Origin of the sequence: Pseudoalteromonas sp. OOF1S-7 (genome assembly GCF_022347765.1) — a bacterium.
GTDB lineage: Bacteria > Pseudomonadota > Gammaproteobacteria > Enterobacterales > Alteromonadaceae > Pseudoalteromonas.
Genome location: NZ_JAKRFZ010000019.1, coordinates 1 through 91,352, shown reverse-complemented (window position 1 = coordinate 91,352; position 91,352 = coordinate 1). Strand labels below are relative to the sequence as shown.

Annotated in this window: 78 protein-coding genes, 1 other RNA gene and 1 pseudogene; 50 read left to right on the top strand and 30 right to left on the bottom strand. The window is 47.3% G+C overall.

All coding sequences use genetic code 11. From position 1 onward, the window contains the following. Positions 1-366: 366 nt before the first annotated feature. Positions 367-2,550 carry a phosphatidylinositol-specific phospholipase C domain-containing protein gene (locus MHN33_RS20585; protein ID WP_239400918.1) on the bottom strand — a complete coding sequence of 728 codons (2,184 nt, stop codon included), beginning with the start codon at positions 2,548-2,550 and terminating at the stop codon, positions 367-369. A 478-nt stretch (positions 2,551-3,028) separates the two neighbouring features. On the opposite strand from MHN33_RS20585, the gene MHN33_RS20580 reads away from it, so the two are divergent. Then, a complete protein-coding gene (locus MHN33_RS20580; protein WP_239400916.1) occupies positions 3,029-3,898 on the top strand; it encodes a helix-turn-helix domain-containing protein in 870 nt (289 codons plus the stop codon). A 78-nt stretch (positions 3,899-3,976) separates the two neighbouring features. Then, positions 3,977-5,368 (top strand): S41 family peptidase, encoded by a 1,392-nt coding sequence (locus tag MHN33_RS20575; protein WP_239400914.1) that lies wholly within the window; start codon positions 3,977-3,979, stop codon positions 5,366-5,368. A 216-nt stretch (positions 5,369-5,584) separates the two neighbouring features. Here the strand turns inward: MHN33_RS20575 and MHN33_RS20570 are convergent, their stop codons facing one another. Beyond that, positions 5,585-6,655 carry an acyltransferase gene (locus MHN33_RS20570; RefSeq protein ID WP_239400912.1) on the bottom strand — a complete coding sequence of 357 codons (1,071 nt, stop codon included), beginning with the start codon at positions 6,653-6,655 and terminating at the stop codon, positions 5,585-5,587. A 719-nt stretch (positions 6,656-7,374) separates the two neighbouring features. On the opposite strand from MHN33_RS20570, the gene MHN33_RS20565 reads away from it, so the two are divergent. Next, a complete protein-coding gene (locus MHN33_RS20565; RefSeq protein ID WP_239400910.1) occupies positions 7,375-8,952 on the top strand; it encodes a S8 family serine peptidase in 1,578 nt (525 codons plus the stop codon). A gap of 133 nt (positions 8,953-9,085) precedes the next feature. On the opposite strand, the gene MHN33_RS20560 is transcribed toward MHN33_RS20565, so the two are convergent. Then, positions 9,086-9,580: a MarR family transcriptional regulator gene (locus MHN33_RS20560; protein WP_239400908.1), complete on the bottom strand. Its 495-nt coding sequence runs from the start codon at positions 9,578-9,580 to the stop codon at positions 9,086-9,088. A gap of 442 nt (positions 9,581-10,022) precedes the next feature. Here MHN33_RS20560 and MHN33_RS20555 point away from each other — a divergent pair, with 442 nt between their 5' ends. Together MHN33_RS20555 and MHN33_RS20550 are read left to right on the top strand one after the other, a co-directional pair. Then, on the top strand, positions 10,023-11,144 hold the full coding sequence (locus MHN33_RS20555) for an efflux RND transporter periplasmic adaptor subunit (protein ID WP_239400906.1): 1,122 nt from the start codon (positions 10,023-10,025) through the stop codon (positions 11,142-11,144). Beyond that, positions 11,141-14,230, top strand: coding sequence for an efflux RND transporter permease subunit (locus tag MHN33_RS20550; RefSeq protein WP_239400904.1), 3,090 nt, complete (start codon positions 11,141-11,143; stop codon positions 14,228-14,230). Before MHN33_RS20555 ends, MHN33_RS20550 begins: the two co-directional genes overlap by 4 nt. Before the next feature lie 838 nt (positions 14,231-15,068). Here MHN33_RS20550 and MHN33_RS20545 read toward each other — a convergent pair. Next, positions 15,069-15,413 carry a hypothetical protein gene (locus MHN33_RS20545; RefSeq protein ID WP_239400902.1) on the bottom strand — a complete coding sequence of 115 codons (345 nt, stop codon included), beginning with the start codon at positions 15,411-15,413 and terminating at the stop codon, positions 15,069-15,071. A gap of 290 nt (positions 15,414-15,703) precedes the next feature. On the opposite strand from MHN33_RS20545, the gene MHN33_RS20540 reads away from it, so the two are divergent. The 5 genes from MHN33_RS20540 to MHN33_RS20520 all read left to right on the top strand — a co-directional run bounded on the left by MHN33_RS20540 (position 15,704) and on the right by MHN33_RS20520 (position 19,887). Beyond that, positions 15,704-16,561, top strand: a complete 858-nt coding sequence (locus MHN33_RS20540; protein ID WP_239400900.1) for a DUF6236 family protein — start codon at positions 15,704-15,706, stop codon at positions 16,559-16,561. 118 nt (positions 16,562-16,679) lie between these two features. After that, the gene (locus tag MHN33_RS20535; RefSeq protein WP_239400898.1) at positions 16,680-17,198 is read left to right on the top strand and encodes a hypothetical protein; all 519 of its coding nucleotides are present in this window, start codon (positions 16,680-16,682) and stop codon (positions 17,196-17,198) included. A 306-nt stretch (positions 17,199-17,504) separates the two neighbouring features. After that, positions 17,505-18,664, top strand: a protein-coding gene (locus MHN33_RS20530; RefSeq protein ID WP_239400922.1) for an IS3 family transposase whose coding sequence is annotated in 2 segments (ribosomal slippage) — positions 17,505-17,754 and positions 17,754-18,664 — 1,161 coding nt in all. Because the reading frame shifts where the segments join, the coding sequence is not laid out codon by codon here. Between the two features lie 664 nt (positions 18,665-19,328). Continuing rightward, entirely contained in the window at positions 19,329-19,586 is a 258-nt protein-coding gene (locus tag MHN33_RS20525; RefSeq protein ID WP_239400896.1) for a type II toxin-antitoxin system RelE/ParE family toxin, read from the top strand. Beyond that, positions 19,573-19,887, top strand: a complete 315-nt coding sequence (locus MHN33_RS20520; protein WP_239400894.1) for a DNA-binding transcriptional regulator — start codon at positions 19,573-19,575, stop codon at positions 19,885-19,887. The genes MHN33_RS20525 and MHN33_RS20520 overlap by 14 nt, the downstream gene beginning before the upstream one ends. 205 nt (positions 19,888-20,092) lie before the next feature. On the opposite strand, the gene MHN33_RS20515 is transcribed toward MHN33_RS20520, so the two are convergent. The 5 genes from MHN33_RS20515 to MHN33_RS20495 form a co-directional block, all read right to left on the bottom strand. After that, entirely contained in the window at positions 20,093-21,415 is a 1,323-nt protein-coding gene (locus tag MHN33_RS20515; RefSeq protein WP_239400892.1) for an ATP-binding protein, read from the bottom strand. Between the two features lie 5 nt (positions 21,416-21,420). Then, positions 21,421-22,803: a sigma-54 dependent transcriptional regulator gene (locus MHN33_RS20510; RefSeq protein WP_239400890.1), complete on the bottom strand. Its 1,383-nt coding sequence runs from the start codon at positions 22,801-22,803 to the stop codon at positions 21,421-21,423. 87 nt (positions 22,804-22,890) lie between these two features. Continuing rightward, on the bottom strand, positions 22,891-25,326 hold the full coding sequence (locus MHN33_RS20505; protein ID WP_239400888.1) for an ADOP family duplicated permease: 2,436 nt from the start codon (positions 25,324-25,326) through the stop codon (positions 22,891-22,893). A gap of 10 nt (positions 25,327-25,336) precedes the next feature. Next, on the bottom strand, positions 25,337-26,065 hold the full coding sequence (locus MHN33_RS20500; protein WP_239400886.1) for an ABC transporter ATP-binding protein: 729 nt from the start codon (positions 26,063-26,065) through the stop codon (positions 25,337-25,339). A 9-nt stretch (positions 26,066-26,074) separates the two neighbouring features. Continuing rightward, the gene (locus tag MHN33_RS20495; protein ID WP_239400884.1) at positions 26,075-27,325 is read right to left on the bottom strand and encodes an HlyD family efflux transporter periplasmic adaptor subunit; all 1,251 of its coding nucleotides are present in this window, start codon (positions 27,323-27,325) and stop codon (positions 26,075-26,077) included. Positions 27,326-28,003: 678 nt separating this feature from the next. On the opposite strand from MHN33_RS20495, the gene MHN33_RS20490 reads away from it, so the two are divergent. The 5 genes from MHN33_RS20490 to MHN33_RS20470 all read left to right on the top strand — a co-directional run bounded on the left by MHN33_RS20490 (position 28,004) and on the right by MHN33_RS20470 (position 32,087). Beyond that, positions 28,004-28,711 (top strand): hypothetical protein, encoded by a 708-nt coding sequence (locus tag MHN33_RS20490; RefSeq protein ID WP_239400882.1) that lies wholly within the window; start codon positions 28,004-28,006, stop codon positions 28,709-28,711. 42 nt (positions 28,712-28,753) lie between these two features. After that, positions 28,754-29,704 carry a hypothetical protein gene (locus tag MHN33_RS20485; RefSeq protein WP_239400880.1) on the top strand — a complete coding sequence of 317 codons (951 nt, stop codon included), beginning with the start codon at positions 28,754-28,756 and terminating at the stop codon, positions 29,702-29,704. A 114-nt stretch (positions 29,705-29,818) separates the two neighbouring features. After that, a complete protein-coding gene (locus MHN33_RS20480; RefSeq protein ID WP_239400878.1) occupies positions 29,819-30,088 on the top strand; it encodes a barstar family protein in 270 nt (89 codons plus the stop codon). Positions 30,089-30,228: 140 nt separating this feature from the next. Then, positions 30,229-31,449: a hypothetical protein gene (locus tag MHN33_RS20475; protein ID WP_239400876.1), complete on the top strand. Its 1,221-nt coding sequence runs from the start codon at positions 30,229-30,231 to the stop codon at positions 31,447-31,449. An 80-nt stretch (positions 31,450-31,529) separates the two neighbouring features. Continuing rightward, entirely contained in the window at positions 31,530-32,087 is a 558-nt protein-coding gene (locus tag MHN33_RS20470) for a hypothetical protein (protein ID WP_239400874.1), read from the top strand. An 87-nt stretch (positions 32,088-32,174) separates the two neighbouring features. Here MHN33_RS20470 and MHN33_RS20465 read toward each other — a convergent pair whose 3' ends face one another. Both MHN33_RS20465 and MHN33_RS20460 read right to left on the bottom strand, forming a co-directional pair. After that, on the bottom strand, positions 32,175-32,837 hold the full coding sequence (locus MHN33_RS20465) for a cupin domain-containing protein (protein ID WP_239400872.1): 663 nt from the start codon (positions 32,835-32,837) through the stop codon (positions 32,175-32,177). Positions 32,838-32,862: 25 nt separating this feature from the next. Next, positions 32,863-33,636, bottom strand: a complete 774-nt coding sequence (locus MHN33_RS20460) for an SDR family oxidoreductase (protein WP_239400870.1) — start codon at positions 33,634-33,636, stop codon at positions 32,863-32,865. Positions 33,637-33,742: 106 nt separating this feature from the next. On the opposite strand from MHN33_RS20460, the gene MHN33_RS20455 reads away from it, so the two are divergent. Beyond that, positions 33,743-34,084: a winged helix-turn-helix transcriptional regulator gene (locus MHN33_RS20455; protein WP_239400868.1), complete on the top strand. Its 342-nt coding sequence runs from the start codon at positions 33,743-33,745 to the stop codon at positions 34,082-34,084. 854 nt (positions 34,085-34,938) lie between these two features. On the opposite strand, the gene MHN33_RS20450 is transcribed toward MHN33_RS20455, so the two are convergent. The 5 genes from MHN33_RS20450 to MHN33_RS20430 all read right to left on the bottom strand — a co-directional run bounded on the left by MHN33_RS20450 (position 34,939) and on the right by MHN33_RS20430 (position 39,707). Beyond that, on the bottom strand, positions 34,939-36,027 hold the full coding sequence (locus MHN33_RS20450; RefSeq protein ID WP_239400866.1) for an alkene reductase: 1,089 nt from the start codon (positions 36,025-36,027) through the stop codon (positions 34,939-34,941). A gap of 29 nt (positions 36,028-36,056) precedes the next feature. Beyond that, positions 36,057-36,965, bottom strand: a complete 909-nt coding sequence (locus MHN33_RS20445; protein WP_239400864.1) for an EamA family transporter — start codon at positions 36,963-36,965, stop codon at positions 36,057-36,059. Further along, positions 36,958-37,158, bottom strand: coding sequence for a hypothetical protein (locus tag MHN33_RS20440; RefSeq protein WP_239400862.1), 201 nt, complete (start codon positions 37,156-37,158; stop codon positions 36,958-36,960). Before MHN33_RS20440 ends, MHN33_RS20445 begins: the two co-directional genes overlap by 8 nt. A 385-nt stretch (positions 37,159-37,543) precedes the next feature. Beyond that, positions 37,544-38,293, bottom strand: a complete 750-nt coding sequence (locus tag MHN33_RS20435; protein ID WP_239400860.1) for a transporter substrate-binding domain-containing protein — start codon at positions 38,291-38,293, stop codon at positions 37,544-37,546. Between the two features lie 268 nt (positions 38,294-38,561). Next, a complete protein-coding gene (locus tag MHN33_RS20430; protein ID WP_239400858.1) occupies positions 38,562-39,707 on the bottom strand; it encodes an acyltransferase family protein in 1,146 nt (381 codons plus the stop codon). A 277-nt stretch (positions 39,708-39,984) separates the two neighbouring features. Here MHN33_RS20430 and MHN33_RS20425 point away from each other — a divergent pair, with 277 nt between their 5' ends. Then, the gene (locus MHN33_RS20425) at positions 39,985-40,287 is read left to right on the top strand and encodes a hypothetical protein (protein WP_239400856.1); all 303 of its coding nucleotides are present in this window, start codon (positions 39,985-39,987) and stop codon (positions 40,285-40,287) included. Between the two features lie 61 nt (positions 40,288-40,348). Here MHN33_RS20425 and MHN33_RS20420 read toward each other — a convergent pair whose 3' ends face one another. The 5 genes from MHN33_RS20420 to MHN33_RS20400 form a co-directional block, all read right to left on the bottom strand. Further along, positions 40,349-41,644, bottom strand: coding sequence for a HAMP domain-containing sensor histidine kinase (locus MHN33_RS20420; RefSeq protein WP_239400854.1), 1,296 nt, complete (start codon positions 41,642-41,644; stop codon positions 40,349-40,351). Then, complete coding sequence (locus MHN33_RS20415) at positions 41,644-42,324, bottom strand: response regulator transcription factor (RefSeq protein ID WP_239400852.1); 681 nt, start codon at positions 42,322-42,324, stop codon at positions 41,644-41,646. Before MHN33_RS20415 ends, MHN33_RS20420 begins: the two co-directional genes overlap by 1 nt. After that, on the bottom strand, positions 42,302-45,451 hold the full coding sequence (locus tag MHN33_RS20410) for an efflux RND transporter permease subunit (RefSeq protein WP_239400850.1): 3,150 nt from the start codon (positions 45,449-45,451) through the stop codon (positions 42,302-42,304). The genes MHN33_RS20415 and MHN33_RS20410 overlap by 23 nt, the downstream gene beginning before the upstream one ends. Further along, positions 45,444-46,643: an efflux RND transporter periplasmic adaptor subunit gene (locus MHN33_RS20405; RefSeq protein ID WP_239400848.1), complete on the bottom strand. Its 1,200-nt coding sequence runs from the start codon at positions 46,641-46,643 to the stop codon at positions 45,444-45,446. The genes MHN33_RS20410 and MHN33_RS20405 overlap by 8 nt, the downstream gene beginning before the upstream one ends. A gap of 436 nt (positions 46,644-47,079) precedes the next feature. After that, a complete protein-coding gene (locus tag MHN33_RS20400; protein WP_239400846.1) occupies positions 47,080-49,350 on the bottom strand; it encodes a cytochrome c peroxidase in 2,271 nt (756 codons plus the stop codon). 305 nt (positions 49,351-49,655) lie between these two features. Between MHN33_RS20400 and MHN33_RS20395 the strand changes: the two genes are divergently transcribed. Next, positions 49,656-49,814, top strand: a complete 159-nt coding sequence (locus tag MHN33_RS20395; protein ID WP_239400844.1) for a hypothetical protein — start codon at positions 49,656-49,658, stop codon at positions 49,812-49,814. A gap of 318 nt (positions 49,815-50,132) precedes the next feature. Beyond that, a complete protein-coding gene (locus tag MHN33_RS20390; protein ID WP_239400842.1) occupies positions 50,133-50,276 on the top strand; it encodes a hypothetical protein in 144 nt (47 codons plus the stop codon). A gap of 11 nt (positions 50,277-50,287) precedes the next feature. On the opposite strand, the gene MHN33_RS20385 is transcribed toward MHN33_RS20390, so the two are convergent. The 3 genes from MHN33_RS20385 to rapA form a co-directional block, all read right to left on the bottom strand. Further along, positions 50,288-50,524 (bottom strand): hypothetical protein, encoded by a 237-nt coding sequence (locus MHN33_RS20385; protein ID WP_239400840.1) that lies wholly within the window; start codon positions 50,522-50,524, stop codon positions 50,288-50,290. A gap of 18 nt (positions 50,525-50,542) precedes the next feature. Beyond that, positions 50,543-51,193, bottom strand: a complete 651-nt coding sequence (locus MHN33_RS20380) for a hypothetical protein (protein ID WP_239400838.1) — start codon at positions 51,191-51,193, stop codon at positions 50,543-50,545. A gap of 190 nt (positions 51,194-51,383) precedes the next feature. After that, complete coding sequence (gene rapA / locus MHN33_RS20375; protein ID WP_239400836.1) at positions 51,384-54,278, bottom strand: RNA polymerase-associated protein RapA; 2,895 nt, start codon at positions 54,276-54,278, stop codon at positions 51,384-51,386. Between the two features lie 385 nt (positions 54,279-54,663). On the opposite strand from rapA, the gene MHN33_RS20370 reads away from it, so the two are divergent. From MHN33_RS20370 to MHN33_RS20355, 4 genes are all read left to right on the top strand, one after another. After that, complete coding sequence (locus tag MHN33_RS20370) at positions 54,664-56,064, top strand: PhoH family protein (RefSeq protein ID WP_239400834.1); 1,401 nt, start codon at positions 54,664-54,666, stop codon at positions 56,062-56,064. 115 nt (positions 56,065-56,179) lie between these two features. Then, the gene (locus MHN33_RS20365) at positions 56,180-57,820 is read left to right on the top strand and encodes a GGDEF domain-containing protein (protein WP_239400832.1); all 1,641 of its coding nucleotides are present in this window, start codon (positions 56,180-56,182) and stop codon (positions 57,818-57,820) included. Between the two features lie 103 nt (positions 57,821-57,923). Continuing rightward, positions 57,924-61,640 (top strand): response regulator, encoded by a 3,717-nt coding sequence (locus MHN33_RS20360; protein ID WP_239400830.1) that lies wholly within the window; start codon positions 57,924-57,926, stop codon positions 61,638-61,640. Between the two features lie 4 nt (positions 61,641-61,644). Then, positions 61,645-62,547 (top strand): diguanylate cyclase, encoded by a 903-nt coding sequence (locus MHN33_RS20355; protein ID WP_239400829.1) that lies wholly within the window; start codon positions 61,645-61,647, stop codon positions 62,545-62,547. A gap of 43 nt (positions 62,548-62,590) precedes the next feature. Here MHN33_RS20355 and MHN33_RS20350 read toward each other — a convergent pair whose 3' ends face one another. Together MHN33_RS20350 and MHN33_RS20345 are read right to left on the bottom strand one after the other, a co-directional pair. Next, complete coding sequence (locus tag MHN33_RS20350) at positions 62,591-62,953, bottom strand: DUF3192 domain-containing protein (protein WP_239400828.1); 363 nt, start codon at positions 62,951-62,953, stop codon at positions 62,591-62,593. A 366-nt stretch (positions 62,954-63,319) separates the two neighbouring features. Next, a complete protein-coding gene (locus MHN33_RS20345; protein ID WP_239400827.1) occupies positions 63,320-64,267 on the bottom strand; it encodes a D-2-hydroxyacid dehydrogenase in 948 nt (315 codons plus the stop codon). A gap of 137 nt (positions 64,268-64,404) precedes the next feature. Between MHN33_RS20345 and zntR the strand changes: the two genes are divergently transcribed. The 3 genes from zntR (at position 64,405) to MHN33_RS20330 (ending at position 67,257) form a co-directional block, all read left to right on the top strand. After that, on the top strand, positions 64,405-64,818 hold the full coding sequence (zntR, locus tag MHN33_RS20340; RefSeq protein ID WP_239400826.1) for a Zn(2+)-responsive transcriptional regulator: 414 nt from the start codon (positions 64,405-64,407) through the stop codon (positions 64,816-64,818). Continuing rightward, on the top strand, positions 64,805-66,025 hold the full coding sequence (locus MHN33_RS20335; protein ID WP_239400824.1) for an SO_0444 family Cu/Zn efflux transporter: 1,221 nt from the start codon (positions 64,805-64,807) through the stop codon (positions 66,023-66,025). The genes zntR and MHN33_RS20335 overlap by 14 nt, the downstream gene beginning before the upstream one ends. 134 nt (positions 66,026-66,159) lie before the next feature. Further along, entirely contained in the window at positions 66,160-67,257 is a 1,098-nt protein-coding gene (locus MHN33_RS20330) for a 1-acyl-sn-glycerol-3-phosphate acyltransferase (RefSeq protein WP_239400822.1), read from the top strand. A 100-nt stretch (positions 67,258-67,357) separates the two neighbouring features. Here the strand turns inward: MHN33_RS20330 and ssrS are convergent. Continuing rightward, positions 67,358-67,540: non-coding RNA, 6S RNA (gene ssrS, locus MHN33_RS20325), on the bottom strand. Between the two features lie 220 nt (positions 67,541-67,760). Here ssrS and MHN33_RS20320 point away from each other — a divergent pair. The 4 genes from MHN33_RS20320 to MHN33_RS20305 are packed head-to-tail and all read left to right on the top strand — an operon-like array spanning position 67,761 to position 72,008. Then, complete coding sequence (locus MHN33_RS20320; RefSeq protein WP_239400820.1) at positions 67,761-68,318, top strand: UPF0149 family protein; 558 nt, start codon at positions 67,761-67,763, stop codon at positions 68,316-68,318. A gap of 5 nt (positions 68,319-68,323) precedes the next feature. Beyond that, the gene (pepP, locus tag MHN33_RS20315) at positions 68,324-69,640 is read left to right on the top strand and encodes a Xaa-Pro aminopeptidase (protein WP_239400920.1); all 1,317 of its coding nucleotides are present in this window, start codon (positions 68,324-68,326) and stop codon (positions 69,638-69,640) included. 19 nt (positions 69,641-69,659) lie between these two features. Beyond that, the gene (gene ubiH / locus MHN33_RS20310; RefSeq protein ID WP_239400818.1) at positions 69,660-70,832 is read left to right on the top strand and encodes a 2-octaprenyl-6-methoxyphenyl hydroxylase; all 1,173 of its coding nucleotides are present in this window, start codon (positions 69,660-69,662) and stop codon (positions 70,830-70,832) included. A 9-nt stretch (positions 70,833-70,841) separates the two neighbouring features. Continuing rightward, positions 70,842-72,008, top strand: a complete 1,167-nt coding sequence (locus MHN33_RS20305) for an FAD-dependent monooxygenase (protein ID WP_239400816.1) — start codon at positions 70,842-70,844, stop codon at positions 72,006-72,008. A 200-nt stretch (positions 72,009-72,208) separates the two neighbouring features. Here the strand turns inward: MHN33_RS20305 and MHN33_RS20300 are convergent, their stop codons facing one another. Next, entirely contained in the window at positions 72,209-73,054 is an 846-nt protein-coding gene (locus tag MHN33_RS20300; protein ID WP_046005551.1) for a LysR family transcriptional regulator, read from the bottom strand. 129 nt (positions 73,055-73,183) lie between these two features. On the opposite strand from MHN33_RS20300, the gene MHN33_RS20295 reads away from it, so the two are divergent. From MHN33_RS20295 to MHN33_RS23945, 7 genes are all read left to right on the top strand, one after another. Then, positions 73,184-73,774 (top strand): hypothetical protein, encoded by a 591-nt coding sequence (locus MHN33_RS20295; RefSeq protein WP_239400814.1) that lies wholly within the window; start codon positions 73,184-73,186, stop codon positions 73,772-73,774. Between the two features lie 80 nt (positions 73,775-73,854). Then, positions 73,855-74,937 carry a glycine cleavage system aminomethyltransferase GcvT gene (gene gcvT / locus MHN33_RS20290; RefSeq protein WP_239400812.1) on the top strand — a complete coding sequence of 361 codons (1,083 nt, stop codon included), beginning with the start codon at positions 73,855-73,857 and terminating at the stop codon, positions 74,935-74,937. Between the two features lie 62 nt (positions 74,938-74,999). Further along, positions 75,000-75,389: a glycine cleavage system protein GcvH gene (gene gcvH, locus MHN33_RS20285; protein WP_054016478.1), complete on the top strand. Its 390-nt coding sequence runs from the start codon at positions 75,000-75,002 to the stop codon at positions 75,387-75,389. 188 nt (positions 75,390-75,577) lie between these two features. Further along, a complete protein-coding gene (gene gcvP, locus MHN33_RS20280) occupies positions 75,578-78,475 on the top strand; it encodes an aminomethyl-transferring glycine dehydrogenase (protein ID WP_239400810.1) in 2,898 nt (965 codons plus the stop codon). A 975-nt stretch (positions 78,476-79,450) separates the two neighbouring features. Beyond that, a complete protein-coding gene (locus MHN33_RS20275) occupies positions 79,451-79,753 on the top strand; it encodes a helix-turn-helix transcriptional regulator (protein WP_058797546.1) in 303 nt (100 codons plus the stop codon). Continuing rightward, positions 79,746-80,303: a hypothetical protein gene (locus MHN33_RS20270; RefSeq protein ID WP_239400808.1), complete on the top strand. Its 558-nt coding sequence runs from the start codon at positions 79,746-79,748 to the stop codon at positions 80,301-80,303. The genes MHN33_RS20275 and MHN33_RS20270 overlap by 8 nt, the downstream gene beginning before the upstream one ends. Next, positions 80,266-80,388 (top strand): hypothetical protein, encoded by a 123-nt coding sequence (locus MHN33_RS23945; RefSeq protein WP_275442938.1) that lies wholly within the window; start codon positions 80,266-80,268, stop codon positions 80,386-80,388. Before MHN33_RS20270 ends, MHN33_RS23945 begins: the two co-directional genes overlap by 38 nt. A 304-nt stretch (positions 80,389-80,692) precedes the next feature. Here the strand turns inward: MHN33_RS23945 and MHN33_RS20265 are convergent, their stop codons facing one another. Beyond that, positions 80,693-81,670, bottom strand: a complete 978-nt coding sequence (locus MHN33_RS20265; protein ID WP_239400806.1) for an integron integrase — start codon at positions 81,668-81,670, stop codon at positions 80,693-80,695. Between the two features lie 935 nt (positions 81,671-82,605). Between MHN33_RS20265 and MHN33_RS20260 the strand changes: the two genes are divergently transcribed. The 13 genes from MHN33_RS20260 to MHN33_RS20200 all read left to right on the top strand — a co-directional run bounded on the left by MHN33_RS20260 (position 82,606) and on the right by MHN33_RS20200 (position 90,756). Further along, complete coding sequence (locus MHN33_RS20260; protein WP_239400804.1) at positions 82,606-82,827, top strand: DUF4926 domain-containing protein; 222 nt, start codon at positions 82,606-82,608, stop codon at positions 82,825-82,827. Between the two features lie 458 nt (positions 82,828-83,285). Further along, positions 83,286-84,104 carry a DUF2304 domain-containing protein gene (locus tag MHN33_RS20255; protein ID WP_239400802.1) on the top strand — a complete coding sequence of 273 codons (819 nt, stop codon included), beginning with the start codon at positions 83,286-83,288 and terminating at the stop codon, positions 84,102-84,104. Continuing rightward, positions 84,094-84,294, top strand: a complete 201-nt coding sequence (locus MHN33_RS20250; RefSeq protein ID WP_239400800.1) for a hypothetical protein — start codon at positions 84,094-84,096, stop codon at positions 84,292-84,294. The genes MHN33_RS20255 and MHN33_RS20250 overlap by 11 nt, the downstream gene beginning before the upstream one ends. Before the next feature lie 444 nt (positions 84,295-84,738). Further along, entirely contained in the window at positions 84,739-85,422 is a 684-nt protein-coding gene (locus tag MHN33_RS20245) for a hypothetical protein (protein ID WP_239400798.1), read from the top strand. Positions 85,423-85,576: 154 nt separating this feature from the next. Then, entirely contained in the window at positions 85,577-85,867 is a 291-nt protein-coding gene (locus MHN33_RS20240; RefSeq protein WP_239400796.1) for a hypothetical protein, read from the top strand. 132 nt (positions 85,868-85,999) lie between these two features. Beyond that, positions 86,000-86,794: a Cthe_2314 family HEPN domain-containing protein gene (locus tag MHN33_RS20235; protein WP_239400794.1), complete on the top strand. Its 795-nt coding sequence runs from the start codon at positions 86,000-86,002 to the stop codon at positions 86,792-86,794. A gap of 119 nt (positions 86,795-86,913) precedes the next feature. After that, positions 86,914-87,360, top strand: a complete 447-nt coding sequence (locus tag MHN33_RS20230) for a hypothetical protein (protein WP_239400792.1) — start codon at positions 86,914-86,916, stop codon at positions 87,358-87,360. A gap of 2 nt (positions 87,361-87,362) precedes the next feature. Beyond that, positions 87,363-87,734 (top strand): hypothetical protein, encoded by a 372-nt coding sequence (locus MHN33_RS20225; protein WP_239400790.1) that lies wholly within the window; start codon positions 87,363-87,365, stop codon positions 87,732-87,734. Positions 87,735-87,846: 112 nt separating this feature from the next. Next, complete coding sequence (locus MHN33_RS20220; protein ID WP_069022083.1) at positions 87,847-88,251, top strand: hypothetical protein; 405 nt, start codon at positions 87,847-87,849, stop codon at positions 88,249-88,251. 115 nt (positions 88,252-88,366) lie between these two features. After that, positions 88,367-89,260: a DUF6236 family protein gene (locus MHN33_RS20215; RefSeq protein WP_239400788.1), complete on the top strand. Its 894-nt coding sequence runs from the start codon at positions 88,367-88,369 to the stop codon at positions 89,258-89,260. 112 nt (positions 89,261-89,372) lie between these two features. Then, positions 89,373-89,759, top strand: a complete 387-nt coding sequence (locus tag MHN33_RS20210) for a hypothetical protein (protein ID WP_239400786.1) — start codon at positions 89,373-89,375, stop codon at positions 89,757-89,759. Positions 89,760-89,875: 116 nt separating this feature from the next. Beyond that, positions 89,876-90,229: a hypothetical protein gene (locus MHN33_RS20205; RefSeq protein ID WP_239400784.1), complete on the top strand. Its 354-nt coding sequence runs from the start codon at positions 89,876-89,878 to the stop codon at positions 90,227-90,229. A 278-nt stretch (positions 90,230-90,507) separates the two neighbouring features. Further along, positions 90,508-90,756: a hypothetical protein gene (locus MHN33_RS20200; protein WP_239400782.1), complete on the top strand. Its 249-nt coding sequence runs from the start codon at positions 90,508-90,510 to the stop codon at positions 90,754-90,756. Between the two features lie 226 nt (positions 90,757-90,982). On the opposite strand, the pseudogene MHN33_RS20195 reads toward MHN33_RS20200, so the two are convergent. Further along, positions 90,983-91,352, bottom strand: a pseudogene (locus tag MHN33_RS20195) (transposase); the annotation flags it as partial.

Sequence of the window (91,352 nt, the reverse complement as noted above, 5' to 3'; positions counted from 1 at the left end):
AAAGAGCGGATTGTGACGGATCATACTGAGCACGGTGGTGTGTGCCCGGGTTGTGGCACCGTGTTTGCGCGCGACACACTGGTACGTGGCACGCCCGCCTTTAAAATGATTGGTGGCAAAGTCTTTTGTAAATAAGTGCCAACACTTACTAGTGCCATTTTGCCATTACATGACAAAAAAGGTACAGAACAGGAAAAACAAATAACGCAATTTCCAGGGCAAGTACCCCAGTGTTGCCTCCTGAAATAGTACGAAAAAGCTCATACCAATTTGCTTATATTGTGGTGGATATCTTCGCAACGGTCTAGGCTACAAGGAACGAAAAAGCGCCATGTGGCGCTTTGGAAAAACATAGTGTAGTAAGCACTAAGGTACACAACTCGCTTTAGTGAAGAAGTATCTTACTTCGTAATCTTCACAGGTAACGTAGCTGCTGTTGCCGCCATTGCTGGAGTTCCAGCAGGCAAAGCCTGAATTGTTGTTGACCAGGTTTTGGCCAGTCAGGCTGGCGTCCAGCTTATTACCCACCACCCGGGCGACAACTGTGGCCACATCTGCAGTACTGCAACTGATCCCAATGTTGCCCAGAGACTGATGGGTAATGAACAGCTCGTTGTCACCACCGGACGGATCATCGTGGTCGAGCCAATCGGTCGCAAATAAGCCGCCATTGACCAGAGATGAGTCTATGTAGTAGGCACCGATTGAGTTGAGCTCCTTGTTTTGGGTGCCGTGGAAGGCAAACAGCTGTAGACCTGATTTGAAGGTCAAAGTTGCGCAGATTCCACTATTTGTACCGCCAGAAATTTTTCGGTTATCACTAGATGTCAGCTCCAGTGAGTACACGGTACTATACCCATACTTGCTGTCATCCCGACAGACCTTCATGCTTTTAAGGTAATCACCTTTGCTGACATCAAAGGTCAGCTGATTGCCCCAGCTGCCGCCATTACCGCCATAGTTCACACAAATTTCCGAGTTGCCGACACTGGCATGTGATACGCTTTGACTGGTTGTGTAACATGCCTCAAAGCCGTCAACGCGATCTTTCGAACGGATCCGTACTGAGCTAAGGTTAAAGGTGCCGCCTACCAGGGCTTTGCGCTTTAACAGATCCAGGCCGCTGAACGCGTCACCCTTATTGGTCGAGCCCAGCGCAGCACTTTTAAAAAACATCCAGTCGATATTGCTTGCAGAGTTAGACAGCCAGAAGTCCTCAAACGCACGATAATAGTTGACCCAGTGGCTCTCTGAGCTGAGGCCAATTTCATTATTCAGCTGAACCTGCTCGTAGGCGTTGAACGGCATGGCAAAGGTGTAACTGCCGCCCAGGTTCTGACAGTTTGCAAAACCCATCTCCCAGCTGCCCTTGCTGGTGGTCAGTTTCCAGTTACGGTTTTCATCCACACAGGCATGGTATTGGTAAGTCTCGCAGGTTTTATCCACGATGGAAGAATCTATTTCCAGACTGGCGCAATTGCCTGAGTTATTAGGCCGGTTAGATTTCCATGACCAGATATAGTCTTCGATTTGAACTTCGTTGGCGCCATAGCCGCTGGCCGCGCTGGTGTTATTGGCCTCAACCAGCGCCAGCTCCAAAATTTGTGCGCCTTTGTTGGCCCATTTACTGATCACATTGCTGCCGGTTTTATCTGCATCGGGGCCATCGGTATTGAGCTGTGTGGCCCCATCAATGACCACGGTCATATTGTTGGCGTTGTAGTGATCGGTCTGATCACCGTTCAGACATTTATTGCTGCCATTTTGGCAAAACGGCTGATTGCTTTTGAGGTCACCATCAGCATTAAAGGCGTCCACACCAATAAACACGGTATTCCAGAACTTAGAGTAGCTGCCGGATTTGTGATACGAGCACAAGTTGCTGTGATCTCGCGGTGTTTGCACGACGGCAACCAGTTGCTTACCCGCCGCCAGAATATCGCGCTTGCTCAGGTAAGAGACTGGCAAAGACGCACAGCTTTTATCGGCATAGCCCCAGTCGGACGGTAACAATAAGTAATCGCCGATGTCATTTTTTAACCGCTCGCCGATCTTGTTGTGCCAGTTATTGTGGTTGTTGTGCTTGTATGACTCAATTTTCAATAGAATGACTTCGTCCGGGTTGTCCTTCAGAAAGTCTTTAATGTCGTCTAATCCTTCCGATAATTTGGCGTGAAAGGCAGAACAAACGGCTTCATTTTCCCGGGAATTATGGCACAGCATTGGGGTTGAATCTGCGGTGCTTTCCGGATAGATATCAAATTCCATCACCCGTATACCGCGCTTGAGCAAGCTTTTGGGCGAGTAGTACTGGTTGACGTCTGTATAGGTGCCCTTACTCCAGGAATGCGACGCATAGGCATTGTGTGCCCCGGCCCAGAGGGTTTTAGAAAATGGTGCAAAATTGTCTATCTGACCTTGCAGATCTAACCGCGTGACTTTGTCATCGTCAGTGTCTATTGCTGCATTTGCACTCAGCGACAGGCCTGATGCCGCTAATACACAGGCCAGCAACCAAGCTGGTTTGTTCAATAAGTTACCTGGTTTCATGGTGAAATTCCTCTCCTTTTAAGTGTAAATTTGGTCCTTAATCAGGGCGCTTGTCAGCGACCTGTACGAGCAACCAGGTAAAAAGATAGTGAGGAATAGTGCAAACAATAAGGAGGGAATAATTTATATATTCATACTGTAATGTCAGCGCCCAGAAAAACGTTATTTAAAGGCGCTTTGAGTTATAATCGACCATCAGTTCTTATCAAGTGGAAACACAAAACATCGGTTTTTTGCATTGAATATCAATACTTATATCATTTTCAGCAGTTGACCGAAGGAAATGCTATAACAAGGAACTAAGGAAAGGCACTAAGAACTTCCAGCCTGAACCGGCATATGGCAGATAAAGCTATTAGTGGGGATTTTGTAATTTCAGCACTTTGGCCTTTACAGCATCTGTAAATACAGGCTGGCATATTTGTGCTTTAGTCAATTAATATAACAGGCAATAAGAACGTATTGATGCTACAAAACAATGGAACAGTTAGACTACAAAGAACTCTTGCCTCCTGACTGGTTATCTCCTTTTCTGGAGCCGTTTTGGATCCGCAGGGTGTCTGGTTCCGCCTCATTTTTTCCACAAGGTGTGTTTGAGCTCTTGTTTCATAGTATGCCATTGACATATTCGTCCGTTATTCATGAGCCAAAAGCAGTGCCTGCCGGGGTCAGTCTTGTTGGACAGCAGTTATCAGCATATAGAATTTCGAGTGCGCAGCCACAATGGGTAGTAGGGGTAAGGTTAAAACCTTTTGCATACTTTCAGCCTCAGCAGTTAGCTGCGTCAGAAGTTAAAAACACCATTGAAAGTATGCAGCATGTGTTTGGTATTAGTCGGGAGTTAGAAACATTACTCGGGTGGCTAAAGGCCTGCCCGGAGCAGTTACTTGAAGTCCAGTTTCAGCGTGTTATGGCAAAGTTAATGCCTTGGTTAAAAAGACTATTTTATAGTTCAGAATTTGCCTTTCCAGAACTATTGAGGGCGAAAACAAATACCATTCTTGATGCGCGAGGAAATATTTTGATTGCAGATATTTGCCAACAGTTTGCGACCAGTAAAGTTACTTTGCGTAATCACTTTGTATCAAAAATTGGCTTGTCACCTAAAGAGTTATGCAAGGTGTGGCGGATGAACAGCTTCTTACTAAATGCCTCACATTACCCGGGTGACCTGACTGGCGCGGCTCTGGCATCCGGATACTTTGATCAGGCACACTTAAACAGAGAATTTAAGACTGTTATTGGCCTGACACCTAAAGCTTATTTAGCAGCACAAAATGGCTATGATAAGCATCAGTCATCTCAGGTTATATACAGTCGTTTTATTGGCCACTATGACCCTTTTTAAGTCCTTTACTTTTTTACAATTCTTTTTCTACGAAACGGCTAAAAATAGGAAAAACAAACAAAACAATGAGTTTAACCTATGAATTTAAAATATCTAACAACAGCCGCAGTTGTATTATTGTTGGGGCTTGTTGCACCGTCATATGCAAACGCGATAACACAAAATGAAAAAGCAGCTGCGATTGAAAAGATAACACAGTTGATGAGTGAGCATTATGTTTTTCCTGAGGTTGCAGCACACACTAATCGAAAGCTACATAAGGCTTTTCAGGCCGGTCACTTCGCGCCTATGAAAGATCACGCATCATTCTCAAAGGCTTTGACCAAGTGGTTAAGGGCAACGGCAAAAGACGGGCATTTAAGAGTACGTGCCAACCCCGTAGGTGAACAGATCACCGGGATAGAATCTTCAATACGTGATAACTTACTCAAACCCACACGCCACAAGTTCTTAAATTATGGTGTACTCAGTGCAAGTATATTAGAGAACAATATAGGCTATATCGATTTACGCTCATTCTATCGCTTAGCCGACAGCAAACCCTATATCGATGCAGCAATGAAGCTGATGACAAAAACCGATGCTGTAATCATTGATCTGCGAAAAAACGGAGGGGGCTCGCCACGAACCGTCCAATACTTGTGTAGCTACTTTTTTGATGAAAAGCTTCTGCTGAACAGCCTTTATTTTCGCGAGGGTAATGAAACAACGGATTACTACGTGTTAGATGAAGTTGGTGGCGAGAAAATGCCTGATGTCCCTCTTTATATTTTGACCAGTAGTAAGACCTATTCCGGTGCGGAAGAATTTAGTTATAACATGTTGACCAGAAAGCGAGCGACACTTGTCGGTGAAACGACCGGCGGGGCTGCCAATCCAGGAGGTATGTTCACAATAAATGACGAGCTGCGTATGTTTATTGCGACAGGCACAGCCATCAACCCTGTTACCCAAACAAACTGGGAAACGGTTGGCGTGAAACCGAATGTGGAAATTGGTGCAGATGACGCGTTGGATAAAACCATTGAAATGGCAAGTGAAGTGGTTGAGAAAAACTGGCTGGCCGAGCAGTCCAGACGGGAAATTGAAATAGATCGGCTGCTCACTTTGTTGCAAAAGGTAAGGCTGAGCGATAAACCCATGTCAGACATTAAATCTACCTATGCGGACAAGATCTCAGAACTGGCAAAGAATTTACCAGCACCAGATCGGGTAATTGCCGAACTGGCCTATGAATATTGGGACAAAGAGTCAAAGTATGCAGTGTTTCTATTTGATGTAGCAGTGCGGCTGAATAATCAAAATATGTACTTTTTTGCCTATTGGGCCAGAGCACTTGCCAAGCTTGACAATATGCCGGAGGCAAAAAGTGTACTCAAGAAGGGATTGAAGCTGGCTGCTGATAAGGAAGACAAGGAAATGCTACAGGGCATTTTAGCAGAACTGGAAAAATCCGCAGTTAAGCTTTAGCAGTGAGGTTACATACGGCGGGGTGAGTCAGTGGGTGGAGAGGTTACATGGACAATGTTTATTGGAGCATTCATCATCAATTTCTGAGGGAAATTTATGGTGGATGCTCCTGCTAACTGCTTTATAACCATCAATTCGGTGTGTTAACACCCATGTGTAAGCCTTTACACTACTATTGAAAGATTTTAATAAGCTAAAGGCTACTCATGATAGTTTTTAAGTAGTGCACTGACTCCGGTTTTCTTTCCTGATTTCTTTTAGCTTTCTGTTTATATTTTTAATCATTGGTTTTTCTATGAACGTATGCATAATGCAACCAGAGATAGTACAGGCAATGAACGCGACAAAGATGGTGAGAGGTAAGCCAATTTTTTCATTTAAGTCAATTGCATTGCAGACTTTGATGAAAGCAGAAAGTGTCAGGACGTGAATAAGGTATATTGAGTAAGACGCATCTCCGAAGTAGATAATTGACTTTTGGAAACGGCTCTTTTTATCCATGAAATTCTCAAATAATAAAAACCCGATAACAATCATCACTGCTGGAATTGTGAATCGAGCTACACGGTTATTTACATCACTTACCTTAAAACTCTCTGAGCCTAAATATAAAATAATTGCTGATAGCAAGAACAAAGTAATTGATACAGCTAACCAACGTTTACTGTTAATTGACGAGTTTGTCTTCAAGTAGAGCTTTGCTATAAATATACCTAATATGAATTGCATAAGGAGAGGGCTAGTTATTACTTGCAAGATTGGGTCTTCAAATGGTTCCGAAACGAAGCCAATGATAATGAGTGAAGAGAAGATTGTAATTAAAAATCCAATTGTATTCTTGAAAAATAAAGAAATCGCAAATAAAACATAGAAGAAAACTTCATATTCTAACGTCCAAGCAACCATTAACAATGGGGCACTTTCATGAGGGATTAGTAAAAATGAATGAAATAAAGAGGGGGGAAGCGGTGAGGCAGAATTAACCCATTCAGGCTTCAGCAATAATACTGGGACTATCAATAAGCAAACAAACCAGAATATTGGGTATATCCTTACAAGACGCCTTTCAATGAATTGTGATGGAGTAAGTCTTTTGTTTATGAAGCTGCTATAAATTATAAATCCAGATATAATAAAGAATATATCTACACCAATCATTAACACATTAGCTAATGTTTGATAGCCATAATTGATCTCTTCCACCTTGTTGTGCATGAACTTTAAAACATGACATAATACTACAGCAAGGGCTGCAAATGCCCTTAGTAATTGAATGGAGTTTATCATCTTTGAACTCGACTATGATTTTATTAGGTTAAGCGGTATATTTTTAACTGACAGAATTTTGAGAATAAATTCAAGGTTGCAGAAAAAAAGACCGTGAATTTTACATCAGAAGGGGGGAGATTGCAATCAAGTTTAGATGTCAACTTTCATGAAAAGTCTCAAAAATAGCCTGGCTCTTTAAATTCAGGTCGGGCTTTCTTGTTACGTCCTTGTGGTCACACATGGCTTTGCTGGTACGCTCAGATACGTGTGGCGCTACCCTGGAACTAACAATTATCATTAAAAATGACTTCCGTTCGATTTGAGGGGGAGCTGTTGGGCCTCACCAATTTCTACAGAGTATTCTTCATAATTTGACCTTAGATATCTGAAGTTCACCACCTATATGCCGTTTGGGTTGCAATTATCCATCTGTTTCTGTCAAGTAGAAATACATTAAGATCACTAATTTTACATTAAATATCAATATTTATGTCATTTTTAACAGTTGACCAAAGGAAATGTTATAACAGTTTTTTTGTTTAGATGTTGCAATTAGACCGTTCCAGTTGCTAACTTTATTAACAGTTTTACAACACAGCACTGATATGTTTATCGCGGTAGAGGACCTTGTTGTTTTAGGTACAAGTAGTTAAACCACTTGTTCGCTTTGTTTCACAGAGCGAGTGTTTAAGTGCATTGTCAGTCAGAAAAAAGCGATAATACAACAAGGAGAAGACATGAGTATCAAACGTTTTAAACTATCAACCTTATCTACCATAATGCTGTCTGCGATGAGCTTACCTGCTGTAGCACAAGCGCCTGTTTTTCAAGGTCATACAGAAGAGGCGAAGTTGCAAATTAAGTCTAAGAAAAGCACCAGTAATCGCTACATTATTCGCTTTAATGAAGCGTTGTCTGGTGGCAAAAACAGCTTCAATAATTTTATAGCACTCAACTATCTGTTCACAGCGGGTGCTGAACCTCTGTTCGCGCTTAGTGGCCAGCAAGCAATGGTGGCGGAACTGGACGAGTATAGCCTGGAGACACTGCGCGGCTTTTCGTCTGTTGAGTCGATTGAAATAGACCCTAAACGTTACGTGTTGCCGCTGGCAAAGTCAGCAAATCAAATCGTGCCTTTTGCGCAGAGCACACCTTACGGCATTACTATGGTGCAAGGTCCATTACTGCCCCAATCTGATACCTCTGCAAGAAAAGTGTGTGTGATCGATACAGGGTATAACTTGGGTCACCCGGATTTGCCCTATGGCAACGCCACCGGAGTTGCAAATAACAATGCAGTTGGCCAATGGAACAACGACGGCAACGGCCATGGTACTCATGTTGCGGGTACCATTGCGGCAGAAGACAATAACCAAGGGGTGGTAGGCGTTTACCCGGGTGTTGATTTACACATAGTCAAAATTTTTGATGATAACGGACAGTGGACATATGCCTCTGACCTGGTGAATGCCATTCAGCAGTGTAAGGATGGCGGCGCTCAGGTCGTCAACATGAGCCTGGGTGGGGGCAATTACTCCAATAGCGAAAATACCGCGATGCAAAATTTTGTCGATGGTGGCATGATGCTGGTGGCTGCAGCAGGTAATGATGGCAATAGCTCCAAGTCATACCCGGCATCTTACAATTCGGTTATTTCAGTTGCATCAGTAACATCCAGCGAAAGCCGTTCTTCATTCTCTCAATATAATGATCAAGTCGAACTGGCGGGCCCGGGTTCTAGCGTAAATTCAACATATCCCACCAATACTTACCGTAGTCTGAGTGGTACATCAATGGCATCTCCCCATGTTGCTGGTGTCGCGGCATTAGTGTGGAGTCATAATACCCAGTGTAATAACCAGCAGATCCGGGCCGCACTCAACGCAACAGCCAAAGACAAAGGCTCTGCTGGTCGGGACAACTACTACGGTTATGGTATTGTTCAGGCCAAAGCTGCATCCGACTATATCGCTGCAAATGGCTGTCAGGGCGGCGGCGATCCGGGAGGTGTCACACCGGTCAATGGCTCTTTGCCTAACCTTCAAGGCAATCAAAGTGCCTGGACGCACTATACCTGGGATATCCCTCAGGGCGTAAAAGAGATGAACTTAAGCATCACAGGTGGCACTGGAGATGCAGATCTGTATGTCAGATATAATGCCCAGCCTGATGCAAACAACTACACCTGTCGTCCCTGGAAGGACGGTAATGAGGAACAGTGTTCATTTGCTAACCCAAGCGCAGGCACCTGGCATATTAGTTTATATGGATATAACAACTACAACGGTGTGACGCTAAATTACTCGTATAAGTAATCGGCAGCTTGTCGGGATAACCCAAAAATAAAGGCGCTCCGGAGCGCCTTTTTATAAGTTTAATTACTGAACCCGCCGTGTTTCCCAAAGGGGCGTCTTCATATTAGCTTTGATATGATGCGCTAAGCGTAAACTAGTGATGCAAATTAACCAGCAGTTTCTTTAGCAGGTTTGCCAGGAGCACTTTTTCATCTTCATCCAGTGGCGAGAGCAATTGATGACCTTTCGCGACGTGCTCAATGATAACTTCATCGATAAGTTTCAACCCTTTTTCTGTCAAACAGACCAGCACACCCCGGCGATCATTGGGATCCGGGCTACGTTTAACCAGGTCTTTCGCTTCAAGTTTATCGATGCGGTTGGTCATGGAGCCAGAAGTTAGCATTAATGTCTGTAATAACTGGTTTGGCGTTAATGTATATGGTTTGCCCGAACGACGCAGCGTCGCCAAAACGTCGAACTCACCGCCGTTAAGGCCGAACCGGCTGAATACACTATGCAGTTCTTTGCTGAATACCGCATTCGTTCTGACCAGGCGGCCCATTACGGCCATAGGTGAGGGATCGATGTCGGGCCTTTCTTTTTCCCATTGAGCAATTACCGTATCTACCAAATCATCTTTGTGCATAACAATGACTTCTCTGTTCTCTTTGATGGCTTAAAGATACTGCATAATAAATTTGAAGAGAAGAGTTGTAACATCAAATATCTTCAAGAGAAGTATATGATGGTTGAGATAAATTTGTCTTCGCATGGGGCTTATGCCGCACAGCGCAACAGCTGGATCTATGAAGGCTGAGAAGCAGCTGGGGCAGAGGCGTGTCGTCTTTTTTATACCGGAGGTATGCCTTGCACCGAGTTATTCTTGTCAGCAGTGTGGCGGGTATCTGGCTGTGGCATACGCAAACCAGAAACAGCGCAGCATATTACAAGGACAACAAAGGCATTGACAAAATTTTTTGAATATATATCTTTATATAAAGATTCTTTAGTTGGTGTATCTTTTTGTGAAGTTTGATTCAGGTGCAGTCTTTGGGCTGCCCCCATGGTAAAGGAATAAGGAGAAAGTCATGAATGTTAAACCCTGGGTTTCTGCAGCAAGTGTTGTTGCCATTTTGGTCGTAGGCAGTATCGCGCTTAAAGGGCGTATCACGGAAGCGCGCAATACCGAGTTTTCAGAGCAAGCCGCCACGGTTGAAGCAATGCGTGTAGAGACGGTGCAGTATCAGTCATACATAGACATCAGCGGTGTGATTAAAGCGCCACAGACCATTAACCTGGTGAATGAGGTAGCGGGTAAAATCACTCGGCTGCATTTTAAGTCGGGCGATTTAGTCAACGCCGGTGAGCCTTTAGTTGAAATGGAACACGCAGAGGAAATGGCACAGCTGGTCGCGGCCAGGGTGCGCGTCACGCAGCAGGAAAGTACGCTGGTTCGCTATCGTAGCCTGCACGAACGTAATAAGTTCAGCGATCAGCAATTGGAAGAAGCCATCACGCAACTGGCACAGTTCCGCGCGCAAGTCGATTTACTGACTGCCCGTGTCGAGAAAAAAATCGTTAAGGCACCGTTTACCGCGCGGGTGGGGATCCACGACCTTCAGGTTGGCCAATACCTGGTGCCGAATACCGTACTGACCAACATGGTTGGTCTTCAGGCACACATGTGGGTGGATTTCTCAGTACCTCAAACTTACCAGGCACTGGCAATCAACACCCCCATTCGTGTGTCTGTGGTGGGTGATAAGGCAGCCTCTCAGCTGGCATATGTTGAATCGGTAGAGCCGGGTATGAGCGCCACATCCAGACAACTAAAGTATCGGGCCCGCATTGAACGTACGGAGCAGCTGATTGCGAATCAGCTGGTGAAGATCAGCTTGCCTGTTGGCGCGGATCAGCAAGTGATTGCCGTGCCTTATCTGGCCATCGTAAAGGATCAACTTGGCGACTATGTTTACGTGCTGGAAAAAGACGAGCAGGGTACGCTCAGAGCGACGCGTCAGCAAGTTGAGCTGGGCGAGCGTTTGGGTGATAGGGTGATGATCACCGACGGCCTGGAGAAAGACCGTCTGATTGCAAGCCGCGGCGCATTTAAGTTGCGTAGTGGCCTGAAGACCTTTGTCTCTGAACCTCAGCAATCACAGCAGGCAGTGGCGATGGAAGATACTCGCAAAGAAGGCGTGTCACTATGAAAAATACAGCCCACTTTATGGATAGATTTGTCACTATGCCGGTGCTGGCCGTGGTGTTATCCGCCATGATCTGCATCGGTGGGCTGTGGTCCGTACTTAACATCACAGTCCTGCAATTTCCCAAGATTGAAAGTTCGTCTTTGGTGGTGTCGACCACTTATATCGGCGCATCGGCCGATACGGTAAAAGGGTTTGTGACCGAACCCATAGAGCGTGTCACAGCGACAGTCCCCGGTATTGATTACGTGGAATCGACCACTACAGCAGGCACCAGTACTGTGACTGCGTACCTGAACCTGAACGAAGACAGCTCCAAAGCACTGGCGGAGCTCACAGCCCGGTTGGGCCAGGTTAGCTACATGTTACCGTCGGAATCGGAAGATCCGGTTGTGACTGTACAACGCGCCGACAGACCACACGCTTTGTTCTATCTGAATATTGAAAACCAGGGGGTGTCGTTGATCCAGTTAACGGATTATCTGTCACGTCAGGTTACGCCGGTACTTAATGGCATTGAAGGGGTACAGCGTGTCGCGATTGAGGGCAGCCGGACCCCGGCGCTGCGAGTTGACCTGGACTCAGCGAAACTGGATGCGTTTGGCCTGAGCGCCGACGAAGTGTACAGTGCACTGGCTGCAAACAACACCATTGCGACTCTGGGCTTTACCGAGACCAGCAAGCAACGCATTGACCTGGTGGCCAATACCCAGCTTAAAGACTTGAACGAATTCAAGCGCCTCGTGGTCAGACAGGCAAACAACGAAACCATTTATCTGCGCGATGTTGCAACGGTCAGACTGGGCTCTGAGCAGCCAACCATCAGTGCACGTTTAAGCCAACAAGATACCGTGTATATCTCGGTCTGGCCGCTGCCTGGTGCGAACGAAATTGCCATTGGCGACGCCTTATATGCCATGACCGATGAAATCAATCAAACACTGCCGGATGGCATTCGTATCAACTATGCCTACGACGGCACCTTATATATGCGCGATGCGCTGAGCGAAATCTTCAAGACGCTGGTTGAAACTGTGGTGTTGGTGGGTGCTGTGGTTTTGTTCATGATGGGCTCATTCAGAAGTGCTGCGGTGCCGTTGGTAACGATCCCAATTTCCATTTTGGGTGCGGTTGCAGCCATGTATGTGGCCGGTTTCTCAATGAACCTGCTGACTGTACTGGCCATTGTGCTCTCAGTTGGCCTAGTGGTGGATGATGCCATCGTGGTCGTCGAAAACGTCTCGCGTTACATTCGTGAAGGTAAGCCTAAGTTACAGGCTGCACTACAAAGCGCCAGACAACTGTTTGTGCCCATTGTTTCAATGACGCTGACACTGGCGATGGTCTATCTGCCAATCGGCTTCCTGTCCGGGCTGACCGGGGTTTTATTCAAAGAGTTTGCCTTTACACTGGCGATTGCCGTGGTGATTTCCGGGTTTGTAGCCGTGACTTTGTCACCTATCATGAGTGCGTATGTAACGCCGCCAGATGGCAAAGAAACTAGGCTGACACGCAAAGTAAATAGTGGGTTCGACTGGTTACGTAAAAAGTATAAAACCGTATTGAGTGCTTCATTGAACTGGCGTAATCAAATTTTGCTGGGCGCCATGGTGTTAAGTCTGATGGTCGTGCCGTTCTTCACCGGCTCGAAAAAAGAGTTGGCCCCGGTTGAAGATCAAAGCCAGATATACGTACTAGTGCAGTCTCCGCCTGAGTCATCACTGACTTACAACGAAGACAACATGCATGGTGTGGTTGATACCTTACTGGACATGCCGGGCACGACGCAGATGTGGCAAAACATCTTCACTAACAGTGCATTTGGTGGGGTGGAGTTCATCAGCGCATCACAGCGTGACTACACCACAATGTCACTGATCCCTGAGGTTTACGGTCGTCTGGCACAGCTACCGGGTATCAACCCGCTGCCCATTCTGCCTTCGCCTTTACCCACAGCGGGCCAGTTTGATGTAGAAATGGTGGTGAAATCCTCAGCCAGTTATGAAGAAATGAAGCAGTATGCCGATCAGCTGATAGGCAAAGCGTTTGGCAGTGGCCACTTCCTCTATGCCGACACGGACCTGAAAATTGACCTGCCACAAATTGAGGTAACCCTGAAGCGTGAGCAGATCGCAGACTTAGGGATGGACCTGGCCCATGTCAGTCGCCAGCTGGGTATTTTGCTGTCTAACAACTATGTGAACCGCTTTGACGCAAGAGGTAAGGCTTATCAGGTCATCCCGGTGGTAGACAGCAAGATCAAAACGGACCCGTCGAAACTACTAAGCCTGCAAATTAAGGCGCACAACGGCACTCGGGTTCCTTTGTCTGCCATTGCTGAAATCAACTGGACCACGGTACCGCGTCAGCTGAGCAGTTTTGGTCAACAAAATGCGTTTCGTATTTTCGGTGGCGTGCTGCCAAGCTCAACCAAAGAAGCGGCGCTAACGGCGCTGGAAGAAGCAGCTAAAGAAGTCCTGCCTTCTTCTTACATGATTGATTATGCAGGTGAATCCAGGCAGATCAGACAGCAGGGCAACAGCCTGCTGGGTGTGATGGCCGTGTCTTTGGTGATTGTTTATCTGCTATTGAGCATTCAGTTTAACAGCTTCAGAGATCCGCTGGTGGTCTTACTGGGCAGCGTACCGCTGGCCATGATGGGCGCACTGACACTGTCTTACTTTGAGCTGACCACAATGAATATTTACTCGCAGATTGGCTTAATCACTTTGATAGGCCTGATCGCGAAAAATGGTATTTTGATTGTGGAATTCGCCAATCATTTACAAGAGGAAGGACGCAGCAAACTGGATGCTGTGGTTGAGTCTGCAGCCACCCGGTTACGTCCTGTCCTGATGACCTCCGCAGCAACCGTGCTGGGCCACTTTCCATTGATGCTGGTCACCGGCGCAGGTGCTGAGGCACGCAACAGTATCGGCATCATCCTGGTTGCAGGCATGATGGTTGGCACCTTATTTACCTTATTCGTATTACCGGCCTTCTACGTAAAACTTGCAACGCGCCGCGAGGTACGTAAGGCTAAAGCCCAGGAGGCAGCCAATTCGACGTCAACGCTTGCAATGAGCTAATCAGTACACCCATGAACATACCGCATAATTCGGGCTTCTAAAGCCCTAAGTCGCAGCAATGCGCCAGCATCGCCTGGCGCTTTTTTGCGTAAAAGGACAACGCAAAAACTTGCTCAGGGTGCAACTAAAGTTGACAAACCACTCCGTCATCCCGGACGCATGCGAGCCGGGATCTACTTGAACCCCCGCAGTAGTTCCTCAATGAAAACAAACATAACAAACCACTCCGTCATCCCGGACGCGTGCGAGCCGGGATCTATTTGACCACCCGCAGTAGTTGTTCAATGAAGACAAACCTGACCAACAGCTCCGTCATCCCGGGCGCGTGCGAGCCGGGATCTACTTAAGCACCATGCAGTAGTTGTTCAATGAAGACAAACCTAACAACCACTCCGTCATCCCAGACGCGTGCGAGCCGGGATCCACTTGAACCCACGCAGTAGTTCCTCAGTGAAGATAAACCTGACCAACAGCTCCGTCATCCCGGACGCGTGCGAGCCGGGATCTACTTAGATACCACGAAATAGTTCCGTAATGAAGACAAACCTAACAAACCACTCCGTCATCCCGGACGCGTGCGAGCCGGGATCTACTTAGATACCACGCAGTAGTTCCTCAATGAAAACAAACCTAACAAACCACTCAGTCATCCCGGACGTATGCGAGCCTGGATCTACTTAAACCCTCGCAGTAGTTCCTCAATGAAGACAAACCTAACAACCACTCCGTCATCCCGGACGCGTGCGAGCCGGGATCTACTTGAACCCACGCAGTAGTTCAGCAATGAAGACAAGCCTGACAAACAACTCCGTCATCCCGGACGCGTGCGAGCCGGGATCTATTTGAACCCCCGCAGTAGTTCATCAATGAAGACAAGCCTGACAAACAACTCCGTCATCCCGGACGCGTGCGAGCCGGGATCTACTTGAACACCATGCAGTAGTTGTTCAATGAAGACCAACCCGACAAACCACTCAGTCATCCCGGACGCGTGCGAGCCGGGATCTACTTGAACACCATGCAGTAGTTGTTCATTGAAGACAAACCCGACAAACAACGGCTTTATAATAAAACGATACAAAAAATAATGGCGCACAGCGCTTGATTTTACGTTGCAGCGCTCACCGCCCGGGTGCTGTTTATTTATACAGGTATAAGTGAGTGTGGCTAATGACCAAGTCAAATTTCTCGCTTTCTCCGTGCTTGAAGGTCTCGTTTAAGTGAAGCATCGATTTAAGTTAATTAGATTCAAAAGGTTAGTAGTTTTACATGACGAGACCGTAAGTCTCGCTATGAACAAGGCTCGGTTTCAACAAAGCCGTTTTGGCTTGAGCAATAAGAGCAATGGTGGTAGGTTATTGTTCTTATTATGAATAAAATAATTTGGCTGTGGATCTGTACGGTTTCAGGAACTGGATCTAACCGGTATTCACGCTAATACACTGTTATAAATTTTTCATCTAGAGAGTTATTTTGAAAAGAGGATTAATTACTGTAGCTGGTAATATTAAGTTCCAAATGCAAGGATTTGGCTTAAGTTCAAACTTAACGCCTGAGGATATCCGTTTCTATTTAATGTATTGGGATAAAATTATAATTCCAACAAATAATCTAATACATTTTGGTATTCCAGATGAAGAAGACTTAATTAGTAGTAAAGCCTTGTGGCGACCTAGAACTAATCATGTTGGTAGTTTTTCTGGTCATGAAGTCGGTGAAGCTATAATTAAGGGGCAAAGTGAGATTGCAGAGTTAATGCTTAAAGACTCAAAAACAGATTGGGTAGTGCATCAAACGGGCAATCAAATCTTCCTACCCAAAGAAACGTCAAAATATAACAACACTATTCGTGTTGACTTGTCTGGTGCATTACCTGTTCCTAATAAAGATGCAAACATCAATGAAATACTTGAGTTCAAGGAAAGGAGAAGCTCGGAGCTTGAGGCATTGCACTCAACACTTGATGATTTATATAAAGAGGTTTTAACTTCACCAGATCCATCTTTAGAAGCTAAGTCCGTTTTCTCAAGATTAAATAAAGAAATTCAAGCGCTTGAAAAGGTTTCAGGCGAAAAGTATAAGAAAACTAGTAAGTTTGATTTATCTGTTGAATTAAATCTAAATGGTAAAGACATTGCTATGGCTGGTGCATCCGGTGCCGCAATAGATTTTCTATCAAATGGTTTTACTATGCCAATAGCGACAACTCTAGCCGCTATTGGTGCTTGTGTGAAAATATCGGGGAAATCTACTAATACATTTTCAGCCGCAGATGAAAGATTAAAGTTAGGGTATATTTCTAAAGCTTCTGAAGTGGGCTTGGTGCAATAAATTTATAACAAGGCCGTAAAACCAAGGACACAAAACAGCAGGCTTGTGCTCCTTCGTCGCTAATTTTAGCCTGCTATTTTGTGCCGTTTACGGCAAGCGTTAAATTCAAGGAGGTTTCGTGTTAAAAACTATAGGTAAATACATAGGAACAGGTTTTTTATACGGCATTGGTTTTGCGGTAGCGGTGGCTGTTATAGTTTACGTTACTGAGAAAATGAAATGGGGTAAGCCTGACTATGCATACCAACAAGATGAAAATAAAACTAAATACCTAAAATCATTAATCAATTCTATTGAAAATAATGGTACTGATCAGTGTGAAGATGTTGTTGGTACTTGGGTCGGTGAATTTATAGAAGCAGATGGGGCTTATATACGTAGTTGGGAGTTGAATTACGAAGAAGATGGCCGTTTTTGGGGAACTATGGTTGAAAAATCAATCACCGAGAATACCGAGGAAAAACAGGAAGGTACATGGGAGTGCGAGCATTCTGTACTATTTACCGACGTCACTATTGGTGAAAAACATTATAAATGGAACTATTTACTGCTTCATAATTCTAATGGTGAACGAGTTTACGCACATATAGGTCGCTATTCCCTTGAAAATGTGTATCGTGCATACCGTAAAAAATGAAGAAAATCGGGGTCAGAAAATCGGGGTCAGGTCTTGCATTGTGCACAGGAACATCGGGGTCAGGAACATCGGGGTCAGGAACATCGGGGTCAGGTCTTGTATTGTGCATTTGGTCATTGAACTTACAAGTCACATGCTGTCTCTTTAATGGTTGCAGAGACAGTCAGTGAACTTCTTGAAAGTCCCCAACCATCAAAATCAAATCACAGACACCCAGCGTTGTCTTTGTTTGTTATAGGTGTAGTGGTTTAATAGATCCGGACACATTGATAAGAGACAATAACGTCAAACATCGAGGTATCCATGATAAAGCAAAAACGACAATACAAATCATACCCTAAAGAATTTAAAGAAGAGGCTGTCGCCTTAGTCAGTGAACAAGGTTATACAGTAGCTCAAGCCGCAGAAGCCGTAGGCGTTAGTACCAGTTTGCTTTACAAGTGGAAGGAACATATTGAACAAGAGCAGGCTGGACACAAATTGGTTAACTCCGAACGAGAAGAGCTTTTAGCACTTCGCAAAGAAGTAAAACACCTGAGAATGGAAAAAGATATTTTAAAAAAGGCCAGCGCCTTCTTTGCGAAAGAAATGAAGTAAAGTATCAATTCATTCAAGTTCAATCTGACGAGTACCCAACGCTTATATTTTGCCGGGTTATGGGAGTCAGCTCCAGTGCTTACTACGATTGGTGTAAGCGGCCAGGACAAGCAATAGATGCAGAGATGCTTCGCCTTTTCCGTCGTATAAAGGCGTTGTTCAAAGAGAGCAGGCAAAGCCTGGGCTCCCGTCAAATGATGAAACAGCTTCGCAAGGAAGGCTTCAAAATTGGGCGTTTTAAAGTACGCCGTTTGATGAAAAAGTTAGAGCTTGTCGTAAGGCAAAGGCAAGCTTATAAAGTGACGACTAATAGCAAACATAACAATCAAGTTGCAGATAATGTTTTGGCAAGGCAGTTTAATCCAACGGCACCGAATGTTGCGTGGGCGGGTGATATGACTTATTTGCGCACGGCTCAGGGTTGGATGTATTTGGCTATTGTTATGGATTTACATTCTCGTCGCTTTATTGGTTGGGCTTTAAGTAAGCGAATGACAGTTCAATTAGTAGAACGCGCTCTACAAATGGCAATTAATCTGAGGAACCCACCAAAAGGATTTATATTTCATAGTGATAGAGGTTCACAGTACACAAGTAAATGTTATCAGGCGTTACTAACGAAGCATGGTTTTATTGCTTCAATGAGTGGCAAAGAAGCGTGTCTAGATAATGCAGTTGTCGAGCGTTTTTTTGGGAGTTTAAAGAATGAATGGCTGCTAAATATTAGGCATTTAACACGTTATTCTATGCGCTCCGATGTAGAGAAATACATCAGATATTACAACAAGATCAGACTGTACAGCTCACTGGATGATATGAGTCCAATTGAGTATGAAAATTATAAAAAGAAAGTGTCCGGTTGGACTTGACCAGTACAAACTACTTTTAGCCGATTATTTGCGCCGTGGGGGGATCCCCTCATAATTGTGGCCTCCTGAGCTGATGAATCAAGCGCACGTATTCACGTATAGCCCAGCGTAGCTGCTTCCCCGTCATAACATAATCGCTTCGTCGCCTAACCTCTTTGCCAAGTCTGACAGTCGACAGAACAGCACGGTCTTTTATTGTATTTGCCTGGAACTTTCGTTGCCAGTTTGAGTGTTGGGCATACAGGCCGATCCACCAGAGAATAATTGTCGCCAGCAAAGCGAGTAATAGCAGAATATCGAGCCGGTTGGGGCGTCGACTTTTACTATGTTTCAGGCCTATACCGTATAGGGGGCTTTTCAGATCTCGAAAGCTTTCTTCGATTTGCATGCGTTTGGCGTAAAGTGAGGCAACACGTTTGGGTTTGAACAAGTCAGCGGGCAGGTTAGTGGTTAATAGCCTGAGCTTTTTAAGCCAGTTCGATACTTTTTTGGGCGTTATAGCTCTGGTCAGATCGACACTACCAAAGATTAACAACCACGCTAATCACGCATAGTTTGCTATCTATACGTTACTTGCGTACACTTTGCTTATGAAAAGTGTGTTTATTGAATCAACCATATTTGGAAAGTACCGAAATGAATACCTTAGTGATGAGGAGTTCCGGTGTTCCAGGCTGAACTTATGTCGAACCCAAAGCAAGGTGATGTAATTCAGGGCACGGGAGGTTTACGAAAGATTCGAGTAGCAAGTAAAGGTAAGGGAAAGCGTGGTGGTTCACGTGTTATCTACTACTTCTTCGATGAAAAGCGTCGTTTTTATTTGCTGACCATTTACGGCAAAAATGAAATGTCAGATTTAACCACAGATCAAAAGAAACACTTAAAGGCTTTTATGGAGGCGTGGCGTAATGAGCAATCGTGACCTATTTGCAGAACTAAGTTCAGCACTTGTTGAAGCTAAAGAACACTCAGAGGGTAAAGTAACTCTGAAAACCCATCAAGTTAATGACATTGGTGACTTGAATATCTCGCCTGACGAAATCGTCAGTATTCGTGAGCAGTTCAATATGTCTCGTGGTGTATTTGCTCGATTGTTACATACATCATCGCGTACATTAGAAAACTGGGAGCAGGGGCGCAGCGCACCAAATGGGCAAGCGATCACTCTGCTAAAATTGGTACAGCGTCACCCAGAAACGCTGTCACATATCGCAGAGCTATAGCAAGAGACCATGACGTCAAAAGCTAAATTCCGGTACCCGACAGTTCCAGTTTTGCTCCGTCTTGGCTGTAAGTTTTAGATGGTAACTAACGTGGTTTTTAAAAACACACAATTCATAAGAGGCGTGCAGAGGGTGACAGTGCTAAATTGCCTGTTCTCACAATTTAATTCACCCCTTCACTCTCTACCCAAACAACACCAACCCACTATGAATATTCCAGCGCCAGTACGGCGCAGCACCCGGGTTGCGTCTGGCGATTGTGCAAAGACAAACGTCCCTGATGAGCCTCAACGATCTGCTGGCACAGTACCAGGCCAATGCCTGAGCCTTGTTGTTTGGTGCTGTAAAAAGGCACGAATAAGTTGTCGGTGTTTTTTATGCCAATGCCATTGTCGCAAATGGTAATACGCACTTGCTGATTGCTAAGCTGCCAGTCAATCTCTATCTGGCAGGTTACATTGGCTAGTTCTGCGGCATCGCAGGCGTTCTTAAACAGGTTGATAAACAGCTGCTCAAATTGCACAGGGTCGACATTGAGCGACAGGTCCTGTGCATTGAGCAGGTTGAATTCACACTGAGGAAAGAGTTTCTGGCAATTAGAGATAAGCGCATGTAGTGAGCAAGTTTTGCGCTCAGGCTCTGGCAGTCTGGCCAGTTGGTTATAGCTTTCGATGAATTTACTGAGCTCGCCGGCGCGGTGCTGAATAAAGTTTAAGTTCTCGGTAAGTGGCGCCTGGATATCCGGCTCGCAGCGTTTGCTGACGATTTTCACTAAGGTTTGCGAAATAGAGGTGATCGGAGAGAGCGAGTTGTTTATCTCATGACTCATTACTCTGATCAGCCTTTGCCAGGCGTGGCGCTCTTCGCTGCGCAGTAATGAATGCACGTCGGTAATAAACAGCAGTTTGTAAGTTTTGCCCTCACTTAAATATTGCTCTGCATGCACATTGTAGCGTTTGGTTTGCAGTGCCACGGGCAGCTCAATCAACTGGCTTTGCCCGGACGCCAGTTGGCTGACTGCGGCCAGTGCCTTGGGCAGGGCAAGTTTGGTTTGGGTGTCACCCAGTGCGAACAGGGTTTGTGCGGCAGGGTTTGACAATGCAATGGTCTGCTGATCGTCTATGGCTAAAATCGCCACATCGATATGTTCAAGTACGGTTTGCACCAGTTGCTGAGATTCCGCTGATTGCCAGCGCTGTGCACTCAAACGCTCGGCAAGTCGGTTGATGGCACTAAACAGCGGCGTTAATTCATTTTCATGAGGGCCTGTGTGTGCCCTGAGTGTGTAGTCGCCCTGTGCGAGGGCCTCCACCAAATTGGTTTGGGTTCGCAGCTGGTACACCACTTTTTGTTTAATATACAAGGTGCTCCAGGTCAGCACTATCACGCCCAGCAAAGCACACAGCGCCACCAGCCATACCGATATATCAGTGAGCAGCATGGTGACAATGAGCAAAAAAAGCAAAGGCACGGCACTGGCAAGGTACAAATAGCAAAGCTGAGATTCGTAAGACGCTGACTTAGGCATAGTTATTATTTACCTGTTTTATTTAAACGCCGGTAAAAGGTACTGCGGCTCAGCCCTAATGAGTGCGCAGCGGCAACGGCGTCGCCCTGAAAGTGCGACATACGGCGTTCCAGGGCTTTTTGCTCCAGCTCGGCCAGGGTCAGCAAGGGTTCCTGCTCTGTGCATTCGCTGCTCGAGGCGATGTGGCGCGGCTGCTCCGAGGGTAAGTTGAGGTGCGTAACATCAATTTGCTCGGTGGGCGCCAAAATGTGTGCCCGCTCCATCAGGTGCGCCAGCTCTCTGACATTGCCGGGCCAATGGTATGCTTGCAGGGCACTTTGTGCTTGCGGTGTTAAAACACGCCCCTGCGCCGCGTACTTATCAATGGAGCGCCGTAAAAAGTGCTGCGCCAGCGGCAGAATATCGGCCTGGCGTTCTCGAAGTGGCGGAATATGTACCTGCACGGTATTTATGCGATATAGCAGATCTTTTCGAAAACTGCCTTGGTGCACGGCGTCATCCAGGTTGGCATTGGTGGCGGTAATTAAGCGAATATTGACTGACTGTGTTTTACTGGCACCGACTTTTTCAAACTGCCTTTCCTCAAGTACGCGCAGTAACTTGGCTTGCTGGGAGTAGGGGGTATTGGCAATTTCATCTAAAAACAGCGAGCCTTCATCAGCCAGCTCAAAGCGACCAATGCGGTGCGACTTGGCATCGGTAAAAGCGCCCTTAACATGGCCAAACATCTCGCTTTCAAATAAGTTTTCACTGACTGCGCCCATATTTACGCTGATCAGCTGCTCGTCTTTTCGGGGCGATAAATCATGTAAATACCGCGCAAACAGGCTCTTTCCTGTGCCGTTTTCTCCTGTCAGCAGCACACTCACATCGCTTTTGGCCACCTGAGATAACGTCGCCAGAACGTGTTTAATGGGCTCGGAATGGGCAATCAGCCCCGACACCACACCAAGTTCGTTTTGCAGCAGCTGGTTGTGAACGGCTAACTTTTGGGTGCGTTTATGGGCTTTTGCAAGCTGTAGCTGGGTACGAACTATCGTCAGTAACCGCTCGTTTTCCCACGGTTTTTGCACAAAGTCGTTGGCACCCAGTTGCATTGCTTTGACCGCAATTTCAATACTTCCCCAACCGGTAATGGCAATAATTGGCAACTGTTCATCGTCAGCTCTTATTTGCTCTATCAATGCCAGCCCTTCCTGGGCGGAGGTGGTGTCCTCGGTAAAGTTTAGATCCGTGATCAGTAAGCTAACGGTATGCTGTTTAAGCAGTTGCATAGCCTGGCCCGGCGAGCTGGCCTGCACACTGGCGTAACCTTCTTCCAGCAACAGCAGGCTCAGTGCACGCCTGACACCTTCATCGTCATCAATAATTAAAATTGGGTCGTTCATAAATGTGTGTTATCAACCGCTTAAGTAAATTCAGTGTACAACAAAAGCGCAGCGAATAAATAACAGGCTGCGCTTAGTTGCGATCAATTAGTTGTTATGGAGCGCGTGCGCAGGTTCATTGCTGAGTGCGCGTTGCGTAGGCAGATAGGTTGCCAGCAAGACCACCAGGCTAAGCACGCCGGTGAGCACCACCGCAGTAACGGCCACATCGGAGAACTCAACCCCAATGGGCACTGACATGGCGTATCCCAGTGTTAAGCCGATCGCCAGCCCGGGCACGGCACCGAGCAGCAATTGTTTGGTCCCTGAGAGCAAAAACTCAAGGGTAATACGACCTTCGCTGGCGCCCAGCGCGCGTTTTACGCCAATTTCCTGAGTGCGCTGCGAAATGGTGTTGGCCATTACCCCGTAAATGCCGCTGGCAGCCAATAACAGTGAAGCTAACCCGAATAGCACAAATACGCCCCCGACAAATCTCAGTGGTGCAACACGTTGCGTGAGGCGCTCATCCAAAGTGGCGATATTGAACACGGGCAGCTGCGGGTCAATCTGATTAACCACCCGGGTTAGTGCGGCTTTAGCACTCTGTGTGTCGCTTTGCAGCTGCACACTAATGTAAACCGCCGCGCGCGGTGATTGCGCAAAAGGCAGGTAGACAGACGGGGTTCTCGTTGCTTTATCTCTGTTCGGCATGGTCTGCACTATGTGCTTAACAACGCCAACAACCTTAAACCACGGCCCTTTGCTGCCATCTTCGTTAATGAACTGCACACGTTGTCCAACCGGTTGCGCTGTGTTCATGTACTGCTGTACAAAACTGTCTGTGACAATCACGGTGCGCTTATCCTCGGTGTTGTCGGAGTCATTAAAAAAGCGTCCTTCGAGTAATTTTGACTCTAAGTGTTGCAATGCGCCCGGCATAACGGCTACCTGATTGGCTCTGGGGTAACTGGCCAAACCTTGCTGACCATATTCCTGACCGGCGACGGCAACAGCGGGGCGTTTATCCCCAAAGCCCGGCAAGGCTGATGTGATCATGTTGCTGTTAAAGCCACTTTGGGCGTCTAACTGCGCTTTAAGTGTTTGTACAAACTGGCGTCTTTGCTCATCGGTTTGATATTGCTCCTCTGGCAGAGTAATTTGCCCGACCAGTTTATCGCCGGTATTTACACCGTAATCTGCATAAGTGGCCTTATAACTGCCCGAGATCATCACCGCAGCAACTATCAAAATGGTAATAGACAAAAATACCTCGCCAATTACCAGCGCTTTGTTGAGCTTACCGGCACTTTTGCCCAGCGCACCGCGTGTACCATCGCGCAGTACGGCGTTAAAGTCGCCATTAATATTGCGCCATGCAGGCAAAAAGCCGGTGACAAAAATGGTCCCCACCAGGAAGGCAAAAAACACTTTCAGGGTGTAGGCGTCTATGCCAAAGTCCCACCAAAACGGCGGTCTGTCGGTAAAAAACTGATTGGTGACGGTTTGCGTTATCTCCAGTCCCCAGCCAACGAGCAAAAGCCCAATTAGCCCTCCCAAGCCGCAGATCAACAGGCTTTCCCATAACAGTTGGCTCAGCAAACGCCCAGTCGGTGCGCCCAGTGCAACGCGAATGGCTGTTTCCTGAGAGCGCTCAACGGCGCGTGATAACAACAGATTACCCACATTGACGGACGCCAGCACTAAGATAAGGATTGCCGCAGTGTGCATCACATAAACCACCGACATACCGCCATCAGCGGTAGACTGGTGCATGGTAAGTGCATACGCGCTCAGACCCGAATTGGTTTTTGGAAAACGCTGCTCCAGGCGCTGCATGATAAGAGTTAGCTCGTTGTCGAGTTGTTCAATCGATACACCTGGTTTTCTCAGCGCTAACCCGGTTACCTGTGCGTTTTGTTCCCGCGAAACCTGCTGCGGATTGTCGCGCAGCGGTCGCCAAAGCTGAGCCCGGCGCGGGTAGTAATAACCTTCTGGCATCACGCCAATGATGCGATAGGGCTGGCCGTTAATATCCACACTGCGTGACAGGATCTCCTGATCGGCACCAAAATGGTTTTGCCAGATATCGTAACCCAGCACCACCACATTCTGCGCGCCCACTTTGTCTTCTTCGGCTGTGAATGTTCTGCCTAGGAGCGGTGCAGTGCGGGTGAGCTCAAACAAATTGGCACGCGCATCGGCGCTTTCATATCTGCGCGCGCCGTCACGCCCGGCAATATTAACCACTGCTCTACGATAGGCGCTAAACTCACTGGCCCCGCTTAACTGCGCTTCAACCTCGGCAAAATCATGAATATTAAAGTCGCCAAAATTACGCTGGCCATTGGTTGAGGTGGTGATCTCAATTAAATGCTCGCCATCTTCAAAGGGCAAAGGCTTAAATAGCATGGTGTTCATAAATGAAAACAGATAAACACTCAAGCCGAGACCTGTTGCCATCACAAACACAGTGAGTGCGCTAAAGCTGGGCTTTTTTGCCAGCAGGCGCAGGGCATACTTGATATCGCTGCGAATACTCATCGTCTTCCCCTTAACTGTGCACAACATCGGCAAGCTCAGGCTGTGCAGCATGAGTTTTATGATCGGCAATAATGCGGCCATCGAGTACTTCAATCTTGCGCTGTGCCCGCTCGGCTGAACGCGGGTCGTGCGTTACCATACAAATGGTGGCCCCCTCGTGATGAAGGGTATCAAGCAGCGCCAGCACATCATGGGCGTTTTTGGAGTCGAGGTTGCCGGTCGGTTCATCCGCCAGAATTAAACTGGGCGATCCGGCAATGGCGCGGGCGATGGCAACACGTTGCTGCTGACCACCGGATAACTGCGACGGATAATGATTGGTACGATGGCTCATATTAACCTTGGCCAAAGCGTCTGCGGCCATTTGTTTAACCTGCGACTTGCTCAAGTCTTTACGGTAGGTCAGGGGAAGCTCGACGTTTTCCATCACATCTAAGTCACTGATCAAATTAAAAGACTGAAAGATAAACCCGATTTGGTTATTGCGGATCCGGGCGCGCTCCGCTTTGCTGATATTGCTCACTTCGTGTCCGGCAAGCTGGTAACTCCCCGAGGTTGGCGTATCCAGCAGGCCTAACAGCGACAACAGGGTCGACTTACCCGAGCCCGATGGCCCGGAAATGGCAATATATTCTTGCTGGTACACTTGCAGCGACACGTCGTTCAGTGCATGGGTTTCTAAATCGTCAGAGAAAAAGACTTTACGGAGATTTTTTAATGCTAATACAGGCTGAGTCATGGCGGTTTCCTAGTTGATCCTAAATTGGTTAAAACTTTCGAAGCGGCTTGGATCAGACGTGATTATCTGATCGCCTTCTTCAAGTCCTTGAATAATTTGTACATAGTTGACGGAGCCCAGCCCGAGTTGCACGGCTGTACGCGTGGCCATTAAACCATCTGAGCTGAGTTTGTAAATACTGGATTGGGACTGACTTTGGGTAAATAAGGGGCGTGATACATACAGCGTGTTATCAAGCTCTGCGATGGTAATTTCACCATCTACGCTCAGCGCGGGCCGCGCATCATTTGGCAATGGTTCGTTAAAGGCCACATCAACCTGCACATTGCCTTGCATCACCTCAGGGTCGATCCGCGTAATATGCCCCAGTACCTGATTGTTTTGGGTATCTATGGTGACCTTCTGGCCCACTTTGATTTGCTGAATTTGTAGCTCAGGCACTTGCAGCTCAGCGATAAGCGCACCCTGATCAGCCAGTTTAGCAATGTTGCTGCCCATGCTGACATGCTGACCCACCTCCACCGGCAGCGCTAAAATAATGCTATCAATGGAGGCACGCACGCTTAGTTCATCCACTTGCGTTTGAATGCGCGACACCCGGTTTTTTAGCTGGTTGAGCCTGGCAAAGCGGGCATGTTGCTGCGCCTTTAAGCTTTTGGCCGATTCAGCCATTTGCTCTTTTCTGGACGCCAGAGTTTGGCGCGCCTGTTCAAGGGCAATTTTAGCGCGCTGAAAGTCCAGCTTTGAGACCGCACCGGTTTCAATTAACTCAAGGTGCGCCTGATATTCGTGCTCAGCACCATTAAGCGCCATTTGGGCATTGAGCATATCGGCACGCTGTTGTGCAATCGCGGCTTGCTCGGCCAAATCACTGGCCTGGTGCTCAGCCTCAAGCGCCGACAACTCCCATTTTGTTTCGGCCAGCTGTTGCTCTAAGCGTGGATTAGTCAGGCGCACAATCTCATCGCCCCGGCTTACCTCCTGCCCGGGCTTGTACAGCAACGCCTCGACTTTGGCATCGCCACTGGCCGACAGCCATTGCACATTTTCAGGAACCAGCACGCCATTACCACGCACGGTTACCGTGAAACTACCCCTTTTAACCTGATTAATGATCAACGAATTGGCTTTGAGCGTAAGCTCTGCACGTGAGTACTGCCAAAGCTGATATGCACCCAAGGCCAGCGCCACAAGCGCGATAAATACGATGACTAAAGTATGCACAGGCCAGCTCTTTTTAGTCTTTACTGCAATGTCCATTGTCACTCCTGGTCGAATAAGAACAATTTGAGAGTAACAGAGCAGGCTTTGTGCCAAATTTTAAGTGTTTGAAAATTAGTGTTTTTATTTTATTTGAGAGTTGCCAGTCCCATATTTGGGATTTAATTTGGGACTAGGCGCAAAGATGAGACTGGCGGGGAGAGGGGGATTGCAAAGCACAGGGTTAGAATTGATATGCGCACAAAGCCTGCTCCATACCACGCCGTTGTGGCTCGTTACAGGCAAAACCGACAACCACGCCGTCATCCCGGACGTATGCGAGCCGGGATCTGCCTAAACACCACATTGAAGTAAGCTTATGAGCAGATGATATAGTGATCACTGTGTCTGCCAAATAAATGAGTACAGCGGTGATGGCCACTCGGCCAATACAACAAGCAAATAGAGAAAACCAGGCAGTGCCAGCTCCTTGCCAAATAGGAAAAAAGTGGGTCTAATGTTACTCATAAATACGTTGTTCAGGCAGGGAGCGAGTCATGAAGTAACGGTTTAAACCACATATGGTTTAGAACAAAAGTCACTCATCAAAAGCAAATCCCAAAGCATCAACCACACCAGCCGGATACGGCGTGCAAGTAGCGGCCCAGTTCAACAAACGATTATGCGTACTGCGTACGCATGAATACTAAAGCGTTAGGCATCCTCAGAGAGTAACTTATGGAAATTGAAATTTTTATTAGTAAAGGTGGTGACGAAAGCACTGCGCAAAGAGCCTTTGTTGATGCCGTTATTGATGCGCTGAAAACTGCTGGAATAAAATCACGCATCATGTACGAAAACGAGTGGTCACATGAACAACCTCTAAAGGTCATTAAAAAAACCATCGGAGAATGTGATGGGCTTTTGGTGATAGCTTACACGAGGTCTGAGTTTGAGGAAGGCAAAGAACTTCGAAGTAATAAAGAAAAAGAGCTTAATAATATTAAATTACCAACTACGTGGACTCACATTGAGGGGGCTATTGCTTACACATATGAGCTACCTATTTGGATTCTTGCTGAAAGTGGCTTGAAATCTGAGGGCCTTATTGAAAAAGGCTATGACTGGAATGTCTACTGGTCAGAACTGGATGTGGAAGAGGTAAAGTCAGATAAATTTAGAGGCTATCTTCAAAGCTGGAAGCAGGCAATGGAAGAGAGGAAACTTTCAATGCCTAGTTCTGATCCCGACGTCGATCTATCTAAACTGAGCATTGGCAAACTGCTCTCAATGATTTCATTACCACAATTAGGAAAGTTAATTGGAGTTATCGTGACAGTATTAACTTTAGTCGCAAGCGGCTCATACAAATTAGGCGCTGGTAAATGGCCGTGGCAAGAGGAGCCTAACAATCAAATGCAGCAGACGCAAAAAACGCGCGGCTGATTTGGGCGTTAGGCGATCAAGATAACCTATGGACTTGGTGATATGTATAAAAAAGCATTATTAGTAATTAACCTCATCTTTTTTAGTTTAATTTTATCGGGTTGCTCTGACTCTAGGAAAATTGAAAGTTTAAAACAGCAACTACAGGACTCTAGTGAGCGAAATCAAACTTTATGGCGTCAACGAAACGAACTGAGAAGTGAAGTTACCCGCGTGCGGAGTGAACTTGAGTTCTCCAAGGTAAAAATACAAGAATTCCAAGAAGACCATAAATTAACTAAAGATATGGTCGCGTTGCTAGCAACTGGAAAATATCAGGATGCAATTGAAGTTGCTAAGTCTATCGATCAAGGATGGTTTGATGAAATAGATAGACAAGTGCTAGCTCAAAATAAATTGATATCAGAGCTTAAACGAGAGTCTGAAATTCGAAAAGTACAAGATAAAATGAATACAAAAGAAATGGAAAATGACTTTCATGAATTCATCGTAACTTCTGTGATTATGGTTCTAAAAGCGTTAATCGTAGTTGTGTTGCTTTCTAGTTTTGTATGTGTTTGTTTCCTAATATACAAAGGTGTAGATTTATCTGATAAATTGGTTCGTTCGGCAGGGGTAATTGGCTTTCTAATTTTGTATTTTATATCATCTTTTTATGGCTATTCTTTATCTTCGTTAATGTTGAATTCTGCTGTTGTTTCAGCACCTTTACTGCAAGTGTTCATCCAATGGGCCGTTCCATTTGTGGCTGGTGGTTTTTTTGCCTTCACAATAAAAAGGCAGCTTAAAAAAGAAAAATTTCATGGTGAAAGATGGCTAATTGTAGTTACTACACTTCTATTCTGCATGTTACTTGATGTTTTTTTTCGAGTGAAAACTGGTTTAGCTGAGCATGATATACCTATTGCTAACGCTACATTTGTTGTAGGTCTTTTCATCACATTGTTTTTTCATTTAAAACCTGAACTAAAACAAGAGGAAGCAATCGCCTAACAAGTGCATAAACTCGGATTCGTACTGCTGTGGCGTTTTTGCTGATCCGTTTCGCGGGAAAAACCACCCCAGCAGCAATCACCGGTTATGCGATCGTTATAGCGCAAGGGAATTATGCAGATAGATTTAAGTACAATTAAAACGGAAGAACAGCTACATGTTCTTTTGTCGTCAGCATTCTCTTTCCCTGATTTTTATGGTCATAATTGGGATGCGTTTTGGGATTCAATTACAGGTTTAATTGAATTGCCAGCAAATATAGAATTTACGGGTTCTCAAAAGTTTCGGTTAGCTCTACCAAGTTCATATCAGCAACTTCAAACGTGCTTCACCGACTTAAAAATTGAGTACCCAAGTATAAATTGCAGTGTGGTTTGGAGCTAATGCGCTATAACAAGTTGCTCAAGTTTACTCACTGCGTTCGTTGGGACAATAAATAGTTGGCTGGCGCTTCGCGCAAGTATAGCCAACCATTTATTGCCCCTTAGCTAAGCGTTAGGCTTCCGAATAAAATGGAGTTAAAAATGAAGCTAAGATCTTATCTAGTGATATGGGTATTTTTGCTATTTTCGCCATTAGTCTATTCGAACTCTTCTGTAGAAAATGACATAACACCACTTGATCTCACTAAGGTGGTAGATCAGCCTTTGGAGAACCCTGTAGGTAAATCTAAAAATTTAATAGAAGAGAGTAAGTTAAACGTATCGCCAGCCGAAGCTCCGGTAGATATTAACAGCACAGCACAAGATGAAGTAGATGATTCTATTCAACAAAATGTGCCCGAAGCTTCCAGTCCGGTTCAACAAGAAAAGTCTGAAAATGTTAATTTTTTGCCAGATCAGAATGACAAAAAACTATTATCCAATTTACCAAGCGACAATTCTATTGAAAAGGAAGTTGCCGCTACGCTGGCAGAGCTAAGGTCATTTTTGAAATCTAAGCAAGAGTCTCCACCATTGCAAGAGAAGCTACTGAAACTGCTAACAGGTATAGCTACAGTTATAGGCTCGATCCTTGCCTCCTATATTTCATATGTCGGGCTAACACAAATTCCCTTCTTTGAGAAAAACAAAGGGTTTATTGCAGGGATTTTTGGAACAATAGCATTCTTAGTCGGACTATATGTTATTTCGGGTATTATTGTTTCGGTTATATATGTATTTATCGCCGTTTTAGTACTGCTCCTTGCTATTCTGGTGTTTGGTGCTCAGCTAATTGGAGTAATTGATGAAAAATACCCAGAAATAAAAGCAAAAATACTGAATTCAATTACGGGGAGTGGAAAAGATACTCCTCTGAAGGCCCTAACTAGAAAGAATGTTGGCTCTCTTGAATCTTGGCTGTCAAATATAGTTTTTGTGCAACAGATTAGCGGGGAGCCAGAGCTTGAATTAATAGGCTCTTTTGTAGAGGGGTATACCTCCACAAGGTTTACTGTAAACCCTGATGCAAAAATATCAGCCCACTGGAAAAATGTTGACGACAGAATGCTTGTGCCAATAGCAGCTAAACTTGAAATTTATAATGCGGAAAATGGTCAAGAGGCCGAAGTTCTTAATTTTCAAACTGGTTTAGTAGTCGTGAGAGAGGGTGAAAGAACAAAATTTGAAAAGTTTAATGTGGAAGGTTACTCAATTCTTAATGCTTCTCTCGTACAGTGGAATTTAGAAAAGTATAAAAAAATAATAGAAGAACAAGAAAGGTTGAGAGCAAGTTTTAATTTAAGTGAAACTCAATCTATTTAAGCCTAACAAGTCAAAGCACTCGGACGCAGCTAGCTGCGCCGGTGTTTTAGGCGTTAGCGCTTTTGGTGGTCTAATTTATTATGAAGATTATTACTAAAGATTTCATCACGATTTTTAATGCTTTTTGGTATAGAGATTTTCCTCTCGTTAAAGAGTTAAAAGAGGTCGGCTCAAGAGCTGAGTGGACTATCCATCTCGGTATCTGTACTAGATCTACAGCTGACTTGTTAGGTTATTTCACTTACTTCGAAAGTGGTGGGCGAACTGATGCAATAATAAAAAATAATGATGAAAAAGTTATTGCTCATTTAGAATGGGAATGGAAAGAGCCTAGGTTTAAAGAAAAAGTTAATGAAGTTAGGCAACTCCATAGCGCTAGAGACAATTGTGAGTTTTCGGTTTTTGTTTCCTATTCAGATAATCGATACCATGATGAAAATTTAAAAGCTGTTATAGATCAATGGGGCTCTGTAGCCGAGCCTTTAGTCCTTATTTTAATAAGGTTTAATAGAAACGGTAGGCGTATTTTTGATCTAATGGAGACTTACCACATACAAAATGGAAAGGTTCGAAAAGTCAGAAAACAAAATGCTCTACCTTGGGAAGTTTCAGGAAAACGCTGGGAAGATCAGCGCTAACAAGTTGCTTAAACGGACAAAAAACAGTTGGCTTTTGCTCGTACCTCGCTTATTTTAGCCAACAATTTTTAGCCGCTTATTGCGGCGTTACAAATGACCCACCCTCACATAAATCAATGCGCCATCCTCTTTCGTAAAAGGCGTATGTTTGCTCATGTGAGGGCTGCGAAACCAGGTGCCTGTGGGATATTGGCCATGCTCATCGTAAAACGTGCCTTCTAAAACAAAGATTTCCTCTCCTCCCCAATGGGTATGCAGTTGAAATTGAGTGTTAGGTGACCATTTTACCAGGGCGACCTTCTCGCCTTTAAACTCATGCAACGGCATGACCGTTAGTCCATCAACAAGCCCTTGGTGCCAAGGGTGGTTCTGAGTGTCTATTACTTTTTGTTCTGTGTCGTCCTGAGCAAATTGATGTAGCTTTACCAATATAGTTGCCCCTTCTTTACCTATATTTGGTGTGTGAGACGTACCAATTGGATTGCGCACATAGCTCCCCTTTGCGTAGTTCTGATGCTCGTCCGAAAACACACCATCAAGTACTAGGAATTCTTCGCCACCACTATGAGTGTGTGGCGAAAACCTTGTGTATGGTGCATAACGAACGATAGAGGTCGCTCGTGCGACTTCATCTCCAATGCGATCAAGCATCATGCGCTCAACGCCAGGCATCGGAGAATCAACCCACTTATAGTCGGCGGGTCGAATTACAACACGTTGCTTGAAATCAGCATTGATTAAAGTAGTCATATTGACCTCCAATAAAAATGGTTGCCTAATTTCTGCCAGCCATAACACCGCCGTCAACGTCCCAAATCGCGCCTGTTATCCAGCTTGCACTCTCGTTCAATAGAAACATAATAGCGTTGGCAATGTCATCTGGTGTGCCAATACGACCGATGGGGTGGAAACTGTCAAATCCTGCAAGGGCATCGTCCACTTCTGCCGGGTTGATAAAAGTTTCGTAAATTGGGGTTTTCACTACCGCTGGTGACACTGCATTTACCCTAATATTATGGTCGGCCAGCTCCATTGCCATATGCTGCGTTAGCGCGTGTAATCCTGCTTTTGCCATGGAATAAGCAGAAGAAGGAGTTGCTTTGATCGCCTGCTTAGCCCACATTGAACCAATATGAACAATAGAACCACCGCCATTGTTACGCATATTCTGGGATACGGCTTGGCTTATAAAAAAGGTAGCCCGATTCAGTGCAGCATAAGCATCATAATCCTCAAATCCGTGCTCTAAATAAGGCTTAGGATTGAAGTAACCTGCCGAATTAACAAGGTACTGAATATGTCTTTGGTCCGAGTTTATCGTTTGAATGACTCTATCAACATCTTGTTGCTCATAGAGATTGGCTTGTAATGTCTCAATAATAGTGTCATTGCTCGCTATTGCGATTAACTGAGACTTGGCCGACTCCAGCTTGTCAACGTTGTTGCCTAAGATAATAACACTGGTTCCCTGAGCGATGAGTTGTTTTGCTGTTGCCAAACCCATTCCACTTGAACCACCGATGATTAATGCAATATTTGAAGTTGTCATGGATTTTCTCCGATATATGTTAAGGTACGGAGATAATTTATCGAACCACTGTCGCGTTAAAAAGTAAGTACAAATTGGTAAGGTAGGTACTTTTTGGTACATCTTTATGAAAGATAGAGAAAAAAAATATTTAAGAAAAACTGCACCGACTGAAAGTGCAAAGATAGTGGAGACTATTTATGGCTGTAAATGGTCTCTTACGGTTTATCAGCTCTTGGCAGATGGGATCAATCGGCCTGGTGAAATGGTCCGCAGCATTGAAGGTTTAACCACTAAAGTTCTGAACCAGTGCCTGCGTAAAAATACGGAGTTTGGGATCCTGGAGCGAATTTCTTACAATGAGGTGCCACCGAGGGTAGAGTACAAAGTCACTGACTTCGGGACTAAATTTATGAAAGTCCTTGATGAGCTTGAAAAACTACAACATGAAATTGAAAAAAAGATATAAGCAGAATATGGTCAGTTAATTATGAATTTTGAAAAACAAGGCGAAGTATTTGCGTATATTGGCTTGTAACAAAGGCCCCAGAAAACCAAAAACACTACAACTTTCGAAGACATCTACCTCAAAATTCATGTGAAGACTATACGTTGTTGACCTTAAGCCTATACTTAATGAGTTTGATGTTAGCGGACTACGGCAAGGAAGAGGAGCATAGTAATTTTAACTGGACTCCTTCGCAATTCTTACTTATCTGGCTCTAAGTAAAATTGATACTAGGGCTTGTTTTCTACAGATAGCAGCATACTTGAAGGCTAGTGCTCTGGATGGTAGGTTATTGTTCTTATTCAGAGTAAAAATTTTAGCGGTGGATCAGAAGAAACAAGCAGAGCAGGGCTTCACCGAGCTTATCAATATTATAATTTATCTATCTAAGGATAATCACCATCAGAAAGTTACTTGAGAGAGCATCAATTTCGTTTGTTGGGTTTCTACTTTTATTTATTTGGTTTTTATTATCAGATAACCCTCTTTATGCATTAGGCTTTGGTGGCGTTTTTGTATTGTTTTGTTCTGAACATATATTTAATTTCATGAACCGAAAAAAAGTGTTTGGCATTCAGAGGCTATCAGGCCCTATACTTCAAAGGACTATATCTATTTTGCTCCCAGGTTTTATTTTGCTTTGCCTGTACTCCCTATTCAGCACATAACAAAAACGCAATGGAGCAAAAGCACTGAGTTAAAATTTAATGTTTCAGGCAATTCCTTCACTCGCCACACCAGCTCTAAGAGCAAAACAAAAAGGGTGATAAATCACCCTTGCGGTCGGTAAAGGAGAGTCTGACCATAAATCAGACTCAGGCGGTCAATGCTGCCTCCTCAAGTGTCGGGTAGTCGGTATAGCCTTCGGCTCCGCCACCATAAAACTTGCTGTCATCTACTTCGTTATAGTCGGCGCCCACTCTGGCTCTTTCTACCAGATCCGGGTTGGCAACAAACAGGGCACCAATGCCCACGCCATCGCACAGCCCTTGCTGTAAAACCTGAGTGGCAATGGCTGGTGTTGTTGGGCCGTCTTCCCACGACTTATGCGGGTTAAGGATCAGAGGGCCTTGCCACAAATCACGGACCATTTTACTGGTGTCACGGCAGGCCGCTTCCATAATATGTATATACGCCAGGTTTGTGGGCAGCGCCTTGATCAGAGCCTGATATAGCGGCAGAGTATCGCCTTCGTTAATATCATTGAACTGGTTATGCGGTGAGAGTCGAAGGCCCACCTTGTCTGCGCCGATGGCGTCAGTAACCGCTGCAATCATTTCCAGGGTAAAGCGGATGCGGTTCTCTACGTTGCCGCCGTATTCGTCGTCGCGCAGGTTGGTGTTGCTGGCTAAAAATTGATGCGGTAAAAAGCCGTTACCAGCGTGGATCTCTACGCCATCAAATCCGCCGAGGATGGCAAACTTAGCGGCCTGAGCAAAATCCGCAATGGTGGCCTGGATCTCTTCATACGTCAGTGCTCTTGGCGGCGCAAAATCTTGCATGCCCTCAGGAGTAAATGTCTGGCCTTTTGCGGTGACGGCGGATGGCGCAACGGACTGGTGTGCACTTGGATACAAGCTGGGGTGGCCAATGCGGCCGCAGTGCATAAGCTGGGCAACAATTTTACCGCCTTTTTCGTGCACCTTGGTGGTGACTGGTAACCAGCTTTGCGCCTGTTCATAGGTGTGCAGGCCGGGTGAGTTCATGTAGCCCTGGCCAACCTGGTTTGGCTGTATGCCCTCAGTAATAATCAACCCGGCCGTGGCCCGCTGGCTGTAATACGTGGCCATCAAAGGGGTGGCCAGGCCAAGTTCAGTGGCGCGGTTGCGGCTCATTGGTGCCATCACAAAACGGTTGTTGGCTTTAATGCTGCCGTATTCAGTTGCGTCAAATAGAGTATTCATCGTTATCCTTAATGAGTTTGAATTCTGAGTTACGCTTTGGATAGCGCTTTATTTGTTGCCGGGCTTGCAAGTGCTCGGTTAAACAGCTGTTGTTGTGAAATGGTGATGGCTAGCACGATGACACAGGTCCCCAGTATTTGACTTAAGGTCAATACTTCCCCGAGTACCAGGTAGCCCAGCAACGTGGCCGATAATGGACTGGCAAATGAGATAAATGACACAGTGACCACAGGCAGCTTTTCAATTGCCTTAAACCACACTACATAAGCGACCAGCGCGCCAATCAGGCTCAGATAGATGTAGCCGATCAGATTGTTCACCGTTAATTCGCTGGGAAAGCCCTCCTGGATAAGCGCAATGGGCAGTAAAAACAGGCCGCCGACCACCAGCTGCCAGCCGGTGAAGGTGTACACAGACACATCCGCCGGTTTACCCCATTTTTTAGTGAGCACAATGCCGGTTGCCATAGAAATCGCCCCTGCCAGTCCAGCCTGTACGCCGGCTGTGGGGAGCGCCATATTTGGCTCTAGCACCAACAAAGACACGCCCAGCGCACCTATCAGGCAGGCGACAAACTGTCGGGCCTTTAGTTTGTTTTTTAACAGTAATGCGCCAAGTAACATCACTATAATGGGCTGGCACGACATGATCAGTGCAGCAACCCCTCCTGGCAGCAGGTACGCGGCAACAAACAGGCAGTAAAAGAAGCCACCAATATTGAGCAGGCCAAGTACAATTGAACGCATCCACCACACGCCTTGTGGCAGCTTACGGCCCAGTAGAACCAGCAAAATACCTGCAGGCAGAGCCCGTAAAACCGACGCAATAAGCGGCTTGTCGGCCGGTAACAATTCAGTGGTCACAATGTAAGTACTCCCCCAGATTATGGGAGCTATCATTGCAATCATCATCCAAAAAATCAGTTGTTTGTTATTCATACCACCCCCTGAAATTGTGTTGCTCCGGGCTTTTTTCCTGCAACAGGTGAACTATCTCCAGCTGACACTGGCTGGCTGTTGAACTGCGCACCTTGCGATACAAACTGTGCTGTTGGCTTGTGTGTCCTGGTTCAGTTACATTCGCCGTATTGTCGTCGGGCCAAAATACCGACCTTAGATTTATTGCGAGCATGGTTTCTCTCCTTAGTGATAAAAGTCAGGCGCGTTAAATTGCCACCTGACGCAGATCGGTTGAGCAAGCTTTGGTTTGTGCAAAAGCGCTTTGTACTTCAATGTTAAGCTTTCTTAAAGAATCTTGATATAAAGATATTGGCTATTTTTGATGTCGTCAAGTATCTTTGTGCAAAGATACTTGTTTTTTTAACCGTGATTTTTTCTTTTTATTTATATTCAACAGGTTGTGTATTTACAGGGATGAAAAAGATCAATCACGAATTGACGGCGATAACGAGGGCGTAGCGGTTTGAACGCTGCAAAGCCTGCCTTTAGTGCCACCAAACTAGGCGAGATGTAAGGGGAAGTGTGGCATATTGATGCAAACTAGGTGTCTGCCACTTCTATTTATACTTATCTAAAATACGTTGCTCGCCACCTTGCTGGCGAAAGTGCACTACGGCTTTGGAAAACGCTTCCAATACGCCAAGGTGCGGTGACTGATGAGAAATGCAAAGCGAAAAGGGCACGATATCGAGCGTTGTGGGTAGCTCAGTCACCACGTCTTGCAAATTGTGCTTAGCGATAAAATAGTGTGCCACAACCCGGTCGGTGACTACGACATCACCTCGTTTCTTTGCCAGCATCTGTAAAGCACTGGAGATATTTGAAAGCAGGCGGCGCTTATAAGCGCGCTGCGGCAGGTTCGCCTCTGCCCAGCCGTTGCCTATGTAGTCAAGAATATTGAAAGCGTTCAGCGCGCTGGTATCCGATACACGCAGTAGAGCCGCCATGTCTGGGTGATTGGTATAAGTGAATAAATTAATTGGCCCAACGAATACTGGTTGTTCAGAGGCACTGACGTATTTTAGTCGTGCGCTGGTAGGCACCGAAACAAACGCATCGGCCTGGCCATTGAACACCATTCTTTGTGCTCTGCCCCAGGGATACCCTTCATGCACTACTTTCAGGTCCAGCTCTTTCTCAAGTACCTCAGTGACAATATCGACCAGAATACCTGTCATCTGTCCGTCCTGGGTTTTAAACGAATAGGGCGGGAAAGCATCGTAATAGACGACTTTAAAACTGTTTTGCCCTGCCGCCAAAGGCGCACACAGCAGTAGCACAATCGTGACTAAGATACGATAAATCATGTTATTCCGGGCGCAGTACTTGGGTTACTCACCTAGTGTAGTTGGCAGGTCACCAATAGGCGAGCGGGGAGCTACTGCGCTTGTTATGTGCTGCACGCCTAAAATACGCAGTTTTTACGATGGTGAAGCGCACTTAGAACAAACCCTGGCTATTGTTCTGAGTATCAAGATAAGCGGGGCTATCAGAATAAAAGGGGTGATAGCCCAAATTATGTGTGTCATGAGTGGCATAACAATCAGTCCGGGTGTGCCTATGTGCCGGTTATAGTCATCGCTCTTCAGACACTGCGACGCTTTGCGCAGGTTTTGGTTTGGCGGTCTTTAAGCCAAACAGGTAGCGCGTCAGGTTAAATGGCCTGATAACAAAGAGACAAATAACAACGCAGATGAGCAGCGACGAGCACAACAGGCTGAGTGATTTAATCGCAATGCCGGCATCCCATTGCACAATGTAGAAGGCGAGCGCAACAATCACGGTCTGATGCACAATATAAAACGGATAAATCAGTTCATTGGTCACGTGCAGCCACTTGGGGGTTTGTTTGCACCATGCACTGGCATAACCGACTAAGGTGAGTAAGCCCGTCCAGGACACGAGTGCACTGATAAGCCACCATAGTTGCCAGAGCATATCCAGCGATACATAGTCGCTAATATCAGGTCTGTAATACCAGGCGTAAAATGCGATAGAGCTTACTATCAACCACTTAAAATTGGTGGCGCGGTTGTCTGCCAGCGCGTGCCAAATCTTAGGGTTTTTCATAAAACACATACCCGCCATAAAAAACAGTAAAAAGAACAGTGAAACAGACAGATTAAATAAGCTGGTATCTTGCGAGCGCATAACGCTTTTGAGGCACAATCGTATCCCTATGACCACCAATCCCAGCAACAGCAAGCCGTGTTTTCGCACCGCGATGCGCTCCATCGCCTGAAGTAAAGCGTGCCCTGATGACGTGCCGAGCATCACATTAACCGGCACAGCCAGCAGCATAAAGATAAATAGAAACTCCACAAACCAGAGATGGTTTGCATGAAAGGCAAACATCAGGCTGCTATATGCCTGAGCTAAATTTTGATATTCCTGAATGTTTTCAAAGTAATTCTGTGGCGGCACCACAATCATCATCGCGAAGATAAGCGGAATAAACAACCGATGCACTTTGGTGGTAAGGAATGCGCTTGCCGATACTTTGTGGAGCAGTAACACCGACCCGGCACCCGCGATGAAAAAGAGGGTGTGCAGCCTGACTTGCTCAAAATACACCATAATATCATCAAGCACCTTACTCGATTCAGAGTTCATTATGTGCCAGCCATCTCCATTAAACGGCATAAACACATGGTGCAGAAATACAGCAAAAATCAGCAAAACTCTGAGCCAGTCGAGCTCCGAATATCTGGATTTATACATTTAAATTAGTCCTTTATAATTAAGTTTCCCAACAGTCGGCTATTCATATTCATGTGCTGAGGCGGCGTCATGTTGTTGCATTGATTAGCATATTATGAAAAAGCCAGTGGAGCAAAACCGAGATTGTAACGGCCTATGTAACCATTTCAGGAGCGCGGGCACATCAAAATACACACAAATGCGGGTATTTGCGGGCTCAGCCAGCTGTGATTTTAAGATCCAAAATACAACGGCACTCGTAGTAAAAAATGAACTATTTTCTGACCCAGAGGTAGCTATGAAACAGTTCGCACTCAAAGTATATGACGTCTACACCTATATCTTTGACTCCACCAGAAACCCGCTTCGGCACATTCCAGATCCAGTGAGCCGCTTCCACATTATGACTGTTTTAGCCTGTATGTGGAGCTTTGCCTTTGCCACCTATATTGGCAGTATGATTGTGTTTGGGGTAAGCCTTGCTGCACATATCATTTTGCTTTTGATGTTCTTTTTCACCATGTCTGTGTTCTATGATGCGCAGAAGAGTAAGTCGTCGTGGCTGTTAAAGTTGCGCCGCGAAAAGCTGAAACAGGGCTAAAGCCCTTTGTCTATTGAGAGTATGGCTGCAAACAAGGTGGCGCACCTTGTTTGCAGCAGCCTCAGTAGCGCTGCGTTAAAATTAAAGTCACACAAAAACGCTGCGCATCATGGGTGATATTCAGCTGCCAGCCGAGCTCGTCGCACAGCCTGCGCGCCAGGTCCAGACCCAGGCCATAACCAGAGGCATTATTTAACTCGTCCGGTGCGCGCGTGTTTTGCGCATTATCCTCAGTGCTATGAGCATATTCACGGTTTTCAATCTCCAAAATATGCTGCGTCTGGGTCACTGAAATCGCGCCATGATGGGTGTGCTGAATGGCATTTCTTAGCAGGTTGCCAATCACAATGGTGGCGCCAGAGTGGGACAGCTCGCAGCGATAGTCGTCGGTATGCATCGCGACATCAACCTGTTTACCTTGTTTAAGGTAGGCCAGGTCCTGCATCAGTGTGTCTACTAGCTCGGCCAGTTTAACCGGTCTTAAATCCCGCAGTGGTTGCCCCTTGCGGCTTAGCCACAATAGGGTTTCGGTGAGTGCGACCATGGCCTGGCTGGCGTGGTCTATGCGCATGAGTGCTTTTTGGCCTTTGTCATTGCGGGGGTCGTCCAGGCGGTGCAACAGCTCTACGCTGCTGCGGATCACGGCAATGGGCGTGCGCAGTTCGTGGCTGGCGTAGCTGACAAACTCCTGCTCTCTGTCGAGACTATGTTTGACCTGTTGCAGGCTTTGCTGGATAAGCTCCGCGAGTGTGGTCAGCTCGCGATACCTGAATACCGGTGGTGGCTCGTCGAGCGAGTGATGATCCAGCTCGGCCGCCCATGCGTGCAGCTCTGCGACGGGCCGGGTCACGGTGCGCATCAGCATCACCAGGATCGCAGCAAACAGTGCAAGGGTGCCCAGCGCAAAGAGTATTCCCAATATTTCAGGCCCCTGAAACCAGGACTTGGGCGATGTTTTTGGGGCGGTAAAATGATGGGCCACAAAGCCGGACTGGCCATCGGGCGTTTCAAAAAACATTACAAAGCGGGCTTCGCTGGGCCTTGTCAGCATATTATCCCGGGTAACCAGCTTGTGTAATGTGTTGGTTTCTATTTCCTGGCGGGTAAACGCCGCACGGATGGGCTCGGGCAAATCCTGCCACTGACTGGCCACCACAAAGTTGTGCGCCTGAACCGGCTGACCGGGCTGGGGATGGTGGGCCTGAGCCATATTCAGCATAGTGCCTTTCATCATGTCATCGAGCCCGGTAAAAAAGCTGTTGGTCCAGAGCACAGACAACAGACTGATCACCAAAGTGGCCAGCACCAGCAGGGCGGCAAGAATATAGCGGCGCAAGCTCATATGTATGGGGGCCATTAAACTTTCTCCTCATGGCAATGCAGCTTAAAGCCCTGTCTGGGAATGGCGTCTAGGGTGATGTGGGTTGTGCATGCCGCCAGCGCTTTGCGCAGGTGGTGAATATGCACTTTAAGTGCGTTGCTGTCGGGTTGCTCATCGCCCCAGATGGCTTGTAACAGCACTTGTCTGGTAACCAGGTTAGGGTGAGCGCGCAGCAGGGTTTCCAGTATTACCATGCCGGTGGGGCTGAGCTTAAGTCGGCTGCCATGATACGTGGCGTCGCGGCCATCTATATCAAGACACAGCCCGGCCAGCTCCAGCCGTTTTATTTCGCCGCTTTTACGTTTGGCCAGGGTTTTTACCCTGACCACCAGCTCCATCATGGCAAAGGGTTTGACCAGGTAATCGTCGCAGCCGGTGGCAAAACCGGCCAGTTTGTCTTCAAGCTGATCTCGCGCGGTGAGCATGATCACTGAAGTATCGTCGCCTTCGTCGCGCAGTGCCTGACAGATCTGCAGGCCATCCATACGTGGCAGATTCAAATCCAGAATGATCACCTGATAGTGGTTGTCGCGGATCAGGTTGAGTGCGGCGACCCCGTTGGCTGCGTGGTCGCAGATGATGTTTTCCAGCTCAAAGTAATCAATGATGTTACCGGCCAGTGCCAGGTCGTCCTCAACTAAAATGACGTTGATCATGGGGGACATGCTCCGTACGAATGGGGCTGAATCGGCTTATCAGGTTGGCAATATCGTGGCTGATCAGCAGTAAAACAGGAATTAAAAACAAGGTGATGGCAGTGGCAAATAAGATGCCATAGCCCAGCGATGCCGCAGCGGGGATCAGAAACTGTGCCTGCTGAGAGGTTTCGCCCAAAATAGGGTACAGCCCGGCAAAGGTGGTCAGTGACGTTAGCAGTATTGCGCGCAGGCGACCCGTGCAGGCTTCAAGTAGCGCATTTTGCATGGTTTTCCCCTCATTGCGGTAGCGATTAAACTGGCTGACCAGCAGCAGGCTGTCGTTGATCACCACGCCACTGAGCGCCAGTATGCCATTTAAGGATAGAATACTGAGCGTTAAGCCTAAGCCCCAGTGTCCTAAAATCGCGCCCACGAAGCCAAACGGGATCACCGACATGATGATCAGCGGCTGCCAGTAGGATTTCAGAGGGATAGCCAGCAGCGCATAGATGGCCAGCAGCGCCAGCAGGTAAGCCGAGCTCATGGAGTCGGTGGCTTCTTTTTGGTGCTCGGCTTCTCCGGCAAAGTGCAGCGTCAGATCCGGGTACTGAGCACGTAGCTCTGGGACCACGCTTTGCTCCAGTTTGGCCACTAATTCAGTGGGGGTCAGCTGGGTTTTATTCACCGCAGCGGACACAGTGACTGCTCTGACGCCGTTGATACGGGTAATGGACTGCACTTCGCTGGTGTAGATCACTTTAGCAACGTTGCCCAGCGGCACGGTTCGTCCGTCCGGGGCACGCACCCGGGCTGCAAGCACATCCCCTTGTTCGCTACGTTCATCCAGCGGGTAGCGAACCCTAACTTTCACTTCATCTTTGCTGCGCATATAGCGTTGTACCACTTCTCCGCCAAAGGCTTGCAACAGCTGGCGTGCCAGTAGCTGGGTGGTAAAGCCGCGCATTTCGCCCTCTTCGGTCACTTCAAAGCGCATTGTTGCTTCGCCCGGAGCCAGCGAGCTGTCGATGCTGTGTACGCCACTGATATCGCGCAGCGCTTGCTGTAAGGTCGCTTCGGCGGCCTCTAATGTTTCGTCGCTGGTGCTTTTTAGCTCCACCTTAAAGTTAGAAACACGCGCCAATTGCGCCTGAATGTGTAAGGTTTTACTGGCCTCCGGGGTGCCAGCGATGGCGCGCCAGTGTTTCGCCAGTTCGCTCAGGGTGTAGGGCTGGGTGCCGGCCAGCTCCACATTGAGTGTACCGCTCTGATCGCCCGTGGCACTGACCGACACGCTGGCGATGTGGCTGATGTTTTGCTCGTCCAGCAACTGCTGCTCGGCCTGATATAGCTGGGCCTCCAGCTGATCCAGGTTACGGGCAGTCTGGCCAAAACTGGCGTCGTTATAAAGTGTCATGGTGGCGGTGATGGTATCCGCTGGCAGTCCGGGGAAAAAGCCCACTCTGACCATGCCCTGGGTGATCAGGCTGATGGCCAGAAAAAACAGCGCAACAAAGCCCATCAGTGCGGCGTAGCGAAAGTGCATTACGCGCTCCAGTGCCGGCTTGTACAGGCGTTGATTAAAGCCAGTCAGTAAACCGTCTGCCTTTTGTTGCACGCGATGCCACAGCACCGCGATGCGGTTTGGTTGTCGCTGGCTTTTTTGTCGGGTGCGAATGTGCGCCAGATGCGCCGGTAAGATCAGTTTAGATTCCACCACAGACAGCAATAAACATAAGGTGACCACAGTGCCAAACTGCGCATATAAAACGCCCAGCCCGCCCGAGATATTGGCCAGTGCCGCAAAGGCCGCGACGGTCGTTAATACGCCAAACAGAGTAGGGACCGCGACCAGATGGGTGCCCTTGATGGTGTTACTGAGGGTGTCGCCAAAGCGCTTTCGGGTGGTGTAAATACTTTCACCCACTACCACGGCGTCGTCCACGACTATGCCCAGCGCCATAATAAAGCCAAAGGTGGTCATTTCGTTGAGGGTCATGCCCGTGTAGGGCTCAGTCATAAAATACAGGCTGCCAAAGAATACAAAAGGCAGGCCCGCAGCAACCCAGAAAGCCACTTTCAGGTTTAAAAATAGCGCCAGTACCATAAACACCAGGGCAATACCGCTCAGCGCGTTCAGGCTCAGCAGGCTCAGGCGCTCGGTGATCAGCTTAGAATTGTCGTACCAGGTGATAAGCGAGGCGCCTTCAGGCAGCTTGCTTTGCCATTTTGCCACCACGGCTTTGGCCTGTGCCACGCTTTTGCTCATGTCGCCGTATTCGTCCATCACTATGGTAATGCCATAGGTGGGATGACCGTTAAACCGGGCCAGATGAAAGCTGTCATCGGCAAAGGTGTCTTGTAATGTGGCAACATCACTGAGTCGAATGCTTTTGCCCGCAGCTGTGGTCGTGACCACAATCGAGGCAAAGTCGCTGGCATAAAGCGCCTGCTCGGCGGCTTTGAGGCGCAATACCTTATCCGGGTTACGCAGGCTGGTGGTCAGTGCCGTACCGGAATACTGATTAATGGCCTCGGCCACGTCGCTGAAACTGAGCTGATAGGCCTGCAGGCGGGCCTCGTCGATTTCAATGGCCACCAGCGGATCGCGGTGATCGTTTTGGTTGAGTGTGGCGATATTGGGCTGAGCCAGTAAGTCGTCGGCAAGCTGGCTGCCGAGGGTTTGCAGTGTCTGAGTCGACAACTCGCCAAACAGTTGCACCCGGATCACTTCCTGCTCCCGCTGGGCCGTAGTAATTACGGGTTTTTCGGCGTCTTCCGGCAGGTTGTAAATGGCATCAACCTGGTTTTTAATGTCTCTTTGTAAGGTATCCAGGTCATGTTGCGAGGTTTTTTCTACCAGTACCTGCACACTGCTGGCGCTGGCTGTAGTGGTTACGCGTTTGATCCCTTTGACGGATTCCAGGGCATTTTCTATGGCGATTGCAATACCCTGCTCAGCCTGGGCGGCACTGCCACTGGGGTAGGCTACGCTGATCTGTACTGTGTCCGGGTCTTGTTGCGGAAAGCCTTCTTTGCGCAGACTACCGGCGCTGCTTAGCCCCAGCAGGATCACCGCCAGCATAAGCAGGTTGGCAGCGACCGGGTTTTTGGCAAACCAGGCGATAATTGAAAAACGTTCAGTCATGGGCGCGCTCCTCTGTCACTGGGGTGACCTTCATGCCATCCAGATAGGCGCTGAGCGGGCGCAGCACTATGTTGGTCTGGTGCATGCCTTTACGGGCCTTGATATAAACGGCGCCGTGCTGGCGAAACTGGATCTGCGGGGTAAAGTGCGCCAGACGATTTTCCTCATCGACATACCAGATATGATTTTGCTGCGACAAGGCTGATGCGGGAATGCGCCACAGGTCTTTTTGCTCGACACCTTTAATGTGCACCTCCACATAGCTGCCAAAGTACAGCGGCTGAGCCTGATCTAGGGGGTTGTCTACGCTGACAATGGCCAGACGTTGGCGCGACTGAGGGTCAATATGCTGACTCAGACGTGTCACTTGGCCGTGCCATTGTGTGTCTGCGGTATCGCTTGTGGCATCGTTGAGCGTAACCGTCCAGCCGTCTTCGGGCATCGCCTGAGTGGGCAGGTGCTGCCATTGCTCGGCGCTGAGTTCAACGGATACTTCGGCCTGCGCTGTGCTGTAAAGTGTGGCAATGGGGCTGCCCGGTTGGACATAACTGCCAGGCTGTACTGAGCGCGTGACTATGGTGGCATCAAAGGGCAGGGTAAACTGGCTGGCAGCCAGGTTATACCGGGCACTTTGCAGCTGCGCTTCAGCTAAGCTTAGCTGCGTGGCCACAACGTCCTGCTGTGGAGCACGTAAAGAAGACAAGATCCCTTTACTGTCGGTGCTGGCCAGCTGGCGCCACTGCGCTTTGTTTGGTGAGCTCTGTAGCTTTTCTTCTTCCGCATCCAGTTTAGCTTGTGCCAGCGATACTTCGGCACTTGCCAGCGCCTGTTGCAACTGGGTGTCGTCTATGCGTGCCAGTACGGCCCCCGCCGACAGGCGTGCCCCTTGCTTAAAGTCTGGATGTAGCTGAGTCACCCGGCCGCCCACCTCGCTACTGAGCGTCAGTGCGTGAGTGGCCTTGACTGTGCCATGCGCGGTAATGACCCGAGTGTAACTGGCTGCCTGCACCGGGGTGACCGTGACCTGAGGCAGGCTCAGGGCTGCGCTCGTTTGTTGGCGTTGCTCAGAGCCTGGCTGAGGCTGGGCATGGGCCTCGGCACTACCCAGAGAGGGGATAGCAAAAACAATGGCAGCACACAGGCCACAAAAAGCCAGCTGGGTTATGAGTAAACGGTTGTTGAGTAACGTCATGATGAATTCTCTGAATAAGCACTTAGGTTTGCCCGCCAATTTTTGATGCGGGTAAAAAGTAACCGCCAGTCTAGAGAGTGCACGGTTAAAGGCGGGTTAAAGAGATTGTCGGTCACTGCAAGTCTTTGATTAGACTGTGAAGAAGAAAAAGCCGCAGGTAGGACTACGGCTTCGGGGGTTGATATCACGGCTGATACCAATGCACTTAATTAAGTAACCAATCTTGAGGCGAGAAAATCTCGTCGATAACACCGCTCCCGCGTCCTGCTATCGCTGAGGCACCTACATCCATATAGGCGAGGCAAAAATTTTGTTGTTTAGTTGCTCTAAATGAGAAATTTTTAACACAGTTAGCGACAGATTTAATCCCTCCAGTTGGTTATGTATTAATGTGATTTGGTATTCGATATCGTGTGGGCAAAACAGAGCGAGGACGCTAGTTTGGCTTGCGGTTCTGTTTATGATCTTTTGGGTGGTCAGACCGAATGAGGTCAACCTGAATACTCACGCCCTCATTCTGGCCATCACCTGAGAGCAAAAAGTAATACCAGCCGGGGGCTGCGCCGTCGATGCGCAGAAACTCAGTGTTATCTGCTGAGCGTGAGGCAAAGGTATACATACTGGTGCCGGGCCAGAAGTTGCTAACAAACAGGTCGCTGTTGCCAGCGCCGTGTCGGGTGCGAACTTCCAGCGTGCTTCCCGGTTCAGTCACTTTGACAAAAAAGTAACTGTCACCGGGGGATGCACATTGGGCGCGACCAGGCATCAGCTCAGCATAGCCACTGGGCAGGCCCTGCTCGCAGGCATTGACGATATCGCGGGGTTGCTCACCGGGCTCACGCAGGGCGCTGTCGATACCCGCTGCAATTGTCAGCCCCTCATAGCCCTGAGGAGCCAGTGCAGAGACAAAGTGGCGGCCCCGATTGACGGTTACTTTCAGCACCTGCTCGGTGCCTGTGCCACGCGATATTGCCCGAGCATTGGCCGGATCGGGCCATTGGTCGGGGTTGTAAAACAGGCGAGGGCGTCCAGCGCCACCACGGCTGCTGAAATACAAGGTGGTGTTATCCTGGGCGACATCCACATAAAAATAATGGGCTTTGCCCGAAATACACTCACCCTGCGCCAGCAACAAGCGGCTGCCCGTTACCGCCGTATCGCCCTGACGGCAGTCCGCAGGCAGATACAAGGGTACCCCCTGATAGTTTTTGGCAAACAGTTGCAGGCCATCCGGATCGCCTTCCTGTGGTTGCGGCAGCCAGGCTTTGAGGCACTCAGCTTGCTTTACGCATGGATCGGTCAGCGCTTTCATAAAGTTGACCAGATCTGTTTTTTCCTGGGTGCTCAGCTCCAGCTTGCGCAGTACCGGGGCACCGTCGGCAATTTCATCGTCAATGATTTTAGCGGCGGCGTCGGTGTGTTGGCGGGTATCGGGGAACAAGTCGACACAATTTTCTATGTCTTTGAACTGTGGTTGTCTGCACCAGCCCTGATTATTTATGTAGTCATCTAATACCGCATGGTAATCATCGTAATGCTCAATCACTTCTTCGAGGGTATCGTAACTGCCCGCATGGCCATACGGGGCGGTGACCTCGACGTTCAGCAGGGTTGTTGAGCGAAAGCTATGGATGTCATCCAGGCTCTGGTTGCGCAGCATACGGCCGCGATCATTGCTTTCATCGCCCATTTCACCAGTGCCAGGTCCAATCTGTGGAAAAGCCAGTCGGTGGTGGTTAGTGCCTTTGGTCTGGCTAAAGCTGTCGGTGTTGTGACAGCCAATGCACTGGGTGGGCAGGAAATCGGGTTCGCTGCCACCGTCTGATGGTGGGGGAGGCATATAAAGATACAGATAGGCCCCGCGTTTTTCAGATTCACTCAGTGCGTTTTTATCGCCCTGAACGTAGCGGTTCCAGGGGTTGTCGGTAAAGTTCATCGACTGCTGGTAGGCCGCCAGTGCACGGGTGATATTATCAAAAGTAACGATTTCTTCGGCGCTTTTATCGCCATAGACCGCGGCAAAATAATCCCGCCACTGGTTGCGAAACAGCTCGCCCCGGGCGCTGCCATAGTTGCCGATTCGTGCTGCCAGATGGGCCCTGACGGCTTCATTGGACGCGCCTTTCATAAACTCAAAGCCCTGCATTTCTGAGGGGGTAACGACCGGAAAGCGCGCTTGTGCCGCTAACAAAGAGTCACCCGCATTAGGATCGGCTTCACCATGAGGCACATCCGGCGTGCTGATTCCCTGCTCGGGGTTCAGCCAGTCAAGAAACTCCACCCGGGCATCACGAAACAAACTGCGTTTATGCACCCAGGCATTGAAAATACTGGGCGAGTTGCGTGGCACATAAAATTGCCCTGTGGTGGTTTTACGGCCCGGCCCGAGTACATCCGGGTCTTGTGCCAGTGTGCCCACGGGCAGGGAGAGACCATCACCGCCACCCAGATAAGGGTGGTGACAGCTGGCGCAGGCAACTTGCTTATCGCCACTGAGTGCTTTGCTAAAAAACAGCAGCTTACCCAGTTTAACTTCGGGGTCATCGACACTGGGTAAGTCAAAGCCGTTATCGGGCTTGCCTGTCAGGCCATGCTGAGCAATGAGCTCAGTGAGCGCCTGATCTAAGTCATCAGGAATGGGCAGCGCGTGTGCGTTAAACGCGCTGCCCAGCAAAAGTGCAATGGCACCAGTTTTAACCTTTCTCATGTTGATCTTCCTTTCACTACAGTTGCTTTAGTACGGACGGGCCGGCTCAGAGGTTAAGCTAACGTGTTCTGGGTTAAATAAAGGTTAAAGCTGGTGTGGGTAGAAATGTTCCCAATTGGCTAATAATGCACTTTAGAAAATGGAGTGATCAAAGTATGAGCTATTTTTATAAATGTTTTTTAATGAATGATTATTTATTAATCTTCTCTTGATTTAAATAAATATTTCATCATTTTCGGCTTTTTGTGACTATAAAAACCTGATACTGTTACCGCGGATTACGTAACTAACCAAAGGAAATTAAGATGTTACTTAAACTAAGCAAAAAGACGGTTAAAAACCTTAACACCGCTTCTGCTAAACTTAATCCACAGCAGACTCCACATGTTGCTGGTGGTACCAATCTGGACACGCTTATGTGTCTGAGAACCATGCAGTGCCCGCAAACCTGGCAGTGCGCTTAATCGCTAATTTATGACCTGCTCAGGGTGACCTGATAGGTGATATCTTTAGTTTCTTGCTAGACAATGTTGTTGATCGTAGGTCAGTTTACTGGCCTGCTTTATGTTTCTGAGCGCAGTGTGGTGATTCAGAAATGCCCCTCCTCCATCTCATCTTGAAGCGCAAATTTGGTAAAACCAGCATCAGTCATGACCTTGGTTACATTGCTTAATCACACTGAGCATCCGCTCATGCATTAATGAGTAGCTAAGTGCGCATTAAATTGAATTACAGTAATTAATGAGGTTTCTGTTACTCATTATTTGCAGGTGTGCCATATAGTGAGTAAATTTCTGTACATTAGCCTGCCTGTGGACTTTATTACGGAAGAAGTGACTTTACAGGCGTTTGTCGCAGCGCAATGGCATGACATAGCGATTTATAACGTCCTGCATTCAAGTCTGAATTATGCATTGTGGACATAATAGCGTATTACTTAGCTACCTTTATGTTCTTTGGGTAGCTCCTTGCGAGAGTTCAGAATAACAATGGCGATATAGACCAGGGTGACATAAAAATTCACGAACGGGATCATTGAGGTGATCAGCGCCACTTTCTTACTGTAGTGGTATTTATGTGCAATGGTTAAATTCACGATAATAAACAAGATAGCCTGAGCTGCGAACACAAATGGGGCGAGCGATAACTCGCCATTTCTGAGCATGTCTAACATAGTGCGGTTTTCATTCTTTTAATGGTTATACTTAACGGGCGTTATTTCAATACGCAGATGCTGCGCCGTGTCATCCAGGTGTTTCACCCTGAAATCTGAATGATACTCAGCCGCTTTTTCCAGAAACTGTTGCTGCCTGGCGTACGAAGAAAACGTATAAATGCCCTGCAAAGTCGTGCCTGCATCAGCAATCGGGTTGCCGTCGGCGTCTGACGCACTGCCGGGCACATAACTGAATCTGAGTCTGGCACTGGCAAGCGTTGGGGCTTTCATCAAAATATGAGAGCCGTCTGCAAATTCAAACCGCAATTCCATGCCTGCCAAATCGATGAATGGATTCAATGCGCCAAACATACTATCCATGATAGACGTGATTTGAGTGCCATAATATGTAACTGTCTCATTGTCTTTTATCCAGTCGTCAAATCTTTGCCGGCTGCTGGGGTTTCGTGCCAGCTCCCACGCTGAATTAAACGGGTAATACCCGGGTCCCGCACTGGCATTACCCGGCACCTTGATTTTAGCGACCATCCGAAAGTTATTGTCTGTGTGGGCATTGGGCGTAGTTGCCGTCATAACAACCGGGGCGTCTGAGTCAGCGGTATTGTGCTCAGATGCAGCAACAGGGCCTGCAAGTGAGAGCATGACAAGCACGGGGAGTATGTTCAAAATCATCGTTGCTTTTTTTAGTATTCTTAGTGGCGTATTAACGGGTAATGTTACTGTTTTGTACCAAAAACATCAAAGACCATCGCTCGCCGTTTCGAACGGTAGCTTGTGGCGCATTTTTTGATTGAAGCAGGAGAGGGTGGGGCACGCACAAAAGCCGTGCCCCTGATGGTTTTTTAAAGGCTATGCCTTAGTGCGCTACTACAATCAGGCGAATGGCGTCCAGTTTGACCTGAGCTTTGCTGATGTGCTCGCTCAGTGCGCTACGTTGTTTGTCGAATACCTGAATTTCTTCGTCACGGATATTCGGGTTAACGGCTTTCAGTGCCTGCAGGCGGGTCTGTTCGTCACCCAGACGGGCTTCCATTTGTGCCTGTGCCGCTTGTTGCAGCTCAGCCATCTGAGCTTTGGCCTGCTCTTCGGCTTTGCTGATCAGCGGGTGAATGCCTGATTGCAGGGCATTGGCCAGCTTACTGGCGGTTTGTCTGCCAACCGCAGAAAGCTGGTTGTTAAAGGCATCAAAGGCCACGTTCTGTGCCAGGTCGTTACCGCTTTTGTCCATCAGTACTCGGATAGGCGTTGGTGGCAGGAAGCGACCAATCTGCAAAGATTTAGGTGCTGAAGTTTCTGCCACAAAGATCAGCTCAACAAAGAAAGTACCCACCGGCAGCTTGTTGTTTTTCAACAAAGCAACGGATGCACAACCAAAGTCGTCGTCACAGATCATGTCCATCACGCCTTCAACCATAGGGTGGTCCCAGCTGATAAACTGCGCATCTTCTTGTGACAGCGAGGTGCCACGGTCAAAGGTCACGGTAATGCCATCGTCTTTCAGACAGGGGAACGACGGGTTCAGCATGTGCTCTGTCGGTTTCAGGATGATGGTGTTTTCACCTTTGTCTTCCTGATTGACACCAAAGATGTCGAATACATTGATCATGTAAGTCGGCAGCACTACGTCGTCGTCCAGCGTTTCGATCTCTTCAACGATACTGTCCGCTTTGCCCATGCCGCTTGAGTGTAGTTCCAGCAGACGGTCACGGCCTTGTTCCATCCTGGCGCGTAGTACAGTGTTTTGCTTGGCAACCTGCTCAAGTAGCGGGTCGAGCGCTTCTTCGTCGCAGTTGTGCGCAGCTACCAGTTCCAGCAAGTCGTCTGAGAACTCTTTGTACAGTAACTGGCCGGTGGTGCTGGTGGTTTCGAAGGCATCCAGTGCTTCGTCGTACCAGCGCAGTAACACTTCCTGTGCGGTATTTTCGAAGTAAGGCACGTGAATGTTCACATCCTGTTGCTGACCAATGCGGTCAAGGCGACCAATACGTTGCTCCAGCAGATCCGGGTTGAGTGGCAGATCAAACAGCACCAGGTGATGGGCAAACTGGAAGTTACGACCTTCCGAGCCAATTTCTGAACATAACAGTACCTGGGCAGAGTCATACTCGTCGGCAAAGTAAGCCGCCGCACGGTCACGCTCTATGATTGACATTCCCTCGTGGAACACCGCCGACTTAATGCCTTCGCGCTCGCGCAGGGTCTGCTCCAGGCTGATGGCGGTTTGTGCTTCGGCACAGATCAGCAACACTTTTTGTTGTTTCAGCTCTTTAAGTTTGTCGATCAGCCAGGCAACGCGGGGGTCAAACTGCGTCCAGCTGGCACTTTCACCTTCAAACTCCTGGAAGATTTTTTCCGGGAACAGGGCGCGCAGGGCACTTTTTTCAGCGCTCTGAATACCACCAATGTTACCCATCACAGAAATGGCGGTTTTGTACTGCTTTGGCATTTCTACCGGGCAGGCGTGCAATTTACGGCTTGGGTAGCCGTCGATGCCACTGCGGCTATTACGGAACAAGATGCGGCCCGTACCGTGTCTGTCCAGCAGGTTGTTCAGCAGTGTCTGCTTGGCAGTCTCTTCGCCTTGTTCAACCTGACTCAGCAGGTCGCGGATGTCGGTTTCTTTTAACAGCTCACTCAGGGTTGTCTTGGCTTTGTCGTCAAGCTTGCCATCCTGGAGCAGCTTATTGGCGGCATCGGCCACTTCTTTATAGTGGCTTTCTTCTTCTACAAAGGCGTCGTAATCGTAGAATCTGTCCGGGTCAAGCAATTGCAAACGGGCAAAGTGGCTGCGGTGACCAAGCTGATCAGGTGTGGCGGTAAGCAGAATAAGGCCGGCAATGTCCTGGCTCAGCTCAGCAATACGCTGATATTCTGTGCTGGGTTTGTCTTTTTCTACCGTCAGGTGGTGGGCTTCATCCACGACTAACAGATCCCAGTCGGCCAGTGTGGCTTGTTCAAACCAGCGGCGTTTCTTGGTGATAAACTCCAGGCTGACCAGTACCAGTTGCTCGGTTTCAAACACGTTGGGTGAATCTGCGAAAGCTTCGTCGCAACGGTCTTCATCAAAAATAGAAAAGTGCAGGTTAAAGCGGCGCAGCATTTCAACCAGCCACTGGTGTTGCAGGCTCTCTGGCACCACAATCAATACGCGGCTGGCACGGCCGGTGAGGATCTGTTGATGTAAGATCATACCTGCTTCGATGGTTTTACCTAAGCCCACTTCGTCCGACAGCAATACCCGTGGCGCGAAACGTTTACCCACTTCGTCGGCAATATAAAGCTGGTGTGGGATCAGGCTGGCACGCTGACCTATTAAACCCTTTAAATGAGACTGCTGGCGGCTGAACTGGTGCTGCCAGGTTTGATAGCGCAGGGTGTAGCGGTCGAATCTGTCAACCTGGCCTGCAAATAAGCGGTCCTGTGGCTTATTAAACTTAATAAAGTGATCCAGAAAGGTTTCTTTCAACGTGACCGGCTCTTCCGTGTCCAGGCGCTCGCCGTGGTAGCACAGCAGGTCGCCTTGCTCTTCGACCTGTTCAACACGCATTTCCCATTCGTCAACACAGCGGATCACATCGCCGGGATTAAAAATCACACGGGTAACCGGGGCTTCCTGCACAGAATACACGCGGTTCTCACCGCTGGCGGGAAACAATATGGTCACCTGGCGACCTTCCAGTGCCACTATAGTGCCCAATCCTAAATCTGATTCAGTATCACTGATCCAGCGCTGACCTAAGGAAAAATTCATGCTTGTCTCGTCTCGCGGAAAAAAGGCGGCCATGGTACCGAGAAGCACCGCCTTGTTCAAGGTTGTGAGAGGACGATAAACGTGCCTATTGCGTGATTTTTTTCACTTTAGGCTATTGACCCGAGCGAATGTTTCAGCAGAGGAGATTTGTTGTCCTGTTTAGCGCTAGTCTGGCCAAGTGTGTTTATGTCTTCACAGCAAAAAGTAAGCATAGCTCAGTTGATTAAAATTGACGCACTTAAGTCAGTCCGTCATCCCTGTGCTTAACCTGCCTGTCATAAAAACGACTTTTGTGACAAATAGACTAAACTTAAGATAAGGGCATCGGCTTGCGTGGCGACCAAGTCTTTGTTCAGTAGTAGTTTTCACTAAATAGGAATGCACTATGGGAAATGATGACCTCGACCGGAAAATGTATGTGTTAGATACCAACGTACTCCTTCACGAACCCCTCGCTTTCTTTTCATTCCAGGAACACGACGTAGTAATCCCCATGACAGTTCTGGAAGAACTGGACCACATAAAAGACAGAAAACGCGATGTCAGCAGCGATGCCAGGGTGGCCATTCGCAGTCTTGACGACGTGTTGCGCAATGCATCACCAGAGCAAATGCTTGAAGGCGTTGCCTTGCCCAAAGTGCAGCGAGACACGCATAAACCCGCCAGCAGCGGTAAGCTCATTGTGATCAATGACCATTTATATCCGGATAGCATCTCCGGGCTACCTGGCAACGAAAACGACCACCGCATTATTAACTGCGCCATACAGCTACAAAAGCAATACTCAGACAAAAAAGTGGTGCTGGTCACCAAAGACATTAATATGCGCCTGAAGGCCAAAGGGGCCGGACTCAAATTTGTGGAAGATTACCGCACCGATCAGCTAATTGACGACATTAACCTGTTGACCTCAGGGTATAACAAGTTTACCGGCGATTTCTGGACCAATGTGGGCGAATGCCAGACCGAGCAGCAGGGGCGTTATACGTTGCACCAGGTGCCTGCCAAACTGATGCCCGAAGTCTTTGTCAATGAATACCTGATAGACGAAGGAGATCATTTTGCTGCACGTGTGGTTGGTTACGACGCAGAGCATGTCACGCTCAAAGACATCAGTGTAGAGCGCCTGATGCACCAGCAGGCCTGGGGCGTTTCACCTAAGAATGTGTATCAGGGCATGGCGCTCGATGCGCTGCTTGACCCCAACATTGAGCTGGTGATCCTGACCGGTCCGGCGGGTTGTGGCAAAACCCTGCTGGCACTGGCCAGTGCGCTGGAAATGATCATTGAAAAGGGTGTCTATGACAAAGTGATTGTGACACGAAACACCCCGGAAATCGCGGAAAGCATCGGCTTTTTACCGGGCACGGAAGAAGAAAAAATGGCTCCATGGCTGGCCGCTATCACAGATACTCTGGAGGTGCTGCACAAACACGACGAGAGCCCCATTTCGAGTCGTAACTACATCATGGAAAAGGCTAACATCCAGTTTAAGTCGGTTAACTTTATGCGCGGGCGCAGCATTCAGAATGCGGTGGTGATCCTGGATGAAAGCCAGAACCTCACGGCCTCGCAGCTGAAAACCATCATTACCCGCTGTGGTGAAGGCACTAAACTGATCTGTACCGGCAACCTGGCACAGATAGACAGCAACTACCTCACCCCGGTAACCTCGGGGCTGACCTATATTGTGGAGCGTTTTAAGGACTTTGAGGGCTCTGCCACCATTAACCTCAACGGCGTGGTAAGAAGTCGCCTGGCCTCATTTGCCGAGCAAAACTTATAACACCGGGGCGGGCCATTATGGCCCGCTTTTTTCGTCTCGTGTTTTATTAACAATTCACTATACTTTAGTTATTTAGATGACTAACAAGTCTTGAGATTACCCTGGTCGAGGGGATATGAAACTAAAACACCTTTTAATCGTGAGTTTTCTGGTGCTGTCTGCTGTGCCCTTGTTTTTATCCTTGCAGTATTTGAACCATTACACAGCGACTAATTATCGGGCGCAGGTTGCAGATAAGCTGGAAGCCTTATCTTTGATTGCAAAGCATCGCATTGAGGCGGTGGTCGATCGCGTAAAGGATGGTAATGCCCTGATTAAAAGCCGCACTCAGATGCGCATTAGTATGGAAAAATGGCTACAGCATCAGGATGAGACGGCTCTAACTAAGGTCAATATGATACTGCGTGATGCACATGCAAGTATGAATAAGCTGCACAGCATTAGCTTGTACGATATCAATGGTATGTTGGTGGCCTCTTCTCATCCTCATCCTCTCAATGAACGCCTGAATGTGCCCATCGTAAAAGCTTTGCCTATGGTAGAGTTACGCTATCATCAGTCACAATTATTTATGACCAGTACTGATAAGTTACAGGTTGAAAATCGTGATATTGGATTTATTCAAACACACTTCTATGGTGATTTCATCATTAACTTTGTGCGCAAACGCGTTGGCCTGGGTGAGACCGGTGAGTGGTTGTTTGCTGTGCGAAATGAGCGGGGGGATGCAGTGTTTGCTGTACCGTTAAAGTATGATGCTCAGGCGGCTTTTAATCGTATTGTGGACAAAGAGCGAACCGATGTGCCTATTACTCAAGCGTTACTAGGCAATGAAATATTAATGTCCAATGCACCAGACTATATGGGGGAGCCTGTCATGGCTTATACCCGGTATCTCGCAGATATGGACTGGGGTCTGGTGGTTAAAATAAACGAGTCTGAAGTGGGCACTATGCTGCGTGAGACCAAGTACATTATTTATATCCTGGAGGGAGTCATAATTGTACTGGCGATTATCGTTGGTGTTGGTGTCGCTGTGTATGTTTCTCAGCCAATAGAAAAGTTGATTGCACATACTGATAAGGTGGCGAGTGGCGAATTTGAGCAGTACAACAGTAGTGAAAGTTTTCAGGAGGTGAAGCAATTAACAGCGCATTTTAACTACATGATTGATTCCCTCAAAGAACTGAATCAAAATTTGAATAACAAAGTGAAAGAGCGTACGGAAGAACTGCAAACTGCCAACGATAAGCTTAAAATATTGAGCATTACAGATCCCCTTACCGGACTTTGCAATCGTCGTTACTTGCATGAGCAGCTTCAGCAGGAGTTAGCACGGGTTAGTCGTTATCAACATGATCTTACGCTGGTTTTGTTTGATATTGATCACTTTAAGTCCGTGAATGACAAATGGGGACACGATGTAGGCGATGTTGTTTTAAAAAGGCTTGCAGATTACCTTAGTAAGACGTTTCGCAGTAGCGACACGATTGCCCGGTTCGGTGGCGAAGAGTTTAGCCTTATTTTACCTATGACAAACAGTAAGGTTGCTTTGGCCACTGTGGAGCGTGCCCGCATGGAGATTGCAGAAATGCAGTTTGATGCCTCGGGCACGGTGTTTTCCGTGACCTGTAGTTTTGGTGTTGCTCAGGCAAAGATAGAAGACGATATGGACAGTTTAATTAAACGCGCAGATATGGCCTTGTACGACGCAAAGTCGGACGGTCGTAATAATACAAAAGTGGCCAACACTTAATTTTCGGCTTCCCAACCTCGGGTTTTTACTTGCTGACCAGCTTGAAAGATTGGCAACTGCTCGTTACTCTTGCTAAAACAAGGAACTAACGTCGAGTCGCTGTGTGGCGCAATTTCTCCCTCTCAAGAACTATCGTAAGGCGATTAGTGTGGCCTTGCTGGTACCTATGTTGCTGGCAGTGGTGCTGTGTTTTCACCTTTATCATATTAAGCTTGAGCGCCAGTATCAGGTTTACCAGGCCCAGTTTTTCGTGCTTGCCGGTCAAGTTGAGCAGGAAACGCTGGCCGCACAAACGGTGATCACCAGTATTCGTAATAGCCTTGCAGAGCCTATCCGCTATCAGCTGGATGCAGACTGGCAGCAAAATATTCGTCAGCAGGCGGGGTATTTTTATCGTCAGCTTCCCGATAATGGGGGAGAAGTCGTAGGCCTTGGTCGGTTTGTCCCGACCCCAGAGTTGGTCGTGCAGTGGCAGCAGATCATGGCGCTGGGTCCCAGTTTTAATACCGCACTGGCACTGATAGACGAACTCGAAGCCGTGGTGTTTGTTCAGGACAACGGCTTTGCTTTTATAAAACGCCGTGATACCAGCCAGAGCAATCTGCTGACGGCCATTGTTGAGTCGCGTTTCACCCCGCAATTCAGTCTGGGGATCACGGCCACCAGCATGCCAACCCGGGTTTTTGGTAAACGCTATTTTGCGCTGGGTCAGCGTTTGGCGAGTGGCTCATTGTCGCAAATTCTGTTGATCTATGATGTTGATAAACTGGCTGGCAAGTTGCAACAGATGACCTTTGGTGGCGGAGAGCTGGCATTAAAGGGCACACAACCGGGCGTGGTCCTGGCCACCAGCAAAGGCTACCGGGAGCCCGAAGGTGATGTGGCACGTCCTGACAAACTGCCCTGGGAAGGTGGAGTACGGTTTAGTTATCGCCCTGCGGCTCAGCCATTTACGCTGAATTTTGTCCAGGATGAGAGCCGTTTTTCTGCTCCGGCGCGATATGAAGTATTGCTGGAGTTGGGGTTTCTGATCCTGTTCATTGTATGTACGTTCGCCGCGTACGTATGGCTTAACGCGCAGGTATTTATTCGGCCATTAAAGCATTTTGTCCAATATCTGACCTATCAGGAAAATACTCCGGAAGCGACCATGAATTATCCAGTCCCTAAAGACTGGCAGCCCTGGTTTCTGGAGATTAAACGGGTTGTGACACAAAAGCGCAATGCGCTGCAACAATTGCAGGAAAACAACTCTAAGCTGGATGAGCAGGTTCAGCAGCAAAAAAAAGCTCTGTCACGTAGTTTGGAAGCCAAAGAGCGCCAGGCAGCCTTGCTTAAAACTGTTCTTAACTCAGTCCCAGATCTGGTTTACTACAAAAATATCGATGGCTCTTTTATCGGTTGTAATGAGGCTTTTGAGCGGTTTATGGGCGTATCCCAGGTTGACCTGGTGGCCCGTGAGCATCAGGAGGTGACTGAGCGACACCTGGCCCTGCTGGAACTTGAGCAAACCATGGGCCGACAGGGGCAAAGCCTCACTGACACCCTGGTGCTGGAAGGCAGTAGTTACCTCATCACGGTTTCGCCTTTGTATAACGACTTGCGTAAGCGCATTGGCACTTTAGGGGTCGCACGGGATATCAGCGAGCAACAGCAGGCGCTGACCGCATTACGGGCATCGGAGCAAAACTTTAAAGCAGCGATTGAATATGCGCCCAATGGGGTAATTTTATTATCTGTTGACCGCCTGGTGCTTGAGCTTAACCGTGCGGCGCGTAAATTGTTTACGTGCGTTGATATTGGCAGCAGCCTGTATAGCGTGTTTGAGGATGCCGATGTGGAGGCGCTCAATGATGTGCTGGATCATTGCCTGCAAGAGCGCCAGGGAGCCAGTGAGCTTAGCCTGGCTCAGCAAGACCCAAAGCGCTGGTTGCATCTGAGCGTTTCTCTGGTGTGGGATAAGCAAAAGAATCCCAAATATTTTGTTATCCACGTTCAGAATGTCACGGCGCTGATCCGTGCCCGTCTGGACGCCGAACGGGCAAACCATGCCAAAAGTCGCTTTATTGCCAATATCAGCCATGAGATCCGCACACCCATCAATGCCATTTTAGGTATGGTAAGCATCCTTAAGAGCGAGCTGGACGCCAGTAAAGAGCAGCAAAAACTCGAGCAGATTGAGCGCGCCGCTCAGCAGTTATTAGCGATGCTGAACGATATCCTTAATTTTGCACGGCTTGAAAGTGGTCAGGGTAAGCCCAACAACCAGCCATTTTGTTTGGTCGATTTGGTAACCAGTTTGAGTGGTTTTATTACGCCGCTGAGTAGTGCGAAACAGCTGGCGTTTGAGGTAGAAGTAGACCCGTTTATCTGGCCAAGATTGATAGGTGATGAGGCGCGTATCAAGCTGGTTCTGATGAACCTGTTGGGCAATGCCGTTAAGTTTACTGAGCATGGCCGGGTCGGAGTAAGCCTGTCGTTGCAACCCGATTCACAAGCGTCCGGGCAGGCCATCAGGTTTTGTGTCTGGGATACCGGTCCTGGGATCAGTGAGCGTGATCAGGCCCGCTTGTTCGATGCCTTTACACAGGGCAATGAAACTAGTTCCCGTCCCCACGAGGGGATAGGACTTGGCCTGGCAATTGTGAAGCAGGTGATCCAGTTATTGAGGGGAGAGATCACACTCTCCAGCAAACCCGAAGTCGGCAGCCGGTTTGAGTTCACTCTGCAATTAGAACGAGCGGCATTGTCTGGCGATGAGCAGCGTAAATCTCTGTTCTTAATACTGGGCGATCAGGCACCTTTGCCTTATCTGGCACACCAGGGGGTGCGCCAGGGCAGTGTGGCTGACCTTAAGGCGCTGAGTGCTCCCGCCACGGTCCACTACCTGGCGTGTGATGACCCTGTACATATTCAGACACTGTGTCAGTCTGAGCCTGAATTGGATGCACGCTGGCTGGTGCCCGACACAGCCGGCTGCCTGGATGTTTTGCCTGCCAATTCTGGCACCTTCAGTTTACCTGGGCCCGTGTTTTATCAGAGCCTGAGTACCTGTCCACTGGAAGTGCCTGAGGCGGCTTTACCAGAACCTTGCTTGTTATCTCCAATGCTCTGTATTGTTGTTGATGACAATCCGGTGAATCTGGATATCAGCACAACAGTACTCGAACAGCATGGTGCAACGGTGGTTGCACTGAGTAACGCAGAGAATATAGTCGCCATTTGTCAAAAGCTGCGCCCCGATGTCGTGCTGATGGACTTATATATGCCCAATATTGACGGGTACGAAGCCAGTCGACAATTGCGCCGCCAGTTTGACCGTGACAGCTTACCTATTATTGCGCTAACAGCCAATGCGCATGAGCAGGAAAAGCAGCAGGCCATGGCGACCGGGTTAAATGGCTTCTTAGTTAAGCCCGTTACGCCGGTGGACTTGTGCGGGGCGTTGCAGGATTATATTCCGGCCAGTGAGGTGATCTTTGACTATCCGTTTGCACTGGCCCAAATGATGGGTAAAGAAACCTTGCTCCGTACCATGGTAGAAAAGTTTGCTAAGCTTTGTGAAGAGTACGTAACATCTTTGCACAGTACGCACTGTGCCCCCGAACTGGTCAGTTTGGCACACACCATTAAAGGATCAGCTGCGGGGCTGGGACTACGCCGTCTGGCCGCTCAGGCACGCAAGTGCGAGGTTGCTGCAAAGCAAACGGATAAACAAGCTGCTGCTCAGCTATCTGACCGGTTAGCTGATGAACAGGCACAGTTGCTGGCAACTGTAGAACAAACTTTGTGTTTTATTTCGTTTTGGTTAAAAGGATAAGAAAATGCACAAATCAGCTCATATACTCGTCTTAGACCCAGATCCGCTCAATCGTGTGGTATTGCAAAACACCCTGGAAGAAACCTACCTGTTGACGCTGAGTGCATCACCTGAACATGCTCTTAAACAGCTTAAAAGTACTCGTATAGACCTGATCATCATTGATAATCAGCAGCTTGGCGACGCGGCTCAGACATTTTTGCAGGCGTTAAAAGCCAATGCTGAGACAGCCCAACTGCCTGTGATTGTGATCTCCGCTAGTGCCAGCTTTTTAGATGAAGCGCAGAGCCTTCAGCAAGGTGCTGTCGACTATATTACCAAGCCGTTTAACCCTAATATTGTGAAAGCTCGGGTAAAAATTCATCTGGCTATCAAGCAACGTAACGATCAGCTCTGCCAGCAGGCGCTGATCGATGGTATGACATCACTGCCCAATCGCCGGGCATTGGATCAAACTCTGGCAACTTTCTGGCGACAGTGCGCGTCGGGGGTTCGGCCTCTGGCAGTGTTTGTACTGGGTGTGGATCACTTTGAGCGTTACAACCAGCTGTTTGGTCATATCAGGGGCGATGAATGCCTCTATAAAATTGCGCAGGTGGTGGCTGGGATCATCAATAATATGGACGGGTTTACGGCCCGCTATGATGGTGGACGCTTTGTGGCTTTGCTGCGAGATATCAGTGAGCTTGAAGCGCAAGAGGTCGCAGAGGCTATTCACAAGGCGGTTGCGGCGTTAGCGATCCGCCATCCGCACTCGCCGATTTGTGCGCATGTAACGGTGAGTGTGGGAATTTGCTATACCAAAGCCGACTATTCTAGAGCACACCGGGATCCGCTCGATCTGGCTGCCTCAGCGCTGAATGATGCGCGTGAACGGCAACAAAAAGCCGTGTTGAGTGTGGTGTAAGTGGTTCAGAGCGTGTTTACTCTGAACCAAGAGTGCGAGCAGGTTACAGCAGGTGGGCCAATGCTGTGTCACCAAATCCTACTAACTTATTGTCTTTAAAAAGTAAAGGAGTACATTCATCTTTGGTTACTACGCCGTCTGAATGCTTACTATTAGTAGCAAAGTAAAGTACCTGATAAACGGAATCCCCCTTAGACACCATGTCCGTGTATTCAGGTGTACCGAGCTTGTTCAGCACACTCTGGTACTCTGTACCCATTTTTAGCTGGCTGATTTTTTCGCGATTTTGTTTTTGCTCTTTTTTCCAGCTATGGTGACCGTTAAATTCGCCATCTGTGACCGCGACAACACAGCCTGTCAGGGCGGTTGAACTCAAAAGCGCAGTTGCAAGTAGTAATTTTTTCATCTTTATATCCCAGGCTTAGCCGTCTTTGTTTTCTTTGAATTTTATTTTGCAAAGAGTTTGCCAGTTTTTAACCCTTTAAAAATCAAATGCTTATGTCTTTTGTTGATTCAGTGCGATTTAACCAATGCCAAATTTTTAAAGATTTTGCCAATATTTGGTCAAAAAAACCAACTCATGGGTGTTGGCGGTCTGGACAGTGAGGTGGGGCCCTGAACGTAGCGGCCAGGGAGCTATTCAGACAATACACCAGACAGTCAAGTTCACTTTGTGCACCCCGCACGGAGACGGGAGCCACTCTAAAGTGACTCGTTGCTGAGTGGGTACGCTTATGATGGATTCGAGTCGTTTCTGTTCGAAGCCACACTGCTATACCAGGCGGTTGTGCTCTCGCCCTTGTAAAAAGCGGTCAATATTCGTGGCAATGCCTTGGATCAGGCGCGCGATGGACTCCTGACTGGCCCAGGCTGTGTGAGGGGTTAGCAATAAGTTGTGACCCTGATACTGTACCAGCGGGTTAGTCGCTTCTGCTGGTTCTGTGCTGAGTACGTCAACACCGGCACCAGATAGCTGTTTAGTGGTTAGTGCATTTGCCAGCGCCTGCTCATTGACGATGCCGCCGCGTGCGGTATTCAGTAAAATGGCATGAGCCGGGAGCAGTGCCAGTGTGTTGGCATCGAATAAGTCGCGGGTGGTATCAGTCAAAGGACAGTGAATGGAGACAATATCAGCGCTGCGCAGAGCTTCGGTAAATTCAACGCGCTCAGTACGCACGGTTTCTTGTCCCGGGCGTTCAGCAATAATCACCTCGGCACCAAAAGCTGCAGCAACTTTCGCAACGGCCCGGCCCAGATTTCCATATCCAACGATTACAAAGCGTTTGCCAGACAAGTCATGGATAGGGTAGTCCAGACGGCAGAACAGCTCACTACGCTGCCAGGCACCATTGGCGCAATCCTGTGCATAGCGGTGAATATTACTCATTAAGTTGCCGAGCAAAGTAAAAGTATGCAGGACGACTGACGCGGTAGAATAACCTGCGACATTAGTCACCGCAATAGTGCGAGCCCGTGCTGCTTCAAGGTCGATATTATTAGTGCCGGTTGCGGCCACGCAGATCAATCTTAGATCAGGCAGCTGGCTCAGGGTGCTGGCATCGAGCACGACCTTGTTAGTCACAACCACACTGGCACCTTGCAAACGTGATAATAGTTGAGTGGGTGAGGTGGTATCGTACTGTGTGACTGTGCCAAACTTTCTGAGCGGGTCCAGGCTAACACCAGCCAGTGTGGCGGCATCTAAAACAACAATATTCATAACGGCAAACGTTCCTGACTAACTGATGGCGCCGAGTGTATCATTTTTATCGCTAAAATTTATCTTTGTACTTGACCTTGAACTCAACTCTAAGGTTTATACTGTGATCAGATTCATTAAGGACGGCAAGACTGATTATGTATAAGATTGGCCACATTGCGAAACAATTAAATGTGTCTACCGACACACTGCGTTATTACGAGCGCCAGGGCCTGCTGCAGGCAAGTGAACGCAGCGCTTCAGGTTATCGGTTATATAACGATAGCGCACTTGAACAGATGCGTTTCATTGTGCGTGCAAAGGCGGTGGGCTTCAGTCTCAAAGATATTCAGGAACTGCTGACCATTAAAATTGACAAACACAATCACAGTTGTGAGGAGGTTAAGTCGCTGACTGTACAGAAGCTGGCACAAACCCGGCAAAGAATTGAAGAGCTACTGAAATTTGAACGCTCTTTGAACGTGCTGGCCCAGCGCTGCTGTGGCGGCGAAGAAAGTGCTGATGATTGTTCTATTTTAACCGCGTTGGAGGATGTAGATGGTTCTGCTTGATAATTTTTGGCAACTTTTTTTGGTTTCAGCGCCCTGGCTGATGTTGGGCCTGTTACTTGCCGGATTGCTTAATGTATTCATTCCCAAAGATTTTTTAAAAAAACATTTAGGTAAGGAAGGCCTCTGGACCACTATAAAGGCCGCTCTGATCGGTGCGCCTATGCCACTGTGTTCCTGTGGGGTGATCCCGGCGGCCATCGGGCTACGTCGTGCCGGCGGGTCTAAAAGCGCCACCACCGCTTTTTTGGTATCGACACCCGAAACCGGGGTTGACTCAATCTCGGTTTCCTATGCGCTGCTTGGACCATTTATGGCTGTGATCCGACCCATTGCCGCGGTAGCCAGCGCGATCACAGCCGGAGTACTGGTTGGCAAAGATGAGGGCAACACACAGTCCACGACTCCGGGCGTCTTAGACAGCGGGTGCTGTGGCGGCTCAGCAAAAAAAGCGGGACCGGATAAAAGCAGTTGTTGTGCTACTGAGCCTAAACCAGCGCCTGTGCAAACAAGCAGCTGTTGCGATAGCCAGAGTGAGGGTCAGCCAGTACCACAAAGCAGTTGCTGCGATAGCAAGCCTGCTCAAAAGCACCCTGAGCAGGCCTCCTCCTGCTGTGCATCCGCACCATCTAATCCTGGGCTTTGGCAAGAGTTGACGTCTGCCGTGCAATTTAGCTGTAATAAATTGTTAGCCGATACTATGCAATGGCTACTGATTGGTCTATTCTTTGCCGCCTTAGTACAAACCTATGTTCCTGAAGCTTTTTTGGCTCAATGGGGTAATGGGATCCTGGCTATGTTAGTGGTCATTCTGGTTAGTATTCCGATGTACATCTGTGCCACAGCATCAACGCCCATTGCAGCCGGATTACTTTTGGCGGGGGTGTCTCCCGGCGCTGTGTTAGTCTTTATGCTGGCTGGCCCCGCGACCAATGTCGCCACCATAGGCGTGGTGGCCAAAGAGCTGGGTCGTCGCGCTGTGTTTGCTTACCTTGGGGCAGTCATCGGCGTGGCGATTATGTTCGGGTTTTTAACCGACTGGCTGGTGGCACAATTTGGCTTCACCGTGGCACCTATGATGGGACACAACCATGAAGTTTTGCCATACTGGCTAACACTGAGCAGTGGTGTTGTACTGGCTTTGTTAATGGGCCGGCTGATGCTGCAGGGCATGAAGCAGCGTTTTTTACCTGCCCAGACATCGGTATAATACGCGGGAGCCTGTATAATAGCGCGAGTTGTACAGGCTCCTCTGGTCAGACTTGATATTCTTAGCTTCCGATCCGGGCGCGCGATAGAATAAGACGTTTTGATGACAACCACCAATAATAAAAGAGTAGTTTAGTGGATAAATACGCAGATATCAGACCTTACAATGACGATGAAGTCCCCGCAGCTTTACAGCGTTTGCTGGACGATGATCAGTTTATTGATGTGATTGCGGAGCATAACCTGCCCAAGTGGCTGGCAGGGTGGGATCTGATATCCCGGCCACTGGTACGCAGTCGGCTGAAGAAAAAGTGGCAGTCAGTTACCAACGTTGAAGCGGTACAGGATGAGGTTGCCGGCTATCTGTCTATGCTGATTGAGCGCACTACCAGCAAGGTAACGTACTCAGGGCTAGATAAACTCAACAAGCAAGGCGCCTATCTGTTTATCTCTAACCACAGAGACATAGTACTGGATCCGGCACTGGTTAACTGGGGCCTGCATCAGCAGCAGATGCAAACTGTGCGTATCGCCATTGGAGATAACCTGTTGCAGGTGCCGTATATCACAGAGCTGATGCGCCTGAACAAGAGCTTTATCGTGAAGCGATCTGCCAAGGCACCGAAAGAAATGCTGCGTGCCTTGTCTCAGTTGTCTGCGTATATTTATGACTCGCTGGATGAAGGCAATTCAATCTGGATTGCACAAAAAGAAGGACGTGCTAAAGATGGCGTCGACTTTACCGATCCGGCATTGCTCAAGATGCTGCAGCTGCAAGGGCGCAAGCTAAAATTGCCGCTTGCTGAATATGTGCGCCAGCTCAAGATTGTACCGGTGTCGATTTCTTATCAGTACGAGCCCTGTGCTGTGTCAAAAGCCCGTGAGCTTTATCACAAACAGCAGTTCGGTGAATATGTTAAAGCCGAAGGCGAAGACATTAGCAGCATCATCGAAGGGTTTAGCAGCGATAAGGGCCATGTCCATGTGGCGTTTGGCACACCGATAGATGAAGAGTTTGAAACGCCGGAGCAGCTGGCCGAAATCATCGATCAGCAGATTGTCAGCAATTATTATCTGCACTCGAGCAACTATCTGGCCGCCGGCGATGAGAGCCAAAGTAGTGAGCAGGAAAAAAGCCGCTTTATGGAAGCGCTGGAGCAAGTGCCGGAAGAGTTACGTCAACTGGTGTTGTCTATCTACGCACAGCCCGCAAAACGCAAACTGTCGCAGTAATCTTCTAAAGCGCCTTTCGGGGCGTTTTTTATGCCTGGCTGGTTTTTAATATCTGAATGATGGTACAAGGAGTGGGGATGTTATTGAAACAAAAAGAAAAGGTGTCCCCGGCAGCGCGGATGCAGATGTCAGTCCTTGAACCCTAAGGTTCAAGGCGGAAAGCAACAGCCCACCGTAGGCTTCTCGGTACCTGCCGAGCCTGCGCAATAGTAAGCAAACTGCGTTCCTAAGAAAAAGTTATCGGCTCAGGGACATCATCCACTGTCCAACGTGCTAGGGAACGATTTCAGTATATAAGACCAAGCCGCATCTAGAAACCTTTATCCGCAAATATCCGTAAAAAGTTGTCTGACTGACGGTGATTTATGCACTTTTTGTATGGCATCTGAACAATACAAAAAAGTGCGCAGATTAATTGTACACATACAGACAAGTCGTTGCTGTTGCTATACTTCGGGTGGTAGCATTGACTAAGCAGACGAAAGCAAACGAGAACAATATCCATGAGTGAATTAAGAGACTATCAGCAAGCGCAGTTACTGCTGGAACAACACGATATCTACATTGCCCCGGCTGAAGTGCACGGTACCATCAGCGGATTACTGGCATGTGGCCTGAATATCGAAGAGCAGGAGTACCTTGGACTGCTGAGCGATGTCTTTAACGATGGTCAGAAGTTTGCTGCGCCACTAAAAGAATTTTTTGCTGAGCTGTATAAACTGGTCGTTGCCCATTTTAATGATCCAGAGCACCTGTTTGAGCTGTATTTGCCTATGGAAGAAAGTCTGAGCGATCAGGCCAATGCCTTGGTAGCCTGGGTGTCCGGATTTTTACTGGGCTTTGGCCTTAAGCAAAAAGACTACGGTAAGTTTTCGGCTGATGTAAAGGAAGTGATTAGTGACTTTAGCGAGATCACTAAACTAGATACCCATTTCGACGAAAGTGAAGAAGACAAACAGGCACTGCATGAGGTGATTGAATACATCCGCGTGTCGGCGCTGTTATGCTTTGCAGAATTAGGCAAAGAGACTGCTTCACCGACCTCCAAAACAGTGCATTAATTATGATGATAGCCAATCAGGAATTTGTAACGCGCCGCGCTGAGCTGTTGGCGCAAATGGACAACAACGCAGTGGCGGTGATCCCTGCCGCCATAGAGCTCACCCGCAGCCGTGATACTGAGTACCCGTTTCGCCAGGACAGCGACTTTTTCTACTTAACCGGGTTTAAAGAGCCCGATGCGGTATTGGTGCTGAGCAAAGACAGAGATGGCGTAACACATCAGACGTTGTTTTGTCGTAATAAAGACAAACTGGCCGAGATCTGGCACGGCCGACGTATGGGCCACGAACAAGCTAAAACAACCCTTGAACTGGACCAGACCTTCCCTCTGAGTGAGTTGGATGAGGAACTGCTGGGCCTGGTCAATGGCCATAAGGCGCTTTACTACGGTCAGGGTACTTACAGTGCGTTTGATGATAAAATCTGGTCCCTGCTGGGCACACTGCGTAGTGCGCCTAAAAAAGGCTACCGGGCACCTGAAATCATTAAAGATGTGCGACCATTGCTACACGAAATGCGTCTGTTTAAATCTCAAGCTGAGATTGCCGTGATGCGCAAAGCCGGTCAGATCAGCGCAGACGCCCACAAACGCGCCATGCAGTTTGCACAACCCGGCGCAACCGAGTTTCAGCTGGAAGCCGAAATTCACCATCATTACGCCATGAATGGGGCGCGTCATCCGGCCTACGGTACCATTGTTGGCTCGGGTAATAATGCCAATATTTTACACTATACCGACAACTGCGATGCATTAACCGACGGAGATTTGATCCTGATCGATTCAGGCTGTGAGCTTGAAGGGTATGCTGCCGACATCACACGCACTTTCCCGGTGAATGGAAGCTTTAGCGAACCACAAAAAGCCGTGTATGAGTTAGTGCTGGCTTCACAACAGGCGGCGTTTGAACAAGTTAAGCCGGGGGGCACGTTGGTGAAAGCCAATGAAGCCGCCATGCGAGTGATGACAGAAGGACTGATTGAACTGGGGATTTTGGCGGGCGACGTCGACGAATTACTCGATAAGCAAGCCTGTAAAGCCTTTTACATGCATGGCCTGGGCCACTGGCTGGGGCTGGATGTGCACGATGTGGGTGAATACAAGCTGGATGAGGCCGACCGGCCGTTTGAGCCTGGTATGGTGTTGACTATAGAGCCGGGCCTGTATTTTGACGAAGATGCCGAAGTACCTGAACAATATAAAGGAATTGGCGTGCGCATTGAAGATGATCTGTTGATCACTGAGGATGGCTTTGAAAATCTCACCGCAGCGGTGCCCAAAACCATTGCTGAGATTGAAGCCTTAATGCGCTCAGGCGAATAAACACAAGCAGGAGCACAACTTGCAGCACTTTGATGTGTTAATCGTGGGCGGGGGCATGGCCGGTGCCACAGCCGCCGTCACGATCAAAAAACAGCTTCCCGAAAGCCGTATCGCGGTGATTGAAGCCTTTGAGCCCAAAACGGCCAGCCACCCCAGCTTTGATGACCGCAGTTTGGCACTGGCCGAGCAATCGGTCTCTTATCTGCGCAAACTCGGGTTGTTTGACCCGCACTGGGAGTTTGCCGAGCCTATTGCTCAGGTGCACGTTTCGGATCGCGGTCACTTTGGTAAAACAACTATCGGCTGTAATGAATTTGCGGTAGAGGCGCTGGGCTATGTGGTCGAAGTGAACCCGTACGGCGCGTACTTACATCAGCAATTGAGTAAACTGGACATCACACTGTTTTGCCCGGCCAAGATTACCGGCTTGAACCAGCGTCAGGTACAGGTAGATGTGGCGCTGGACAGTGGTGAAACCCTGTCGGGCAAGTTGCTGGTCGTGGCCGACGGTGCCCAGTCGCCAACCCGTAGCAAGCTGAATATTGGCTTTGATAGTGTGCCCTATACACAAGGCGCCCTGATCGCCAACGTACAGATACACGAAAAGCATCAGGGCCAGGCGTTTGAACGCTTTACCGAACATGGTCCGATGGCACTGCTGCCAATGAGCAACAAGCGCTTTTCTTTGGTGTGGTGTATGCCGCAGCAGGAGCTCGATACGCTGCGTGAGTGTGATGAACCTGAGTTTCTGGCGCGTTTACAGGCAGCGTTTGGTTATCGGGCTGGTGTTTTTGAGCGGGTAGGCAGACGGACCAGCTATCCGCTGGTTTTGGGCCGGGTAGAGCAGCTGGTGCATCATCGCTGTGTGCTCATTGGTAATGCAGCACATGCCATTCACCCCATTGCCGGGCAGGGCTTTAATCTGGGACTGCGCGATATTCAGGCACTGGTTGCGCTACTGCAACAGACAGACCGCAAGCTGTGGGGCAGCCATGCGTTCACACAAGGCTACAAAACCGCGCGCGAGTCAGATATTAACCGTGTCATGACGCTGACCGATTCTCTGGTCAGACTGTTTTCCAATGATTCCCGTATGCTGGCTCTGGGGCGTAGTTGTGGCCTGTTGTCAATGAGCCTGTTCTCACAACTGAAAGCGCCACTGGCGCGACAACTCATGGGACGAACCCTGTAAGGAATAATCATGCAGCAAGTACAAGTGTGCATCGTCGGTGGTGGGTGTGTAGGCCAGGCGCTGGCGCTGGGTCTGGCAAAGAACAATATCTCTGTGATGGTACTGGATGCCGGCCCTGAGCCTCAGCCGCTGGGCGAGGTCTATGGTACGCGGGTTAGTGCCATCAGTTTAGCCAGTCAGAGCCTGTTTGAGTCTTTAGGCGTGTGGGATGCCATCAAAGCGCAACGGGCCACGGCCTATCGTAAGATGTCGGTGTGCGATGCAGACAGCTTTGGCCGCATCCAGTTTAACGCACAGCAGCTGGCTTTGCCTGAACTGGGTCATATTATCGAAAACGACGCTATCCGTTTTGCCCTATATCAGGCCTTACAGCAGCATAGTCAGGCGAGTTTACTGTTTGGCAGTTGCTATCAGTCTATCCACCAGACAGAAAGCGATGTGCTGATCACCCTGGAGCAGGGCACACCGGTAATGGCCAAACTGCTGGTTGCAGCAGACGGTGCAAACTCAGGGGTACGCAGTCAGTTTAATCTGCCGATCAGCTTCTGGGATTACGATCACCACGCTATTGTGGCTACCATTAACACTGAACAACCGCACGATGCCACAGCGCGTCAGGTGTTCCTGCCGGATGGTCCGCTGGCGTTGTTGCCTTTGTCTGATCCACATACTCAGTCAATCGTCTGGTCTACAGCCCCTGAACGAGCCCGAGAGCTGATGGACATGGATGAGCTGAGTTTTAACAAAGCATTGAGCGCCGCCAGTGATCTGCAATGTGGATTGTGCTCGGTTCAGGGTGAGCGAGCGGTATTTCCGCTGACCATGCGTTACGCACAACAGTGGCTGACTGGCAAAGTGGTGTTAATGGGCGACGCTGCACATACCATCCACCCGCTTGCCGGACTGGGCATGAACCTGGGCCTCAAAGATGCCGCGCATCTGATCAAAGCGCTGAGTGAGCAGGGCGATGAATTCGCGGCTCATAGCACACTACGTGAGTACGAGCGCACCCGTAAACTGGATGCACAAAAACACATTGCCATGATGCAGGGGTTAAAAGAGCTGTTCAGCGGCAGTCACCCACTTAAAAAGCTGGTGCGGGGCGTAGGGCTAAATGTGGTAGATAATCTCGGCCCGATTAAAGACTTGTTTGTGCAGCAGGCCATCGGCGAATAATAGATACTAAAGGGCTGCTTGGTGCCAAACAAGCAGCCCGCTTACACCTGTTGGGTTGAGCATCAAACACAACTTTTCAAACTCAACTCCCGTCATCCCGCACTCGATGCGGGAACTACTAACAGGCGACTCAGGAGTGACACTAATAACACCCATTCCCACATACACAGCCTGTCATCCCGCTGGTCTCAAAGCAATGATTACCCCAGACGCAGCGCAATAAACTCAGCCAGCTTATTCACTGCGTGGGCAGACTCCTGAGTGTTTTTCACCAGGCTGATCCCAATCTGACCCAGTTCGGGCAAAAACGCTGTCTGGGCCTGGTAACTGAGCGTAGCCGGCACGGTACTTTTAGCCAGCACCGTAATACCCAGCCCTTCTTTAAGCGCGGCCGTCAGCCCCGTTAAATCGGCATTACTATACACAATGCGGTATTGCAGTCCGGCCTGTTGCAGTGCCTCGATGGCACGGCGGCGATAAATGCAGCCCTCCGGCGCCGTGACCAAAGTAACAATTTGCTGTTGCGCCAGAGACAAGTCGCCCACCCATACCAGCTGGTCCTGCATAAACACCGGATAGTTAGATGAATTGAGATCTTCGTTCAGTGCCAGCACCAGATCGAATTGATCCTGCCGAGAAACCGACAGCAGGTGTTTACTGAGCCGGGATTTCACTTCCAGCGCCACGTCCGGATACAAAGATACAAAGTCGCCGATGATGGCGGGCAGGATGCGCGCGGCAAATTCACTGGGAATACCCAGGCGTACCCGGCCTGTTACGCTCTCGGAGGTAAATTGCTGAATGATCCCATCGTTGAATTGCAGCATTTGCTTGGCCTGGGGCAGCAGCAGTTCGCCATACTGATTGAGTACCTGTCGCTGACCCTGCTTTTTAAACAGTTTACAGCCCAGCTGCTCTTCAAGGCGTTTGATCTGCAAGCTCACCGCCGGCTGAGACAGGCCCAGCAGCTCACCGGCCTTGGCAAAACCACCTACTTCAACCACAGTTACCAGGGTGCGCAGGCCATCAATCGATAAGTTTTTCATATTAATAAAATCAATTTATAAAACCCAAATACATTAATATTATTTATCAAACGATAAATAAATACAATTTGTTGTTGCGATGGCGGATCCCTATACTTTTGTGCATCTTAATTTCATCAGGATAGTCGCATGATGAGCACGCCAATCATCTTCGCTAAACACCGTCAGGGCTCGGTGGCGGTGGAAAATCGCATTTTCTCGCCACAGGAACTGGTTGTACTGGATTTCAGCGGATTTGAAACCACGCCTTTTCTGAATCAGGAGCTGGGGCTGAACCTCAACAAACTGATGGCACCCGGACTGGGTGTGCAAGGTCAGCTGGCAGGCGCACAGTCATTTGCTGTTTATTACTTTAGCGAAACAGCCTACCGTTTTGTGCTGAGCGAAGACGCTGCACAAGCACTCTCAGCACTGGTAAGCAAACATGACAGCGACTACGACATTGAACTGGTACGTCGCAGCGACTTAGCCATTACGCAACTGAGTGGTCAGGCTGCGCTTGAGACGGTACTTAGCAGCTTTTCGCTGACACCGGGTCTGCAAATTTCAGACTTGCAGGCGTGCTATGGTAAACAAAGCGGCGACGTTTTCGTCACTACCTTAGTGCAACAAGGCCTGCAGCAGTACCAGCTGATTGCAAACCAAGAATCTTTGAGCCTGTGGCAGGCTCGACTGGCTGAACAGGGTTTTGCTCAGCCAGACGAACACGCCCCAAATTAACCCCATTCACCGGTGTTGCGCTGGTGAACATGCACCTGGCTTGTAACCGGGTGGGTGATGACAATAAGTGAAGGAAGAGTATGACTTCTAAAACAGTACTGCATGCCAAGCACCTAGAAGCTGGCGCGAAAATGGTCGATTTCCACGGTTGGGAAATGCCAATCAACTATGGCTCGCAAATCGAAGAGCACAACGCTGTGCGTGAAGACGCGGGTATGTTTGATGTGTCTCACATGACCATAGTCGATGTAAAAGGTGCGGATGCTCAGGCATTCCTGCGCAAGCTGGTTGCCAACGATGTGGCAAAACTAAAAGTAGCGGGTAAAGCACTTTACACCGGCATGCTGAACGAGCAGGGCGGTGTGATTGATGATTTGATCATCTACTTCTTCACAGAAACTGAGTATCGTCTGGTTGTAAACTCTGCAACGCGCGAAAAAGACTTAGCACACATGAACAAGGTGGCTGCCGACTTTGATGTGGCGATCACAGAGCGTCCTGAGTACGCGATGATTGCGGTACAGGGTCCAAATGCGAAAGCCAAAACAGCCACTATCCTGAGCGATGCACAAAACGCCGCAGTAGAAGGCATGAAGCCGTTCTTTGGCGTACAAGCCGAAGAGCTGTTCATTGCAACCACGGGCTACACAGGTGAAGACGGCTACGAAATCGTTGTACACAATGATGATGCAGCGCAGCTGTGGCAAAAATTATTAGATGCGGGCGTCCGTCCGGCTGGCCTAGGTGCACGTGATACGCTACGTTTAGAAGCGGGCATGAACCTTTACGGCTCAGATATGGACGAAAGCGTTTCTCCACTGGCTGCTAACATGGCGTGGACCATTGCGTGGGAGCCGGCAGAGCGTGACTTTATCGGTCGTAAAGTGATTGAGCAGCAACGTGCTGACAAGAGCACTGACAAGCTGGTTGGCCTGGTACTTGAGAGCAAAGGCGTACTGCGCGGAGGCTCTAAAGTTATCGTAGAAGGTGGCGAAGGTGTTATCACTTCTGGTACATTCTCGCCAACGTTAGGCTTTAGCGTAGCTTTGGCCCGTGTACCTCGCTCTACGGGTGACACAGCTCAGGTTGAAATGCGCAAAAAGCTGGTAGACGTTAAAGTGGTTAAACCTTGCTTTGTACGCAATGGTAAGTCGGTTCTGTAACGCACAGAGCACAATAGAATAACGGGCGATGGCCCACATAAATCGACCAAAGGAACAAAAAAATGAGCAACATTCCTAGCGAGTTAAAGTACGCAACGTCTCACGAGTGGGTTCGCGCTGAAGGCGACGGCACTTACACTGTCGGTATCACTGAGCATGCGCAGGAACTTTTGGGTGACATGGTATTCGTTGACCTGCCTGACGTAGGTGACGAAGTTGACGCTGGTGAAGACTGCGCGGTTGCTGAGTCTGTAAAAGCCGCTTCTGACATCTACGCGCCAATCGGCGGCGAGATCGTGGCTATCAACGAAGAGCTGGAAGACTCTCCGGAATCAGTAAACAACGACCCTTACGGTGACGGCTGGCTGTTCCGTGTTAAAGCGTCTGACGAAAGCGAACTTGAAAACCTGCTTGACGCAGAAGGCTACGAAGCCAACATCGACGAAGACTAATTCGTTGTAGATACTATAAAAGCCCCTGCGTGGGGCTTTTATAGTTGCGTCACGACGTTAAGGCGTGGCAACACCGTTAAACTCTGTGACTGTTACCAAGGTATTTTCGTCGCACTGTGCATAAAGGTACAGGTCGTCGAGCAACAGTGACACCCCCATTTTTACTTGGATCATAGGAATCTGGACACATGTCAAACGCCAAATCTCTTGAACAACTAGAGCAAAAGCAAGACTTTATTCGTCGCCATATCGGCCCGAGCCCGGCTCAGGTGAGTGACATGCTTGCTGCGCTTGGAGTATCGAGTGTTGAAGAGCTGATCGGTCAGACAGTACCTAGCTCAATCCGTTTAGAGCAAGGCCTGCAAATTGGTGAAAGCCGTACCGAAGTAGAAACGCTGAGCTACCTGAAATCAGTAGCAAGCAAAAACAAAGTCTTCAAATCTTACATCGGTCAGGGTTACCACCCGACACACGTGCCAAACGTTATCTTGCGTAACGTACTGGAAAACCCAGGCTGGTATACCGCTTATACGCCGTATCAGCCAGAGATTGCACAAGGCCGTCTTGAGTCTTTGCTTAACTTCCAGACTATGACCATGGACATCACCGGCCTTGACCTGGCCAGTGCGTCACTGCTTGACGAATCAACCGCAGCAGCCGAAGCCATGGCGCTGGCTAAGCGTGTGTCTAAAGCGAAAAAAGCGAACCTGTTCTTTATCGCTGAAGACGTACACACACAAACCATCGACGTCGTCACAACCCGTGCCGAGCAGTTTGGTTTTGAAGTGGTAGTTGGTCCTGCAAGCGAAGCGGCAAACCACGAGATCTTCGGTGCCCTGTTCCAGTACCCCACCACATCAGGTGAAGTGGTCGACATCACAGCCATCATCGCACAAGTACAAAGCAAAAAAGCGATTGCCTGTGTGGCCGCCGACATCATGAGCTTAATGCTACTGAAAGCACCAGGTAAACTGGGCGCAGACGTGGTACTGGGTTCTGCACAGCGCTTTGGTGTTCCTATGGGCTACGGTGGTCCACACGCTGCGTTCTTCGCAACACGCGATGCTTACAAGCGTTCACTGCCAGGGCGTATCATTGGTGTATCGAAAGACCGTTTAGGCAATGATGCACTGCGTATGGCAATGCAAACACGCGAGCAGCACATCCGCCGCGAAAAAGCCAACTCAAACATTTGTACAGCGCAGGTACTGCTGGCCAACATGGCTGCATTCTATGCGGTGTACCATGGTCCTCAGGGCCTGAAAACCATTGCCGAGCGCATTAATCGCTTCGCCAGCATTCTGGCAACCGGCCTGAAAGCCAAAGGCGTGGCACTGAAGCACGACACCTGGTTTGACACCATCACAGTGGTTGCGGGCGACGCTGACAAAGACGCAGTAGTCGCGCGCGCCGTTGCAAACGAAGTCAACTTTGCCATAAACCACGCTGGCGAGTACTCGATTGCGCTGAACGAAACCACTACCCGCGGTGACATTGCAGAACTGTTCGACATCATCCTGGGCGAAGGCCACGGCTTAGATGTAGCTGCACTGGATAGCGAAGTTGCAGCAAATAACATCACAGGTATTCCGGCAAGCCTGGTACGTGATGACGAAGTACTGACACACGACAACTTCAACAGCTACCACAGCGAAACTGAGATGCTGCGTTATATCAAGCGTCTTGAAAACAAAGATCTGGCACTGAACCACTCTATGATCTCTCTGGGTTCTTGTACCATGAAGCTGAACGCGACCGCTGAGATGATCCCGGTCACCTGGCCTGAGTTCGCTGAACTACACCCGTTCTGCCCGTTAGAGCAGGCACAGGGTTATCAGGTAATGATGACTGAGCTGCACGACTGGCTGGTTAACATTACAGGCTACGACGCAGTATCACTGCAACCTAACTCAGGTGCTCAGGGTGAATACGCGGGTCTTATCGCCATTCGTAAATACCACGAGTCACGCGGCGAAGGCCACCGTAACGTGTGTCTGATCCCAAGCTCAGCGCACGGTACTAACCCGGCGTCGGCGCAAATGGCCAGCATGAAAGTAGTTGTGGTTGGCTGTGATAAAGACGGTAACATCGACCTGGACGACCTGCGCGCGAAAGCCCAAGACGTATCTGAGAACCTGTCTTGTATCATGGTTACTTACCCGTCTACCCACGGTGTATACGAAGAAGCCATCCGTGAAGTGTGTGACATAGTTCACCAGCACGGCGGCCAGGTTTACATGGACGGCGCGAACATGAACGCACAGGTTGGCGTAACCAGCCCGGGCTCAATCGGTTCTGACGTATCGCACCTGAACCTGCACAAAACATTCTGTATCCCGCACGGCGGTGGCGGCCCGGGTGTGGGTCCTATCGGTGTTAAATCGCACCTTGCGCCATTTATGCCTAACCACAGCGTGATTAAAGTAGCGGGCACCAACGAAGGTAACGGCGCAGTATCTGCGGCCCCTTACGGCTCAGCAGCCATCCTGCCAATCTCATGGGCGTACATTGCCATGATGGGCAGCGAAGGACTGAAGCAGGCCACTGAAATGGCCATCGTGAACGCCAACTACCTGACAGAGCAACTGAGCAAGCACTATCCGGTACTCTACCGTGGCCGCAACGACCGCGTTGCCCACGAGTGTATTATCGACCTGCGCCCACTCAAAGAAGCCTCTGGCATCACAGAAATGGACGTAGCGAAGCGCCTGATGGACTACGGTTTCCACGCGCCGACTATGTCATTCCCGGTTGCCGGCACGCTGATGATCGAGCCAACGGAATCTGAGTCTAAGGTAGAAATCGACCGCTTCATCGAAGCCATGATCTCTATCCGCGCTGAAATCGCCAAAGTAGAAAACGGCGAATGGTCAGTTGAAAACAACCCACTGGTGTTCGCACCACACACCCAGGCAGACGTACTGGGCAACGAGTGGGATCGCGCCTACGACCGCCTCGCAGCAGCCTTCCCGGTTGCATCAGTTGCTAAAGACAAGTTCTGGCCAACGGTAACCCGTATCGACGACGTATACGGCGACCGTAACCTGATCTGTTCTTGCCCGGCTGTAGAGACTTATGCTGAGTAAGTGAGTTTTTTAGTCGGGTTAATCCCCGACTTTGACTTTTGAAAACCGCCTTGAGAGATTAAGGCGGTTTTTTTGTGGCTATTGGTCGGGCTGTAGTGCGATAAGGTTTGAAATCTGTTTTCAATTTGGCGCTTTGTCGCGTTGGCGACGGCAACCAAGGGGCGGCTGTCGCCGGCCGCCCCTTGGAAACCCACGGCGCCCCGCTATCACGCTTAATCTTCAAACCAGCAATTGATGTGAACGTAAACGCCATGAAGGCACATCCATGTCCCTGCATGGCTTGGCTCGCATCCATGCGAGCGCATTACTCATCAATTGCTTATTTTCAGGCGTGATAGAAGGGGTAGTGGAGGCGTCTTGTAGTTTTGTGTTTTGGGTTGCACAGTGCAAGACCTGACCCCAATGGATCTCAAGACCTGACCCCAATGGATCTACTTTGTAAGCCTCGCAAGCGCAGGGCTTTGCAAATGATAAAAACCGCTCGTTTTAGGACGAGCGGTTTTTTGTGTCTGTGATCAGGCGATAAGTGAGAGAGCAGGCAGAGCAGCGTGTTGTGGCTCATTCAATGCCCTTGTGGGGTAAGTGAAGTACCGTTGCAAATTCATAAATAAACAAATCTGTGCTTTGAACAGGGTAATGTGAGAACACTTACATCTATGTTCTGTGTCTGCTTCAAGTCTATTGATTGAGCTTGCCTAATATTTTCAATCAGTTAGTTTGCTCTTCAAGCTTTGTAGCTGAACCAGTTTTGACCTCTTTACATTATACGGTTGCAATGTAACTTCGCATTGTTAGTATGTTGGTTATTAATAAATTCATGAATGTGAGGTTTGTTGAAATAAAGGCTTTTATTATTAGTTAGTTAGATTTATTTGCTTGACTGGTTACGCTTGCTGATAGGTTACTTCAGTGATAATCTTTTGGTTAACATTTGTTAATTTAGCTGCGTATCGGTCAACATTTGAAAGGATAGCTATGAAAGTCAGAATACGGCGAGCGGGCCTCTTTGCTGCCTTGTTAAAAGAAGCTGCGAAGTCGATTAAATCAATGAGGATAGATGCTGGACTGAGTCAAAGCGCATTAGGGAAAAAATTAATGCCACCAGTTGACCAAGCCACGATCTCCAATTGGGAAACAGGTAAAACACATATTCCTTTTTTAGCATTTATGTATATTTGCTTTGTTTGTGGTGTTTGCCCTGAGCAAAAAACGAAGGAAATTCTGGACTCCCAGTCGGCTGAGGATAACACCAACAAGAAGGATGCATCTGATGTTTAGTTATGAAAACTTCAAGTTATTTTATGATCTCATTGAAAACATGCTATTGCCGTTATTTTTGATTGCACTGTGTATCGGATGGAAAAATATTAATGTTCGTTACCTGATGATTGTGCTTGTTGTGTTGGAAGTGCTCGACAATATGACATATGAAATTGCACTTGGATGGGGAAACACCTATTACATCTGGTCAATGCTTATGTGTGTTTTGTTTATCTTTCCTGTTGTTGGCAGACGCTTGTTGGCCGAAAGATTACAGAGTCGTTCAGCCTTTTTTAGGCAAGTAAACAAGCACTATTATGTGAGCAAGCAGGAAGGTGCATTTCTGTTCGTTCATTTTATATCTTTACTCATCAACTTGGTTACGTATATTGAAGTTACACTGTATACGCACTATGTAATTGATAGCTATCCTATAAGAAACAACTTATATAGCCCGGTGCAATCGTTCGTGCATATTGCGGAGGGTATATTAGTTCTGACAATCGCAAATCGATTTAGAAAGGAAAGATATGAAACAACTAACGGAGCAGCAGCAAAGAGCTGTTAGCGGACATGGTGGTGGCACAGGTTCTCCTATTCCTGATCGCCGTAGTTATCAAAAACCGGTAAAGCCTGAGGAAAACGGTGGTTAAGCATTAACTATCAGTCTTGTACTTGAGTGCCAGCCTGGTTTACTGGTTGGCATTAATGCATAACCGTTAAGCAAAACTGGAGAGTTTCACCCTTAGGTTTGTTCACCGGGTGTTTTTGAGTTAGCTCTATATCGCCATAGCCTGTAGCTGTCGTGTGTCGCAGATTGTTAAAGCGAATAAATGCAGCAATCCATTTTAAGCACGCTTTAATAGTGCGTTTGGCCTCATGTTGTAGGTCGTGCTAATCCCCGACTTAGATTTTTGAAAACCGCCTTAAGAGATTGAGGCGGTTTTTTATTGTCTGTTATTTGATTCGCTGTGGGAGGAGAGAAATTGGACTTACCACTCCTTGGCCTCCTTGCTGGATAATATGCGTGTAAATCTGAGTTGTCCGGACGTCACTATGGCCAAGTTGAGTTTGTATTGTTCTTATATCAGCGCCATTTTGCAGCAGATGTGTCGCAAAAGAGTGCCGTAATGTATGCGGTGTTACCTGCTTAGTGATCCCAGCTAAATACGCTGCTTTTTTTACTGCTCTTTGAACCTGTTTCTCATCAATGTGGTGCCGTCTGAGTTGTTTTGTTTCTGGGTCAACACTTAGTTTGTGAGAAGGAAATACATACTGCCACATCAACTGCTTCTCGTGGCCATTGTATTTGTGTCTTAGTCTGTGGGGTAGCCATACGCCACAGTACTGAGGGTTTTTCAGGTCAAGTTGCAGATAATTTTCTACTTGGAGGATTTGGCTTCTTAGTAAGGGAATTAACTCTTTAGCCAGCGTCACAACTCTGTTTTTACCGCCTTTACCGTCCCATATTCGAAGACAGAGATAATCAAAATCGATATCTTTAACCCGAAGCCTCATTGCCTCCATCAATCTTAGGCCACTGCCATAAAGTAGGGCGCATGACAGGTAATGACGAGCGCTACACATAGTGAGTAATGAACTAACTTCTTCTTTTGTTAACACAACCGGTAACTTGCGAGGACGTTGGCTTTTGGTAAAGTTTAGTCGCAAGGACAATGGCTTTTTAAGTATCTCTTTATACAAAAAACATAAGGCGTTTAATGCCTGCGCTTGTGTGCCTTGAGCAACATTTTGTTCATTTACCAGGTGGTTAAGAAATTGCTCAACTTCTTTATCCCCCATAGTTGTAGGGTGTCGCATATTGTTAAAGCGAATAAATGCAGCAGTCCATTTTAGGTACGCTTCAATGGTACGTTTAGCATAACGTCGTAGGTACATCTGCTCTTGCAGCATGAGTAGAAAAGGTGATTTCATGAACGTTCCATTTGGTAAGGTTGATACTGGATATATAGACAGTGCTTGGGCTGTTGTCCAATAACATTATTACATGCCGTTTTGTCCAATTTTCACACAAATGTGTTTTAGCAGGTTGCAACCGATTGTTTACTTTGAGTTTGTTCCGTGGGACTATGAGGGCATGTAATACAGCCCGTTTTGTCGGTTTATGTTCCGACATTTTGGGGTAGAATAAATTGTTATGCGTCACTTTAAATCGCTGTCTTTACAACGGTTTTTACTTATAGTCTTTTCTTCAAATCAGCTTTTAGGTACAGTGGCGTAATTAAGTTTTAAGTTGGTCTTGGCTTTTCTTTTTTCAATTTAAGCTGTGACCAGAATCATCATTCACCAGCCGAACGCTTCTTTGCAATCTTGGGTTTGGTGGGTGTTTTTTTAATTTTAAGTTTGGCTTATTAGTGCAGGCGCAAGCGCTTTTAAATTAGTGTGTTAACGCATAACAAGGTCGTCAACGCGGACAAAAAACTTGTTGGCTGTTACGCTTCGCTTCACATTTTAGCCAACAATTTTTTGCCGGTTACAACGGCGTTATGCGTCACTTTAAATCGCTGTCTTTAAAACGGTTTTTGCCTCAAGTCTTTTCTTCAAATTGGCTTTTAAGTACAGTGGCGTAATTAAGTTTTAAGTTGGTCTTAGCTTTTCGTTTTTCAATTTTAGCTGTGACCAAACTCATCATTCACCAGTTGAGCGCTTCTTTGCAATTTTTGGTTTGGTGGGTGTTTTTATAAATAAAAGTTTAGCTCGCTGGTGCAGGCGCAAGCGCATTAAAATCGGCGTGTTAACGCATAACAAGGCGCTCAACTAGGACAAAATTAAATAAGCGCGTCGCTTCGCTCGATTTTAGCTTATTTAATTTTGCCTGTTAGCTAAGCGTTATATGTACTGAGAGTTAGATGAAGCAATATTCAGTCGTAAAAATTGTATCTCTCAATAAAGCTTTTGTTCATACAGATCAAAGCTTCGGCTCTAGAACTCCTCAGGTAGGAGATATTGGCACAATAGTTGAGGTTTATGATGGAGCATACGACATTGAGTGTTGCGATGAAAATGGCATCACGCTTTGGCTTGAACTTTTTGAACCAAGTGATGGCAAATTGGAGTTACTTTACATATAACAAGCCAATCAAGTCGGACGTCTAACAGTTGGCTGCGTTCACTTCGTTCACAATTATAGCCAACTATTATCCGCCGCTTATTGGGGCGTTATGCGTCACTTTAAATCGCTGTCTTTAAAACGGTTTTTGCTTCAAGTCTTTTCTTCAAATCAGCTTTTAGGTACAGTGGTGTAATTAAGTTTTAAGTTGGTCTTGGCTTTTCGTTTTTCAATTTAAGCTGTGACCAGAAAGGTCATTCACCAGTCGAACGCTTCTTTGCAATTTTTGGTTTGGTGAGTGTTATTCAATTTTAAGTTTGGCTCAATGGTGCAGGCGCAAGCGCTTTGAAAGAGGTGTGTCAACGCATAACAAGGTCGTCAACGCGGACAAAAAACTGTTGGCTGCTACGCTTCGCTTCACATTTTAGCCAACAATTTTTTGCCGGTTACAACGGCGTTAGGGCATAGGATGGAGACGTTGTGCAAGATTTAATAAAAAAGCTAAAACTTGCCGCATCAATCGTTTCAAGTGGAATGATTCCTGCTGCAATACTTGCCGTGTCTTTTGGAATCAATTACTTAACCAATGCGCTCGGATTAGCAAGTGATCTGCCTAGTAATATTATCGTTTACATAGGCGGTGTAGCATCTATTTTGTTTTACGCGTATTTGGCATTTAGTGATATTCGCACATTCATAAAAGAAGAGGATGGAGAATATGCATTGCGCTCAATCGAAATAGATAAGAAGATAGAAGAAACTAAAATTGAATACCAAAAAATTATTCAAGAATCAAAAAGCCCAACCACAGAGCGAGAGTCACCAAATCAAATTCATCAAAAATTCCAAAACATGTCAGCCGACAACATGGATTCTGAATACATAGTTAGAACATTGATAAATTCTGCAAAGCAGATAGCGGTTGCACAGAATGTAGATGTAAATGATATAGAAGTAATGTCAGACGTTCTATCTGAGGTTGTGTCTTCAAGCAATTACGACGTCAGCCGATTTAGTCAGTTTCACGATATAAAGGATATTGCAGGCCATAGAAAAGCGGGGATATATACATATTGGATATGCAAGCTTAAGCCGTTCAAGTCGGGAGGCGGCATTGAATTTATTAACGAAGCAGCAGCAATCAACTTAGGCCTCTCAATAGTCGGAAAAACAGAAGAGGCTTTAAATAATCAACAGTTTTATTCTAATCTCTTGTATAACTTACGCTTTCGGAATGTGGGCGCCGACTGTTTGTCGTTAATTTATCAAAGTTTGCTCGGAGAAAATCATGAAGTATAAGCTTAATGACCTAGATGAAGATTTAATGAAAGAAATTGCGTTAAGAGCGGACAAAATACGCCCGCACGAAAGTAGGCGCAATGACTCAAGACCTTACACATTATCTGAGTTAGATCCTGGTAATGAAGATCAACTAATCAAACTCTCGAAAATATTTGAAGCCTTAAAAGGCCCTAACAAGGCAAATTAACTCGGACTGCCAAAAGCTGCGCCGCTCCTTCGTCGCTATGCAACTTTTGGCATCCGGTTATTTGCGGCGTTATGCGTCACTTTAAATCGCTGTCTTTAAAACGGTTTTTGCCTCAAGTCTTTTCTTCAAATTGGCTTTTAAGTACAGTGGCGTAATTAAGTTTTAAGTTGGTCTTAGCTTTTCGTTTTTCAATTTTAGCTGTGACCAAACTCATCATTCACCAGTTGAGCGCTTCTTTGCAATTTTTGGTTTGGTGGGTGTTTTTATAAATAAAAGTTTAGCTCGCTGGTGCAGGCGCAAGCGCATTAAAATCGGCGTGTTAACGCATAACAAGGCGCTCAACTAGGACAAAATTAAATAAGCGCGTCGCTTCGCTCGATTTTAGCTTATTTAATTTTGCCTGTTAGCTAAGCGTTAGGGCTCAATTTATAGAGGTAAGTTCATTTGAAAATATTATTTTGGCTTGGTGTGCTATTTACCCTTTGTGCCCCAATCGTTATTGGCATTCACTTCAATGACACATCAACTAGTTGGGTAGCGGCATTAAGTGGTGCGTTCGTTACTTTTGTTGCGAAGTTGCCAGAAATTGCTGAACTGTCTTTGGGTCCAGTGAAAGCGAGAATGAGAGACAAAATTGAGGAAGCATCGGTAACAATCACTCAACTTAAAAAAATTGCCGTGTCCAACTCAGAGGCTACTCTTTCTGACTTAATTGCAGGGAGCTTTATGGGGGGCATGTCCCAAGCGAAGCGATTGGAAATTCATAGTAATGTAATGAATGCGCTTAAGGAAATTGGAGCAGATAAGGCAGAGCTAGAGTTTGTTGAACGTGATTGGAAAAAGGGAATTTCTATAATTTATTTGAGGGCTATTAAATCGGCAGTAGAAGGCCGTGAGAAAGCACATCAAATTAATTCAGCAGCTACAGAAGCACAAAAGAGTGCGAGTGCAGAATTGGATATACTGTCAGATTTTGATACTTGGACATCACCGACAGCAAGCCAAACGAAAAAAGTTATAGAAAAATATGGTATCAACTCTGAAGACGTAGAGTTCTGGATTTCAGAATACAAATACTTTGAGGATCATGGTTCTATTCGTGACAAGGAAAAATTCGCACAAGTTTAAGTACGCCCTAACAAAGCATTTAAGAGGGATTCACAACGCTTGGCAGTTTTGGTTTGAATTAGCTTAAGTGTTTACGGCACAATGGGTTAGCTCGGGTGGTTTGCGTTGTTCACCCCTTAATGCGGCGTTATATGCCAAGGGAATTCTGTTCAATATGAAAGTTCAAATTACAAATATCTCTGGTCACCAAACAAGTAAAGTCCTTGCAATTACCTTTGCTATTCTAACGCTGCCATTCAGCTTTATAGCGCTATTTTTCTTTTTTATTACTCCTGAAATGGAAACTACCAATGGCGAGAAAGTTCATAATTTTCCATTTTTGTTCTTTGCTTTAGCTCCTTTGTTTTATGGTGTAATGTTTTATTTTTTGCAGCGGTTATTTTGTTGGGCTTACAATATTGTTGCCAAAAAAGTTGGCGGCTTTGAATTCGAAACTTCAGAGTAAAAGGCATATAACAAGTGCCTAAACCAAAGGACGCAAAACAGCAGGCTTGCGCTCCTTCGTCGCTAATTTTAGCCTGCTATTTCGCGCCGGTTAGGCAAGCGTTAGCTATCTTCGGTGTAATCAGGGAGTAAGATGGAAACTGAATATTTTTGGTGGGGTCTTGAAGAATCAACTTTCAAGGGAGTTCTTTATGATTCCATTAACATGTACTTCTTACATGACCACCCTTACAAAAACTGGGAAGAGTTCAAAGCTGCAGACCCACATATGGCATACGCACATTTAACTTACGTTAGGTTTGACGCTTTAGAGCAACAGTTTGTGGACTTAAGGGTAATTCCTCAGATGTTAGGAGCAAAAGAAGTCCCTTTGCCTTCTACAGTTCAAAATATAAATAGATACGACTGGTTAAAATCTATCGTTGATTTAGCATTATTCCGTTTTTCCAGTCTGAGGGACATTGCATTTCATTTTGTAAACGAAGTATTAGAAATTAATTTGCCTGACCATAAGCTAAATATTAAGCAATTGAGCAAAGCATTAAGGGAAAATCACCCTGAAATACTGGAGCACTTAAAAGTTATAGATCAAACAGGCGCTCCACTGCGTCAAGATCGCAATGAGCGAGCACATAAAGGGTTTTGTAATTTATATACTGAAGATGACCAAATTTTTAAAAATATGTCTTGGGTAGAATCGCATAGTTCAAGTATCAGTGGCTACGACTTGGTCAAAACTTATGAAAAGTCACGAGATAAAATCTATGATGTTGTGGTAAAAGAGGTCAAAGACGCTCTCCATGCGTGCATCGAATTAACAGATGAACTATACGTTTACTATCGCGATAGGCACGACGCTTTATCTAAAAACTCTAGAAGTGGTGTTTCACATCATTTTCATGGTTACCACAGAGTAAAAGATAGCTAACAAACAAATCAACGCGGACTAATAAAGCTTGGCTTGGTTCGCTGCGCTCACAATTATAGCCAAGCTTTATTAGCCCGTTATTAGGGCGTTATGCTTTTCTGAAGTAAGGAGTCGTATGAATGCCTAATTGGCCGACTGACATTAACCAAATTGGATCAATTAGTTCTATTATTGGCCTGATTGTAACAGTTTTTTTGTTTTTTGAAGCAAGGAGTATTAAAAACTCCTTCATACGCCGAGCTCGCCTACCTGAAGTTAATCGGGAGTTATTAAAGTTCACCTCACAACTTTCAGAGCGACTTAAAAATTGGGAAAGCCAAAAAACTGAGGCCATAGAAACGTTTTCACAAATTAAAGCATTACTTCAAAATATAAAACCAAAGTTGCCATCAGAAGAAAAGAGAAAAGTAGATGAATATTTACAAAAGCTCCACCCTAAAAGATATTTGATAATAGAGGGATCACTTTCAGATTTAACTGAAGATGATGCATGGGATAGATATACCGAATTAAGTGGCCTTGTTACCACTCTTCAACAGTTAGCTAAAGATTCTAAATGGGATTAAACATGAGCACTGAAAACAAAACAGCACAATTAATCACAAAGTTAATCCGTGAGACATCGAAAGGTAATGTTAAGTGGGAAGTTAAAAACGCACCGAGAGCACTAAATTTCGAAACAGAGAATTCAGTACCACTTTATATTCAAACTGAATATAAAGGTAAACTATTAGGAATCTATGATCTTCGCACTAAATGCTTTACAGATATGGATGAATGGCATTGGTCAGAGAGTGTTGGCTTCTGTATCGTTGATGACCAGGCTAGAGTGATTTGGGAAGCTAACGAAACATCTCCAGCACTATTTGATCTATATAACACAGCTCGAGAACAAGCTGCTGGAATTGACGATATTCTTGATGACTTATTGGAAGATTAAAAGCATAACAAGGCGCTAAACTAGGACAAAATTAAATAAGCTCGTCGCTTCGCTCGATTTTAGCTTATTTAATTTTGCCTGTTAGCTAAGCGTTATATAGCCAAAGAGGATTATGAGAAATCTGCTAATTGGGTTAACTACTATTCTGGCTTGGGTTCCATCAACGTTATTGGTGATCATCGCATTTTTCGCTTTAATTGGTGCAGTCGGTAGCATTCTTGATTTGCCAATTCTTTTTAGCCTAAAGTGGATTATTACTTCAGTGTTTGGGATCTTTGGCTACATAGCTTTAACTTCAGTAAGCTGGGGCTTAAAGCTTAAGCATAAAACACGATTAGTATTTCTCATTTTGGGCTTGTCAGCTCTGGTATTTACTTATTGGTCTGGTGTTAGCTTTGACGGTGAACTGTTTAAACTGGGCAGTGGCTTGTTTGAGTTCTATTTGTTTTTTTGCCCAGCCATATTTTTAATAATCCATATAGTTTTGCATCTGGTTTGGGTGCGAAAGGCTATATAACAAGCCAATTAAGTGCGGGACTGCTAAAGCTTGGCTCAGTTTCGCTTCGCTACACAAGTTTAGCCAAGCATTATCAGCCCCTTATTGGGGCGTTATAAGCAATTAGGAGCATCGTGTGGAAAAAGGAATTATTTTAGCACCTAAAGTTACACCCGGACGGGGTAATGGACATCATGGAACGATTCACGAAAAAATGGATCTTAATGATTTAAGATTCGCATTACTTTTTTGGGACAAGTTTGACGTCACCTGCTACGAACAATTTGCTTACAGAACTTCACCTGGTTGGCCAAATCCAAACCAAGAGCTAGATCTGTTAATAAAAGAAGGCTTAGCTTTTGTAGATGAAAGTGATATTGATTTAAATAAGGTAACTACAGAACCTTTATATATTCAAGATGTAATAGCCTTAAAACCATATGCAGTCCTTCAAAAATATCTAGAAAAGACTGATGCAGACTGGAGTTTCTTTCAAACTAGCGGCGGGCTTTATACTCCAGATAAGTGTGCGACCCAGCAAGATACAATAGAATTTCAACTCATGAATATGCTGCCTGTACCAAGAATGGATGTGCCTATTTGTGAGGTTTTAGAATTTAAGCAGAAAAGAGCTGATGAGCTTATTGAGCTACGAAATACAATTGATGAATTAGTAAGTCGAGTATGTAACGCTGAACAAACAGAAAAAGAAGCTACACGTGTTAAGGACAAACTGGCGTTTGATCTAGAATCGTACAATAAGGTAATTACTGAGTTTAATTCTCGAACTGTGTTAAAGGGCTTAAATCAGATTGTCACAAACCCTATCAATGCATACCCCGGTGCCGTTTCAGCAATAGCTACAATTTTGGGACAAATACCAAATGAAGTTAGTGCAAGTATTAGCATTGCGGCTTTAGGTGCTAGTGCAGTTAACTTTGCGACAAAGAAACAAAACGTCTACAGCAAATTACCTAATCATTTGTACAAGTATGCATATTTGGCTCATGCAAGTGACGATTTGGTGTAGATTGCTTATAACAAACGCATCAACGCATGGACTAATAAAGCTTGGCTTGGTTCGTGCCTCACCAATTATAGCCAAGTTTTATTAGCCCGTTATGCGGGCGTTAGGTAACTAAATGAAAACTGAACTTGATATATACAACTATCAAAAATGGTTTCTCGAAAACTTTCAGTATAGGGACAGACTATTAACTCTTACTGTTGAGGAAATGTTATCTAAAGAAGAGCAGTTACGAGAGCCAAAACGTTATCTAGTTGTATTCTCTTTTACTGTAATGTTCCAGGTTTATGATGAATGTGATCACAGGAATGACTTCCATGCCGATAGGCAAAAAGGTGTTCTAGCTAAGTACAATGCTTCACGTTTATTGGAGCACGCTAGGTCAGATACCATTATTTTTGATACTGCAGTTGGGTCACTTGAACATTGGTCCTTAATGACAACCAACGAATTCGTGCATGTTTTAACTAATGAGCCACCTAAAGTTATAAACGTTACCTAACAAACGCTTTAACCAAAAGGACGCAAAACAGCAGGCTTGCGCTCCTTCGTCGCTAATTTTAGCCTGCTATTTTGCGCCGGTTAAGCGAGGCGTTATATGCCCTTAAAGGATTGTGCATGAATCAAAATTTATATTTCCAAACAAACAAATTTGATTCTTCCAAGGAATTGGCTGAATACATGTACTCAGAACTAGAAAAGTTAGGCTTTGAACCTGACGAACCGATCGACTCAGAGTATATGTTTTCCATAGTAGCCAATGTAAATGGGGTTACTGTTGATATTTTTATGGGCAAAAACGATGAAGAAACGGAAATACCTCTTTGGCAAATTTGGCCAGAGCAAAGGGTTCCTTTTCTCAAAAAGTTGTTCGGTAAAGCTGATAGAACAGTAGAAACAAAAGTTAAAGGTAAACTGGAAACGATTGTTAAAAGTATCGACGGCGTAAGTGCTGTTGAATGGGGCATATAACAAGGCGTTTAAAAAGTCGGACACCGTAATGCTTGCTCGGTTTCGCTCCGCTTCACATTTTAGCAAGCATTACTAAGCCGTTTAACGCGGCGTTAGGCATCAGAAATTAGAGTGTAAATATGTATCTTTATTTAGTGGAAATGAAGAGTAGAGATTGTGATGAGTTCTTCCACAAAATAGGTGTAAGTTCGATAGGAGCTACATAACGATTTTCTTACGGTAGAGAGAAGGTTCTGGATTGCCAAAAGCTTAGCCTCAATGAAAAGTTCAAGAAAGCCATGAGTGGACAAAAGTTTCTTAGTGATACGCCTTACGATGTGAAGAGCTTGTGCCAAGTTAAATACACTTATGAAGGTGATGCTCTCGAAGATGAGAAAAAATTCTTAGAAGCACTTAAAAAAAGCCGCTACATACCTAAAAAGCATTTCTCTGGGCATACAGAGTGCTTTTTAGCTGACGGAGAGCGTGTGAGAAAAATCATAGAGTTAATGAAGCGACAAAGGAATTTTGAAAGACATCCATTTTAATTTGTTGGTTTTTGGATGGGCACCTTCAAGTTGGAGGCGCTAGCTTTATCTGTTCCTTTCTTTGGAGCTATATTGGATGAGTGTGAGAGGTTTATTGTTTAGGCAGCAAAAAGGCTAAAGATGGGCTTCACTAGTAAGCAAGTTTAGCAAAAATAATCCCATTTAGTGTCGTGTGGCACGATTTCACTCTGATAGGAAAGCAGTTGAGTGCCAAATATGAGCTGTCTTATCCCAGCAAACGCCCACAATTAGTGAGGTTAGCACGTCGCCTTTTTTGCAAGTGCTCACAGTATTTGGTCATGGCTTTTTGCCTGCCGACTGCACCGTGGAAGACTTTGGTAAATCGCGTGGTGAGTTTGAGCCAGTTTTCGGGCTCTATTTGCAATCTGGCGAGAATAGGCTGGGCATCGCAGATGTGGCCTCGTTTGTCTGCACGAATGCATCGGCCTGTGAGTTCAACCAGTTCAACGTAGTATTTGAGTTCAAAGGGCAGCCCTTTGGGCATGTTTTGCCTTGGGTTGCCAGCAAAGCGCAGAAGGTTCTTTGGTTGTTTGCCATGCTTGGCGTGTTCAATGCGTTTTTTGATACTGGTATGG

Bases quoted from the DNA above. Each gene is read 5' to 3' on its own strand.
- MHN33_RS20585 (WP_239400918.1), bottom strand. From the start codon at position 2,550: ATGAAACCAGGTAACTTATTGAACAAACCAGCTTGGTTGCTGGCCTGT.
- MHN33_RS20580 (WP_239400916.1), top strand. From the start codon at position 3,029: ATGGAACAGTTAGACTACAAAGAACTCTTGCCTCCTGACTGGTTATCT.
- MHN33_RS20575 (WP_239400914.1), top strand. From the start codon at position 3,977: ATGAATTTAAAATATCTAACAACAGCCGCAGTTGTATTATTGTTGGGG.
- MHN33_RS20570 (WP_239400912.1), bottom strand. From the start codon at position 6,655: ATGATAAACTCCATTCAATTACTAAGGGCATTTGCAGCCCTTGCTGTA.
- MHN33_RS20565 (WP_239400910.1), top strand. From the start codon at position 7,375: ATGAGTATCAAACGTTTTAAACTATCAACCTTATCTACCATAATGCTG.
- MHN33_RS20560 (WP_239400908.1), bottom strand. From the start codon at position 9,580: ATGCACAAAGATGATTTGGTAGATACGGTAATTGCTCAATGGGAAAAA.
- MHN33_RS20555 (WP_239400906.1), top strand. From the start codon at position 10,023: ATGAATGTTAAACCCTGGGTTTCTGCAGCAAGTGTTGTTGCCATTTTG.
- MHN33_RS20550 (WP_239400904.1), top strand. From the start codon at position 11,141: ATGAAAAATACAGCCCACTTTATGGATAGATTTGTCACTATGCCGGTG.
- MHN33_RS20520 (WP_239400894.1), top strand. From the start codon at position 19,573: ATGAGCAATCGTGACCTATTTGCAGAACTAAGTTCAGCACTTGTTGAA.
- MHN33_RS20515 (WP_239400892.1), bottom strand. From the start codon at position 21,415: ATGCCTAAGTCAGCGTCTTACGAATCTCAGCTTTGCTATTTGTACCTT.
- MHN33_RS20510 (WP_239400890.1), bottom strand. From the start codon at position 22,803: ATGAACGACCCAATTTTAATTATTGATGACGATGAAGGTGTCAGGCGT.
- MHN33_RS20505 (WP_239400888.1), bottom strand. From the start codon at position 25,326: ATGAGTATTCGCAGCGATATCAAGTATGCCCTGCGCCTGCTGGCAAAA.
- MHN33_RS20500 (WP_239400886.1), bottom strand. From the start codon at position 26,065: ATGACTCAGCCTGTATTAGCATTAAAAAATCTCCGTAAAGTCTTTTTC.
- MHN33_RS20495 (WP_239400884.1), bottom strand. From the start codon at position 27,325: ATGGACATTGCAGTAAAGACTAAAAAGAGCTGGCCTGTGCATACTTTA.
- MHN33_RS20490 (WP_239400882.1), top strand. From the start codon at position 28,004: ATGGAAATTGAAATTTTTATTAGTAAAGGTGGTGACGAAAGCACTGCG.
- MHN33_RS20485 (WP_239400880.1), top strand. From the start codon at position 28,754: ATGTATAAAAAAGCATTATTAGTAATTAACCTCATCTTTTTTAGTTTA.
- MHN33_RS20480 (WP_239400878.1), top strand. From the start codon at position 29,819: ATGCAGATAGATTTAAGTACAATTAAAACGGAAGAACAGCTACATGTT.
- MHN33_RS20475 (WP_239400876.1), top strand. From the start codon at position 30,229: ATGAAGCTAAGATCTTATCTAGTGATATGGGTATTTTTGCTATTTTCG.
- MHN33_RS20470 (WP_239400874.1), top strand. From the start codon at position 31,530: ATGAAGATTATTACTAAAGATTTCATCACGATTTTTAATGCTTTTTGG.
- MHN33_RS20465 (WP_239400872.1), bottom strand. From the start codon at position 32,837: ATGACTACTTTAATCAATGCTGATTTCAAGCAACGTGTTGTAATTCGA.
- MHN33_RS20460 (WP_239400870.1), bottom strand. From the start codon at position 33,636: ATGACAACTTCAAATATTGCATTAATCATCGGTGGTTCAAGTGGAATG.
- MHN33_RS20455 (WP_239400868.1), top strand. From the start codon at position 33,743: ATGAAAGATAGAGAAAAAAAATATTTAAGAAAAACTGCACCGACTGAA.
- MHN33_RS20450 (WP_239400866.1), bottom strand. From the start codon at position 36,027: ATGAATACTCTATTTGACGCAACTGAATACGGCAGCATTAAAGCCAAC.
- MHN33_RS20445 (WP_239400864.1), bottom strand. From the start codon at position 36,965: ATGAATAACAAACAACTGATTTTTTGGATGATGATTGCAATGATAGCT.
- MHN33_RS20440 (WP_239400862.1), bottom strand. From the start codon at position 37,158: ATGCTCGCAATAAATCTAAGGTCGGTATTTTGGCCCGACGACAATACG.
- MHN33_RS20435 (WP_239400860.1), bottom strand. From the start codon at position 38,293: ATGATTTATCGTATCTTAGTCACGATTGTGCTACTGCTGTGTGCGCCT.
- MHN33_RS20430 (WP_239400858.1), bottom strand. From the start codon at position 39,707: ATGTATAAATCCAGATATTCGGAGCTCGACTGGCTCAGAGTTTTGCTG.
- MHN33_RS20425 (WP_239400856.1), top strand. From the start codon at position 39,985: ATGAAACAGTTCGCACTCAAAGTATATGACGTCTACACCTATATCTTT.
- MHN33_RS20420 (WP_239400854.1), bottom strand. From the start codon at position 41,644: ATGGCCCCCATACATATGAGCTTGCGCCGCTATATTCTTGCCGCCCTG.
- MHN33_RS20415 (WP_239400852.1), bottom strand. From the start codon at position 42,324: ATGATCAACGTCATTTTAGTTGAGGACGACCTGGCACTGGCCGGTAAC.
- MHN33_RS20410 (WP_239400850.1), bottom strand. From the start codon at position 45,451: ATGACTGAACGTTTTTCAATTATCGCCTGGTTTGCCAAAAACCCGGTC.
- MHN33_RS20405 (WP_239400848.1), bottom strand. From the start codon at position 46,643: ATGACGTTACTCAACAACCGTTTACTCATAACCCAGCTGGCTTTTTGT.
- MHN33_RS20400 (WP_239400846.1), bottom strand. From the start codon at position 49,350: ATGAGAAAGGTTAAAACTGGTGCCATTGCACTTTTGCTGGGCAGCGCG.
- MHN33_RS20395 (WP_239400844.1), top strand. From the start codon at position 49,656: ATGTTACTTAAACTAAGCAAAAAGACGGTTAAAAACCTTAACACCGCT.
- MHN33_RS20385 (WP_239400840.1), bottom strand. From the start codon at position 50,524: ATGTTAGACATGCTCAGAAATGGCGAGTTATCGCTCGCCCCATTTGTG.
- rapA (WP_239400836.1), bottom strand. From the start codon at position 54,278: ATGAATTTTTCCTTAGGTCAGCGCTGGATCAGTGATACTGAATCAGAT.
- MHN33_RS20370 (WP_239400834.1), top strand. From the start codon at position 54,664: ATGGGAAATGATGACCTCGACCGGAAAATGTATGTGTTAGATACCAAC.
- MHN33_RS20365 (WP_239400832.1), top strand. From the start codon at position 56,180: ATGAAACTAAAACACCTTTTAATCGTGAGTTTTCTGGTGCTGTCTGCT.
- MHN33_RS20355 (WP_239400829.1), top strand. From the start codon at position 61,645: ATGCACAAATCAGCTCATATACTCGTCTTAGACCCAGATCCGCTCAAT.
- MHN33_RS20350 (WP_239400828.1), bottom strand. From the start codon at position 62,953: ATGAAAAAATTACTACTTGCAACTGCGCTTTTGAGTTCAACCGCCCTG.
- MHN33_RS20345 (WP_239400827.1), bottom strand. From the start codon at position 64,267: ATGAATATTGTTGTTTTAGATGCCGCCACACTGGCTGGTGTTAGCCTG.
- zntR (WP_239400826.1), top strand. From the start codon at position 64,405: ATGTATAAGATTGGCCACATTGCGAAACAATTAAATGTGTCTACCGAC.
- MHN33_RS20335 (WP_239400824.1), top strand. From the start codon at position 64,805: ATGGTTCTGCTTGATAATTTTTGGCAACTTTTTTTGGTTTCAGCGCCC.
- MHN33_RS20320 (WP_239400820.1), top strand. From the start codon at position 67,761: ATGAGTGAATTAAGAGACTATCAGCAAGCGCAGTTACTGCTGGAACAA.
- pepP (WP_239400920.1), top strand. From the start codon at position 68,324: ATGATAGCCAATCAGGAATTTGTAACGCGCCGCGCTGAGCTGTTGGCG.
- MHN33_RS20305 (WP_239400816.1), top strand. From the start codon at position 70,842: ATGCAGCAAGTACAAGTGTGCATCGTCGGTGGTGGGTGTGTAGGCCAG.
- MHN33_RS20300 (WP_046005551.1), bottom strand. From the start codon at position 73,054: ATGAAAAACTTATCGATTGATGGCCTGCGCACCCTGGTAACTGTGGTT.
- MHN33_RS20295 (WP_239400814.1), top strand. From the start codon at position 73,184: ATGATGAGCACGCCAATCATCTTCGCTAAACACCGTCAGGGCTCGGTG.
- gcvT (WP_239400812.1), top strand. From the start codon at position 73,855: ATGACTTCTAAAACAGTACTGCATGCCAAGCACCTAGAAGCTGGCGCG.
- gcvH (WP_054016478.1), top strand. From the start codon at position 75,000: ATGAGCAACATTCCTAGCGAGTTAAAGTACGCAACGTCTCACGAGTGG.
- gcvP (WP_239400810.1), top strand. From the start codon at position 75,578: ATGTCAAACGCCAAATCTCTTGAACAACTAGAGCAAAAGCAAGACTTT.
- MHN33_RS20275 (WP_058797546.1), top strand. From the start codon at position 79,451: ATGAAAGTCAGAATACGGCGAGCGGGCCTCTTTGCTGCCTTGTTAAAA.
- MHN33_RS20270 (WP_239400808.1), top strand. From the start codon at position 79,746: ATGTTTAGTTATGAAAACTTCAAGTTATTTTATGATCTCATTGAAAAC.
- MHN33_RS23945 (WP_275442938.1), top strand. From the start codon at position 80,266: ATGAAACAACTAACGGAGCAGCAGCAAAGAGCTGTTAGCGGACATGGT.
- MHN33_RS20265 (WP_239400806.1), bottom strand. From the start codon at position 81,670: ATGAAATCACCTTTTCTACTCATGCTGCAAGAGCAGATGTACCTACGA.
- MHN33_RS20260 (WP_239400804.1), top strand. From the start codon at position 82,606: ATGAAGCAATATTCAGTCGTAAAAATTGTATCTCTCAATAAAGCTTTT.
- MHN33_RS20250 (WP_239400800.1), top strand. From the start codon at position 84,094: ATGAAGTATAAGCTTAATGACCTAGATGAAGATTTAATGAAAGAAATT.
- MHN33_RS20240 (WP_239400796.1), top strand. From the start codon at position 85,577: ATGAAAGTTCAAATTACAAATATCTCTGGTCACCAAACAAGTAAAGTC.
- MHN33_RS20235 (WP_239400794.1), top strand. From the start codon at position 86,000: ATGGAAACTGAATATTTTTGGTGGGGTCTTGAAGAATCAACTTTCAAG.
- MHN33_RS20230 (WP_239400792.1), top strand. From the start codon at position 86,914: ATGCCTAATTGGCCGACTGACATTAACCAAATTGGATCAATTAGTTCT.
- MHN33_RS20225 (WP_239400790.1), top strand. From the start codon at position 87,363: ATGAGCACTGAAAACAAAACAGCACAATTAATCACAAAGTTAATCCGT.
- MHN33_RS20220 (WP_069022083.1), top strand. From the start codon at position 87,847: ATGAGAAATCTGCTAATTGGGTTAACTACTATTCTGGCTTGGGTTCCA.
- MHN33_RS20210 (WP_239400786.1), top strand. From the start codon at position 89,373: ATGAAAACTGAACTTGATATATACAACTATCAAAAATGGTTTCTCGAA.
- MHN33_RS20205 (WP_239400784.1), top strand. From the start codon at position 89,876: ATGAATCAAAATTTATATTTCCAAACAAACAAATTTGATTCTTCCAAG.
- MHN33_RS20200 (WP_239400782.1), top strand. From the start codon at position 90,508: ATGAGTGGACAAAAGTTTCTTAGTGATACGCCTTACGATGTGAAGAGC.